The organism is Fusibacter sp. QWL-12, assembly GCF_058683495.1.
Window position 1 is genome coordinate 805239 of sequence record NZ_CM178745.1, and the last position, 115343, is coordinate 920581.

Annotated in this window: 107 protein-coding genes, 3 riboswitches and 1 other annotated feature (2 of these 111 cut by a window edge); of the genes, 28 read left to right on the forward strand and 79 right to left on the reverse strand. The window is 36.8% G+C overall.

The annotated features are described in order from the left end of the window. The 4 genes in view from AC4PID_RS04285 to AC4PID_RS04300 are tightly spaced (at most 14 nt apart) and all read right to left on the reverse strand, a layout consistent with a single transcriptional unit that may run on beyond the window. On the reverse strand, nt 1-302 hold the 5' portion of the coding sequence (locus AC4PID_RS04285; RefSeq protein WP_492134331.1) for an ABC transporter ATP-binding protein. Its footprint begins 700 nt before the window's first position; 302 of the gene's 1002 nt are visible here — the first part of the coding sequence; its start codon is at nt 300-302; its stop codon lies beyond the left edge, outside the window. Continuing rightward, complete coding sequence (locus tag AC4PID_RS04290; protein WP_492134332.1) at nt 295-1323, reverse strand: ABC transporter ATP-binding protein; 1029 nt, start codon at nt 1321-1323, stop codon at nt 295-297. The genes AC4PID_RS04285 and AC4PID_RS04290 overlap by 8 nt, the downstream gene beginning before the upstream one ends. Before the next feature lie 14 nt (nt 1324-1337). Continuing rightward, complete coding sequence (locus tag AC4PID_RS04295; protein WP_492134333.1) at nt 1338-2534, reverse strand: ABC transporter permease; 1197 nt, start codon at nt 2532-2534, stop codon at nt 1338-1340. Between the two features lie 9 nt (nt 2535-2543). Next, nucleotides 2544-3464: an ABC transporter permease gene (locus tag AC4PID_RS04300; RefSeq protein WP_492134334.1), complete on the reverse strand. Its 921-nt coding sequence runs from the start codon at nt 3462-3464 to the stop codon at nt 2544-2546. 734 nt (nt 3465-4198) lie between these two features. On the opposite strand from AC4PID_RS04300, the gene ade reads away from it, so the two are divergent. Further along, nucleotides 4199-5917 (forward strand): adenine deaminase, encoded by a 1719-nt coding sequence (gene ade, locus AC4PID_RS04305; protein ID WP_492135356.1) that lies wholly within the window; start codon nt 4199-4201, stop codon nt 5915-5917. A gap of 41 nt (nt 5918-5958) precedes the next feature. Further along, nucleotides 5959-6096: riboswitch (cyclic di-GMP riboswitch) on the forward strand. 7 nt (nt 6097-6103) lie between these two features. After that, a riboswitch (cyclic di-GMP riboswitch) is annotated at nt 6104-6269 on the forward strand. A gap of 100 nt (nt 6270-6369) precedes the next feature. Here the strand turns inward: ade and AC4PID_RS04310 are convergent. Next, a complete protein-coding gene (locus tag AC4PID_RS04310) occupies nt 6370-7548 on the reverse strand; it encodes a glycosyltransferase (RefSeq protein WP_492134335.1) in 1179 nt (392 codons plus the stop codon). Between the two features lie 172 nt (nt 7549-7720). Here AC4PID_RS04310 and AC4PID_RS04315 point away from each other — a divergent pair, with 172 nt between their 5' ends. Then, nucleotides 7721-8242 (forward strand): YtxH domain-containing protein, encoded by a 522-nt coding sequence (locus AC4PID_RS04315; RefSeq protein ID WP_492134336.1) that lies wholly within the window; start codon nt 7721-7723, stop codon nt 8240-8242. Nucleotides 8243-8276: 34 nt separating this feature from the next. Here AC4PID_RS04315 and mnmM read toward each other — a convergent pair whose 3' ends face one another. The 6 genes from mnmM to AC4PID_RS04345 form a co-directional block, all read right to left on the reverse strand. Further along, complete coding sequence (gene mnmM / locus AC4PID_RS04320) at nt 8277-8837, reverse strand: tRNA 5-(aminomethyl)-2-thiouridylate-methyltransferase MnmM (RefSeq protein ID WP_492134337.1); 561 nt, start codon at nt 8835-8837, stop codon at nt 8277-8279. Nucleotides 8838-9107: 270 nt separating this feature from the next. Then, the gene (locus AC4PID_RS04325; RefSeq protein ID WP_492134338.1) at nt 9108-9257 is read right to left on the reverse strand and encodes a FeoB-associated Cys-rich membrane protein; all 150 of its coding nucleotides are present in this window, start codon (nt 9255-9257) and stop codon (nt 9108-9110) included. Between the two features lie 5 nt (nt 9258-9262). Continuing rightward, nucleotides 9263-11209 (reverse strand): ferrous iron transporter B, encoded by a 1947-nt coding sequence (gene feoB / locus AC4PID_RS04330; RefSeq protein ID WP_492134339.1) that lies wholly within the window; start codon nt 11207-11209, stop codon nt 9263-9265. Between the two features lie 137 nt (nt 11210-11346). Further along, nucleotides 11347-11616, reverse strand: coding sequence for a FeoA family protein (locus AC4PID_RS04335; RefSeq protein WP_492134340.1), 270 nt, complete (start codon nt 11614-11616; stop codon nt 11347-11349). A gap of 151 nt (nt 11617-11767) precedes the next feature. Continuing rightward, nucleotides 11768-13381 carry an HD domain-containing phosphohydrolase gene (locus AC4PID_RS04340; protein ID WP_492134341.1) on the reverse strand — a complete coding sequence of 538 codons (1614 nt, stop codon included), beginning with the start codon at nt 13379-13381 and terminating at the stop codon, nt 11768-11770. Between the two features lie 86 nt (nt 13382-13467). After that, nucleotides 13468-14238, reverse strand: coding sequence for a M48 family metallopeptidase (locus AC4PID_RS04345; protein ID WP_492134342.1), 771 nt, complete (start codon nt 14236-14238; stop codon nt 13468-13470). Between the two features lie 158 nt (nt 14239-14396). Between AC4PID_RS04345 and hisS the strand changes: the two genes are divergently transcribed. The 5 genes from hisS (at nt 14397) to AC4PID_RS04370 (ending at nt 18250) form a co-directional block, all read left to right on the forward strand. Then, complete coding sequence (gene hisS / locus AC4PID_RS04350; RefSeq protein ID WP_492134343.1) at nt 14397-15656, forward strand: histidine--tRNA ligase; 1260 nt, start codon at nt 14397-14399, stop codon at nt 15654-15656. Then, a complete protein-coding gene (locus AC4PID_RS04355; protein ID WP_492134344.1) occupies nt 15616-16122 on the forward strand; it encodes a M48 family metallopeptidase in 507 nt (168 codons plus the stop codon). Before hisS ends, AC4PID_RS04355 begins: the two co-directional genes overlap by 41 nt. A gap of 212 nt (nt 16123-16334) precedes the next feature. Further along, nucleotides 16335-16676 carry a PadR family transcriptional regulator gene (locus AC4PID_RS04360; RefSeq protein WP_492134345.1) on the forward strand — a complete coding sequence of 114 codons (342 nt, stop codon included), beginning with the start codon at nt 16335-16337 and terminating at the stop codon, nt 16674-16676. 1 nt (nt 16677) lies between these two features. Continuing rightward, nucleotides 16678-17628 carry a hypothetical protein gene (locus tag AC4PID_RS04365; protein ID WP_492134346.1) on the forward strand — a complete coding sequence of 317 codons (951 nt, stop codon included), beginning with the start codon at nt 16678-16680 and terminating at the stop codon, nt 17626-17628. Nucleotides 17629-17650: 22 nt separating this feature from the next. Continuing rightward, a complete protein-coding gene (locus AC4PID_RS04370; RefSeq protein WP_492134347.1) occupies nt 17651-18250 on the forward strand; it encodes a TetR/AcrR family transcriptional regulator in 600 nt (199 codons plus the stop codon). Nucleotides 18251-18385: 135 nt separating this feature from the next. Here AC4PID_RS04370 and AC4PID_RS04375 read toward each other — a convergent pair whose 3' ends face one another. The 13 genes from AC4PID_RS04375 to AC4PID_RS04435 form a co-directional block, all read right to left on the reverse strand. Continuing rightward, nucleotides 18386-20188: a trypsin-like peptidase domain-containing protein gene (locus AC4PID_RS04375; RefSeq protein WP_492134348.1), complete on the reverse strand. Its 1803-nt coding sequence runs from the start codon at nt 20186-20188 to the stop codon at nt 18386-18388. Between the two features lie 9 nt (nt 20189-20197). Beyond that, entirely contained in the window at nt 20198-22636 is a 2439-nt protein-coding gene (locus AC4PID_RS04380; RefSeq protein ID WP_492134349.1) for a glycoside hydrolase family 3 C-terminal domain-containing protein, read from the reverse strand. A 236-nt stretch (nt 22637-22872) separates the two neighbouring features. Next, nucleotides 22873-24489, reverse strand: a complete 1617-nt coding sequence (locus AC4PID_RS04385; RefSeq protein ID WP_492134350.1) for an MFS transporter — start codon at nt 24487-24489, stop codon at nt 22873-22875. Between the two features lie 48 nt (nt 24490-24537). Beyond that, complete coding sequence (locus AC4PID_RS04390) at nt 24538-25083, reverse strand: TetR/AcrR family transcriptional regulator (protein ID WP_492134351.1); 546 nt, start codon at nt 25081-25083, stop codon at nt 24538-24540. 61 nt (nt 25084-25144) lie between these two features. Next, nucleotides 25145-25549: a hypothetical protein gene (locus AC4PID_RS04395; RefSeq protein WP_492134352.1), complete on the reverse strand. Its 405-nt coding sequence runs from the start codon at nt 25547-25549 to the stop codon at nt 25145-25147. Between the two features lie 133 nt (nt 25550-25682). Further along, nucleotides 25683-26600, reverse strand: coding sequence for a ribokinase (gene rbsK, locus AC4PID_RS04400; protein ID WP_492134353.1), 918 nt, complete (start codon nt 26598-26600; stop codon nt 25683-25685). Next, nucleotides 26597-27196, reverse strand: a complete 600-nt coding sequence (locus tag AC4PID_RS04405) for a KpsF/GutQ family sugar-phosphate isomerase (protein WP_492134354.1) — start codon at nt 27194-27196, stop codon at nt 26597-26599. The genes rbsK and AC4PID_RS04405 overlap by 4 nt, the downstream gene beginning before the upstream one ends. 14 nt (nt 27197-27210) lie before the next feature. Then, nucleotides 27211-27609, reverse strand: coding sequence for an RbsD/FucU family protein (locus tag AC4PID_RS04410; protein ID WP_492134355.1), 399 nt, complete (start codon nt 27607-27609; stop codon nt 27211-27213). A 17-nt stretch (nt 27610-27626) separates the two neighbouring features. After that, nucleotides 27627-28538, reverse strand: coding sequence for a dihydrodipicolinate synthase family protein (locus AC4PID_RS04415; RefSeq protein ID WP_492134356.1), 912 nt, complete (start codon nt 28536-28538; stop codon nt 27627-27629). A gap of 18 nt (nt 28539-28556) precedes the next feature. Continuing rightward, nucleotides 28557-29846 (reverse strand): TRAP transporter large permease, encoded by a 1290-nt coding sequence (locus AC4PID_RS04420; RefSeq protein ID WP_492134357.1) that lies wholly within the window; start codon nt 29844-29846, stop codon nt 28557-28559. Further along, nucleotides 29843-30352 carry a TRAP transporter small permease gene (locus AC4PID_RS04425; RefSeq protein ID WP_492134358.1) on the reverse strand — a complete coding sequence of 170 codons (510 nt, stop codon included), beginning with the start codon at nt 30350-30352 and terminating at the stop codon, nt 29843-29845. Before AC4PID_RS04425 ends, AC4PID_RS04420 begins: the two co-directional genes overlap by 4 nt. 123 nt (nt 30353-30475) lie before the next feature. Then, complete coding sequence (locus AC4PID_RS04430; protein WP_492134359.1) at nt 30476-31543, reverse strand: sialic acid TRAP transporter substrate-binding protein SiaP; 1068 nt, start codon at nt 31541-31543, stop codon at nt 30476-30478. Between the two features lie 58 nt (nt 31544-31601). Then, nucleotides 31602-32366 carry an IclR family transcriptional regulator gene (locus AC4PID_RS04435; protein ID WP_492134360.1) on the reverse strand — a complete coding sequence of 255 codons (765 nt, stop codon included), beginning with the start codon at nt 32364-32366 and terminating at the stop codon, nt 31602-31604. A gap of 232 nt (nt 32367-32598) precedes the next feature. Here AC4PID_RS04435 and AC4PID_RS04440 point away from each other — a divergent pair, with 232 nt between their 5' ends. The 4 genes from AC4PID_RS04440 (at nt 32599) to AC4PID_RS04455 (ending at nt 37105) form a co-directional block, all read left to right on the forward strand. Next, nucleotides 32599-33270: a response regulator transcription factor gene (locus AC4PID_RS04440; RefSeq protein ID WP_492134361.1), complete on the forward strand. Its 672-nt coding sequence runs from the start codon at nt 32599-32601 to the stop codon at nt 33268-33270. After that, a complete protein-coding gene (locus AC4PID_RS04445; RefSeq protein ID WP_492135357.1) occupies nt 33267-34262 on the forward strand; it encodes a sensor histidine kinase in 996 nt (331 codons plus the stop codon). The genes AC4PID_RS04440 and AC4PID_RS04445 overlap by 4 nt, the downstream gene beginning before the upstream one ends. 118 nt (nt 34263-34380) lie before the next feature. Beyond that, nucleotides 34381-35148 carry an ABC transporter ATP-binding protein gene (locus AC4PID_RS04450; protein ID WP_492134362.1) on the forward strand — a complete coding sequence of 256 codons (768 nt, stop codon included), beginning with the start codon at nt 34381-34383 and terminating at the stop codon, nt 35146-35148. Between the two features lie 70 nt (nt 35149-35218). Then, on the forward strand, nt 35219-37105 hold the full coding sequence (locus AC4PID_RS04455) for an FtsX-like permease family protein (protein ID WP_492134363.1): 1887 nt from the start codon (nt 35219-35221) through the stop codon (nt 37103-37105). A gap of 94 nt (nt 37106-37199) precedes the next feature. Here the strand turns inward: AC4PID_RS04455 and AC4PID_RS04460 are convergent, their stop codons facing one another. The 7 genes from AC4PID_RS04460 to AC4PID_RS04490 form a co-directional block, all read right to left on the reverse strand. Further along, the gene (locus AC4PID_RS04460; protein ID WP_492134364.1) at nt 37200-37778 is read right to left on the reverse strand and encodes a hypothetical protein; all 579 of its coding nucleotides are present in this window, start codon (nt 37776-37778) and stop codon (nt 37200-37202) included. Nucleotides 37779-37811: 33 nt separating this feature from the next. After that, a complete protein-coding gene (locus AC4PID_RS04465; RefSeq protein ID WP_492134365.1) occupies nt 37812-38756 on the reverse strand; it encodes an ROK family protein in 945 nt (314 codons plus the stop codon). Between the two features lie 21 nt (nt 38757-38777). Further along, nucleotides 38778-40412: an HD domain-containing phosphohydrolase gene (locus AC4PID_RS04470; RefSeq protein WP_492134366.1), complete on the reverse strand. Its 1635-nt coding sequence runs from the start codon at nt 40410-40412 to the stop codon at nt 38778-38780. Beyond that, nucleotides 40409-42085 (reverse strand): ATP-binding protein, encoded by a 1677-nt coding sequence (locus AC4PID_RS04475; RefSeq protein WP_492134367.1) that lies wholly within the window; start codon nt 42083-42085, stop codon nt 40409-40411. Before AC4PID_RS04475 ends, AC4PID_RS04470 begins: the two co-directional genes overlap by 4 nt. Before the next feature lie 85 nt (nt 42086-42170). Further along, a complete protein-coding gene (locus AC4PID_RS04480) occupies nt 42171-42734 on the reverse strand; it encodes a DNA-3-methyladenine glycosylase I (RefSeq protein ID WP_492134368.1) in 564 nt (187 codons plus the stop codon). Between the two features lie 135 nt (nt 42735-42869). Further along, nucleotides 42870-43718, reverse strand: a complete 849-nt coding sequence (locus tag AC4PID_RS04485; protein WP_492134369.1) for a 4Fe-4S binding protein — start codon at nt 43716-43718, stop codon at nt 42870-42872. A 27-nt stretch (nt 43719-43745) separates the two neighbouring features. Then, on the reverse strand, nt 43746-44597 hold the full coding sequence (locus AC4PID_RS04490; protein ID WP_492134370.1) for a MurR/RpiR family transcriptional regulator: 852 nt from the start codon (nt 44595-44597) through the stop codon (nt 43746-43748). A gap of 140 nt (nt 44598-44737) precedes the next feature. Between AC4PID_RS04490 and murQ the strand changes: the two genes are divergently transcribed. Both murQ and AC4PID_RS04500 read left to right on the forward strand, forming a co-directional pair. Further along, nucleotides 44738-45637 carry an N-acetylmuramic acid 6-phosphate etherase gene (gene murQ / locus AC4PID_RS04495; protein WP_492134371.1) on the forward strand — a complete coding sequence of 300 codons (900 nt, stop codon included), beginning with the start codon at nt 44738-44740 and terminating at the stop codon, nt 45635-45637. Between the two features lie 23 nt (nt 45638-45660). Then, on the forward strand, nt 45661-47079 hold the full coding sequence (locus AC4PID_RS04500) for a PTS transporter subunit EIIC (RefSeq protein ID WP_492134372.1): 1419 nt from the start codon (nt 45661-45663) through the stop codon (nt 47077-47079). Nucleotides 47080-47246: 167 nt separating this feature from the next. Here the strand turns inward: AC4PID_RS04500 and AC4PID_RS04505 are convergent, their stop codons facing one another. Then, nucleotides 47247-48161: a YncE family protein gene (locus AC4PID_RS04505; protein WP_492134373.1), complete on the reverse strand. Its 915-nt coding sequence runs from the start codon at nt 48159-48161 to the stop codon at nt 47247-47249. Between the two features lie 147 nt (nt 48162-48308). Here AC4PID_RS04505 and AC4PID_RS04510 point away from each other — a divergent pair, with 147 nt between their 5' ends. Both AC4PID_RS04510 and AC4PID_RS04515 read left to right on the forward strand, forming a co-directional pair. Further along, nucleotides 48309-48851: an NfeD family protein gene (locus AC4PID_RS04510; protein ID WP_492134374.1), complete on the forward strand. Its 543-nt coding sequence runs from the start codon at nt 48309-48311 to the stop codon at nt 48849-48851. Nucleotides 48852-48863: 12 nt separating this feature from the next. Continuing rightward, the gene (locus AC4PID_RS04515) at nt 48864-50336 is read left to right on the forward strand and encodes a flotillin family protein (RefSeq protein WP_492134375.1); all 1473 of its coding nucleotides are present in this window, start codon (nt 48864-48866) and stop codon (nt 50334-50336) included. Between the two features lie 78 nt (nt 50337-50414). On the opposite strand, the gene AC4PID_RS04520 is transcribed toward AC4PID_RS04515, so the two are convergent. From AC4PID_RS04520 to AC4PID_RS04530, 3 genes are all read right to left on the reverse strand, one after another. After that, entirely contained in the window at nt 50415-51965 is a 1551-nt protein-coding gene (locus AC4PID_RS04520; RefSeq protein WP_492134376.1) for a diguanylate cyclase domain-containing protein, read from the reverse strand. Nucleotides 51966-52033: 68 nt separating this feature from the next. Then, nucleotides 52034-52402: a GIY-YIG nuclease family protein gene (locus tag AC4PID_RS04525; RefSeq protein ID WP_492134377.1), complete on the reverse strand. Its 369-nt coding sequence runs from the start codon at nt 52400-52402 to the stop codon at nt 52034-52036. Nucleotides 52403-52508: 106 nt separating this feature from the next. Beyond that, nucleotides 52509-52988 carry a DUF6530 family protein gene (locus AC4PID_RS04530; protein WP_492134378.1) on the reverse strand — a complete coding sequence of 160 codons (480 nt, stop codon included), beginning with the start codon at nt 52986-52988 and terminating at the stop codon, nt 52509-52511. A gap of 223 nt (nt 52989-53211) precedes the next feature. Here AC4PID_RS04530 and AC4PID_RS04535 point away from each other — a divergent pair, with 223 nt between their 5' ends. Continuing rightward, nucleotides 53212-54063 (forward strand): GNAT family N-acetyltransferase, encoded by an 852-nt coding sequence (locus AC4PID_RS04535; RefSeq protein ID WP_492134379.1) that lies wholly within the window; start codon nt 53212-53214, stop codon nt 54061-54063. 3 nt (nt 54064-54066) lie between these two features. Here AC4PID_RS04535 and AC4PID_RS04540 read toward each other — a convergent pair whose 3' ends face one another. The 9 genes from AC4PID_RS04540 to AC4PID_RS04580 all read right to left on the reverse strand — a co-directional run bounded on the left by AC4PID_RS04540 (nt 54067) and on the right by AC4PID_RS04580 (nt 62144). After that, a complete protein-coding gene (locus AC4PID_RS04540) occupies nt 54067-55650 on the reverse strand; it encodes a M14 family zinc carboxypeptidase (protein ID WP_492134380.1) in 1584 nt (527 codons plus the stop codon). Nucleotides 55651-55665: 15 nt separating this feature from the next. Beyond that, entirely contained in the window at nt 55666-56292 is a 627-nt protein-coding gene (locus AC4PID_RS04545) for a transglycosylase domain-containing protein (protein ID WP_492134381.1), read from the reverse strand. A 98-nt stretch (nt 56293-56390) separates the two neighbouring features. Further along, nucleotides 56391-56723 carry a hypothetical protein gene (locus AC4PID_RS04550; RefSeq protein WP_492134382.1) on the reverse strand — a complete coding sequence of 111 codons (333 nt, stop codon included), beginning with the start codon at nt 56721-56723 and terminating at the stop codon, nt 56391-56393. Between the two features lie 59 nt (nt 56724-56782). Beyond that, nucleotides 56783-57040: a hypothetical protein gene (locus AC4PID_RS04555; RefSeq protein ID WP_492134383.1), complete on the reverse strand. Its 258-nt coding sequence runs from the start codon at nt 57038-57040 to the stop codon at nt 56783-56785. A 99-nt stretch (nt 57041-57139) separates the two neighbouring features. Then, on the reverse strand, nt 57140-57706 hold the full coding sequence (locus AC4PID_RS04560) for a PAS domain-containing protein (RefSeq protein WP_492134384.1): 567 nt from the start codon (nt 57704-57706) through the stop codon (nt 57140-57142). Between the two features lie 74 nt (nt 57707-57780). After that, nucleotides 57781-58293, reverse strand: coding sequence for a tryptophan transporter (locus tag AC4PID_RS04565; RefSeq protein WP_492134385.1), 513 nt, complete (start codon nt 58291-58293; stop codon nt 57781-57783). Between the two features lie 155 nt (nt 58294-58448). Beyond that, nucleotides 58449-58684: a binding site (T-box leader), on the reverse strand. A gap of 73 nt (nt 58685-58757) precedes the next feature. Then, nucleotides 58758-59933 carry a J domain-containing protein gene (locus AC4PID_RS04570; RefSeq protein WP_492134386.1) on the reverse strand — a complete coding sequence of 392 codons (1176 nt, stop codon included), beginning with the start codon at nt 59931-59933 and terminating at the stop codon, nt 58758-58760. 149 nt (nt 59934-60082) lie between these two features. Continuing rightward, nucleotides 60083-60682, reverse strand: coding sequence for a nitroreductase family protein (locus AC4PID_RS04575; RefSeq protein WP_492134387.1), 600 nt, complete (start codon nt 60680-60682; stop codon nt 60083-60085). Nucleotides 60683-60869: 187 nt separating this feature from the next. Next, complete coding sequence (locus AC4PID_RS04580) at nt 60870-62144, reverse strand: glycerate kinase type-2 family protein (protein WP_492134388.1); 1275 nt, start codon at nt 62142-62144, stop codon at nt 60870-60872. A gap of 147 nt (nt 62145-62291) precedes the next feature. Here AC4PID_RS04580 and AC4PID_RS04585 point away from each other — a divergent pair, with 147 nt between their 5' ends. Beyond that, entirely contained in the window at nt 62292-62681 is a 390-nt protein-coding gene (locus tag AC4PID_RS04585; protein WP_492134389.1) for a metallopeptidase family protein, read from the forward strand. A 495-nt stretch (nt 62682-63176) separates the two neighbouring features. Beyond that, a complete protein-coding gene (locus AC4PID_RS04590) occupies nt 63177-65120 on the forward strand; it encodes an HD domain-containing phosphohydrolase (protein WP_492134390.1) in 1944 nt (647 codons plus the stop codon). Nucleotides 65121-65189: 69 nt separating this feature from the next. Here the strand turns inward: AC4PID_RS04590 and AC4PID_RS04595 are convergent, their stop codons facing one another. The 3 genes from AC4PID_RS04595 to AC4PID_RS04605 form a co-directional block, all read right to left on the reverse strand. Continuing rightward, nucleotides 65190-65669, reverse strand: a complete 480-nt coding sequence (locus tag AC4PID_RS04595; RefSeq protein WP_492134391.1) for a flavodoxin domain-containing protein — start codon at nt 65667-65669, stop codon at nt 65190-65192. 113 nt (nt 65670-65782) lie between these two features. After that, a complete protein-coding gene (locus tag AC4PID_RS04600) occupies nt 65783-67294 on the reverse strand; it encodes an alanine/glycine:cation symporter family protein (protein ID WP_492134392.1) in 1512 nt (503 codons plus the stop codon). A 369-nt stretch (nt 67295-67663) separates the two neighbouring features. Then, the gene (locus tag AC4PID_RS04605; protein WP_492134393.1) at nt 67664-68188 is read right to left on the reverse strand and encodes a GNAT family N-acetyltransferase; all 525 of its coding nucleotides are present in this window, start codon (nt 68186-68188) and stop codon (nt 67664-67666) included. 137 nt (nt 68189-68325) lie between these two features. On the opposite strand from AC4PID_RS04605, the gene AC4PID_RS04610 reads away from it, so the two are divergent. The 5 genes from AC4PID_RS04610 to AC4PID_RS04630 all read left to right on the forward strand — a co-directional run bounded on the left by AC4PID_RS04610 (nt 68326) and on the right by AC4PID_RS04630 (nt 73576). After that, the gene (locus AC4PID_RS04610; RefSeq protein WP_492134394.1) at nt 68326-69663 is read left to right on the forward strand and encodes a ferredoxin reductase family protein; all 1338 of its coding nucleotides are present in this window, start codon (nt 68326-68328) and stop codon (nt 69661-69663) included. Nucleotides 69664-69746: 83 nt separating this feature from the next. Next, entirely contained in the window at nt 69747-70775 is a 1029-nt protein-coding gene (locus tag AC4PID_RS04615) for a cytochrome b5 domain-containing protein (RefSeq protein ID WP_492134395.1), read from the forward strand. Further along, nucleotides 70747-71469: a response regulator transcription factor gene (locus tag AC4PID_RS04620; RefSeq protein WP_492134396.1), complete on the forward strand. Its 723-nt coding sequence runs from the start codon at nt 70747-70749 to the stop codon at nt 71467-71469. The genes AC4PID_RS04615 and AC4PID_RS04620 overlap by 29 nt, the downstream gene beginning before the upstream one ends. Further along, nucleotides 71470-73029: a sensor histidine kinase gene (locus AC4PID_RS04625; RefSeq protein WP_492134397.1), complete on the forward strand. Its 1560-nt coding sequence runs from the start codon at nt 71470-71472 to the stop codon at nt 73027-73029. It abuts the gene before it with no gap. A 67-nt stretch (nt 73030-73096) separates the two neighbouring features. Beyond that, nucleotides 73097-73576 carry a GNAT family N-acetyltransferase gene (locus AC4PID_RS04630; protein ID WP_492134398.1) on the forward strand — a complete coding sequence of 160 codons (480 nt, stop codon included), beginning with the start codon at nt 73097-73099 and terminating at the stop codon, nt 73574-73576. An 88-nt stretch (nt 73577-73664) separates the two neighbouring features. Here the strand turns inward: AC4PID_RS04630 and AC4PID_RS04635 are convergent, their stop codons facing one another. From AC4PID_RS04635 to AC4PID_RS04650, 4 genes are all read right to left on the reverse strand, one after another. Continuing rightward, a complete protein-coding gene (locus tag AC4PID_RS04635; RefSeq protein ID WP_492134399.1) occupies nt 73665-74702 on the reverse strand; it encodes a hypothetical protein in 1038 nt (345 codons plus the stop codon). Nucleotides 74703-74779: 77 nt separating this feature from the next. Continuing rightward, a complete protein-coding gene (locus AC4PID_RS04640; RefSeq protein WP_492134400.1) occupies nt 74780-75028 on the reverse strand; it encodes a hypothetical protein in 249 nt (82 codons plus the stop codon). Between the two features lie 46 nt (nt 75029-75074). Further along, nucleotides 75075-75488: a hypothetical protein gene (locus tag AC4PID_RS04645; protein WP_492134401.1), complete on the reverse strand. Its 414-nt coding sequence runs from the start codon at nt 75486-75488 to the stop codon at nt 75075-75077. A gap of 102 nt (nt 75489-75590) precedes the next feature. Further along, the gene (locus AC4PID_RS04650; protein ID WP_492134402.1) at nt 75591-76529 is read right to left on the reverse strand and encodes a helix-turn-helix domain-containing protein; all 939 of its coding nucleotides are present in this window, start codon (nt 76527-76529) and stop codon (nt 75591-75593) included. Between the two features lie 78 nt (nt 76530-76607). On the opposite strand from AC4PID_RS04650, the gene AC4PID_RS04655 reads away from it, so the two are divergent. Continuing rightward, a complete protein-coding gene (locus AC4PID_RS04655; protein WP_492134403.1) occupies nt 76608-76739 on the forward strand; it encodes a hypothetical protein in 132 nt (43 codons plus the stop codon). A 151-nt stretch (nt 76740-76890) separates the two neighbouring features. Here the strand turns inward: AC4PID_RS04655 and AC4PID_RS04660 are convergent, their stop codons facing one another. The 13 genes from AC4PID_RS04660 to AC4PID_RS04720 form a co-directional block, all read right to left on the reverse strand. Next, entirely contained in the window at nt 76891-77376 is a 486-nt protein-coding gene (locus tag AC4PID_RS04660) for a hypothetical protein (protein ID WP_492134404.1), read from the reverse strand. A 50-nt stretch (nt 77377-77426) separates the two neighbouring features. After that, nucleotides 77427-78200, reverse strand: coding sequence for a CPBP family glutamic-type intramembrane protease (locus tag AC4PID_RS04665; protein ID WP_492134405.1), 774 nt, complete (start codon nt 78198-78200; stop codon nt 77427-77429). Further along, a complete protein-coding gene (locus tag AC4PID_RS04670; RefSeq protein WP_492134406.1) occupies nt 78181-78747 on the reverse strand; it encodes a DUF1697 domain-containing protein in 567 nt (188 codons plus the stop codon). The genes AC4PID_RS04665 and AC4PID_RS04670 overlap by 20 nt, the downstream gene beginning before the upstream one ends. 14 nt (nt 78748-78761) lie before the next feature. After that, a complete protein-coding gene (locus AC4PID_RS04675) occupies nt 78762-79568 on the reverse strand; it encodes a GNAT family N-acetyltransferase (RefSeq protein ID WP_492134407.1) in 807 nt (268 codons plus the stop codon). A 21-nt stretch (nt 79569-79589) separates the two neighbouring features. Then, nucleotides 79590-80042, reverse strand: a complete 453-nt coding sequence (locus AC4PID_RS04680; RefSeq protein WP_492134408.1) for a GNAT family N-acetyltransferase — start codon at nt 80040-80042, stop codon at nt 79590-79592. Between the two features lie 255 nt (nt 80043-80297). Next, entirely contained in the window at nt 80298-80636 is a 339-nt protein-coding gene (locus tag AC4PID_RS04685; RefSeq protein WP_492134409.1) for a DUF6054 family protein, read from the reverse strand. 12 nt (nt 80637-80648) lie between these two features. Beyond that, on the reverse strand, nt 80649-80810 hold the full coding sequence (locus AC4PID_RS04690) for a hypothetical protein (protein ID WP_492134410.1): 162 nt from the start codon (nt 80808-80810) through the stop codon (nt 80649-80651). Then, the gene (locus tag AC4PID_RS04695) at nt 80803-81123 is read right to left on the reverse strand and encodes a hypothetical protein (RefSeq protein WP_492134411.1); all 321 of its coding nucleotides are present in this window, start codon (nt 81121-81123) and stop codon (nt 80803-80805) included. Before AC4PID_RS04695 ends, AC4PID_RS04690 begins: the two co-directional genes overlap by 8 nt. A 111-nt stretch (nt 81124-81234) precedes the next feature. Beyond that, on the reverse strand, nt 81235-81756 hold the full coding sequence (locus AC4PID_RS04700; RefSeq protein WP_492135358.1) for a DUF5673 domain-containing protein: 522 nt from the start codon (nt 81754-81756) through the stop codon (nt 81235-81237). A 28-nt stretch (nt 81757-81784) separates the two neighbouring features. Continuing rightward, nucleotides 81785-82153: a VOC family protein gene (locus AC4PID_RS04705; protein WP_492134412.1), complete on the reverse strand. Its 369-nt coding sequence runs from the start codon at nt 82151-82153 to the stop codon at nt 81785-81787. Nucleotides 82154-82374: 221 nt separating this feature from the next. Next, nucleotides 82375-82830 (reverse strand): GNAT family N-acetyltransferase, encoded by a 456-nt coding sequence (locus tag AC4PID_RS04710; RefSeq protein ID WP_492134413.1) that lies wholly within the window; start codon nt 82828-82830, stop codon nt 82375-82377. 131 nt (nt 82831-82961) lie between these two features. Continuing rightward, nucleotides 82962-83369, reverse strand: coding sequence for a VOC family protein (locus AC4PID_RS04715; RefSeq protein ID WP_492134414.1), 408 nt, complete (start codon nt 83367-83369; stop codon nt 82962-82964). Nucleotides 83370-83392: 23 nt separating this feature from the next. Further along, the gene (locus tag AC4PID_RS04720) at nt 83393-83785 is read right to left on the reverse strand and encodes a VOC family protein (protein ID WP_492134415.1); all 393 of its coding nucleotides are present in this window, start codon (nt 83783-83785) and stop codon (nt 83393-83395) included. 280 nt (nt 83786-84065) lie between these two features. Then, nucleotides 84066-84164, forward strand: a riboswitch (purine riboswitch). Nucleotides 84165-84225: 61 nt separating this feature from the next. Between AC4PID_RS04720 and AC4PID_RS04725 the strand changes: the two genes are divergently transcribed. After that, entirely contained in the window at nt 84226-85641 is a 1416-nt protein-coding gene (locus AC4PID_RS04725) for an NAD(P)/FAD-dependent oxidoreductase (RefSeq protein ID WP_492134416.1), read from the forward strand. A gap of 199 nt (nt 85642-85840) precedes the next feature. On the opposite strand, the gene AC4PID_RS04730 is transcribed toward AC4PID_RS04725, so the two are convergent. The 3 genes from AC4PID_RS04730 to AC4PID_RS04740 form a co-directional block, all read right to left on the reverse strand. Beyond that, entirely contained in the window at nt 85841-87550 is a 1710-nt protein-coding gene (locus tag AC4PID_RS04730; protein ID WP_492134417.1) for a methyl-accepting chemotaxis protein, read from the reverse strand. A 192-nt stretch (nt 87551-87742) separates the two neighbouring features. After that, nucleotides 87743-91213 (reverse strand): PPi-type phosphoenolpyruvate carboxykinase family protein, encoded by a 3471-nt coding sequence (locus tag AC4PID_RS04735; RefSeq protein ID WP_492134418.1) that lies wholly within the window; start codon nt 91211-91213, stop codon nt 87743-87745. Between the two features lie 103 nt (nt 91214-91316). Then, on the reverse strand, nt 91317-94310 hold the full coding sequence (locus AC4PID_RS04740; protein ID WP_492134419.1) for a ligand-binding sensor domain-containing protein: 2994 nt from the start codon (nt 94308-94310) through the stop codon (nt 91317-91319). Between the two features lie 158 nt (nt 94311-94468). Between AC4PID_RS04740 and AC4PID_RS04745 the strand changes: the two genes are divergently transcribed. Continuing rightward, nucleotides 94469-95488 (forward strand): YeiH family protein, encoded by a 1020-nt coding sequence (locus tag AC4PID_RS04745; RefSeq protein WP_492134420.1) that lies wholly within the window; start codon nt 94469-94471, stop codon nt 95486-95488. A gap of 10 nt (nt 95489-95498) precedes the next feature. Here the strand turns inward: AC4PID_RS04745 and AC4PID_RS04750 are convergent, their stop codons facing one another. From AC4PID_RS04750 to AC4PID_RS04800, 11 genes are all read right to left on the reverse strand, one after another. After that, nucleotides 95499-96944, reverse strand: coding sequence for a sensor histidine kinase (locus AC4PID_RS04750; protein ID WP_492134421.1), 1446 nt, complete (start codon nt 96942-96944; stop codon nt 95499-95501). Continuing rightward, nucleotides 96928-97632, reverse strand: coding sequence for a response regulator transcription factor (locus AC4PID_RS04755; RefSeq protein WP_492134422.1), 705 nt, complete (start codon nt 97630-97632; stop codon nt 96928-96930). Before AC4PID_RS04755 ends, AC4PID_RS04750 begins: the two co-directional genes overlap by 17 nt. Before the next feature lie 138 nt (nt 97633-97770). Then, the gene (gene pgmB, locus AC4PID_RS04760) at nt 97771-100668 is read right to left on the reverse strand and encodes a beta-phosphoglucomutase (protein WP_492134423.1); all 2898 of its coding nucleotides are present in this window, start codon (nt 100666-100668) and stop codon (nt 97771-97773) included. 84 nt (nt 100669-100752) lie between these two features. Then, a complete protein-coding gene (locus AC4PID_RS04765; protein ID WP_492134424.1) occupies nt 100753-101838 on the reverse strand; it encodes an ABC transporter ATP-binding protein in 1086 nt (361 codons plus the stop codon). 55 nt (nt 101839-101893) lie between these two features. After that, a complete protein-coding gene (locus AC4PID_RS04770; protein ID WP_492134425.1) occupies nt 101894-102907 on the reverse strand; it encodes a LacI family DNA-binding transcriptional regulator in 1014 nt (337 codons plus the stop codon). Between the two features lie 53 nt (nt 102908-102960). Continuing rightward, entirely contained in the window at nt 102961-103818 is an 858-nt protein-coding gene (locus tag AC4PID_RS04775) for a carbohydrate ABC transporter permease (protein ID WP_492134426.1), read from the reverse strand. Further along, the gene (locus tag AC4PID_RS04780) at nt 103818-104723 is read right to left on the reverse strand and encodes a carbohydrate ABC transporter permease (protein ID WP_492134427.1); all 906 of its coding nucleotides are present in this window, start codon (nt 104721-104723) and stop codon (nt 103818-103820) included. Before AC4PID_RS04780 ends, AC4PID_RS04775 begins: the two co-directional genes overlap by 1 nt. A 95-nt stretch (nt 104724-104818) precedes the next feature. Further along, nucleotides 104819-106063, reverse strand: coding sequence for an ABC transporter substrate-binding protein (locus tag AC4PID_RS04785; protein WP_492134428.1), 1245 nt, complete (start codon nt 106061-106063; stop codon nt 104819-104821). A gap of 111 nt (nt 106064-106174) precedes the next feature. Then, nucleotides 106175-108049, reverse strand: coding sequence for an alpha-amylase family glycosyl hydrolase (locus AC4PID_RS04790; RefSeq protein ID WP_492134429.1), 1875 nt, complete (start codon nt 108047-108049; stop codon nt 106175-106177). 357 nt (nt 108050-108406) lie between these two features. Beyond that, complete coding sequence (locus tag AC4PID_RS04795; protein ID WP_492134430.1) at nt 108407-109960, reverse strand: hypothetical protein; 1554 nt, start codon at nt 109958-109960, stop codon at nt 108407-108409. Further along, nucleotides 109941-112025, reverse strand: a complete 2085-nt coding sequence (locus AC4PID_RS04800) for an efflux RND transporter permease subunit (RefSeq protein WP_492134431.1) — start codon at nt 112023-112025, stop codon at nt 109941-109943. The genes AC4PID_RS04795 and AC4PID_RS04800 overlap by 20 nt, the downstream gene beginning before the upstream one ends. 135 nt (nt 112026-112160) lie before the next feature. On the opposite strand from AC4PID_RS04800, the gene AC4PID_RS04805 reads away from it, so the two are divergent. Further along, nucleotides 112161-112745, forward strand: coding sequence for a TetR/AcrR family transcriptional regulator (locus tag AC4PID_RS04805; protein ID WP_492134432.1), 585 nt, complete (start codon nt 112161-112163; stop codon nt 112743-112745). Nucleotides 112746-112853: 108 nt separating this feature from the next. On the opposite strand, the gene AC4PID_RS04810 is transcribed toward AC4PID_RS04805, so the two are convergent. After that, nucleotides 112854-114851 (reverse strand): methyl-accepting chemotaxis protein, encoded by a 1998-nt coding sequence (locus tag AC4PID_RS04810; RefSeq protein WP_492134433.1) that lies wholly within the window; start codon nt 114849-114851, stop codon nt 112854-112856. A gap of 178 nt (nt 114852-115029) precedes the next feature. On the opposite strand from AC4PID_RS04810, the gene AC4PID_RS04815 reads away from it, so the two are divergent. Beyond that, nucleotides 115030-115343, forward strand: the beginning of a protein-coding gene (locus AC4PID_RS04815; RefSeq protein WP_492134434.1) for an HD-GYP domain-containing protein. The gene runs 802 nt beyond the window's last position; the window shows 314 of its 1116 coding nt (coding positions 1-314); it begins with the start codon at nt 115030-115032; its stop codon lies off the right edge, out of view.

Sequence of the window (115343 nt, forward strand, 5' to 3'; positions counted from 1 at the left end):
ATTTTTTTGCGATACTGGCGCATTTCGCCTTGTGATATTTTGCTGATATCAACGCCATCAAAGATAACTTCTCCTGAAGTAACATCATAAAGTCTAATAATGGTTCTACCAGTTGTAGACTTACCACATCCTGATTCACCAACCAAACCTAATGTTTCACCTCTGAGAATTTTAAAGCTTACACCGTCCACCGCTTGAACACGTGTTGTGTGTTGACCGAATAGACCATGTCTACTTACAAAGTGCTTTTTAAGATCTTTTACTTCAAGTAGCACATCGTTTGGATTAAGTTGTTTAGCCATGAGTGCCCCCCCTATTTGATTCTTTTATGAAGTCCTCATGCGCTGGAGCATCTTCATGAAGTCGCCAACACATAGAACGATGACCAGGTGCGATACCAAAATAAGGCGGAACTTGTTCTTTACAGATTTTCATAGCATAATCACATCTTGCATAGAATGGGCAACCTGTTGGTGGCTTTACCAAATCCGGTGGTGTACCGTCGATTGGAATTAATCTTTCCTTTTCTTTTTTATTAGCTTTAGGAATAGATTTTAGAAGACCCATTGTATAAGGATGCTTAGGTGTATAGAAAACTTGCTCAGCGGTTCCCTCTTCCATGATTAAACCACCGTACATAACAATGATTCTAGAACACAAATCAGCAACAACACCTAAATCGTGTGTGATTAAGATAATTGATGTGTTAATTTTCTCTTTTAGTTCTCTCATTAACTCAAGAATTTGAGCCTGAATCGTAACATCAAGAGCAGTTGTTGGTTCATCAGCAATTAAGAGCTTAGGTTCACAAGAAAGTGCAATAGCAATCATAGCACGTTGTCGCATACCACCACTGAACTCATGAGGATAGTTGTCTATTCTTGATTCAGGTGAAGGTATACCTACAAGTTCAAGCATTTTAATCGCTTTTTGTCTCGCTTGTTGTTTCGTTACATTTTGATGCTCTAAAATCGCTTCAATAATTTGATTACCGATTGTATAAACTGGATTAAGAGAAGTCATCGGATCTTGGAATATCATAGCGATATCATTTCCTCTGATCTTTCTCATTTCTTTTTCTGTTTTAGGTACGACATCAGTTCCTTCAAAAAGGATTTCACCTTCTTTGATAACACCTGGATACTGTAACAATTTCATAAGTGACATAGAAGTTACTGACTTTCCACTTCCGGACTCACCTACGATACCAAGTGCTTCACCAACGCCTAGCTCGAAGCTTACGCCTCTGACCGCTTGTACTTCACCTACGTGCGTAAAGAAAGAGGTCTTAAGATTTTTTACTTCTAATAATTTATCAGCCACTGTCTACACCTCTCCTATTTTCTTAATCTTGGGTCTAATGCATCTCTAAGGCCATCACCTAAGAAGTTGAATGCCAGCATTGTCACTGAGATTGCTAAAGATGGATAGAACAACTGATAAGGATATGATCTTAAACCACCAAGTGCGTCATTTGCAAGTGTACCCCAAGAAGCAAGCGGTGCGTTTACACCGAGACCGATAAAGCTCAAGAATGCTTCAGTGAAGATCGCACTTGGAATTAACATTGTCATAGAAACAATAATTGGACCCATAGCATTTGGGATAAGGTGTCTAATCATGATTCTCATAGAGCTCGCACCCAAAGTTCTTGCTGCCAATACATATTCTTGTTCTTTTAAGCTAAGTACTTGACCACGTACGATACGCGCCATACTTACCCAATATACCGAACCCAACGCTATAATGATGGATTTTAAGCCAGATCCGATAATAACTGAGAGCAAAATTACATATAACAGTAGCGGTATAACGTTAATAATATCAACGATACGCATCATTATGTTATCTACTCTACCACCAAAGTATCCTGAAATACCACCATACAATACGCCGATAAAGAAGTTAACTACTGTAGCAACGAATGCGATTAACAATGAAATTCTAGCACCGTAGATAACCCTAGCTAGCATATCTCTACCTAGACCATCAGTACCAAGAATATACGATTTATTACGAACTGTATCGTAGACTTTAAGTTCCTCGCCATTCATATAAAGCTTAAACTTAACGCCATCTGGATTTTCTTCAGCCTTTTTTGAAGCAAAGCTGTAGTCTAATACGATTTCATTTCCGTTTATGTTATAAACGCGTTTTCTGTTGGTTAAGTCATTTTCTGTTTCTTTAATTTTATCAGATAATAAACCATCAGCAGTTACATTAAAGAGTTTGTACTCACTGTGCATATAAAAGTAAGTTGTATCATCTACTTTATAGATATCAAACTTAGGTGGAATATTTGCAAGCTGTAATTGTTGAGTTGAATAATCATGTGAAATAACGTATGGTCCAATGATTGCTGTCATTACCATGAAGACGATGAATAAAAGTCCAAGCATTGAAAGCTTGTTTTTCTTTAATCTTCTCCAAGCATCTTGCCAGTAGGTCATGCTCGGACGAGAAATCACTTCGGCATCTTTATTTTCCTTGGGAATGTTTTCCCACAGTGCTTTGTTGATTGATTGTTCTGACATGATAGCCCCCTAGTCTTCCATTTTAATTCTTGGATCGATAAAGCTGTATAAAATATCGACGAGAAGAACCATAATTACAAGGAACAACGCATAGAAAATGGTAATCCCCATAAGTACTGTATAATCTCTATTACCGACACTTTCAACGAAGTGCTTACCCATACCTGGGATTGCAAATACTTTCTCGATAACGAAAGAACCTGTAAGAAGTGACGCTATCATTGGTCCTAAATAAGTGACAACTGGTATTAATGCATTTTTAAGTGCATGTTTATAAATTACTTTATTATTAGATAAACCTTTCGCTCTAGCTGTTCTAATGTAGTCCTGTTGTAAGACTTCAAGCATACTAGAACGCGTCAAACGGGCAACAAAAGATAAAGAGAACCCTGATAAAGCAATTACAGGTCCTATCATATGCTTCCAGGAGGTCAAACCGTTGGATGGTAGCCAACCTAGCTTAGCACTGAAAATGTAGATAATTCCTGTAGCCATAACAAACGACGGTATGGTAACTCCAATAGTCGCAATAAACATTACGAGTCCATCTTGCCATTTGTTTTGCTTTAACGCCGATAAAATCCCTAGTGGTATACCCACAATTATAATTACCACTACCGACGCAAGACCGATCTTCAATGTTGCTGGGAAACCTTCTTTGATTAAATCATTAACAGTAACCCCTGCTCTTTGAAACGATGGTCCTAAGTTGAAAGTCAAGACGCCTTTAACATAATCCACAAATTGCTTCCATAACGGATCATCTAAATGATACTTAGCATTCAAAGCTTGAAGAACTGGCTCTGGTAATGCTTTTTCTCTTGTAAATGGTCCACCTGGAATGGCGTGCATCATGATAAATGTAATCGAAATGATAACGAATAACGTCACGATCATCGTCAGGATCCTTTTAACTAAAAATCTCCCCAATACATTCACCCCTTAAATTTAGTCTGTAATTCCATTAGTGCAACAATATATATAATAATAATCCTATTGTTTGAATTTTGCAATAAATTTCAGACACTTAACATCGTATGAATTAATTTATACGATTAATTTTTAGAAATAAATACGTATTTTGTTACATCCGTGTAATATTTTTTATATAACTCATTTTACTTTTGCATAATGATACAAATCTAGCTAAATCGTTGAAATTGTCCACTTTTTTTGAAATATGCATCTATAGAAGCACAAAACTATAACAATTGATTCACATAATTATTACTTCCTTATAATTATTTATCCACTGAATTTATATTCTTATTTGACAACTTTATAAACTGCAAGTGAGTGTCACGCAAATTGCAAAAATATCAATTGTTTTAAATTGCAATTTCACTTTCATTATCTTTCAAATACAAACGGCGTGGATAGATTTTATCCCATTTGTGGCAGTTTTCTTACAACCTCTTGCAAGTAAAAATAGGGTTAATTAGAGTATATATAATAGAAGAAAACATTCACTTGAATAGTGAGGGTAAACATTCATATGCAATGATAATTTCACACATATTTTTCAATATCTTTAGAATAATTTAGTCTATGTGTTTAAAAGTTTCACTGTGATGCTATAATAGTAATAATATTTTGATATTGACACACTTATGAAAGGAATAATTATGAAAATCGAAGAACATAAAAACGATAAAATAAATCGTATGGCAAAGCGTGCAGCTTTGGCTTCAGGAAAAAAAACCTGTTCACTCGTTTTAAAGAATTGTAAAATTATCAACGTCTTCAATGGTAGAATTATCGAATCTAATATTGCTATAGATCATGGCAAAATAATTGGTATCGGGAATTATGAGGGTGAAAATGTCGTTGATTTGGCGGGTAAGTACGTTGCACCAGGTTTAATTGATTCTCATATGCATATGGAATCAACACTGGTTACACCTGAGCAAATGTCAAGAATCATCGTACCTAGAGGCACAACTACTGTTATCGCTGATCCCCATGAGATCGCAAACGTTTCGGGAATTGAAGGGATTAAGTATATGATCGACGCTACTGAAAATACAGCGCTTAATGCTTTTTTTATGTTGCCTTCCTGTGTACCAGCGACGCCATATGAAAACTCAGGCTATATATTAGAAAGAAAAGAACTTTCAGAGCTAATAGACAATCCTATAGTACTCGGTCTCGGAGAGGTTATGGATTATCCAAGTGTAATTAATGGAAATCTACCAATGCTTGAAAAGCTTGAAATGGCAGATCGAATGATCATTGATGGCCATGGTCCCAACTTAACTGGTAAAGATTTAAATGCATATATGATTAATGGTATCAGAACAGATCATGAATGTACAACTCTAGAAGAAATGGAAGAAAGAATCGGATTAGGGATGTATGTAGCGATTCGAGAAGGTACTGCGGCAAGAAATCTCGACGTATTGATTAAAGGCGTTAATACACATAGCAAACAGCAATGTATGTTTTGTACCGATGATAAACATCCTGAGGATATCTTAAAAAATGGGCATATAGATTATAATGTAAAACGTGCAATTTCACTGGGGATTGATCCGATTACAGCGATTCAAATGGCAACTATCAATCCGGCAAGATGTTATAATCTAAGAGATATTGGTGCCATCGCGCCTGGCTACGACGCAGATTTAATTGTCTTTGATAACTTCGAAAATTTTGATATTGAAATGGTTTATAAAAAAGGCTATCTGGTGGCTAAAAATAAAAAAGCACTCTTTGAAACTGCTTCTATTGATAGCAAACGTGTTGAAGATACGGTTAAAATTAAGTCGATTGAACCTGAAAGACTAAAACTTCATCTCGACAGTGATGTGGCAAATGTGATTAGAATCACTTCTGGATCAATCGTTACTGAGCACGTCGTCCGTAGAGTTTATCTTGATTCTGATGGTAATTTCATCTCGAATAAGCATTTGGATATTGCTAAAATTGCCGTTATCGAAAGACATGGAAAGACAGATAATGTTGGTATTGGATTGGTTGAGAATTTTCACTTAAAGGGCGGTGCCATCGCAACGACAATTGCCCACGACTCACACAACATCATCGTACTTGGCGATAATGATCAAGATATGGCTTTAGCAGTCAATGAGCTCGTCAGACTTCAAGGTGGTATTACAATTGCATCAAAAGGAAAAGTACTCGACTCACTGGCTTTGCCAATTGCTGGACTTATGTCAAACGAAAGTATGGAGTTTGTCGCTGATAAGCTCAGTCACTTAAGAGCTTTAGCACGTACTGAACTAGGTATCCCTGAAGCTCTCGAACCCTTTATGACCTTGAGTTTTCTTGCATTACCTGTCATTCCAGAATTAAAAATCACAGATCGAGGTTACTTCGACGTAGGCAAATTCAACTTTATAAATGTTTCTGAAATTCTCGAATAATATTTTATGTTAACCTGTTTCAAAAAGCTTTTAATGGGTATCATTAGTAATAGCAAAGCATGGAAAACCGTGTGACGCAAAGCTAAAGGGTCTAAATATAATGTTTGAAAATGAGTAACTCTCTAAAGAGCATTTAGACGATTATTTATCATCATTATATAAGATCGCCAGCTACCAAAAAACTTTTCGGAATCATAGCAAAGCATGCGAAAACATGTGGCGCAAAACTAGAAGGGCCTAACCTTATATTATCTATTAGAATTAATTCAGATAATTAATTCAATTAATAGCTAATAATTTGTTTATAAATACACATTTATTTATAAATTAAGTATGGCAGCCAGTTACCGAGAAAAGTTTTTTTGCGTGTAAAATAGGTGATAACGTAAATAAGGTGGTAATGTATAAAGATAAACTATACATTACCACCTCTTTAATTTTAAGCATTTAACTTAAGCATTTAATTTAACCTGACTTTTCTGCTCAATGATGTGATGATAACGCTTGAAAGCCTTACCTACTGCGTCATCCCATGATAAGTAAATTTGATCGGTTGCATTCTTTCCAATATTTTTAAGTCGCTCATGGTCACCACACGCAAGTAAAATTTCACTAGACATGCTATCTATGGTTTCTTCGATCAATATGCCTGTAACATTGTGCTGAATTTTCTCAGATGCACAGCTTCCGTCAATTAATAGTGATGGACAACCGCAAGCTGCAGCTTCTCTAACAACAATCCCATTTGTGTCATAGGTTGATGGAAATAAAAACAAATTCGCTATTGAAAAATAGCTTCTCAAATGCTCACGATCATGAATTGCACCAGTAAATATACAGTCTTTCTCAAGTCCTAGAGTCGCAATATATTCTTGAATACTCGGACGATCAACACCATCACCTACAAACAGCATTTTAAAAGTTGCTCCCTGTTCTTTAGCGGCTTTTAAACTATCAATCGTAAACTTAAGGTTTTTATACCACATCATCCGTCCAACAAATAAGAAAACAGTATCGTCTACCTCAATACCATATTGTTGTCTGATGGCTTGCATGCTTTCTTCTGATCCGAGTCCTTTTTCGAAATCAGTACCATTTTCCATTACTTGAAATTCACCTTCATAGCCTAGTTGGATTAAATTTTCACCCGCGCCTTCTGAAACAACCCATACTTCATCGCAAGCATTAATATTACTCATCAAAAATTTAATAGAAACCTTTCTGAGCGGGTTGAAAGCAACTCGCTTTTCTATATCGACATCAAATTTTGTATGATACGTAAATACAATGGGTGCCCCAGTATATCGTCTTAAAACCCTTGCAAGTAGTGCTGAAGTAAAAGGACTATGAATGTGAATAATATCCAAGTTCTCATTTTCAAGTTTTTTAATTAATAATGGATTAAATGGATTCCCCATACGATACCCTAGTCTCTTACTAACGTTTGTACTGGAATATCTGATCACCCTAAATGGATAATCGTCTTTTACCTTAGGATACCAAGGCGTTGCCACAACTGCTTTACCATATATTTTTTGTATCGATCTTGCATAATTCACTGTTGCATTCGCAACGCCATCGAGGATTGGTGGGAATGAATCATTAAAAACACCGACATTTAGCTTTCTCATAATAATCACCTTTAAAAAATGTATAAAGCTACGTTATGTAGCTTTTCTAATGAAATTTTACCACTAATTCAGGTTACAAGTATAGTTAAAATATCATTAAAAGCGTGTTAGAGCTTAATAATTGGGGTATAATGATATCAACATAATAAAGAAGGGAGAACATAAGATGTTAATGAAAAAGTTACGTGAGAAACGTGAAGCAGAGCTAAAAAGACAAAAAATCGAAACCATGAAAAAAGTCGGTGCTGCCCTAATTATCGGTAGTGTGGTTTCTTCAGTCGTCACTCTATTCACTGCACCTAAATCTGGAAAAGAACTAAGAAAAGATGTGTCTGATACGTTTGAAAATGGTGCTGAGTTTGTAAAGGGCAACGCTCAGAAAGTTGCTGATAAAACTGAAAAAGCTGCAAATGCTGCAAAAGAAAAAGGCTTGTTGTTTAAAGACAAGGCCGTTTCAACCGTTGAAAAAGTAAGTGCCGATCTCAAACAGACGCTAAAGGATAAAAAAGCTGAGTTCATTGATAAGAAGGATGAATTCAAAGATAAAGCAGATGATATCATAGAAGAAGCTAAGGATGAGGCAGCAGAAATGGTTGAAACAAGTGCTAATGCTCTTGAAGAAGGAGCCGAAGCAGTAGAAGAAGCTGCTGAACTTGCTCAAGAAAAAATTGAAGACTGGAAAGAAAATCAATAATTTTAAAGCATCGACACATAAGTGTCGATGCTTTTTATTTTTTCCTCTCTATTAATATCAAATACGGCGAACCCTCATTTTGATTCAAGTACACCAGTTTCATAACATGATATTTTTTTGAATCGAGATTCTGAGCCCAAATTTGAATCCAATCGGATTCAGCACGCCCTTCTTCATGTCCGGGATAGACAGTCACACTGATTACCCCTCCTATCTTTACAAGATATAGCGCAGAATTTAAACTCTTCTCTGTTTTTTGTACTGTCGTAGTTAGCGTTTTATCTGCACTTGGTAAATACCCTAGATTATAAACAATCATATCAAACGTATCAGGTAAATATAAGTGATCGATTTCGCTATGGTCTTTACAAATTAGAGTGAAATTAGACAAACCAATTGCACTCAGTCTTGCTCTCGATTTATCTATCGCAACACTTTGCAAATCTAAGCCTTCTAAAGTGCCTGTTTCTCCTATCCTTTTACAAATATACTCAGCGTCATATCCATTACCTACAGTGGCATCTAGTACGCTCATCCCTTCAATAATATAGCCGCTCCAAATAAAATGGATAAAATCTGTTAACTGTCTAATCATAATCGCCTCTTTGACTCAATTAATTTATGTGCTTAAATCTTTATTACTTTTACTTTATATTAAAATAAGTTTCAACTCAAATCAATTTAATAACAAAAACTTTGATCAATCAGCCATAATTTTTATTTACAGGTGCACTTATAGGAAAATAAAATCTTCAGGCATCGAACCTTCAGATTTTACCACAAGCGAGATTGTGGCTTAATAAAAATCTTTGCAGCTAAATAAAATAGCGCTTATTTAATCTTAATTAAATAAGCGCTTTCTACTCTATTTTATTTGTGTTATATTACATGATTTACTATTTGTACAGCTTGTACAGCCGCTACATTTTCCTTTTCGCATGTCTGAAAAGGATTTTTTTGCTGCGAAAAATATAATGGTTGCAAAGATAATACCTATTACGATGGTCGCGAACATATCAATCACTCTCCTATTAACTCTCTTTTACGATCGGCTCTTTTAAACAACGTCAGGATCAGTACTGTATATGCAACTAAGATAATCATAGCAGGTACAAAGCTATCTGCTAGATGACCATAGAATAGAGGTGTGCCAACTTGAGTTATAATTAATGCAACTATATAGCCTACACTCAGTTGGAATGCCAAACCTCTAAACAACCACTTCTTATCACCCATTTCACTTCTCATAGCACCAATCGCTGCAAAACAAGGTGGTGTAAATAAGTTAAAGGCTAAAAATGCGTAAGCTGTAACTGGTGTGAAAAACTGTGATAAAACACCTCCTGGTAAGTGCAACGCATCTTCTGACGCTGCCATTAGCAAGATTGCAAATGTCGCTACGACATTTTCTTTAGCGATAAATCCTGTAATAGATGCTGCCGCTAATTGCCAGCCCACAAATCCCAATGGGATTAATATAGGGGCAATGATACCACCTAAACCAGCTAAAATACTTGCACCTTGATCTTCAACAGGTTGTAAATTGAAACCATATGCTTGCATGAACCAAACAAGTGTATTCATTACAAGTATTATTGTAGAAGCTTTAATAATAAATCCCTTTGCTTTATCAAACATTTGTATAACCGCATGCTTTAAGCTTGGTATTTTGTACTCTGGTAATTCTAATATAAATGATGACTGACTTTCCCAAACAAACATTTTCTTGAGAATTAAACCACCTAGTATTATCAAAACAAATGCTAAAGCGTAAACACTTGGTCCAACCCAACTTGATTCAGGGAAGAATACAATTGAAAACAAAGTAATAATTGGTAGTTTAGCACCACAAGGTACAAACGGTGTTAAAATAGTCGTTATTCTTCTTTCATTATCATCTTCAATCGTTCTTGTAGCCATAACGCCTGGTATTGCGCATCCTGAACCGACTATCATCGGTATAATCGATTTACCTGAAAGACCAATTTTCTTGAAATAGCGATCCATCAGTACTGCTACTCTTGACATATAACCACTGTCTTCTAATAGTGCTAAACAGAAGAACAAAACCATAATTAATGGTAAGAAACCTATTACCGCTCCCACACCACCGATTGCACCATCGACGATTAACGCTTGAAGTAGAGGATTTAGATTGACACTTTCAAAGAAGCTATTTGCTGCATTTGGGATGATTTCACCAAATAAAGTATCATTAAAATAACCCGATACCCAGCCACCAAGACCTTCAATTGAGAAGGCATAAACAGCCCACATCACTAAAAAGAAGATTGGAAGTCCTAAATACTTATGTGCAACAATTCGATCCACTCTATCAGAAACAGAAACCTTACTCATATCATGTTTTTTATCTAAGGTTGTCACTAACATTTCAGAAATGAATTTACGTCTTTCTTGATCACTGATCGCAACATTGTCAAATTCAAATGGTGCTTTCTGACCTTTATTGCTTTTGCCCATTTGAATGGCAGCGTGCATTAAGTCTGACAACCCTTTACCAAAATTGGCTGTGGTTGGGACCACTTTACAATTCAAAGCATTACTAAGTTTATCAAAATCAATACTGTTGCCTCTTTTCTTAAGTACGTCAGACTTATTGACTGCGACGACAACAGGTATGTTTAATTCTAAAAGCTGTGTCGTAAAAAATAAGCTTCTTTCAAAATTAGCACCATCTACAATATTGATAATTACATCTGGTTTTTCACCGAGTACGAAATCCCTAGTAATCGCTTCTTCTCCTGTAAATGGCGATATCGAATAAGCACCTGGTAAATCGACTATTTTAATGTCTTTTTCACCTGCGCAAAACTTACTTTTAAGAGCGGCTTCTTTTTTATCAACGGTAACGCCTGCCCAGTTACCTACATATTCCGTCTTACCGGTAATCGCGTTAAACAAAGTTGTTTTACCTGAGTTTGGATTACCTGCTAAGGCTATTCTCATTTGTGGATCCCCCTAATAACTTTTTTTAAAATAGCGAATCTAGTTATGATTCCCAAGTCTACTTTTTGTGGTTTATTGCCAATGATAATCATTATCATCGGAAGGGCGTTTTTTATACCGCTTCAGCGGTATAAGTGTTAATCTGCTAAAACAATCGCTTTTGCCATCGCTTCATCAATAGCAAATCTGCTATCTTTGATGTTGACGACATAATTGCCAGCCAGTATAGAAATCAAAGTAATTTCTTCGCCTTCGCTACATCCAAGGCTAAATAAAAACTTTTTAGTTTTCTCTTTTCCTTCAACTTTGATAATTTCACCTTTTTGACCAATTTTTGCTTTTGATAATAACATATAATCACCTACTTTATAAACAATTTTCAGACCCTTGTCTTCAAATTTTGCCATAATGTTGCCGAGTTACAATTGGACGCAATGCGACAAACTGACCCTCTTATTGATAAAGATTATCATAATCGTTATCAATTGTCAACGAGATAACAAAAACCTATTATAAAGATTTCTTAAAGATTTTTCAGGTGATTTTTATACTTTTAGTTTAATTTTGAGCGTTATTTCCAAGCTCACTTAATGGCTTTATTTTTCCACTGTTAAGTAAGTCCAATGTCGCTTTAACCACCTCTGGACAAAACTGATTTCCTGAGCATCGCATGAGCTCAATATTAACTTCGTCAAAAGTCATTAGCGTCTTATATGATCTATGAGAGGTCATCGCATCAAGTGCATCTGCTACGCCAACTATTCTTGCAAATAATGGCAAGGATGTCATATCATCGCACTTTGGATAACCCTTCAAATCATATCTTAAATGGTGGTAGAGAATTGCCGATTTGATATCATCAGTCAAATTGACATTTCCTAATATTTTAAGTCCCACCTGTGGATGCGTTTTTATGTGTTCGAACTCCTCATCTGTCAGTAAGCCAGGTTTTGACAAGATTACATCACTAATACCGAGTTTCCCAACATCGTGTAAAATGCCAGCGATTCGAAGCTCATCTATCGTTTCCGATGCTAATCCTAAATATTTTCCTATCTCGACTGCATAATTAGAAACCCTAACGGAATGGCCTTGTGTATAGGTATCTTTAACTTCTATAGCTGCTACTAGAGTTAAAACCAAATCAAAATAGAAAGATTTTAGATTCAAATGAAGTCGCGATTTTTCTACAGCGTTTGATATGTTATTTGCCAAAGTAGTAAAAACAGCTATTGAGTCAAAATCGTACGACTCTTCATGACCAATTGAAAGTAAACCAACAGGCTGTTCATTGGTATGAAGCGGCAACATAAGGACTTCTTTTATTGTGCTGTCTTCGAAAACTTGTTTTACAGAGGCTTGAGCTTCTCCGATATCCATAGAACTAAGAATCACGGGTTGATTGTTCGTAAGTATTCGATTGATCACTGGGTCATCCGTTTGAAGTGGCTGCAAACTGATGCGTTCACGGTATTTTCCGGAAACCCCTTTAAGAGAGAGTTGACCATTTTCAAGTATTCTCAAACTGCAAAACGGAATATTCATCGTTGAAACAATCCCTTTACAGACCTCATCCATTAAACCACTTAAGTCACTTTTGATTAAATTACTGTTCATAGAACGACTAATTTCGTCTACTAGCTTTAACTGTTTGTTTTTGTGATTGATCTTTCTTTGTATTTGAATGCGATCCGTGATATCTCGACCGACACCTTGTATTTCTATCAATGTTTCCCCGTCAAAAAAATGCTTTGTGTTCACTTCAATTACTTTTCGGGTAAACCCATCCTTGTGTAGCATCCACATTTCCTGTCTTAAAAACTCAATTTTCGACATTGCCATAACCACTTGTTTACAGCTGCCTACATTATATTTATGCAATGGACACATAAATTGATTAAGCTCTTTTCCAATCATTTCTTGGGCTTTATAACCAAGAAGATCTTCAACAACTTCATTTATAAAGGTGATTGTACCATCTGGCTCAGTTAGCCAAACGATATCACTCATATTTTTAATTAATGTCGCGTACTTTTTTTCAGAGTGGTCCAACTGCTCATTCATAGCAATCAGCTGTTGATAGGTCGCTTCCAATTCTTCAAAAATATTATGAATTTCATCTGCATTTTCATAGTATCCTTCGATTTTTAATCTAAGCTGTTCGAGATTCATAATGCCTCCATTTAAAGCGCTTTTAATCATTTTATCTCAATCTCATTATGGATTCAATTCCTTGCCTTTAAAATTGTTAACTTTTTTTAATTATTAAACGTCCAATCAATAAAGCCGCCCTCTGCCTTTAACCAATCTCGTTTCATTTTATACTCTGGTATAATTCTTTTCACTGTATCCCAAAATTGCTTTGAATGATTCATATGAATCATATGGCAAAGCTCATGCACGATTACATAGTCGATGACGTCTTCAGATGCAAAAACCAAACGCCAATTAAATGAAATCTCACCTTTAATATTACAACTTCCCCATCGGCTCTTTTGTGCTTTAATTGAAACTTTAGTTGGCTTTACGCCAAGTAAATCACTATAATATAAAATTCTTTCATTAATATAGATTGAAATCAAGGATTTCAATGCACTTTCAAATACAGACCCTTCTATTTGTTTGAGTAGCAGCTGATTGCCCTCTAAGAGATAATTTTCCCCCGAGGTATGGTCTAATTTCGATACCATTACTTGACGTCCCATTATAGGGAGACTAACCCCCTCTTTAATGCTTGGCTTTATCTTAATTCTACTATTCACTCTTTCAGTCGCATTTATAAGCCATTCTTTTTTTGAAAGAACAAATTGCTCAATTGCTTCATTTTTAGCTCTGCTTGGCGCTAATACGCAGACACTACCATCCCGTTTTACTTGGATGCAAATCGTCTTACGTGCACTTTTCTTTATCTCAATATTTACGCCACCTAAAGATTGAATCGAATTGCCTTTTATATCCTTGACCAAATAATTGTTGACCATATGATTCTTGGCATTATTATTTTTATTTGTTTTGCTCACTTCTCCCATAAATCTCCTCAATAGATCATCCCGTTTTTATAGCTTCAATTAACAATATCATAACACGAATTTAAAGGCGATAAAATCATGGTTCATCCCTTAAAAAAACGCCCATCCGGAAATATTCATGGTATAATATATAAAATCAAAGCACAATAGGAGGTATTATGTATACAACACTTCCCCCAACTGGAATGAGGGACTTTTTACCAAGAGAAAAGGCCGTTCGAGAATTTGTAATGAGTGAAATTCGCGATGAATATAAGAAAAGTGGTTTTACTGAAATTGAAACGTCTTACCTTGAAAACATCAATAACTTAACTGGTGGTGATGGTGGTGAAAACACCAAACTCATCTTCAAAATCATGCAACGTGGTGAGAAGCTTGAGAAATTATTAGCCAGCGGCGCGATAAACGCAGATGACCTAGCCGATTATGGCCTAAGATTCGATCTTACTTTACCACTGGTACGTTTCTATGCTAATAACAGAAACGAGTTGCCTTCTATATTTAAAGCAATTCAAATGGGGCCCGTTTTCAGAGCAGAACGCGCACAAAAAGGCAGATACCGTTCTTTCGCTCAATGTGACATCGATATCATCGGTGATGAAAGTAACTTAGCTGAAATTGAAATTATTCAAACGATTTCTTCTACCTTAAAAAGACTTGGCTTTGGCGATTTTACCATTAAAATCAGCGACCGTCGCATATTGAAAGCAATTGTGGTTTCATCTGGATTTTCTGAAGAAGAGTTTGGCGATGTTGCGATCACATTGGACAAGCTTGATAAAATTGGTGTTGAAGGTATTCGCAAGGAGCTTAACGCAAAGAATTACGATGCGGCTGCTATTGAATTACTTCTAGTAAAATCCGCTGCACTTGAATCCCAAGGACTTGAAGGTATCAAAGAGATGTGTCCAGAAGGCTATGATAATCTTAAAGACATTCTTGATGTTATCGGTGGACTAGCTGACACTTTTAAAATCGTTTTTGATCATACCCTCGTGCGTGGTATGGGCTACTATACAAGCACTATCTTTGAAATTGCTTATAGTGATTTGGGTTACTCGATCGCTGGTGGTGGTAGATACGATAAGATGATTGGTAAAATTTCTGGGATAGACGTTCCTGCGGTTGGTTTTTCAATTGGATTTGAACGTATCGTCGATATTTTATTATCTGAAGAACGTCAGCTTTCTAACGCACAAAAAATTGCACTTTTGTTTGATGACCAAAAATCTATCTCTGAAGTTGTGACTGCTGCGACTAAGCTTAGACAAGAATACGATATCGTATCACTTTATCGTATGAAAAAGAAGTTAGGCAAGCAACTGGCACAACTTGATAGAGCCGCATACACCGGGTATGGCATTTTTAGAAGTGCGGATGAAGCAATTGAAGTTAAGCCTTTTGAGAAAAATGAATAAAATAGCCAGCTCTAAATATCTAGGTAATCCCATCGATATCGTTTATGAGTATGAAGCGCTTTCAAAACCGATTGTAGAAATGATCACTGAAACCATAGTAATTAAAGCAGAGCAACAGCCCGACCTAAAAGAGGTGAAAGTTTTAATAGAGCGCTTTTATAAAAAAACGTGCAAAGCTTTAATAGAAAAAAGGATTGCGTATTACGCCGTTAATTTCAAAGAAAAACCAAAAAGTGTGACCATTGAAGTCAGCTTTAACAAATGGGGTTCCTGTAACAGTAAAAGAGAATTGACCTTTAATTATCTCCTTATTACAAAGCCTCTTGATCAAATTGACTATGTGGTTGTACATGAGCTTTGTCATATGAAGCATCTCAATCACGATCGTTCCTTTCAAAGATGTATTGGCGCAATTATTCCAAAATACAAACAGGTAGAATCCTTGTTTCATTCAGAAGAACTATAAGTTCATTAAAAATTTTCAGGCATCGAGCCTATAGATTTTACCACAAGCGAGATTGTGGCTTAATTATTAACCGCTATTCCTACTGGAATAGCGGTTTTTTATCATTTAAACTCGGAATTTTATTGGAAAACGCGTCGAAAAAATTATCAAGAAATATTTTTTGTTGACATTAGTGTGTGACGCACAGTATAATGTGATCAAGAGGTGATACAATGAGCGAATTTGATAAATTACTTGGCAATGCCTTACAAGAAATGAGACGCGGAGTATTAGTACTTGCCGTACTCTCCAGACTCGACGAACCTAGTTATGGCTACTCATTGATACAAGCACTGTCTGAGCACGGGCTTGATATTGATCAAAATACACTTTATCCACTATTGAGAAGGCTAGAGAAGCAAGGACTATTAGAGTCCATATGGCAATTAGAAGATAATAGACCAAGAAGGTACTACAAGATTAGCGAAGAAGGACTGAGATTAAGAAATGCCCTAACCATCGAATGGCAAACCATGGAGCATTCACTGAAAAGATTAATTTCCAAGGAGGAATAATATGTTAATTAAAGACTACATCTATACAGTTGGCAAATATCTACCTGAAAAAAACAGAGCTGATATTGGAAAAGAAATAGAAGCAACCATTTATGAACAACTACTTGTTAAATATGGCGAAAAAGATTATACCGATGCGCAAATTACTCAAGTACTCTATGAGATCGGTTCGCCACGAGTCGTAGCTGAAGCCTATTTAGGTAAACCCCATGCAATTATAAGCTCTGAGTTGATTCCAACATATCTGATGGTAAGTAAAATTTCACTAATAGCCATCACCATATCCTTACTAGTAACTGGAATCGTAGAAGCTATGCAATCAGAATTTTCTATTGTAGCCTTCTTAATCAATATCATCGCTGGAACGATCAATGCAGGGTTATCTTCTTTTGGAATCATTACCTTGATTTTTATCTTGATTTCAAGAAAAGGCGTCTCAATGCCAGAAACTGAAGAATGGCAAGTTAGTTCTTTATCAAAATTCGTACCAACAGAACAGAGAATATCAATTGTAGAAAAAGCATTTGAAATTGGATTTACCATTATGGCACTCATCTGGTTAAATTATTTTACAGTTGGCATCTATATGTGGTCTGGTTCGCAAATGACAACTTTAGATTTATTAAACACAGCTGCGTTTGCTAGAATATTGCCTATTATTAACATACTGTTGTGTCTCACAATTGGCTTAAATCTATATCTGATCATCAAAGGCTCATGGAATAAACAATCAAGAATCATGGATAGTCTTCTATCATTAACTGGTCTAGGAATATTTGCTCTAATTGTATTTGGAAAAGGCTATATGGATATGACTGGCGTTGAAGCCTTACTCAACTCAGAAATCGTAACCGTCTTCAAATCAATCTTAAGCATTTCAGTTGTCGTTACTGCAGTCTTTACAGGGATCACTTTATGGAAGCACGCAAAAGCCGAGTTAATATCTAAATAGCCTATGGTTATTAGGAGGTAATATGTATCACATTAGTCAAGATGCTCGATCTAAGACGTCTGCAAAGTCTATTTCAGATGCTTTAATGCGGCTGATCGAAAAACAATCTATATCTGAAATTAGAATCATAGACCTAGTAAAGGAAGCCGGTGTTGGTCGTGCTACTTTTTATAGATGCTTTGACACAATTGATGATGTCATTCGATATATTTGTGATGAAACCTATATCCAGTGTGGCATTGCACTTAAATCTCAATTGGATTTATCCAAAGATTATCGGTTAGATGAAACGTTCATTAAGCCTTTCCTTTTATTTTGGGAACAGCACACACACGTTGTGAAACTTATCATTAAAACGGATAAAATCGGATTATTTAACACAGCATTTAATCAAATGCTAAAACTACTAATGACCCAATTTCCAGAGGTTAACATTCCTTTTTACAATTACTATGTCGCAATGCGTTCAGCCATATCCACTGCTGTTTTAATCGAGTGGGTCAATTCCAATATGGATTTAACACCAGAGCAATTAACAAAACTTTATCTATCTCAAAGTAATGATGACAGCTCCCTCATAGAACAGTTGGTCCAAAGAACTAAGCAAATAAAAGGCAACTAACAGATCAAAGTGTATATAGTACATTAAACAACCCTCGATATATGGCTTATAGTAGCCATATATCGAGGGTTTCTTTAGTGATAACAAATGTTTTTATTTCTGTAGTTGCTTTAGTGTTTACTAATACGTCGCTTTTTAATTCGGTAAAGTGATTTGAATCATTTCACTACCTTCTGATTCAATGTCGAAGATATAACTCGAAACGATGATGTAGATTGTACTGCCAGGATCAATATCGTATAAGTTAGCTGAGTAAATCCCCTGCCAAGAAAGATTGCCAACATCGCCATAGCTGTCTTCAAAATAATACCATGGTCCATCTGGTGAAAAAGCATAGTAGACGTGATAATACCAGCCCATACCATTGTCTTCCCAGCCAATCTCTATTTCAGAATTTGAAACAGCTCTAACATATGGCTCTGGAATCATTCGATTCTCTATAACCTCATCGTAATACCAAACACCATCGAAGATAACACCGTCAGTATAATAGTATTTCCCCTCACCGTAAAGGTAGTCATAATAAAACTCACCTTCATAACGCTCACCATCTTCCCAATAATAGATGCCCAAGCCTTCCTTTAAGCCATCGTAGAATTCACCGACATACTTGTCCCCATTAGAATAAAACATGGTTCCTTTTCCTTGAGGTACGCCTCCTACGACTTCACCAATATAATAATCACCATCGTCATAGTCAATTCGTTTTTCTACCTTAAGTTTAGAAAAAGCACCCAGACTCATGTTTAAGTTAGTACTTTGGAATCTTTTAACTTCGTTGATTGGTATCGCTAAATTTAAGTTTTGACCACTTATAAACTGTGCTGAAGTAATACCTACAACCTCACCATATAAGTTCACCAATGCACCACCACTACTCCCTGGTGAAATTGGCGCGGAAATCTGAAGATACACTTGCCCCTCTAATGTCCGAGAGCGATTGCTAATCAAACCATCTGAAATGGTATTTTCAAGTCCTATTGGACTGCCGATGGTTAAAATCTCTTCACCATTTTCAAGTGCTGCGGAGTTCCCGAAAACAACGACAGGTAATCCTGAACCATTTACTTTTAAAACGGCAACATCTCTATCCGCATCATAAGCGTATAAAGCTACAACATCATATGCTTTCCCATCGACAAACTTTACGGTAATTTTGCTAGCACCTTCTACAACATGGAAGTTTGTAAAGATTTTTCCACTAGCTTCAACATTCATTCCACTGCCAGTACCAAGTAAATCACCATTCGCGTCAAATGTCTCAATATAGACAACTGCTGGACTAACAAGCTTGGAAATTTCAGATGCCTTTAGTTCTACCTTTGATGTGTTCTCACCTTCAAATTTAGTGAAAGTATTGGTTACCAAAACCATTGCATGTTCTCTCGTTGCATTGCCTTTTGGAGAGACGTTATTGCCACCCGTTCCGTTTAGTATACCCTCATGATTCATATAGGCTACTGCTTCAGTTGCGTATGAAGCTATTGAAGCACTGTCAGCAAAACTTACGGTGTATGGACCACTTATAACACTTGGCATCGCAATTTTCAAGCATTTATAAAACATCACAGCAATCTGTTCTCTCGTGATATTTGCATTCGGTGAAAACTGAGTTGCTGAAGTCCCTGAGATAATACCAACTTGATATGCCTTTAATACCTCAGGATTTGATGTGTCGTTAAAAGGATTTTGAATCGTTACTTTTACAGTCTCTCCACTCAATTTCTCATAAAGCTTAACGATCATTTCAGCAAACTCTTCTCGAGTGATAAAGGTTTGATAATCTGAAAGTAAACCCGATGGAATCAACTCCAATGATTTTCCAGTTTCAATAAAAGTTTGAGACCATGAACTTGGCGCTGCATAAGCTTGAGAGGACGATAAGGTAAAAAATATAACCAGTGCTACTAAGTATTTTAAGATTTGTTTTTGTCGCATGTATTCACCTCATAATTTCTTCTTTAACATAATTTTTAAACCCTTAATATAATTACCCCGTAACATTTCTAACAATCCATATCCAACTCGATTTTTAATATAACCGTTTGACATCATCGTTAGGTTTCTAAGTGTAATCTCTTTTCTAACGCTGATGATCATTTTTTTCATACCCTCATTATTTTGTTTTGTGCTTTGCTGCCACGTGATCAAATAGATTAGCCGCATCAAAATCCAACCTATAACTGTATGCTTTAAATCATTGATTGGTGTATTCATGTCAATCGACTTAGAAATGTCTACTTCAAGCTGTGTCGCACTTAAATAGTCATTATCTGTAACTGAAAAAACACCTTCATAATTCGAAATAAACAGTTGGTCTAATGCTGTCACTTTAACTTCAAAATTCTCTGTACTTGTGAGCTGAACATTAGCATGTTGTTCATTTGAAAGCGCATCATTTAAGGCTTGATTATCACGGATTATTATAGGCAAATTGAGGGGTAAATCTTCTGAAGAAAAACCAATCCAAAATTTGTATTCACCTGGCTCAAGAAACCACACCTTCAGTTCTGGGTCATAAATCTTGAAGGATTCTTTAGGCACCTTTAAAGAAATCATCTGGCTCTCTCCGTGAATTAAATGAACTTTTTCAAATGCAATAAGTACTTTTTTAGCTCTATGCTTCTGATTTAATGGCGCTTCAAGATACACTTGAACAACCGTTTTGCCATCCCTATGACCTAGATTTGCAACACATACATTTAGTGTCTCGTTTTTTTCATGATAGACCGCATCGTAAACATCAAAAGTCGTATAACTCAACCCATGTCCAAAAGGATACTCAATATTACCTTTGAATCGATCATAGAATCGATAGCCGATATAGATCGACTCTTTATAGATCACATTCTTCTCATCACCAAAGCTAACGTTACTTTCTAGAGGAAAAGTTTCGGCAAGTTTACCGCTAGGATTGATATCCCCAAAAAGGATATCAACCATAGCATCTGCTCCAGCTTGACCACCTAAATAGCCTTCTATAATGGCTGAGATACCATTCTTCCAAGGCATAGCGACAGGCGCACCATTGCTTAAACAGATCACCACTTTAGTACTGTATTTTTTTACTTCTTCTATTAGTTTCAAATGATGCGCAGGTAGATTTAGCGTATCTCGATCAAACCCTTCTGACTCATATGCTTCGGTCAAACCGACAAAAAGGCAAATCACATCCGAAGATTGACAGATTTCCTTTATTTTATCACATTCATCAAGATTGGATAAATCAGACTTAAAACCTATATGATAATTGATTTGCTCTTTAGTTTCTACCTTTTGAATCAAACATGTTAGTGCATGTTCAAGTTCTGTTGGGACAATATAAGAGCTGCCACTGCCTTGATACCTTGGATGCTCTGCAAAATCACCAAAAACACCTATTTTCTGTCGCTTTGAAAGTGGTAAAATACCATCATTTTTAAGCAAAACTATTCCCTCAGAAGCGATTTTCTTGGTTAACATATGATGCTGTTTGTATATTTCACTTTCGTTTAAGCTGTCCTTGATAGGTTGATTTCTTTGAAACTTCAATAATAAGTTCAATATTCTTAGAACAGCAATATCTAGAACTTCTATAGATAAAGTATTATGCTCTATTGCACTTAAGATCAATTGATAGCTTTCATCGGTAGCACCAGGCATCTCAATATCTTGACCATTGATCAAACCTAAAATTCTGTCATTTGTTGCGCCCCAATCGGTGATGAGCGTCCCTTTATACCCCCACTCTTTTCGCAACACTTCATTCAAAAGCCATTCATTTTCACTACAATAGTAGCCATTTAATCGATTATAAGCACACATCACCGTATCTGGTTCAGCCTTTTTAACAACCTCTTCAAATGCTTTAAGATAAACCTCTCTCAATGCGCGTTCATCTACAACCGCATTGACGATCATACGCATGGTCTCTTGATTATTCACAGCAAAATGCTTTAATGAAGTACCAACATTTTGAGATTGAACCCCTTTGCACCAAGCGACCGCTAACTCCGAAGTCAAATGTGGATCTTCAGAAAAATATTCAAAGTTTCGACCACAAAGCGGTGAACGCTTCATATTGATTCCAGGGCCAAGTAAAATTTGAACATTTTGATCTAAGCATTCTTTACCGAGTGCTACGCCCATCTCATAGATCAATTCAGGGTTCCACGTCGCACCAAGAAGACTTGCAGTGGGAAAACAAGTTGCAGGTTGACTTGAGTGAATACCCAGATGATCATTACCATCAAACTGTTTTCTTAACCCATGAGGGCCATCGGAGACATTAATCGCATTTATACCTAGCCTTGGAATCCCTTCGATTTCCCAAAAGCTCTTACCTACGCATAGCTTTGCCTTTTCTTCTAGTGTTAATGATTTAAGCAATTTTTCTGCAGTTTCCATAGTGCCTCCCATAATCAAATTAGATCAATTGACACCTTCACCTATGTATATTCCTATTCTACCAAATACCCACCGTTAAAACTATGAGAAAAATCCTAATAAAGATTATGATCATTATAATCTCTATCAGGACTTTTACTTTAATTGCTTTATTTGATTTTATTTCTTTATTTTCTTTATTTTCTTTATTTTCTTTATTTTCTTTATTTGCTTTATTTGCTTTATTTGATTAGATATTACTTTAAAGCAATCTTTCTCTTTTCTATAAAAAGCGTCAACATGAAGCCTACAAGTGATATAGCAGCAGTCATAAAGAACATCTGAGCATAACCTTCATTGATTGTCGATTGAAAAACTGAGGTTATTGTATCTGCTGATTTTTCAATCGCTGGTAACACATAAGCTTTTGCGTTTGCAGGTACAACAACATCTAAGAACTCTGTTAATCGACTTACGATGTTAGTAACATCTGCATTTTGTAAGTTTGTCAACAGTTCAGGCGAAACGCCTTCACCTCCTGCTGGAAAACTCATGCCACTGGGCATAATAGCTGCAGATATATTGTTCATAACATTACCACCAGCATTCACGATAAAGCCAATCATTATATTAGGTGAAATCGCAACACCCAATGATCGAATTAGACTCATTGTAGCGAGCGCACTTGCTCCATCCTCTTTTGTTGCTTTATTAAGAACCAGGTAATTTAAAGGTGCTCCCATAGTGAAACCAACACCAACACCCATAAAAGCAAGACCTAATATAACGGACGACCACGTCATCGCTTTTGATGCAAATAGCGCTAAAACCAGCGTGCCAATTATATTGCATGCAAATCCGATTCTTAAGACGAAAGCGCCTCCCTTTTTATCCAGTAGCTTGCCACTAATAGGGGCTGCAATACCAGAAAATACGGCTAATAAAGTAACAAGATAACCACCTTTTCCCGAAGCAATTTTGAGCGTATTTTCGCCAAATTGCGGTACGAATACCATTCCCATAAGGCCAATCCCGGTAATAAATGCAATTCCCAAAGTAAAGACCATCTGTTTTGACCCAAACAATCTTAGATTTACGATTGGATCTTGTACCTTCATCTCATACTTAATTACAAATGGCAGTAATACTGCTGCAATGATTAAAAACGGCCATACAGAAAGCGATTGTATTGTATCGATGAAATGGAAAAAGTTTAGGTTTGTAAGTGCGTACATTAAACTGCCAACAAATCCAGCAAGTAGAATTGCACCCACAAAATCAATCGGCGATTTAGATGGTGTTCCCGTAGATGGAATAAATCTAGACAGCACTAAAATGATCAGTGCTATTGGCACATTGATTAAAAAAATGACACCCCAATTTTCTAAGCCCACTAGAGATAATAACGCACTTCCCAATGTTGGTCCAATAATCGTTGCAACACCATAGATCATACCCACTAAACCAAGAGCAGTTCCTCTTTTCTCTTCAGGAAAGCTTTGACCAATTACTGTAGTCGCAATAGGTAGGATACCACCTGCACCAATGGCTTGTACCACTCTTGCCGCAAGGAAAAGTGCATAACTGTCTAGGTAATTTGTTAGCCCACTGAACAATGAACCTAACATAAATACGGCAATACTGAAAACATAGACACGTTTGTGCCCAATTCTATCAGCCATCTTACTAGTGATTGGCATTGAAACGGCATACATAAGGGTATAAATAGTGATCATCCAAATCCCTGTAGACGCATCAATTCCAAAACCATGTTGAATCACTTCTCTAGCAGGCGATACAATACCACTATCAATCGCCCCTAAAAAAATACCAAGTAGAAAAAGTATTAACATTAAATTGTTGCCTTTTTTCATAAATATCTCCTTTATGTGAACATTGTTCATTTTGGTTCAAAAAAAATGCTATCGAATGATAGCTTTTAAAGCTTTTTCAAATTTCTCGTATGTGTAAGTCGGCATATAGGTTATTGCAATGAAATTTGCAAGAATAAACTCTGCGATTTCATTACAATCCAAATCGATTTTATCATAATCGACAGCGGAAGCAACCATCTTACTAAATCTCTCTTGAAGCTTAGACATAAAGTCATCTTTATTTGCTCTTGTTTTATCTGTATAGGTTGGCTTAAAGCTTTGCGATAAAAAGATTTCATGAAAATCGTCAGTAAATACCTTAAAATGCGTATAAATATTTGCCATTTTTTCATAAAATGTAATTTTCATGCTATCCGTCTCATCGATTACTTCAAAAAAAGCATTCCAATAAGCAAGCATAAGATGAATTACAATAGCTTCCTTGTTCTCAAAATAGTTATATACCGTTCCAATCGCAATGCCACTTTTCTTAGCGACGTTACGCATGTTTAAACCTTCGTAGCCATCCTCAGCCATAATTTCTTTTGCTGCTATTTGAATTGCTTTAGATGGATCCGTAATAATTTTTGGCATAATCCCTCCAAAATGAACTATGTTCATTTTAGCACCATCCTAAATGGATATCAATAGATTTTTATGAGAATAATAAAAATTTTAGTCTCGCATAAGCTGCTAAAAGATGTGCATCAATAGATTCAACAACTTGTTCTTCATCCGCCCAAATTAATTTAGCTTCCGGATCAAAAGCAGGATCAGACCGCTTGCTTAAATCCACTGCATAAAGATCCAACATGTGGTCACTGTTGCGTTTTAAAGCACAGACGCCAAGTCGGATTAATTCATTGCCTTCTATTAATATACTGGATTCCTTTTTAAAGGATTTAATGATTGTGCTTTCTAATGGCCCTTCTGCATCAGTATATAGTAGTCCGCATAAATCTGGATGTGCGTCCCAACCAGGTACAAACTCACTCTTTAAGAGCAGTTGTAAATGATTGCCTTTTCTTTTGTATGGGATTAAAATAACTGTATTTGCCATATAAGCCTCCTTGAATTTATTCTATAATTATTTATATCCCAATAAATTTATTTTAAACGCAAAATCCTACTTTCGATTAGTTGAATCAAAAGTAGGATTTTAAATTAGTTGGCGTTCTTTTATACAATGAATTTTATTGATTTGAACGAATAAAGTGTTCAACTTCGTTTTTAAATGGTAATGATGGTATAGCACCGTGTTTGGTTACAGTTAAAGCACCCACCGCATTAGCAAACTTCACTGCTTCTTTTAAAGTCTGCTTTTCTATGAGTTTCGATACGAGTGCACCATTAAATGAATCTCCAGCAGCTACTGTATCTATTGCATTAACTGTGAAGCCTGTCACATATTCGAATCCATTTTTATTTCCTATCACAGCGCCTTGCTTACCTAACGTTGCGATCACCGTTCCAACACCTAGAGATAACAGGTGGTTAATCGCTTGCTCTACTGATGCTCTATCGGTTACTTTCATACCGGAAAGAATCTCTAACTCAGTTTCATTTGGTGTTAAATAAGTGACTTTTGAAAGTACTTCATCAGGGATGAAATCAGCTGGTGCTGGATTAAGCACAATTGGAATCCCTGCGTCATAACATTTTCGAATCAGTTCAAAGGTAACTTCTTTTTTTAGTTCCATCTGAGTAATAACTAATTCCGAACTTGAAATTGCATCAAAATCGTTATTAAGGTCCTCAAGTGTATATCCAAAGTTCGCCCCTGGAACTACGATAATTTTGTTTTCTGCACTATTGTTGATTTGAATCAGACCCATAGCTGTCGGACGCTCAGGATCTCTTTTAACATGTGAAATATCGACACTAGCTTCCTTAAATACAGATTCAAACGTATCGCCATAGCTATCACTGCCAAGGCGTCCAAACATTGCAACATGTGTACCAAGTCTTGCAGCAGCAATTGCTTGATTTGCACCTTTACCACCCGGCAAGCACTTAAAATCATCAGAAATTAATGTTTGTCCTTCACTCGGGAACTCATCTACCCTAGTAATTAAATCCATCACAAATGACCCTACAACTGAAAGCTTCATGATTCCTTTACCTCCTCTTTCAGCTTTTTGCCAAGGCTGCCAGCTGGATGATAAAGTAGAAAATCTTTACTTTCAAATGATTTCGCTTCTGACAAAGCGCATGCAAGTGCATCGCCAACGACTAATGTCAACGTTGATGAAGTCGTCGGTGCTAATTTTAAATGATCTGCTTCTGTTAACTTCGGATATAGAATTCTATAATCACATTGCTTCGCAAGCTCAGAATCATGTCCCGATGTGAAAGCAATCGTTGTACATCCAATACGTTTCAGTGTTGGAATGGTATTAATGATTTCACTTGTGTTCCCACTATTTGATATCAACACTGCGATATCCTTAGCTTCTATCATACCTAAATCGCCGTGTACTGCCTCAGTGGCATGGACGAAAAAGCTTGGTGTACCAGTACTTGAAAAGGTTGCAGCAAGTTTTTTTCCAATATGACCAGACTTGCCGACGCCGATGAAAACGATCTTACCTTGGCATGCCATCATAAGCTCACATATTTGCTCATATTGACTTGCATAATGATCCAAAAGTTCTGAAATTGCGTCTCTCTCTACTTGAATCGCTTTCTTTATACTATCTGTATACATAAATCAATTCCTCATTAAAGGACACCTTTAGTTAAAATCGCATTTGCATACAAAGCACTCTCAGAAGTCGCAATGATACAATAAGCTTTTTTTGCCTCCTCATAAAATTTAAAACGTTCAATAGGCTCTAAAGCATCCGCATGGGTTTCGTAAACGCTCCAAATTTCAGGTGTAGAACCATCATCTGTCGCCATTACACCGATACTTGTCTTAGGCGCTTCATCCAATGGGAACAATGACAATACGGCCTCAAGTACGGCTTCACTACCATGTCCAGTCAATCGAACCAATCTGTTTGCACACGAAGCTGCAGGAAAATTTGCATCTGCAATTACCAAACGATCGCCATGGCCCATTTCACATAATATTTTTAAAAGTTCTGGAGGTATCAACTTTGATATGCCTTTTAACATAACGTGCTCCTACTCATTTATAGTTGGTTTCTAGTTTCAGTTTCCCAATCGATTAATTCTTCGACAAGTTGTTTTGACTGTTCTGTAAATGCGTCTGCTGGAAGTCTTCTAGATACTAACAACATATCGACGCCATCTCTTGTCATATGATATTTTGCATTGATTGGATAAGCGTACTTTTCAATACTGCTTTTTTCTGTTAGCATGGCTTGTAGCTGGTCTGCTTTTTCAGGATTAGCTGCAAAGTTATCAAATAGCCATTTGTATAAATCGATATGGAAGTTACCCATTACGCCATTGTAACCATGGTAGCCTTCTCTTAAAGAACCCAATAAGGTTTCGGTATTCGCATTAAATAATTTAAGTGCTGTTCCCTCAACAATTTTTACACGTCTTGTTTCGATTTCTAAATTACAGCTAACGTCTTTTAAAAATACGATTCTACCAGATTCTGCACACCACTTAAGTTCTTCATCAGAAAGAAGTCTTAAAAATGGATATGGGCATTCATAGATACCAAACTCTACACCAGGTAATGCTTCTAAAATTCTCTTAAGGTTAGAAATAAACACTTCACTACCATCGTTAACACCAGCAAGTCGATTGCTTACTAAAACGACAGCGTCAGCACCCGTCTCAGAAACGGCTTTTAGTTCTGCAATTTGATCTTCAATTGCGTCTGAAGTATGACCTGATGCGATAACTGGCACTCTATTTTTAGCTGCTTCAACTACTGTTTTCGCCAAAGTTACTTTTTCTTCAGTTGAAAGCATAAACATTTCACTTGATTGACATACAGCGAACAAACCGTCACTGCCTTTTCCAATTAAATACTCAGTAATTGCTCTATTTGCGTCTAGGTCAAGCTTGCCAGCTTCATCAAAAGCTGCAATCATCGTTGGCCAAACGCCTCTATATTCATGTTTCATTGAATTTCCTCTCATTTTCTACATTAATCCAAATGTCTTAGGTAAGAATAATACGATTTCAGGAATAAAGGTTATTAGTAATAAAATGACGATCATCGCAACTATCGGCCACATAATTTCCTTCATAACGGACTTTAATGAAGTTTCTGATATGCCTGCGGTTATAAATAGCAGCATACCAAACGGTGGTGTCGATAATCCAATCATCATGTTCAAGGTTACGACGAGTCCAAAATGGATTAAATCGATTCCAAAAGCTTTTGCGACTGGAATCATAATCGGTACAAATACCAATTGAATCGTTGACGTATCGATAAACATTCCTAAAATAAGGATAATAATATTAACCAGTATTAAGAATACATATTTGCTACTAGTAAAGCTCATTACAAAGGTACCTAAATCAGTTGCAATTTGTTCTCTTGCAACGATGTAAGAAATTACAGCTGCTGCACCAACCATCAAGCTGACAGAGCCAGTATCTTTAATCGTATCTTTAATAATGTTCAACAAGCCTTTAAAACTCATTGCTTTATATGCTAGGAAGGCAACAAGAATGGCATAAACGCCTGCTACTGCTCCTGCTTCTGTAGGTGTCATAACACCTGTATAAATCCCTAGTAACAAGATGATCGGTGTCAATAAAGCTGGGATTGCTTGAATTGTAAAAGCAATAAACGCTCTAAATGGCACTTTTTCTTCTCTAGGATAATTTCTTATTTTTGATACAACTGAAACATAAATCATCAGTCCAATACAAATCAATAGCGCTGGTACCATGCCACCTAAGAACAATGCACCTACAGATGCACCCGATAACATGGCGTACATAACCAAAGGAATACTCGGTGGGAAAATAGGGCCAACCGTCGCTGATGCTGCTGTAATCGCACATGAGAAAGCATCATCATAACCCGCTTTTTTCATCGCATCGATTTCCATTTTACCCAGACCCGAAGCATCTGCTATTGCAGAGCCTGTCATTCCTGAAAAAATAAGAGATGCGATAACGTTTACATGACCGAGAGCGCCTCTTCTTCCACCAGCAAGACCCGAAGCAAATTTAAATACCATTTCTGTTACTTTACCTGAGTTCATGACGTTGGCAGTGAAGATAAATAGTGGCACTGCAATAATGACGTAGTTTGAATAATAGGTGTTCATAATGTGATTTGCCACTGAACCTAGATCAGTTCCATTTATGATAAAATAAAATGTTCCTGCTGCGATCATACCAAGTGAAATTGGCATTCTTAATAAAAAGATCAAAACAAAAACGATAAGTGTTACGATCATTGCCATACTCATCTTAAATCACCACTTTCTTTTGATTTTCCAATTAAGATTAAGAAATCCTCAGCGATTTCAGTTAACGTGTAGCCGAGCATAGCAAGCACAAAATAGATAAATGGTGCAAAAATATAGCTCAATTTCACTTTAAAAACCGATGTAGATTGGAAACTCATAAAGTTAACGTAGTCAAATGACGGTACGATTAACGCGAAAAATGCGACTGCAATGATTAAGTTCCCTAATAGCCTTGTAAAAGCTGCTAATTTAGGGCTTAGTGCATCATATATAAGTGTAAATTTAACATGGGCTCTATAGCGCATTGCATAGCAAGCACCGAAAATTACCGACCATGAAAAGCCAATAACCGTTACTTCGTAAGCCCAAGTAAGTGGAAATTTAAAAATATATCTTGCTACAATTTGTATGATGAAGGTTAAAAACATCACTAAAAAGGAGATTACAGGGACATAAATCTCAAAAAAATCTCTTAAGATGTATAAACTTCTCTTAATTTTATTCACAAGGTCCCTCCAAATGCTGTATAATTAATGTTTAGGATGGGGCTCTTGACCACAACTTAGCCGATTAAGAATATTGGGGAATATTTCCGGCTAAGATTGTGATCTTGAGTCTCTCTTCAATTATTATTTGCCTAATTCTTGAACTTTATCGAAGAGTTCCATGTCCCAGTTAGCAGTTAAATCTTTATCATCTAAATACTTGCCTAATACTTCTTCGCTAAATGCATCGATATCAGCATAGTATACGCTTAAGCCTTCACCTTTAAAGAACTCGATTAATTCTGCTTCTCTCGAAAGATTAAGTTCATCACACAATGCTCTTGCTTCTTCCATAGCTTCGAGTACAACCGCTCTTTGGTTATCGCTTAACGATTGCCATTTAGCTTCGTTGATTGTTGGCCATACGCTATCAACTAAGTGATTTGTAATTGAGATTGATTTTGTAACTTCATAGAATTTTGCACTTTGTACAGTTGGAAGTGGATTGTCTTGACCATCTACTGTACCTGTTTGAAGTGCCATATAAAGCTCTGAAAATGCGATAGGTGTTGGGTTTGCGCCAAGTGCTTTACCTAAGAACAACCATGCATCAGAGTTTGGCATTCTAAGATTGACGCCATTTAAATCTGAAGGTACTTTAATTTCTTTATCTTTAACTAAGTTAATTTGTCTTGTTCCTAAATAGAAAGCTTTAAGAGGTCTAATGCCTTGCTCACTTACAACTCTGTCAAACACTTCTTGTCCAACTTCGCCATTTAAAGCTGCTGTCATATGGTCATAGCTTTTGAACATGTAACCAGCGCTAAACATTGAAATCCAAGGTGAACCTTCTGCTAACCAAGATGCTGACATATAAACGATATCCGCTTGACCTGATTTAACTGCTGCAAGTTCTTGATCTTGTTTGAATAATGAACCTGAATGGAAAGTATCAACTGTGATTGAACCATTTGATTTTGCTTCAGCTACTTCTTTAAATTTCATCATAGCTTCATAGTGTGCATCACCAGGAACTGCATTAACTGAAAATACAAGTGTTACTGGTTTATCTTCAGGTGCTGCTGTAGTACCCTCTGATGAATTTGCTTCTGTTTGATTTGCTGTCGTCTCATTTGAGTTCGACTCGCTTGAACATGCTGTCATTGCAAGCACCATTACAAGCGCAAGCAATAATGCTAACCACTTTCTCATTTTCTTCCTCCCAAAAAATCTTTTTATGTTGATCGGCTTTGACCGATTACAACCTTAATTAAAGTCTTCTCTTGATTTCATATGCAGCATCTATGAGGATGCTCGCATATCTCTCAACTTTTTCATCATCGAAGTTGTGAGATGCGCCAGATATGCTTAAACCACCAATCAGCTCACCACTTCTACCAAAGATCGGCACGCCTACACATCTTACATTTGGTTCGTGTTCCACATTATCAAGTGCATAACCGCGCTCTTTAGATTTCATAATCTCTTCAACGATTAAATCGTCATCCATCAACGTAAAAGGTGTAAATCTTTCCTTTTCCATATTAATGCGCTCTCTAATTTCACCTTCCTCCATGGTACTCAGCATTGCTTTTCCAAGAGAGGTACAGTACATTGGCGCTCTCTCTCCCATGATGGACCTTATTGGATAATTATGATCGTAAGTTTTCGGATAAGCATTGAACATATATAACACATATTTGCCATGCGGAACACCGAAATACATCATTTCACCGAGCTCATCAGTCAATCGTTTCATAACTTGATAAACCACATCCTGATAAGAAAGCTGACTTGTGACGACATATGAAAACTCAAGCATTTTATTTGTGAGTCTGTATTTAGAATTTAATGGATTTTTTTCTACATACCCAGCTGCTTCAAGTGTCGAAATAAGATTATGTACATTGCTTTTGTAAAGACCTAGCGCATTTCCAATTTCAGTTACACCCAGTTCTGGTGTTTTAGAAGTAAAACACTCTAAAACCTTGAGAGTTTTGTATAAGGATTTCACTTTAATATCTTCTTGATTCATAATAAACTCCCCTTTTTCGCTTTTGTCGTTCTGTATTTCAGAACGGTGTTCTTTATTTCGTTATTTGTTTTCATTATAAGCGATATGTGTCCCGCAGTCAACGGACTTTTCAATTAATTTTTGATAACTAACAAAGACTTGTAGAAGCGCACGAATATAAACACATGATTTAAAACTGTCACCTACTCTTAAAATTTGATAGAATAGTCGTAAGAGAATGGAGGAACCCTTTATGTATAAGATACTCATCGTTGAAGACGACCCAATTATATCCCGCTCTTTACAGACTTTACTTGAAAATTGGGATTATGAAGTTCTTTGCTGTAAAGATTTCAAGGATGTCATGTCAGATTTTATAAAATTTAGTCCTCACCTCGTTTTACTCGACATATCCCTTCCATACTACAATGGCTACCACTGGTGTACTACGATTCGTACGGTTTCAAAAGTACCTATACTTTTCATATCATCTGCCTCTGACAACCTCAATATCGTCATGGCAATGAACATGGGGGCAGACGATTTTGTCGCAAAGCCATTTGATGTCAACGTTCTCGTCGCTAAAATACAAGCGGTGCTAAGACGTGCTTATTCCTTTACGGGCCAAACAAGGGCACTTGAGCATAAAGGCGTTATTTTAAATTTAAACGATACCAGTGTCAGCTATAAAGATCAGCGAGTTGAACTGACTAAAAATGATTTTAGATTATTACAGACCTTAATGGAAAACGCCGGGAAGGTTGTGTCCAGAAATGAACTTATGACACGTCTATGGGAAAGTGATGAGTTTGTGGATGATAATACACTTACAGTAAATATGACTCGACTTCGCAAGAAACTTGAGGAAATCGGGCTACTGGAATGGATATTAACTAAAAAAGGAATGGGGTATTGGATCGAATGATGGCAGTCTTATTTTCATATTTAAAAAGACATATAAAGTTCGCACTGCTTTATTTTTTATATGCTTTCATATTTATTGTTGTTTTTTCCCTATATGGTTTACCCATTGAGGCAGTCAGCTACGGTTTCGTCCTATCTGTTTTTTTTACTGTTATCTTTTTTAGTTATGGGTTTACACGATATTATAAAACACATCAACAGCTTGAAATTTTGAAGGATCAAGTGACACTTTCAATAGACACACTTCCTGATGCAAAAGATCTTCTTGTTAAAGACTATCAGCTCTTGATCGAAACACTCTTCGACAAATATCACGCACTTGAAACGGACTCAGATTTTAAAAGAATGGCTCAAATTGACTATTATACACTTTGGGTACATCAAATTAAAACTCCGATTTCAGCAATGTATCTTTTGCTTGAAAGCAATCAAAATGAAAATACACTCTCTTTAAAATCTGAACTTTTCAAAATTGAACAATACGTGGAAATGGTTTTGCATTATCAAAGACTTGAAAGTGAAACCACTGATTTAAAAATACAATACTATAATTTGGAATCTATCGTTAAATCCGTCATTCGCAAGTATAGAACTTTATTCATCGAAAAAGGCATCAAATTAAATCTCAACATTTCACCTCAACAGGTGCTAACAGACGAAAAATGGTTGTCCTTTGCGTTCGAACAGATCGTTTCAAACGCAATTAAATACACACATCAGGGTGAGATATCGATAACGTGTTTGTCCGATCCCTTAAGACTCGTTATTAGTGATACTGGTATCGGTATACAGGAGGAGGATTTACCTCGAATCTTTGAAAAAGGCTTCACTGGCTTTAATGGCAGAATGAACCGTAAATCTACGGGAATAGGACTTTATCTATGTAAGCAAACGCTTAAAATGCTAGGACATGACATTGACGTCGTCTCACAGCTAGAACAAGGAACAACTGTAACGATTGGTTTAGATCGGCCAAATATCACATTAGAGTAGCTTACAAAACTGTAAGCTAAGGATTGGAAATGTAAGTTAGATTTATGGAACTTCATTTCCTTTTTTTTTATAATGATTATGAAATAGTGATATTTGATCTTAGGAGGTTCAACAAATTATGTCCTTAATGGAAATCAACAATTTAAAAAAAGTTTATACGACGCGATTTGGTGGTAATCAAGTGACTGCGTTATCCAACGTCACCTTTTCAGTGGAGAAGGGAGAATACTTAGCCATAATGGGCGAATCCGGCTCAGGCAAAACAACGCTATTAAATATTTTAGCTTCTTTAGACCGTCCTACTAGCGGCGAAGTCCTTCTCAATAATAAGCCCTTTTCATCTATAAAGGACCGTGAGTTGTCTGCATTTAGAAGGGATCACTTAGGATTTGTATTTCAGGACTTTAACTTACTCGATAATTTTTCAGTGCAAGACAACATTTTTTTACCCCTTGTTTTAATGGGAAAAAATTATCATGAAATGTCCAGACGCCTAACCCCTATCGCAAAGAAGCTTGAAATTGGAGAACTACTCAATAAGTTTCCTTATGAGATTTCAGGCGGACAAAAACAGCGTGCCGCTGTTGCGAGAGCTTTGATTACCAATCCCGACATCATTCTTGCTGATGAACCAACAGGTGCACTGGATTCAAAAGCAACTGATCATTTATTGAGTTTGTTTTCTGAGATCAACGCGGAAGGTCAAACGGTTCTAATGGTAACTCACAGCGTTAAAGCTGCAAGCCATGCTAAGCGCGTTTTGTTTATAAAAGATGGCGAAGTGTTTCATCAGATTTATAGAGGCGGTTTATCGAATGAAGCACTCTATCAAAAAATATCTGAAACCTTAACGCTTTTGGCTACTGGGGGGGATTCGGTTGAATAGTTCGTTCTACTTAAAAATGGCTGCCTCAAATCTAAAGAAAAATGGGCGATTATTTGCTCCCTACATTCTTATGAACATCGGCATCATTACCATGTTTTACATTATGCATGCCATCTCTGTAAATGAAGGTTTAAGCCAAATGCCTGGTGCAGATGCCCTTGCATTCCTTTTAACCTTTGGCACATATGTCATTGGCATTTTCTCAGCGATCTTTATCTTTTATACCAATAGTTTTTTGATTAAAAGGCGAAAAAAAGAGATTGGTTTGTACAACATTCTAGGAATGGGAAAACGACACATTGCAGTTATGCTGATGATTGAAACCATTCTTATTGCCCTTTTATGTATCGGTTTAGGATTAATCTCAGGGATTGCTCTAAGCAAACTCATGTTTCTAATTCTTTTAAAAATCCTTGGCTTTACAGTGTCACTAAGTTTTTCTGTGTCTCTCTCAAGCGTTTCTTTAACCTTTACCTTTTTTGCAATTGTGCTCTTAGTAACACTCGTTTATAATCTTGGGCACATTCATCTTTCAAATCCGATTCAGCTTTTGAAAGGTAGTAATGTTGGTGAAAGAGAACCAAAGGTCAAATGGATTATGGCATTACTTGGTTTTATCACATTGGGTATCGGCTATTTTATCGCCAATACAGTTGAAGCACCATTACAAGCTCTCTTTACCTTCTTCATAGCAGTTGTTTTAGTGATGATCGGTACCTACTTTATCTTTATTGCAGGTAGCATCGCGATCTTGAAGTTACTGAAAAAAAACAAGCAATTCTACTACACAATTACCCACTTTACATCTGTTTCTGGAATGATTTATCGTATGAAACAAAATGCAGTAGGTCTTGCGAATATCTGTATTTTAAGCACTGCAGTTTTGGTTACACTCTCTACAACAGTCTCACTTTACATCGGTATGGAGGATATGATTGATAATCGTTTCACTTCAGATGTAACCATATCGAGCTATTTACAAAATAGTGATATTCAACAAAAAGTTCAAAAACTAGCTAATAATGCTGCTGTTGATAACAATGTAGAGCTAATCGATTTTTACCAGTACCAGACACTAACCTCTACTTTTGTAAAAGATGGAATGGCACTCAAAACACTGGATTATTATAACGTAGATTCAAATACAGTCTACGTTTTATATGTAACTGCAAAAGATTATAACCAAATCTATAACGCTAACTTATCACTCAACGACAATGAAGTTGTACTCGTCTCAAATAATGATAAATTTAACTACCCACAACTTCTAATAGATTCTGTTAAGTTCGAAGTTGTTGATGAATTAGATCAATTTGCTGATTTTAAGAAAACAAACGACCCATTAAACAATGAAATGCTCATTATATTTAGTAATGAGCAAGTAAGAAATCATGTGTACTCAAATTCGAGTAAAAATGACGACGTTGAACCGTTAAGTTATACTAGTTTTAATATTAATGGTGCTTCATCTGACGAAATTAAGTTTAACGACTCACTTCAACGAGAAATTAATAGTATTTCTCAGACCTATATGTTTAGCAAGCAAAACACAAGAACAGACTTCGTCTCCGTATACGGTGGATTTTTCTTCTTAGGCATTTTCCTTGGGTCATTGTTCTTAATGGCGACAGTGATGATTATCTACTATAAACAAGTCTCAGAGGGCTATGATGATAAGCTTCGCTTTGAAATCATGCAAAAGGTTGGTATGAGTGTCGATGAAATAAAAAGAACGATTAACACACAGATCATCATGGTGTTTTTCTTGCCATTGCTATTTGCGATGATACACATCACCTTTGCTTTTAAAGTGATTACGCAACTATTGGCACTCTTTGGTTTCGCTAACATTTCACTCTTTATCCTCTGCACCTTTGGTACACTACTGGTATTTGCTTCAATCTATCTTGTGGTTTATCTTCTAACAGCTAGAACCTATTATAAAATTGTTAAATAAAACCTTATGCCTTTAAGTCTTCAGTAATTACCACTAATAAGATACGGTTAACAAAAATTAAACGCCATGGCTCATGCTCCATGGCGTTTATATATTATTCTGGATAATATTGAATGCTCTCCAAGTCGTCAATTTTGTATTTTAATGTAACTTTCAATGGCATAAATGCCCCTAAATTTAGTCGCTTTGAGTTAGGCACTTGTATCTGAATTAGATGATCACCTTCAGCTACACTTATTTCTGATAGTATTTCACCTGCTTTATTTTCAAAGTAAGCCTCATTCACATTAGTGATTATTTCTGAAAGCGATTTGCCACCTGAGCTATTCACTACGATGGTATAGACGTCATCGGAAGCCATTTCTATCTCAACTCCAAAATCTGCAATATTTTGCTCATCAAAAGGGTTGAGTACAAGCTGAACATCCAAGTATTGTTCATCAGCACTTCTATTAATCGCTTGAATCGAAATTGCATCTGTCTTGTATAAATCTGTTGCATATTGATCGATAATAATTCTACCGTCTTGAACTTCTAATGGTTGTTCACTGGTCGTCTCTGTATCCAATATAATTGGATTAATGAGCTGTGTTCTTAAAAATAATCCTACAATAACAATCGCAATAATCACCAAGATGAGATCAATCAACTTCTTCTTTTGATATTCAGTCATTTTACGCCTCTCCAAACAATTAGTCTGAGACTATTATAACATAACTTTGGAAAGTTCATATGCACCAAAAACGCCGGCATCATCACCCATTTCAGAGATTCTAAAAGATACATCCCCCATCAGCCCTGGCATCGCATGTTGCTTGGACTCATCTATAATTTTGCCAAGCAATACTTCTCCCAAGGCTTCTATGATACCGCCACCTAAAATGATCACCTGAGGATGATAAAGATTGACAAGTGTGCCTATGGCAATCCCAAGGTATCTGGCACAGCGATCAACCGCCTCAATACCTACAGCATCTAATTGATCATATGCTTTTCTTAAATCAGAACTTTTAAGGACAGCCCCTGATTCATTTAGGGCATCCTCAAGTATCGTCTTTCTCCCTTTTCCGATTTGTTTCATAATGTACTTTTGGAGCGCTGTTTTTGAAGCATAAGCCTCGAGACAGCCCTGTGCGCCACAGCCACAATACGCACCATCAGCGTTGACAACCATATGTCCAAACTCACCTGCACTCCCCTGACCAACGTAGAGTTTGCCATCTATGATGCTTGCGCCACCTATACCAGTGCCCACAAAAACACCCAGTACATTTTTAATTTTTTCATCTTTTAAATGCTTGTATTCGCCGAACATCGCAACGTTGACATCATTACCAATATAAGTAGGTACTTGATATTTATCAGAGAGAAGTCCTGATAGATTAAAATCTCTAAATGGAATATTCGGCGAAAAAGTAACCACACCACTTTCATTTATAATCCCTGGAACGCCGACACCTATGCGATCTATTTCCACTTCATTGCTCTCTAATAAATTGTCAATCACTTTAAAAACTTGACTAATTACAATTTCAAGCCCTTCATTCGCTTTGGTCTTTTTCTTTTCTCTACCAATTACATCTCCATTTTCATCGTATAAAACACCCAATATTTTGGTTCCGCCAATGTCTAGTCCTAAAATTGCTTTCATTCTAACCTCCGTTTGCTTCATTTAATCATGTCTATTTTCTTTGCTCTTTTCAAGTTGTTCGTAATGCTCGAGTACTTCGATTATCTTATCAAAATTCTCAATAAATACATCTACTATTCTCGGATCAAACATAAGCCCACGTTGTTCAATAATATAAGTTTTAGAAGCTTCTATTGACCAAGCCTTTTTATATACACGATCATGAGAGAGCGCATCGAATACATCTGTAATCGAGACAATTCTAGCGTATATTGGGATTTCTTCACCTACCAATCCCTCTGGATAACCAGTACCATTCCATTTTTCATGATGATAATGAGAAATTTGCTGAGCAAACTTCAATAACTGATGATTGGATTTATTAAAAAGCTTACTACCAATGGTGGTATGGGTTTTAATATACTCAAACTCCTCAGTCGTTAATTTACCCGGCTTAAGTAACACGGAATCTCGAATGCCTATCTTACCAACATCATGCATCATACTGGCAATCTTAAAATCTCGAAGCTCAGACTTTTCAAATCCAATTTCTTTTGCGATGATTCCAGCAATTTCTGAAACTCTATAAACGTGTGTACCAGTTTCACCATCTCTCGCTTCAACGATGCTACTCATTCTACTTAGCATTTCATATAATGCTTCATCCGTATCTTGTTCCAGTAAAAAATTATCTAGTGATAAGGATAGGTTTTTTAGAAAAAGGTTGATAAAACTCTCATTTTCTGTCGTTATTTCTCCATTTATAATATAAATATAGCTCTCTGTATGACTTTTAATTGTGGGTTTATGTATGCCGAGATAAAATTGCCGTGTATCATCAACCTTGTTTAAGCATTCCTGATTTGCCGTTTTATTATTAGTATCATCAAAGCAACTCTTTAAGCCGAGGATCTTTTTGATCGCTTCCAAGTTTTCGTTTATATAGGGCTTGAAATCCCCGGTAGCTGCGATAACGCGATAATCACCTTCATGTGTAATTAATCTACCATTTTCAAAATGTCTATTGACTAAAACCAATGTGTTTTGGGAGTTAATCAAGGCCACTAGCTGTTCTAATATACCATTTAAAAAATTTGAAAGTCCTAAACTCTCGTAATTGAATAGCAAACTCGTCGAATGAATTACTTTTTCAAGTCCCAGCTTATAGGAATTAATTTTCATAATATCTCTATAGTTTCTAAGACACCCTGTTACTGCACTTGAAAGGCTTGTCGCAGTTAAATCCGTCTTAGCTCTATAATCATTGATATCATAATCCAGCATGATCCGCTCTTCAGGCGCAAGCCCTGGATGCCCAGTTCTTAGAATAATTCTAACCCGGTCATTGTTAAGGGTTTCTCTGACAATCTTCACAAGTCTAAGACCCGCATCGTCAGTCTCCATAACGACGTCCAAAAGCATAACGGCAACATCTTCATGAACCTCTAAATAATCAAGCGCTTCTTTCATCGAATATAGATGAATCAATTGAACCGATTGGTTTTCAAAGCTCAAATTTCTTAGAGACAATTTTGTAATCTGGTGCACAACTTCATCATCATCCACCACTAATATCTTATAGCTATGAACTGCTTTGCTCTTTGCTTTTGGATTTTCACTTATAAAATCTAACGCCAAGCTATCAGGATCTAAAGACATTTTTTTTAGTGTATTCATTGATATCCCTCTTCTCTAAACCTGCAAATTTGCAACTTAAACTCAGTGTACTTTTCAACTTCACTTTGACAATTAATTTTTCCTTTTAACTTATTCACAATAATTTGGTAAACAATGTTAAGTCCAAGTCCGCTACCGCCCCCTGAACGATTTGTAGTATAAAAAGGATCGAAAATTCTGCCGATGTGCTTTTCTATGATCCCTTTACCAAAATCCTTGTAATTTATGACTAATATGTTATCTTCCACTTTTCCCTGTATAATGATTCTCACTGAATCGCCCAAATCGTATCCATGTACAAAAGTGTTGACGATTAGATTAGTGAAAACCTGTGAATAATCACCTGGATCGCCATATAGCAGTTCATGTGGTAACTCATTAATAAATGTTGCATCATATTTTTTACTTAAATAGCCTAAACTAACCCACAAATCATCAATATAATCATCCAAATAGAAGGCTTCAATAATGTTCGCACTTTGATAGACAGCAACTCTTTTAAAGCTTCGAATGATCTCAGCTGCCCTTCTTAAATTAGTATCAATTAGCTCAATGAGCTCTGTATTAATTTTGATATAATCTATAAAACCTTCTTTACTCAATTTCCCATCTTCAATATTTTTCATCAACTGCTCATTCTCAAGTAATATTTGACTACTTCCAGTGATACAAGCACCTAGAGGTGTATTAACTTCATGTGCAACTCCTGCAATAAGAACGCCAAGAGAAGCTTGTTTCTCAGATTCAAGTAACTTTTCATAGGTTTCTTCAAGCTGTTGAATGGTCGCCTCAAGATTTGCAGTTCTGTCTTTCACTTTCATTTCAAGTTCTTGATTCAGCATAAAAAGATCGTTTTGAACGTTTTTAAGACTTTGGTACATGTGCAAAATATGCTCTTCCGTCATTAACCATTCGTAATAGCGTTCATTATGAGTTGGAGTATAAGGCCACCCTCGACCAATCGTTTCTATTGCCACAAACAAACGCTCAAATGGTTTAATAATACCACTGTTGATGCTCTTTAAAAAAGTTAAAATCAGAATAAGCTCCATAAATAATACAAGATACATGGTTACTTTAACTCGGCTGACATGATGTTCCGCATCCGTTTGAAGCAAGGTCACAATTTCATCTGTATGTTTTAGCAAGGGTTCATTTGATCTAATAATATATAAAATTGCTGTATCAATTTCCTCTTGCCATACGGCATCATTATGCTTATTTAAATGATCATCTAAAAGTAAATCCGAGTGTTCAATAATTGTGTATACTTCTATTTTAAATAATTCCCATTCTTTATGTAATTGATCTAGTACTTCTAGATGATGTGAAAGAGGTGGCGTTGAAACATATTGTCCATTTAAATCTGTTTCGCCACCTGTCATAAACATATTAAGCGTGTTTTCATACAAGGTGCTCGAGGTCCTTAATAATTCGATTATTGACATTCGCTCAGTATCAGATATCAAATCGCTATCGATGATCATAACCGATTTAGTCATCCTCTGCGTAAGCATCCTTTGACGTCCAGCTAAGTTCACCAAAACAGCATCATAATTCTGTTGATCAATTGCAGAGTTGATAAAAAATACACTTAATATAATTAATACCCCATTTAATAACACCAATAGGATGAGCCTCTTACGAATGGATTTGTCTTGAAACCATTTCATTCGATCCCTCCTCAAAAGTTCTTAAACCATTATTACCCCATAGAACATTCGTTACGCATATGAAACACGTTTCATAAAAAGGCCATTAGGTATTTCGACAAAAACAGTCAAGTGTATGATCATTGACAACGCCAACGGCTTGAAGGTAAGCGTATATAATCGTTGAGCCTACAAAACTCATCCCTCTTTTTTTGAGATCCTTCGATATCAAGTCAGACAAACTGGTCTTTGCAGGGACTTCAGCAAGGCTTACAAAATGATTCAAGACTGGTTCATAATTCACAAATTGCCATAAATATTTATCAAAAGACCCATATTCCTTTTGAATTTCTATGAAAACTTTCGCATTTTTGACCGTTGATTTTACTTTTAATCGATTTCTGATTATGCCTTCGTTTTGAAGAAGCGCTTCGATTTTAACGTCATCGTATTCAGCGATCTTATTTACATCAAACTCGTCAAAAGCATTCCTGTAGTTCTCCCTTTTCTTAAGTATGGTCTCCCAAGACAAGCCAGCTTGAGCCCCTTCTAATATGAGCATCTCAAATAATTTTGTATCATCGTGAACCGGAATGCCCCATTCTTCATCGTGATATGCAACATATAAAGGATTTTCAACATTTAGCCAAGCGCATCTTACTTTTGTCATTACATTCCTCCTAAATAGTGAACAATAAAGTATCGTTTCATTATACCCATTTTATCCTCGTTTTATCTTACAATTCAATGGTACAAAAAAGAACAGAGTTTAAGATGCACTATCTTATTCACTCTGCTCCGTAGATTAACTCGTTGTAAATATCGTTATTGGACGATCAATCGCAATTAGTGCTTCCTCTAGTTCGTGCTTATGCTTTAAGAAATTTTCATCATTAAATGCTTTTGCACCTACAGGACACCCTTTCACACAAGCGCAACATTTGATACATTTTCCAGTTATTAGCTTATAATCAGAAGTTGAAATTGCATCCATCGGACATAAACTCGCACACACCCCACATGCTGTGCAAGTTGCATTCGTCTCTGGTTTGATCTTAATAAAATTAAAAGGTAATCCGTTTGCATCTATTGGTCGATAATAGGGCATTAATTCAGTTTGATCATCTAGACGATTTAACTCTAAAATTTCAATTTTTCTCTTTTTCACAATTGGGTCTAATTGAATGGTTAAATCAAGCCTTCTAGAATAGTTAACCTTACTGATTACCTCTAGCGTCTCACTACAGGGTTCATCTTTTGCGAGCTGACTTGAAAAGGAATGTTCGCAAACCGCACAAATTACCTCTTTAATAACAAATCCTCTCTCTTTAAATAGACGATAGGCTTCCTTTGGCGCATCATCAAAATGTCGATTGCCATATCCAAAAACCAAATAGACGGATGTTTGATGTCCGCTATAGCTTGATAGATACTCTAATAAAAGGTTGGGAACCCTTCCTGCATATACCGGTAGACCGAGAATCAAACTATCCTCTTTTAAAAAAGATCGACTGTTTAGGTCTCTATCCGACGGCTTTGTGAAAGAGCGATAGACAACGGACTCATTTTCAAGTTCAGTAACCAACTGCTTTGCCTTTGCAAGGACGAGTTTCTTGACGCCACCGGTTGGGCTAAAATAATCTACATATAACATTTTGACTCCAACTTCTATTAATATTTATTACTTTCCTGTCTTAAATGCTTTGACGATGTTGCTACTTTCTGTAATGAATTGAAGTGAATCTTCTGATGAACGCATTACCATCATTATGAAAAGAATGTCGATAATCGTCAGTTGTGCAATTCTTGATGCAATTGCAGACGATCTTGCGGTGTTCTCTTCTGCAATTGCATATAAGTTGATATCAGATAAGTCTGTTAAGGAATTTTTTGAGTATTTTGAAAGCGAGATAATCTTTGCCCCTTTACGTTTTGCTTGTTCTGCAGCAACGAGTATTTCTTTGCTTTCACCTGTATAAGATACAGCAAATACAACATCTCCCGGCTTTAAAGTAGCAACTGCGGCGAGTTGAACATGACTTGATAAATCGAAGATAACATGCTTGTCAATTTTAAGCAGTTTATGTGTAAAGTCCATCGCTACTAAAGCAGATGCACCAATTCCTAAAATGACAATTTTCTTTGCCTCTGACAACCACTCTGATGCTAGCTTTAACGTTTCAGGTTGATTGATCTCCATTGTTGCATCGATCGCATTTTTTGAATTATAACCGATCTTTGTAACGATGTCTTCGGGTGAGTCCTCCAGAGTAATTTGATCGTGAACCATTTTACCCTTAGGACGTTTAGTAGCTGCTTCATTCATAGCCATTTTGAAATCGCTGTAGCCTTTGTAGCCCAACTTTTGACAATACTTGACGATTGCAGATTGGCTAACGCCAATCGCTTTAGCCAACTCAACTGAAGTTAGCGACTTTGCTGTATGAATTTGATCTATTATAAAATCTGATATTTGATTCTCACTAGGTGTTAGTTCCGACCTCATATGGTCGATTCTTGTAAAACATGACATAAGCAATCCTCCTATTGGAATATTTTATCACAAAAAAACGCATTTGATTATCACAACTAAAGAATATTTTATTTTATTTATCGTTGACACAGAGAATATTTTATTATATATTAAAAACAAGAAACACTTTGGAGGTTTCCATGAATTTAAAAACTTTAAAAACTGAGCAACGAAACCCACTGACAGAAGACATTGATGCACTTGATACTCTTTCTGTTGTCAGGTTGATGAACTCAGAAGATAGTAACGTTATAACCGCTGTTGGCTCTCAATTGGAATCGATAGCCAAAGCAGTAGACATTATCGCTCCTGCACTCAAATCCAATCACAGATTGATTTACATTGGAGCAGGAACCAGTGGTCGTTTGGGTGTACTAGATGCCTCTGAATGTCCACCCACCTTTGGCACAGATCCTAGCCAGATATTAGGATTAATCGCTGGTGGTGACCATGCACTTCGCAATGCAATGGAAGCCGTTGAAGACAATCGTGACCTAGGTGTAAATGATCTAAAAAACATCCATTTAAATTCAGGTGATGTTGTGGTCGGCATCGCAGCTAGTGGTAGAACGCCTTATGTACTGGGGGCAGTTGCTTACGCAAAGTCTATCGGTTGTAAAACCATAGGTGTTTTATGTAACGATGATGCGCCTTTGATCGATGCAGTAGATATCCCAATTCCTTTGGTCGTTGGACCTGAAGTCGTTACAGGCTCAACTCGACTTAAAGCTGGAACTGCACAAAAACTCGTTCTCAATATGCTGACAACTGCAGCTATGATTAAAAATGGAAAAGTATTCAAGAACTTAATGGTTGACGTTCAGGCGACAAATATCAAACTCGTTGAACGTAAAAAACTAATTGTTATGGATGCGACTGGTGTTGAAAGATCTGTTGCAGACGAAGCATTAAAAACAACTGGCGGCAATATAAAACTTGCAATTGTCATGTTGTTGGGAGAGGCAACGTTATCTGATGCAGAAAAGGCATTGGAAGCGTCACAAGGTAATGTGAGAGAGGCACTTAAAGCCTTAATCTAAAAAACTGTTCAAGGGGGAACATTATGAGCAACCAAGAATTGTTAAGCAAAATTGTCACCTTGTTAGGCTCAGAATCAAACATTGAGTCTATGGCAAACTGTATGACACGACTTAGAGTTAAAGTTAAGAATCCTTCCCTAATCCAAAAAGATGCGATTCAAAACCTCGAAGGCGTTCTCGGTGTCGTTGAAGATGAGACTTTCCAAATCATCGTTGGTCCTGGAAAAGCAAACAAGCTGATGGAACTTTTCAAGACGTCTTATTCAACTCCTACTTCTAAAGCTGACGAAGATTGGAAATCCAACAAAGAGAAAGTTCAAAGCAAAAACAAAGGTAGTAAATTTAAGCAAGGTCTTAGAACGATTGGTGAAATCTTTATTCCATTACTTCCCGCAATTATAGCAGCCGGTATTTTTAATGGCTTTGCCGGTTTAATTACAAATCTCCAAAACACTGGCAGTTTACCTGCAAGTGAGACCTGGAATATTATTAGGCTTGTTCTTTCATTATTAGGCGGCGGTTTCTTAAGTTACTTTATGATTTTCACTGGTATTAGCGCTGCAAGAGTGTTTGGTGCAACTGAAGCTCTTGGTGGTATGGTTGGCGCCATGACGGTCATGACTCAAATCGATGAAATCTCTAAAATCATTGGCTTATTTAATGAAGATTCACCACTTAACTCAATTCTCAGAAATGGTAAAGGTGGGGTTATCGGTGTTATCGTAGGGGTTTATCTTCTCTCTAAGATTGAAAAAGCCGTCAGAAAACGTGTTCCAGACGTTCTAGATCTAATGTTGACACCTATTGTAACCTTATTAGTCGTTGTCGCTTTATTATTAGTTGTGATCATGCCCGTTACTGGACTGTTATCCGACTGGTTAGTACAAGGATTAGAATTGTTAGTTAACTCTTCAAACCCTGTGGTAAGTATACTTTCAGGCTATGTTCTTTCAGCACTCTTCTTACCAATGGTTTTATTAGGACTTCACCACGGTTTGATCCCAATTTATGCAATTCAGCTTGAAGCAACTGGTGGCGTTTCATTATTCCCTGTACTTGCTATGGCAGGTGCTGGTCAAGTTGGAGCGGCTATCGCGATTTACTTCAAGGCTAAAAAAGTTAAAAATCAAAGACTTGTAAGCGTTATCTCCGGTGCACTACCAGCTGGCTTCCTAGGCATTGGTGAACCATTGATTTACGGGGTTACATTACCACTTGGTAAGCCATTTATCACTGCAGGACTTGGTGCTGGTTTCGGTGGTGCTTACGTCATGCTACAAAAGGTAATGTCTACAGCATGGGGACCATCAGGGTTAACTGCAATTCCATTGATGCAGCCTAACTCGATGCTCAACTATTTCATTGGGCTCGTCGTATCCTATATTTTTGGTTTCATTATCACAGCAATCTTTATAAAAGAATCTGAAGTGGCTAACGTTTAATACGTTAATCATAAATTCTAAAAATTTCTCTCCTGATTTTTTTAGAAGCGCGCAAAAAAGGAAGGTTCCCAAAAACCTTCCTTTTTTTTATTCATTTGCATTCAGTCAACTTATTAAAAAAAGATTAACTATCGTTCGCTTAACAAACACTTACTTCAAAAGCATTTCTAGAGTAGAATTGCCATACCATCCGGATGTATCCCGACATCAAATCGATTGATCTCTTTAAGTGTAACCATATCAATCACAGAGATATCATTTGTCTTATTATTTGCAACATATGCCTTTGTACCATCCTTAGAAAAGACAGTCCCACCAGGCCATTTACCAACTGGAATTCTCTTAATTTCCCAAGGTCTTGTCATACCATTAATCTCTTGTTCAGTCATTATGACACTTAAATCATCTGACTCACGATTGGGAATGAGTGCATATTTCCCGTCGGGAGAAAATACGACTCTTATAGGGCATGTACCAAGCCTTCTTTTCCATAAAACTTCATGTGTTTGTGTCTCTATAATTAATAGGTTGTTATCCTCTTGATTGGCTACATATAACCATTTACCGTTTGGATGGACCGCGACGCCTTCTGGTCCCCTACCTACCCCAATCACAGATAACACTGAAAGGGTATTGCCATCTAAAACGCTGATACTATCACTGCCAATATTCGGTACGTATAGGGTCTTTTCATCTGGTGTAAGCGCAATCATATGCGAATGTACTTCACCAGTTTCGACTACCTTTACGATCTCATTTTTATCTGTATCAATTTCAAACACACAAGCACTATAAGTTGACGCGCAGAATAGACGATTGGACTGAGTCATACCGACGCCATGAGGAAAATCAAATTTTGGATGTTTGATTCGATGTGTGATTTCAAGTGTTTCATTATCGATGACATCTATTGTATTACCTAGCGAACAGCTCACATATGTCTTTTTCTGGTCAGAGGAGACAACTACCTCATGTGGATTATGATCGGATACAATTTTCTTTACCGTCTCTCCAGTCTTGGTTGAAACAAATGATATGGTATCTTCATCTTTATTTAGAACAACTAAAATTTCTGATTTCATAGGTCTCTCCTTTTATTTCGGCTTACGAATTAATTATATCATATCTTTTACCCGACTTTGCTATGGTTAATTAATTATTTTTTAATGGGCTTTTAAGGATACTTTTCTTTATCTGTGTTAACCTTATAACAAAAGGAGGTAATACTGATGGAAAAATTCTACCTTTATGTGGCAGTTCCTGCATCATTATTACTGATCATTCAGTCAATCATGACGTTTCTAGGACTGTCAGGAGATATAGACACTGACTTTGATGGTGATGGAGATGTAGAAATGACTGGTGAAACAGGATTAACCTTATTTTCATTTAGAAATTTAGTCGCTTTTTTCACCTTCTTTGGTTGGAGCGGGCTATGGTTAATCAGCTTAAATGTTAAAGCCTTATGGGTCGTTTTAATCTCAGTCATGGTTGGTTTTGTCTTTATGCTGATCTCAATGAGTTTGTTTTTCCTAGTCAGTAAAATGCAGCGAAATGGTACGATTAATTTAATGAACGCTATTGGACAAAAGGGAAATGTTTATATCACAATCCCGGCAAAACGTCAAAATTACGGTAAAGTTATGGTTGTTGTTCAGGGGGCTTTAACTGAAATAGAAGCGATTACAGATGATGATGAAACGATAAAATCTGGTAGCACTGTTGAAGTTATTGCCGTTGAAGGTAATCGTCTTATCGTAAGAAAAATATAAGGAGGCATATACATGTTAGAAAATTCTCAAGGTTTGATCTTCATCTCACTAGCGGTTCTCTTTTTCTTTACACTCTTCGTAGCACTCTTATCTCGCTATAAAAAGTGTCCTTCTGACAAAATTCTTGTCAAGTACGGTTTAGTGGGGTCAAACGATCAAGGAATTAAAAGCGCTAAATGTATCCATGGTGGTGCAACGTTAGTGTGGCCAGTTATTCAAGCCTATGAATACTTAGACCTCACGCCTATCTCAATAGAGGTCAATCTTCAAAATGCACTATCAAAGCAAAACATCCGTATCGATGTACCTTCGCGCTTCACTGTAGGGATCAGTACAGAACCAGAAGTAATGCAAAATGCCGCAGAACGTTTACTTGGTCTTAAGCTCGCTGAGATTCAAGAGCTCGCGAAAGACATCATCTTCGGTCAATTAAGACTTGTCGTTGCAACTATGGACATTGAGGAAATCAATACTGACCGCGATAAGTTCTTAGAAGAAGTATCTAGAAATGTGGAATCTGAGCTTAAAAAAATCGGTTTAAGACTCATCAACGTTAATATTACCGATATTAGCGATGAATCTGGATATATCGATGCACTTGGTAAAGAAGCCGCTTCAAAAGCAGTCAACGATGCTAAAATCTCCGTTGCACAAAAAACAAGAGACGGTTCTATCGGTGAATCACAAGCAGTAATGGACCAAAGAGTTAAGGTGGCTGAAGCAAATGCACATGCAGTAGATGGTGAAAACCAGTCAAAAATCAAAGTTGCTGAATCAGATGCTGCGAGACGTGAAATGGAAGCCATCGCAAACAAACGTGCGGTTGCCGCAGAAAAGATTCAGCAAGCAAAAGCACTTGAAGAATCATATGTCGCAGAAAGAGCTGCTGAGATTGCGCGTGCTGAACTTGAAAAGGCAACTAGAGAAGCGGACCAATTGGTACAGGCACATATCGATAAACAACGTGCTGAAATCGCAGCTGAAGCAGAAGCAGAAAGAATTCGCCGCCAAGCTAAAGGTGAAGCAGACGCAATTTACTTAAAGCTTGAAGCGCAAGCTCGTGGTATCAATGAAATGCTGATGAAGCAAGCAGAAGGTTTCGCTGCTATCGTCAATGCAACTGGTAGCTCTGAAGCAGCAATGCGTCTTATGATTGTCGATAAACTTCCTGAACTCATCGAAAAACAAGTTGAAGCAATTAAAAATATTAAAATTGATAAGGTTACCGTTTGGGATAATCTCGGTGGTGATGAAGGTAAAACCAGTACGGCAAAGTTCCTATCTGGCATGATGCAATCCATCCCGCCACTCAATGAACTCTTTGATATGGCTGGGCTTGAAATGCCAAGTTATCTTGGTAAGGAAAAAGGATCTAGCACCCCTTTTACGCCTGTAACTGCAGAAAACGTTACAAAATCTGAACCGACGGAAGTTGCTTATGAATCAGAAGCGATGGACGAAGTGACTGTTTCAGACGAAATGTAAGCCCATAAAAAACCTGATGTTGGCGAAGGAATTTTCCTATTACCAACATCAGGTTTAATTTTTATTATACATTCAATATCAAACGCCATTTTTTCGACAGATGTTTGCACAGTCCTTACCCGTTTTTTTAGACAGGTAAAGTGCAGTATCTGCTCTTGCCAAAACTTCTTTATAATCAACATCTCCTGGTTCGAAGAAAGCGATCCCTATACTCATGGTAAACACCAGATCCTCAAGGTCTTCAAAAGGTTGTCTCAACTTAAGTGCACTTTGTAGCTTTGTATCATACCCTTCAAAGTTATCGGGTCCTAGACCTTCTAAAACCAGTAAAAACTCTTCGCCACCCCATCTGTAAAGTCGATCCGACTGTCTGACATGATCTATTATGGTTCTCGTAAAGCAGCCAAGTACTTTATCGCCAGTTTCATGTCCATAGGTGTCGTTAATTAACTTGAAGTCATCTAAGTCCATCATAACGATGGCAATCGTTTGTTTCATTTCACCACTAATATATCGCTTCATGTATTCTGATAAATCTCGAATGCCTGCACGTCTATTTAACGCACCGGTAAGTGGATCAATCATCGCCTCAGCAATCAAGTTTCGCTTAATTCTACTGTTGTACCATCGATCAAGCGCAATTAAAAAACCAATTGAGAGTGATGATAATACTAAAATCAAAATAACAATCAGTTTAATCAAAGCATTTATATGTGCTTCACTTTTCTGAGATGTAATCGTCAGGTATTCACTTATATCGTCCAGATGGACGCCCATAGATATTATCCAGTTAAAATCAGGATACAGCTTTGAATAGGTTAATTTTTCTGAAATCACATCTGAAGATAATTTCTTAAAATAGTAACTATAAAAAATTGAACCTTCCCTTTTTACCCCCTCAAGCTCAGTTAAATACGGATGATTACCTTTGATATCAGTTGTATTTGTAGAAAGTAAAGCGCCTTCAGTATCAATTAAGTTAGGATGAATCAAACGGATTGCATAATTATCCCCACCTGAGTAATTGAGGATCTCATTTACCCAAATATAGGAATCATCTGCATAACTTGAGTGATGTAGTTCATCTTTAATTTGATTGATCACTATAGCATCCAACGCTTTTCGTCTCACACCTATAAATACATGGTATTGATCCAAAGTTACGATTTCGAATCTCTCATATTCGGATTTCATTCTCATCATATTGGCTTCTAAATCCAGTGGATAGATTAAGTCGGATTTATTGGCATATATCATGGAACCAGTGGTCGTATCTATGATCATTGCATCGATAATATGAACACTGGATTCCGCATTGAAATAAATTCGCATCCATTCTTTGAATGCCTCTTCATCTTCTATCTGCCCAATATAAGAAAGCGTCTGATCTATAATTTTATTATAGTCAGAACGCGTTTCTTTCCGTAATTCTTCTATTCTTAATACAAGATTATCAACGGTATCTCTCAGGTAAACTTTCTTAAGATCCAAAAGCCCTTCAGTGCCAGCATCCTTGTAAACAGCATCAATTTTATTAATCGTCAAATAATAAATAACCCCAATAACGCTACACATTATTAGTACCATGGTTATAATTATCAGTCTATAATTTAGATTTTCTCTCTTCATAGATACCTCTTTTAAATAGAGCTATCTAATTATTACCTCAATATAAGAAAATTATTCAGAAACGTTGCTTATCTCTTATACTGTCTGATGCCATTTTCTAAAAACTTGTCTATCCACAGTTCTTTTAAAATCTCAAGCTCATCCTTATAGTCTTTATCAGGCACATCCTCGTCGTACTCTAATTCCTCTAATATCTTAATCTCAAATGCTGCTTCACCGAATACCTTCCAATCCGCGAGCAATTCTCTATAAGGGTGAAAGCCACCACGCAATTTAACTTGGTTGCCATTTATTGCAGCTTTTAAATTGGGTGCAGCCTGAATCAACACCTTTGGTTCTTCAGTCGGTAAAGTTTCTAAGCCTATAAGGAACACCCCCATCGGATGTTGCATCACTTTATAAGCTTCTATCATTTTCTTTTTATCACTTTTATCCATTTTATATCTCCTTTTCGGTCCATTTGAGTAGCACTGATACTGATGGTGAATCATCAAAAAGTGTTGATTGTTTTAGATAGACCTGCTTTGAATTGTTTTGACTTAATCAATAGCCCATATCCTTTAGAATTCTTGAGAGCATTTTAAGTCTCTCCGAAATCAGTTCATCATCTTGACTCAATGCTTGTGCAAATAATTTAATATCCTCTTCAATAAAAGGATTCTCGATATCAACCGTTGGCCTTATGGCATCCCCTTGTAGACCGATGGTATCAATCTGTGGATTTTCAGGATCGTATAGTTTCTCATGACGATACGCTTCCATAAAATATTGTTTTGATCGAGCGATGAGTATAGAAAGATCGAGTACTCTATGAATTGGCATTTCTTCTGATTGTCTCGACCACTTTTCACCGGTATAGCGCCAGATTTTTGCTGAAATATCTACTTTTCCTCTTTCATTCCACTGGGCTAATCCAAGCGATATGCCTTTTGCATCAGATCCATAAGCGAGTTTGCCATCTATCTTATCGTAATCCTCTACGACAATTACTGGTTTGTGTTTGAGTTGTCTTGGTATTTTCATATGACCTCCATTTTAAATTTATATTGTTAAGTATCTCAATATGTCACAGGTTAGAATCTATGTGTCCAGTTCAGATCACTTAATACAAGTTTAAATTTAGTAAATTAGTAATTTAGTAAATTACTAATTTGACAATAAGATATCATAAAACCAACTTTGTGTCAATTGTCTCATTGAATGGTAGTCATTTTGATGGTATTATGAAAAAAAGTTAGGAGGTAATATGAAGCTTTTACACCAGTTAACCGAAAAAGAGGTTTCAGAAATCAAAGATTTAGCACAGCAATGCACAGCTATTGATCATGCAGTCCATCCCATACATTATGGTGCAAATATCAACCTGAACCGTGAAATGCCATGTTACCTTATGATGTATACCGACGAACGACTCATCGGCTATCTTAGTATTTTTGCGATTAACGCATTTGAAGGAGAAATTTGTGTGATCGTACATCCTAGTTACAGACTTAAATCCATCGCTACAGAGCTCATCAATAAAGCAAAAAGCATTTTAAGAGAATATAATTACAAGCAGATTTTATATGTCCATAATGGATTTTATGAAGAAGGATTGAGATGGATCAATAAGATGCTATTGAGACATCATCATACAGAATACACGCTTTCCTTTGACAAAAATACTGAAATCAAAAGAGCAACGCGCTTGTTAGTAAGTAAGGCCACACCTTCAGATGCTTATCGCGTCGCTCAAATTAGCGTCAACGCCTTCGAAGATGATTTCGAACCAGCACTTTCATACGTGAATGCCTGCTTTGAACTGGAAAATAGAACCGTTTATTTAGGTAAGCTCAATTATGAGCCGATTTGTACTTTAGTCGTTGGCGATGACAACGGAGAGCTCTCCATCAATGGCGTCGCTGTCTTAAAGGAACATCAAGGAAAGGGTTTTGGCAAAGAGTTTATCAATGAAGTGTTGCATCAAATTAATGCCAATTATCACGATGTGCAAATAGACGTCGATCATACCAACCTTGGTGCTTATGAGCTCTATAAAAAAATTGGTTTCAAAGAAAAAAGCGTCACAGGCTACTACGTTGAGCCCATTGACGCTTGAAAGTTATAAATCTAAAAATACGGGTTGTCCTGTAATGGTAAATTCATATGCATTTTCGTCTACACCCAATAGTTGAGCTGCGAATGCGAGTGGTACCATCAATTTTCCTTCATATATAAACGGCGATGCTTCAAGTTTGACAGTATCGTCGTTTTTATCTGTCACTTTATAATCGCTTAAGTTTACCTGAAAGTTTTCACTTTGGTTTTTAGCAATCACACTAGAACTTTCTTTGATATAGATAACTTCGTATCCAATTTCGGTCAATAATGTTTTAAAGGGAACGTAGAGTGCACCTGAAGTACCAACAATTGCCCCTGTAAGTGTTAAATCTGCGATTTGAACCTCACATCGTTCACTTAAATACAGACTTGGCTTGCCATCGTATCGATAGACCTCACCACTCATGCTTTCTGCAATGGCCTTTGCATAATCGAAATTAATCGCATCTGTAAAATATTTGCCATCAATATATATTTTATAGGGTAGATAACCACTTTGCTTGGTCGCTTCTATTACTCTAAGCGGAACATATGCAAGGTTATGCCCTTCATATTCAGAGCGATACGTACTGAGTGAGGTAGGAAAGTTTAGATCACTTGTGGTTTCTATGGTAAGAGCGGGCTTCATTTTCTGATTAGCGAAATAGCTGGTTGCATAGCCAACCAATACCTCCCCGTCATTTGAGGATGATGGTTCACTTAGTCTATAATCTGTAATCATGGCAACCAAATTCGCATACTGTGTGTTTTCATTTAAATAAGTAGACCCAAGTGCGGTTATTTTATAATAGATCACTTGTCCCATACTATGAAAGGCAAGGAATGCTCTAAAATCATATCGGTCCATATATTGTGCGACGAGCTGAGACTCCATCTCTGAAAAAGGTGATTCACCCCCGTAACCAGCTAAGGATGGCTCTTGCTCTTCATTTTCAGCCCTTAGCTCCCACTGATCGATCCAAGTTTGGCTTTCAATATTAAAGTATCGATCATCATAGTTTCTATTTAAATCCACGCCACTTAAATTGGATTTGATACGGTGGAAAAGTTCACCTTCAAACCGACTAATAAAAAGTGACCGTAAATCCAAGTCCGATATACTTGAAGTACCAAACTTTGAAACGTCAAATCCATCTGGATTTACTAACGGAATAAAGTGAATCACACTGGTCTTAAGGAGATCTCTTACATCTACATCAGAAAGAGTATCGTCTACATAATAATCATGTACGTAATCCTCAATCATCTTTAGAATTGCAACCGGATTATAGGTCTCTCGACCATGTGTTCCCGCTTCAACTAGAAGATGTGTTTTATCCACGTAGTCAAATTCAGATTTTTCAAAAACGCGATAAGAAAGTCTAACCGCATAGATTGGATTACCCAACTGCGTTTCGCCCAATATCTCAAGCTCTAAAATATAAGGGTATTTATCAACCAATTTCTGAGCCATCTCAAATATTTCTGTTGAAGACGCGGCGTAGCCCGCTTCAAACGAAATGATTTCATCAAACCCATATGAAAACTGTGTCGAAACAGTGAATACAACTAAAACAATTAAGACTAATGCTATGATTTTCTTCAATAGATACCTCGATTCTTACTCAGAACCTTTCTCTAAAAGCGCATTGGGATTGTAGTAATTTGGACTCTTTAATGTATAGACTAGCGCTGCACTTTGTTCATCCGTTAATGCGAGGGGTTCAATGCCATAATAATGATTTGAAGCTTCACGGATGCCATAAGCACCTTCGCCAAAATAAGCGATATTCACATACATTTCCAAAATATCCGCTTTCTCATATTCCTGCTCAAGTTCAAAGGCGACGAACAGTTCGGCGACTTTTCTCTCATATTGCTTTTCAAATGAAAAATACATGTTTTTTGCCAGCTGCTGAGTGATACTACTACCACCTTCAACCTTTGCGCCTGCAAGAAAGTTCTTGATAAAAGCTCTTGCTGTGGAAGACAAATTGATGCCAAAGTGTTCATAAAACTTGCGATCCTCTGATGCCACCACCTGCACTAAAAAAGTAGGCGCAATCTCATCTATAGATGCATATGTCGGATCTGCTTTTAAGGATGCGACTTTTTCAGTAAGTGGTACACCTTTGACAGCGTCCTTATACATTTGATACCCACTTAATACGATTGGTGTCACTAAAATTAACGTAACAATGATCAAAATGCCGATTAATCTAGTTAAAAATCTCACTCTTTTTTTCATATTAACCCTCTTGCAAACGATGCTTATGGTTCTCTATGCATCGGTTAAAATAAGTCAAACCCGTTATTAACGGGTTTGAGGTCTAAAGCTTCATTAAATTAAACATTATCATGTTCGATAACGAGTACTTTATCACCTAACTCAATATCGACATTTTCAAGTGCTTTTACTATCGGCTCATTAGAGTTATAAGGAATCTCTAGTAAAACGATCTTATATCCTTCTGATAGATATTTTAATATATTATTTTGGTACCATTCAAGATAGATACATACTCTAGAATCTTGGTCAAACTGGCGACCATAGGTACAATAGTTTACCAAGTCATCGGTTTCATCAATCATTCGAATGCTATACTCGCTAATTTTCGCTTCAATTTCTGGTTCAACATCTTTGTAAGCTACAGCTAAAATGGTGTATTTATAATTCATGTCAACCTCCACAAAACTTTCTTAAACTCATATTACCACTTTGTTAAGTTTAAATCAAGCTAGCCATTCACTCTTCTATAAATAGCATCTGCAATGACTTTACTCACCCTTGATAAGATATAAGTTTCGACGTCTGTATTGGTACGATTGATTTTCACCGAATCAAATCCAACACAACCAATTAGCTTACCGTGACTATACATCGGTACGGCGATAGTACTAATAATTTCATGCTCAATAAGAAGTGTTTTAATCCTATCTGTTTCGGGAAGCACATTTGCATTTTGAATATAAACGGTCTCACCTTTTTGATGCATTTGAAGATAAGGACTATTGTAATGTATCGGCAAATTTTGAATGCTGTTTTTTTTCGGCAGAATGCCTTCCTCACACCACTCGTGGGTATTGGTGAAAGTTTACTGTTCTAAGTCATAGAGCATAACAAATGCACGATCTGCATAAACTTTCTTTCCAAAGGATTCTAAAACCGACTCAACTCTTTGATCGAATTTTGGCGTACTCACATCTGAAAGCCCTAAATAGGTTTTCATAATCTGTCTTTCCACTTCTGCTCTTAATTCCAACGTTTGATTGAGTGATTCAATTGTCTTTTGAAGTTCTATATGATCCGTTAATTCGATAAAAGATGCCACAAGGAATATTGCTTCGCCTCCTTCTTGTTCCAAACAAACAAATCTGCCTTCCGTTTTAATGAGTCGCTCCTCATCCGTATTAAAGACAACTTCTAAGCTAAATCGCTCACCTTTACTTGCCTTCTCAAAATTATCCTGGCATAACCATTTTGAATAAGGGTTAATCATTTGCCATAAGCTATTATAGATGACATCGTCAAAATTTAGATGCATGCTCTTGAACATTGGATTAGCGTACAGTATATTCCCCTCTAGATCGAGGATAATAACTGGTTCTATTGAAAGCTCACAATATTCAATTAGATTTAGCTTTAAATTTAAGTTCCCCATTTCGGTCTCCTAGAATTTTGTTTACTGCTAGTAATATCTTCTATTATAACCGAAACCGCTTCATTTCTCTACGACTAATTGATAACCGCCTTCGTTGAGCCCATTGCAATTTTTGCTGCTTTGTAAACAAATATTGTAATGACTGCATTTGTTAGAGCAGTTGGTATAACAATACTCGTCACAAGGATGCCAAGCGGTGCAGGTAATCCTACAATTAAAAGTGCTGATGTTAAAAAGATCATGCCACTTACAAAGGTGCCAATTAAGCCGATAAATGCTGATTTTACATATTCATTTTTATAGTTTTTAAGCAGCTGTACCAAGGCCAAAATTAGGATTGCAGTAACGAACTTATCAATAAGGTTTGGCAGTTGTCCTCCTGGGAAAGTTGTCGTCATTGCTGTTAAGATGCCACTTAGTAGTCCTGCTAGAAGTGCATTTTTAAAAGTCGGTAAGATCATAATAGCGATAAACATAAACGTTAACATTAAATCAAATTTCATACCAAATACACCTGGAACAACTGCATGTAATACAAAACCCATTGCCAACAAAACTGATGTTAAGATCATACTTTTTAATTTCATAATAAATTCTCCTTTAATTTTAATCGTATTATGGCGATGCCATCCATCTTCTAAATCATTTGTAGGTTCGATTTTCTCGATTAGCGTTCACAACATGCAGTCACCTCCTTTATTGATGCTATTTTAAAAATAAAAAAACCGCTTACTCCTTATAAATAAGGAGCAAACGGTTAAGTTCGCGGTACCATCCTTCTTGGAATGTAACATTCCATCTCTATCGGATACAAACATATCCTACCTCGATAACGTGAGGAAACGGCAAAGGCTACTTCAAAATGGTTCACCTCGCATCTCATAGGGCCATTCACAGTACCTTGATATACCTTCTCCCACCAACGAAGGCTCTCTTTGATATCACAGTAAAGCTACTCTTCCTAATCCATGATTTTGAAAATTTAATTACTCTTTATTATACAGAGTTTTCTGACAATCGCAACCTTTTAATTGTTAACTTTTCGTAATAATTACTGGTATGAAATAGTTGCATAATAATGATCTAAATCAAAACCATGCGTCGTAACCGATGCAATTGATCGATTAAACACTTGGCTTTCAGCTAAGGAAACTTCCAGTGAATCCTCTGAAAGCGTTTCGAGCCATCTATGGAAATCGTCAACTTTAAGACCATTTGAAAAGTTAAGATGAATCATCGCCGACTTGACAAGTTCTATAAGCAACGTTTCATTATCTCTTGGCTTCAATCCACGTAATGCCTTTGAAATCGTTTTAGGTGCCCGACAGAGCTTAGAACTGAATTCATGAAGATAAAAATAAAGACCATAGTTATGAAGCTTACCTGTATTGACATCTATAAACCACAAATCTTTGTCTAAAGCGGTCGATGTATAGCCTAAGTATTTTAATGCTGTTAGGTCATAAAATATGCCCTCACATATTTTTCGTGAACCCAATGGTTTCAAATAGCCCATAACTGATTCAAGTACGACGATTGGCTCAACGCCTTTTTCCTTCTTAAGGACAATGTAGCCATGTGTAGTGGTATCGAAATGATCGACCACATTGGGAATATCGATTTTGAAATAAGTTTTGTCCGCAGCCATTAAAAGCGTAATTGAATCCATAAATATTTTTCGTTTAAGCTTTGTGGTTTCAATCATAACGTATTCTTCTGAAACATACATAAAGCCCAGTTCAATCATAACTCTCTTTAGGTATTTAAATCTTGCGCATTTACCATTTTCTTTAATCAGCTCAATACTGCGTTTTCTCTTGCTTCGCTTTACCTCCTCAGGCTGCTCGGTTTGTGCATAAGAAGTATTATTATCATATGATTGAGTCGTTTCAGATGGATCCGATGAAGCTTTATTTGAACTCGAACTGGATTTACTTTGTTTTTGATTTGTACTTTGATTCGTAGTAGGTTGTTTTTTATGATTTCTATATATGAGCCTTTCTTTTTCATAAAACTTATTTTGCTCAATTAAAGTAAGCCCTTCTTTATATAGTGCATTGATTTTACTCATTATATAGAGTGCCTCTTTAACCTCTGAGATATCTGGATGCCATAACTTAGCTAAAGCACGATACTCTCGTTTTATACCCTTAACTGTAAAAAGTTCAGAAGGCATATCACAGTTCATTATATAGTTTTTATCACTGAATTTTTCTTTTTTATTCATTTACTCACCATAATTCATTTATTAAAACCTACTTATGGAATGATTATACAACCCCCTCGCTATAAATTCAACCAGTAGTCCATCATGAAAAAAGCCCCTGATTTTCATCAGAGGCAAATATATAATAAAGGTGGATTATACAGACTTTATTAACCTAACACTTTTACTCTCGCTTCAAGTGGTCCAAACTCTTTCGCATTTACAGCTGCAAGCGGTTTTCCAAATGGCATCTGAGCAATAAGTTTCCATTTTTCAGGTAACGACCAAGCTTTCTTAACATCATTTTCAATCACTTCATTATAGTGTTGTAATGATGCTCCTAAGCCTTCAGAATCCAATCTTGTCCATACCACATACTGAAGCATACCACTTGATTGTTGTGACCAAACCGGGAAATTATCTTTATATAAACCAAACTGTTCTTGTAACCCTTCTACAACCGCTTGATCTTCAAAGAATAAAACCGTTCCGTAACCTGATTTAAAAGCATTCATTTTGTCATTAGTAGGCGCAAATGCTTCAGCAGGGACAATTTTTCTCAAATTCTCTCTTGTTAACTCCCATAAAGCATCATGCTCATCACCCAATAACAACACCACTCTTGCACTTTGTGAGTTAAATGCCGATGGTACGTATTTTACTGCATGCTCTACTAAATCTTTCAAAGCTTCATCGCTTATAGATACTTCTTTTCCAATTGCATAGTGCGATCTTCTCGCTTCAACTGCTTCATTAAATGATTTTTTCATAATGTGTTCTCCTTTTTCGAAATTATATCATTAATTAGTGATAATTGTTTTTTAAAAAAAGTGCATCTGCACTTTTTATCACTATTTTCTTTCTTGAAATCAATATATCACTAATTAGTATTAACGTCAATTAGGTAAATTACAAATTCACGAATTGTTCAACTGTCGTTCAAAAGCTATTCATGATTTAAAAACGAGGCGTAATGACACACAACATCAAATCATTGACATTGGTTCCTGTCGGGCCACTGATAATCAGATCTCCTGCTTCTTGTAATGCATGGTACGCATCAAAATTTTCTAGTGCGCCTTTAAGATCATAGGCTCTATTTCTTAGCTTGCTTACGGTGTTTGAATCTACGAGACCGCCAGCAGCATCTGTTGGACCATCTGTACCATCGGATGCTTGCGCTAAAAAATAAACCCCCTCATAACCATCAATCAACTGACTAACCATTAAGGCAGTATGCTGACTTCTGCCACCTTTTCCATTTCCTGAAACCTTTAAGGTCAACTCACCACCATAGATAAGGCAATAACTTTTTCCGGATTGGTTCGACAGTTCTCTGTATGCTTCGATATCCTTTTTAAGCAACCCAATAAATGTATCTACTGACAACTTTAATTGAGAATCTTTTATAATGCCTTCATAACCAAACTGGCTGGCAAGCATGGCTGCATACGCACACATAGTTTTTACACTTCCAACAAGATGTGTCTCAACCTCTACAGTTGGCTTTAATGGCAGTAATTTGGGCTGTAATTTTGCCTCTATTCTATTGCTAACGGTTTCAGGAAGATTGATATGATACTTATTTAGTATACTTCTAACTTGATCTAAATTGCTCTTCTCTGGGTATAAAGGTCCTGAGGCGATTGAAGCTAGGGAATTGCCTATAACATCTGATAATACAAATGCGACAATTTTAGAACAACCACAAAACTTTAGAAATTCTCCGCCTTTTACCTCAGAAAGCAACTTCCGGATCATGTTGATTTCTTCAATATTGGCACCTGAATGAATCAACTCCAAATTGATTTTTTTTAGTTGTTCTAATGTTACGCCTTCGATAGGTAGTTCAAACAATGCTGAACCACCACCAGAGATTAAAAATATGAGTGTATCTGAAGGTCTTAACCTCTGTGCCATAGCAATTGCCTCACGCGTCGCGTCGATTGCAGCCTCATCTAAAACTGGATGTCCAGCTTCAAATATTCTAAAGTTGGGGATATGCCCCTCTGAATGATCATATTTTGTAATGACAATGCCTTCTTCAACCTGACCTTCGAAATTATCAGAGAGGGCTTTTGCCATCCGCCAAGCCGCCTTGCCAATTCCAATGACATATGGCTTTGTACTAATTTTCACTTCCTTCAATGCGACTTCAACAGCACTATCTGGTAAGACTTTCTCTATACTCATTGAAGCAATTTCCAAAAGATGATCTCTTATAACCTTCATCCGCATGACTCCCTCAACTTTTATTTATATTACTAAAATATTTACAATTATTATGTATCTTTAAAACTAAGATTTCGATATGCTGAAGTTAACAACCACTTTTATTTTATCACTTTAAAGCCTTATTGTATCTGAAAGGAGCCTATAATGTCGGAACAAAATTTTCCCTCCATCCAAGCAGTCGAGCAAATTTTAAGCGAAATTATCGACGAAATACCAGAGCCATTTTTTGAAGGCCTCAACGGTGGCATCATTTTAGTTGAACAACCAAAAGCACATCCACAAAGTCAAACACAATTACCGCTTTATGTTATGGGCGAATATGTAACAAACGCTCTTGGAAAGCAAATAAAAATCTATTATGGTTCCTTTATGAAAGTGCATCCAAATGCGAGCGTTGAAAGTCTAAGAGCATTGTTAAAGCACACTTTGATTCATGAGTTTACCCATCATCTTGAGTATCGAGCTGGGCTAAGAGATTTAGAAGTCCAAGATGCCAAAAATTTGCAGCAATATAAAAACAAATTAAAAGGCTAATTCATCAAATTACTTTGTGAATTAGCCTGACTTTCAGCGAACAACCTTATTGATTTAATTAACGAATACTTTTGCATACTGCTTCAACATCTTTTTGATTAATCACCATTGATGGTTGTGAAAAGGTTGCTGCTGATAAAACTAAAAATGAAATGAATCCCATAGCTTTTTTCATATCTTTTGTCCTCCTAAAAAATAATAATTTAAGCCATGCCCTGTTGTGGTTGTCCAGTACAACTTTGGCACGTTTCTTGCTTATACGTTATTATAGCATTATTGAATTATTTGTGAAGTAGTCTTATGCAAAATTTATGTTAAGATTTCATAACCAAATTAGTTGATTTTAGGGATGTAACCCACTTTTTTAGGATAAAGTATTGTAAATAGTACATAACTATTAAACCTTAGAATCTATTAAGAAAATTTTTTTGTTCCTAAGATAAAATTGTGATAAGATAATTGTAAAACGACAACCTTTCATAGGAGACAAAAGAAATGCATACAGAAAAAACCATTTTTGTAAAAATGAAATCTCGGTTTGTCATCTACATAGTTATTATTTTACTCGGTTTTACGGCTATCGTGAGTCTGTCAAATTACACTGGTAATGTGTTAAAGGATAACGCTCAAATAATATCAGTACTTGCCAAGCAAAGGATGTTAACACAAGCACTTGCGAAAGACGCCTATAAGATTTCAGTTCTAGAAGAAACACTTGAACAGTCTATTGATTCTGTTGCAACACAGAACATAATGCATCAAATTGAAGAAGCTAAGCTATTATTACAAAATAACAGTCTGATTTACGAATCCGTTTATACCGATCTCATGAAAGGTATCGTTACCACCGATTCCGGTGAAACTTTTAAAGTATCTAGCAATACGCTCAATATGATTGATCCCGAGATACAGGATTACTTAATGATCTGGAGTAGCTTTAAACCCTCTATTGAAACGATATTAAATAGTGAGGTTAGTGAGCACATTGTAAATGCCCTTACTTACATTGACGAGGAAAACGTAAATTTATTAAATGCTTCCGAACAAATTCTTGATGCTTTTGAAACTAGAATGATTGACCATTATGAAATTTATCAGTTTATTATCCTGATCTTATTATTTATCACGATTGCGATTGCAGCTTTGTTGATGTACGCAATGTATGATGATCAGTTTAAAGCACTCAATATCTTCTATAGTAAGTTTGAAAAACTTGGGATGGGACGTCTTAAACATCAGACAAAATCTGTCGATAACTTCTCAGAGGAAGTTCAACAGATGGTCGATGGTTTTACAGAAACTTTGGATTTGACCGAGAAAATCAATTCCAATCAATCTTTCTCAGAAACACTCAAATATATATTCAACTCGTTCAATCACTATTTGCCTTATACTTATATTGGTATTGCTCTTCTAAGCGATACAACACCTAAAACTGTAATTGCTTCTTATGGTATTGGCCAAGCACAACACACCGGCCTCGCTGAAGAGTTGCTAGGCTATGAAGCCATCTTGGATGATACCAGCCTAGGTCAAATAATGAACCTAAGAGAACCACGAATTATTAATGATATGGACATTTATTTTGAGACGAGACCGATCAACCAGTACAGTAAAATCGTTATGGATTTTGGTATATGTTCTTCTGTAACATTACCTTTAAGTGCTAATGGTATACCACTCGGGTTTATCTTTTTTTCAAGCGATCAAAAAAATGTTTACGAACCTCATCATATAGAGTTTTTAAAAATTATTAGCAACTCAATCGCCCTTTCCTTTCAGAAAAACATCTTTATGGATGAGCTTTTGTATTCAAGTGTCCTCGCATTAGCAAAGTTAAGCGAAGCTAGAGATGAAGATACAGGTGAGCACTTAGTTAGGATGGCCAATTATGTTGAACTAATCGCTAACGAACTTAAAAAGGAAGAAAGATATGAAAGTGTCTTGACCCGTGAATACGTGGATAACTTAGTGAAATTCTCTCCTATGCACGATATTGGCAAAGTTGGAATCCCAGATCATATCCTACTTAAGCCAGCAAAGTTGACTATTGATGAGTTTGAAGTCATGAAAACACATACCGTCTATGGTGCAAATGTTTTAAAAGAAGCTGAAAATAACATCAATAGAAGAGGTAGAAGTTTATTTACAATGGGCATTGAAATCGCCCTTAATCATCACGAAAAATTTGACGGTTCAGGTTATCCAAATGGTATTAGTGGGGACGAAATCCCGCTAAGTGCAAGGATTGTCGCAGTTGCAGACGTCTTTGATGCATTGATGTCTAAAAGACCTTATAAAGAACCATTTACTTTTGATGAAACGATGAAAATCATTTTGGAAGGGAAAGGCAAACATTTTGATCCAATGATCGTAGATGCATTAGAAAGAGTTTTTTCAAAGGAAAAGGATCTAACGCCTCTACACACACTCAGTTAACTATAAACTTTAACGGATTACACAAAATAAAAAACCTGTAAGAGAACTATTCTTACAGGTTTTTTTTAATTATGATTCTATTTTAGAAGCGAACTTCTCAATTTCTTCAATTGCCAATCCCAATTGTGGCTTGCTCTCAGCTAAGATCTTTTTCATCATCCATTTATAAACTGGATTTAGTTTTTGCAAGTGCACATCGCCACCTAACTGACCAACATACTTTGCATGGTCAAATAATTTGGGTGAAACTTGTTTCTGCAACAAATCAACTCCCTCTTGTCCCCTAGCAAGACCACATACATATAAGTACATTTCTTTGTTCATCAATTCGTTTGCATTTTTCTCAATAAACTGTCTAAAGGGTCTAGCAGGTTGCCCCATATATAACGGTGTCCCAATTACAACCTTGTCATAAAGAGTTAGATCAACTTGATTCTGCTTCTTAAGGTTAATCAAATCAATCGATTCAGTTTTCATAAATCCTTTAATTTTATAAGCACACTCTTCTGTATTTCCCGTTTTCGATGCATACGCAATCAATACTCTCATAAAAGTTCCCCTTAACCTTTTTTCTTACATTATATGCATTTTATACTTTGTGGTAAAGAGAAAAAGTCTTAGGAGATTATCCTAAGACTTTAATCGTTATTCAACACATACAATTACTTAAGCTTACCAGCTTTTACTGCATCGTTAAGTGCATTCACTTGGTCTTGATAATTTGCTTTTGTAATTTTATGCCATAAATCAGCTCCTTGAACGTTGATTCTTTCAGGAACAAACACTGGATCTAAACCAGCTTTCTTTTGAAGTTCATAGTCTTTTAAGGTTGCAAGACCTGGTTTCGTTAACAAAATAATGACGATTACGTTAAACCATGCCATTGCACCAACAGCAGCTGATCCGAAGTTCCAAACCACGTCAACCGATGAAATCGCACCTACGAATACCATAACGACGATGATCAATCTTGATGCTAAAATTGAATACTTATAACCATTGCCATTTGAATTTTTTCTAAAAATATAACCGATGCTTGAGTCAGTATAGAATGCATATGCTAGAACCGTTGTTAATGTAAAGAAGAACAACGCCAATGCAACGAATCCACCACCAACACCAGGTATAAACGTATTAACCGCTTCTTGTGTAAAGTTACTTTTTTCAACACCCGGTAATAATTGTGTAATGAACGCACCATCTGGAGCGATAACGTTGTAAGCACCTGTTGCTAAAATCATAACAGCGGTTGCAGTACATACAAATAATGTATCTACATAAACAGAAAACGCTTGTACCAAACCTTGTTTTGCAGGGTGAGATACTTCAGCAGCACCAGCAGCTTGAGCGCCAGTTCCTTGACCTGCTTCATTAGAGAAGATCCCTCTTTTAACGCCCCATGCTACCGCTTGTCCAAATACAGCACCATAAACAGCATTGAGATTAAAAGCAGACGAGAAAATCATTCCGAATACATCTGCAATTTTAGTAATATTAACTGCTAAAATAATTAATGCTAGGATAATGTAAGCAATCGCCATAAAAGGAACGATCATTTCAGCTACTTTCGCTATTCTTCGACCACCACCGAAAACAACATAAGCGATGATGACCGTATAAATCAAACCAATGATCCATGGTGCAATCCCAAATGAAAGATTACCAGCTTGAGCAAATGCATTTGTTTGAATACCAGGCAACATAATACCACATGAAATAATTGTTAAAATTGCAAATGCAATACCTAATGGTCTTGATTTTAAACCCTTTTCAATATAGTAAGCTGGACCGCCTCTATATTCTCCATGGATTTCTTCTTTCCAGACTTGTGCCAAAGCTGATTCGATATAAGCTGATCCAGCACCTAAAAATGCGATTGCCCACATCCAAAATACTGCTCCTGGACCACCGAAAAAAATGGCAGATGCAACACCAGTAATATTACCAGTACCGACACGACCACCTAATGCCATTGCGAAACCTTGGAACGATGATACACCGCTCTTTGAAGCTTTTCCACCTAAAAGCTGTTTCACCATGTCTTTGACTAATCTGAGTTGTGGGAATTTCATTAGAATTGAAAAATAAATTCCCGCTGCTAGACACAAATAAATCATTATTTGTCCCCAAAAAAATCCGTCAAGCGTTGCAGATAAATTTAAAAGACCCTCCATACCTACTATTTCCTCCCAATTTTTTTGTAATCTTTAAAATATTTTAATAGTTACAAATATTTAATGTATTGTAACATTCCGTTAACAACTTTGTCAAACGAAATAGCCGAAAAAAATAAACTATATATCTTGTTTTTTTGTCAAACAATTTATAATGACAATATTGTATGCAAGCATTCTAAAATTCAGTGTTTCAAGGTTTATTTCATTTTCAAAATTATGTTTTTATTTTTGTTGTTCTAACAGAGATAATCGGCTAATTGAAAGCGTTTCTCTTTTATTTTCCTTTCTTTTAAAGCTTTGAGAAAATCAAAGAAACCATATGTTACACAAATGTAACATATGGTTTCTTGAAATTTGCATACCTATTTATCGAATTATTTTTGTCATTCTGATATCAGAATGCCACTTTCCAAAGTTAAAGACGAAGTTAGTGATGGTCGCTACTGGCTGATAACCAACTTTTTTATATAGGTGTATGGCTCTTTCGTTGTATTCAAAAACACCAAGTTCTATGATATTTGCACCTAATTTCTTAGATTCAGCTTCGATAAACGTCATAATTTTACTGCCCAGTCCAACGCCTCTAAAATCAGCGGCACCGATAACAATGCTGATCCATGCCACATCATCTTGTTTAGATACCAGATGTTCAAAACGCATGTCTATACTAAACTCCGCTACTGGAGATTGATCCACAAGAACGACATAAGTATGCTTAAATGGTTTGTCCATTAAATTTGCCATCAGCTCTATCGCATGAACCATAGGATAATCCTCTTCGCTAAACCTCGGTGTAGTAAAGGGTCTAATATCAGGATCATTGGACCACTTTGCAAATAGATTAAACATATCTATTTCGCCAAAGTCAACTTCTCTATAAGTAATCTCCATATTGCCTCCATGACTTTAATATATTAAATCATACCTTAATTAAGTTGTACCAATCAACTTATTTATATTTCCACTTTCATATTATTTTCAGTTTATATTGATATATTTAAGAAAAGATATCTTAAAAGGAGGTTAATATGAGATTTATATATAAGTTAATTTATGTCATCAGCCCACTGCCACTTATCGTATTCATAATTCTTAACAACCCATCAAAATATGCTAATTTAAACTATTTACTGCCTATGCTTTTTGGAATATTCAGTTATACATGGTTGCTTTGGCAATTTATCTTAAGTGCGCGACCTAAAGCACTGGAAAAACATTTTGGGCTTGATAAAATATATCGTTTCCATGGAATTATTGCATTGGTAGCATTGTTCACTTTGTTCATTCACAAAACTTTGATTGAAAGACTATTTAAAGAGACGCTCACATCGCAACTTGGAAGTGTTGCCTTTGCCATTTTTATCGGAATCTCAGGTTTGTCTTTACTGTTCATGTCACCAAAATTGCTTAAGAAGTTCAAACCGATTCAAGTACTTATCAAAATGATGAGTCAGTTTAATTTTGCATCTTATCAATTTACAAAAAGCATCCATAATTTCACAATATTAGCTTTGGTATTTATGCAGATACATGTCCTTATGACCAGTTCTGCACAAGCAAATCCATTCATTTTTAGTCTATATATGGTTTACTTTTTTTTAGCAACAGGGTTTTATCTCTATCACAAGCTGATAAAGGCTTGGTTATTAGAAGATGCAAAGTACAAAGTTACAAATTTGATATACGATTCTGAGGATATGGTGACCATCTCACTAACGTCAACAAAAGATCGTCCTCTAAAATACTCTCCTGGTCAATTTGCCTACTTTAAAATTACTTCGCCCTATTTTTCATCTGAGGAGCACCCATTCTCTATTGTATCATCACCAACAGATAAAAATCAGATTGCTATAACCGTCAAAACAATAGGCGATTACACAAAAGATTTAAAACGTCTCAAACTCGGCGATGAAATGACTGTAGAAGGCCCGTTTGGTAAGTTCAGCTATACGACACACGCTACTGAAAATGCAAGCGTTTTTATTGCTGGAGGCGTAGGCATAACACCCTTTATCAGCATGCTCAAATACATGGCTATAAAAGACCCTACCCGTCCAGTCATGTTGGTATGGTCTGTAAGAAAAAGAGAAGATTTAATAAAGTATGATTACCTTCTTTCTTTAAAAAATATTATGCCCAACTTTATTTTTCTACCTATTGTTTCAGGTGACGAAACTTGGGAAGGCGAACGTGGGAGATTAGATTATACGCGTCTTGAAAATTACACCTCTTCCTATCCGTTCAATGAAACGCATACCGGTTACTATATCTGTGGTCCTGAAAACCTAATGACACTAACAATTGAAACATTATTGAAACTAAGAATTTCAAAAAATCAGATTCATTATGAATCATTTTCGGTATAAATTGAATAGTTTCATTTTATTTTCAGATTAGTGTCATAAACTACTCATATAACTTAAAGATGATTCATTAAGGAGGCTTGTTTATGAAACTTAATCACCCTTTTAAAATTGTACTCAGTTTTGCTGGAATCGGCATTTTGTTTGTTGGTATTTATCAGTTTGCATTTGCGTCAACATTTGGCAACGGTTTTTTCTTTGAATCGGATAGAAGTACTTCTGTTTCAGTTGACGTGTCATCGGAAAAACCAGACAGTCAGTCGCTTGCAAGCACCAACAACACTTTAATAGCAACTGCTACAAACGAACCCGTTTTTACGGCTCAGTCACTTTCTCAGTATAACGGTAAAAATGGTGCACCTGCATATGTCGCTGTGAATGGTATCGTATATGATATGACAAGCATTGGTGCATGGACCAATGGTCAGCATCAAGGTTATTCAGCTGGCCAAGATTTAACAGCTGCATTTCAAAAGTCACCACATAGTGAACAGTTACTTTCACAACTCCCTATTGTTGGTACTTATGTAGCATCCATTGCAAAGGGCGAAAGCGCACCTAGTGTAGTAGTTGATACAAATACCTCTGCATCTACCACCACAGAAACAACGGTAACCGTTCCAACTGAATCAATTGCATTATCCCCATCCAATCAGACCAAATCAAATGATGTATGGACCTATACATTATTAGCAAAGTATAATGGTATTGGTGCCCAACCAGCTTATATCGCTGTGAACGGAACCATATACAATGTAACCAGTATTGGTACATGGACAGGCGGTGTTCATCACGGGATAAAAGCTGGACAAGACGTTACCGCCTTTTTTGAAGCCTCACCGCATTCTACTTCATTATTGAAAACACTTCCCGTTGTAGGAAAAATTGGGGAACCAATCTCAATGGTACAAGGTGTTAATTCATCACCTGGAAGCACTGTAACAACAACTGACGCAACGACTGGTGCTACAGTTAATGAAAGCCACAATAGTGATTTTGATGACGACGATCACGATTTTGATGATGATGATCACGATTTTGATGATGATGATCACAATTCCGATCGACAACACAACGACCATGACGATGATCACGACGAAGGCGATGACGACTAACTCTATTAAAAAGGAGCTTATCATGTTAATACTTTTAGCTGAAGATGATCCTAAAATTGCAAAACTCCTAATTCACCTTTTTAAGAAAGATGGTTATCAAGTCGATCACGCGAAAGATGGTATTGAGGCATTATTATATACAGAAACAAATGCCTATGATATTGTTTTATTAGACTGGATGATGCCAGAAAAATCAGGGCTTGAGGTCTGTGAAACGCTCAGAAACCGCCATTACAATGGCGGTATTTTGATGTTGACCGCAAAGGATACACTAGATGATAAAATTATGGGTTTAGAGTATGGTGCAGATGACTATCTGATAAAACCCTTTGAATACAAGGAATTACTTGCTCGAGTAAAAGCTTTGTCCAGAAGAAGCACAAAAAAACTAACTGAAGATAAAATATATATTGGAAATTTTATGGTCGATCGTGCACATAAAGCGATTTATTATAATGATATCGATATTGGTTTATCCAATAGAGAATATCAACTTTTAAGTTTGCTCATGGAAAATAACAAGCAAATTGTTCCAAGAGAAGTGATTATTGATCGCGTTTGGGGACTTGATCAAGAAATCACACAAAATAATCTCGATGCATTTATCAAGCTACTTCGAAAGAAAATTGAACAAGTTGCAAGAAACAAAATCATTATAAACGTCAGAGGAATCGGCTATAAAGTGGAGGTATAGATGTTCAAAAGACTGCAACTTAAGATGACAATTTACTATTCTTTAATCGTCTTTGCTATTATGGCAGTCACAAACTTGAGTGTCTATTTTGTTTTGGTCAATTATAATAATTATCAAATGACCTCAGAAGTATCGCGCATGCTTGAAAGTATTAACAGCTCCGAATGGTTATACGAAAATAAAGAATCCGATGACAGTCATTCTAATATTTTGGTTGCTCCTACAACTCTTTTATCGGATTCTAATAGCAATTCAGATGATGGTCATGACGACGACCTCAATGATGACCATTTATCAACAGAGAATACAACCAGTAATTCTGAAACGGACGAATCAAAAACCTCTGAGGCTCATAATGAAGAAGCAAATGATGATACACCTTCATCTGCGACAGAATCAGACTCCGAAAATGAGACGACGTCTGAAATCATCAACAACCCAATGACCTCAAACGAGAATGAAGTAATACTGCCTCTTCCTGAAGTTAAGGATTTGATTATTCCTAAAGTTCTCGGCACATTTGACGCATATATGATTTATGATAATAACAATCAACTTATAACCTATCAAACCAAGGATAATGAGAATTTTGATGCATTATTAAGCAAAAGTAAGCTGAAAGAAATCTCGAGTTCACCCACAGTTACTCAAATAAGCGACAAACCCCCAATCCAATATTTAATTGCAAAAATGCCAATTCAAATCGGCGAAGAAACCTTGGGGTACTATGTGGTCGGCAGAGACGTTACGATCGCATCTGAAACACTTGATAATTTGTCTCGGATTCTATTGGCTAGCTTGCTCATAGGTGTTTTTATTGCAATCGCACTCGGTTATCTTCTAGCTGGTAGAAGTTTAAAACCAATTATAGCTGCTTATGCGTCCAAACAAGAATTTCTAGCCAATGCCTCACATGAACTTAAAACGCCTCTTAGTGTTATTTTACTTTCAACAGAAACATTGGATGGCGAAATAAGCAAAGAGCAAGCCTTTCAGCATCAAGTAGTGGAAGATATTCGCGATGAAGCTAAAAAGATGAGTCATCTTGTTTCCCAGCTTTTATTTTTATCACGAACAGACAGTCAAAATGGTATTTATAAATATGAAAACTTCAATTTTTCAGAATTAATCGATAAAGAAATTAAATCCTTTGAAAAAATTGCCATTTCAAAATCTATTGTCATTCATGCATCTTTAGAATCCAACTTAAAGCTATTGGGCGATCGAAAACAAATAAGCTCTGTAGTATCCATACTTATTGATAATGCGATTAAATACTCAAAAGAGAATGGAAATGTATATGTATCGCTAGAAGCGATCGATACAAAGAAAGGGCAAGGTATCCAGTTCACTGTAAAAGACACTGGAATAGGCATTCCTGAATCACAACTCAATCATATATTTGAACGATTTTATAGACTTGAAACTTCACGTTCGAGAGAAACCGGTGGTCATGGTCTTGGATTGGCCATCGCAAAGGAAATTATTGAACAGCATAAGGGCTCAATTACCGTCAAAAGCATTGAACAAATAGGTACAACTTTTACGGTTAATTTCTAATTAATTCCCACTTGATTTCATTTTATAAAAGTCCTATAATGGGAAAATATTATTATGGGAGGGAATTATGGATATTAGAGCAATGTTGCCAAATGATTGGCATGACGTATCAAAAATCTATCTTGAAGGTATTCAAACGAAACTTGCCACCTTTCAGTCTGAAATTCCATCATATGAAAGTTGGGATTCTGGGCATCTTCCCATTGGTCGAATAATAGCAGCAGAGAATCAAGAGATTCTTGGATGGGCTGCACTTTCTCCATACTCTGGACGGTGTGTTTACAGTGGCGTCGCGGAGCTAAGTGTCTATGTAAAAGCAGATGCAAAGGGCAAGGGAGTAGGTACCGCACTTGTAAACCGATTAATTGAAATTGCTTCTGAGAATAACATCTGGACATTACAAGCAGGCATCATTAGAGAAAACACACCTAGTAGAAAGCTTCATTTAAAATGTGGTTTTCGTGAAGTTGGGTATCGCGAACGTCTTGGTCAGATGGATAACGGTAAATGGCATGATGTTTTTCTGTATGAAAGAAGACAAAAATAAAAGTAAGGTGCTAAGGTCAATCATTTTGATAGACATAGCACCTTTATTTATCTTCAACTTCCTTAGACTATTATTATCATCTAGATCATTAATTGAATTTATATACCGCATCCGATGTGGATTTTTTTAGAACAATTCCCTTCCCCTGCTCCACAAGACTGTCAAGATAAACCACTACATTGTTGTAAACCTCATAATGCCCTCTTCGAATCCGCGATGAATAACCATAGCGTTCCGTCAGAGTCACCGCTATTTTTTCAGCACTAATCGTTCCTGGATGAATTAAAGTGTTTACTATCGTAACAAACCGTTCATCTATATTACTTTTACTTTCATAAAAGTCATCATCCAAAGAAGTTTCAAGTGCTTTTAGCTCCCTTGCTCTACTCACCACATGATAAGCTGGATCCTTTTTTTCATGAATCATCTGCTTTTTCTGTTTGGAGTAATACTGTCTCACTTGTCGTCTTAATCGATCGATCTGAGAATCTAATAATGGGAGTCGCATAGAAATAAAGCGAATAATATCTTCACCTAAAATAAAACCATCTGGCAAATCTAAGTTGAGTTGCCAACCATTTCTAACCTTAGTTAAAATATCATCTAGTTCATAATCAATGGCTTCAAAATCATCAACGATCGCCTTGATGACATGTGGCGGAAATCCCATATGCTCTTCAAAATGAATGATGCCAAACTTTTTCACCTCACCAGTGTGTTTGTTAGACACAACGTACTGATATCTAAGCACCTTACCACATTCACATTTTAATGGTTCGTCCAATGTCTTATAGCCGTTACCCGCATCATTAAAATCACTTAAAACCCAATCGTCTATATGTGATTCAATCTCCTCTGCAGTCATGTCCTCTGTAATGGAAATGCCTTTTTCGCGTGCCATAACTCTTGCAAATGCAGTTCTCTTTCCTCTTTTAATATGCTCATTTAAAAAAGTCCTTTGCGATTCAGTTAATGAGGTCATTAATTGATCACGTTCTTCTTTAGACAAATAATATAACATCTTTTCACCCACTTCTATATCAAAGAAAAGCAATCCGTCACTATTATAGTTACCCTTAATTTGCTTTCTATAACTTCTCAAATGATAGAAATCCAACTCAGTCATACCCAATGTTTCACTCTCAATATTAAAAAAAAGACCTGCATGTATGATGTAGGTCTTTTTCTAATTATTTTATTAAATTAGTTTAATGGATTTACATTTACTGGATAATCTTCGTCTTTAAGAAACTCAAAGTTCGCATTCTTATAAAGCCCCTCAAATCCATCTCCGCTTACACATGCACTTGCTTTAACTTTGAAATTCTTTAAATTGATTTTCGATTCAATCATCGCAAACTCATGAAGCATTTTTAACTCATCCATTTTAGGTGTTTTCTTTTTTAGTGCCGCTTTTTTATGAACCAGCTTTTTCAAATCTTTTTCTTTCATATCATTACCCCATTTCTAACAACAAAAGATTATTAATATCAACCAACTAAGCTAATCCAACTGTTTTATCAATAATCTCAATGCCTTTTGATAAGCCCTGAGAAAAGTAACTACAGTGAATTAAGTTCAGAATTTCTCTTCCAGTGTCCCCAGTCCACTTCAAGGACATTAACTTATTATCAAATAAGTCTTCAATATCACAAATGCTAGTGGGATTATCCATTCCTATCTCAACCAGAGTTTTGATGGTTTGAATTTGCTCATATGTAAGATTATGCATCTTATCAAAAAGATCTTTTTCATAAAAATGCTTTTGCGGTAAGGATAAATAATAATAATCCATAAAGGATTGATTCATTACCGAATATGTGTCTTGTCTATTCTCCCGATGTGTAATTGCTTGTAACTCAGATAAAATTGTTACCGCCACACCAAAGAAAGTTTTTTCGTTTTTATTCATAATACCCTCTCATTTTATACATTCTGTGACTGACTCGTTTATCATACAAAATTAAGAGTATAAAAAAATGCTAATAAATTAGCACTTGGCAATTTACTAGCATTAATAATCCAGTTCGTTTCGTAAATGATGGTCAATTCCGTATTGTTCGACAATTGATTTCAATAATACTTTTCGTCTCTCACCTGTCGAATTCAATATTGCCACCGTAAACAAATCGTAGCTTTCTCTTCTATTAAGAAAATGATATGCAACTGCTTTTCTCATGATCATATCCACATACAATGTATTTGTAAAAGCAAGCCTCCGATCTGACAAAGCCAGATCAATGGTTTCAATTACCTTCACATGTTCATCCATAATATGAAATGCATATGCAATTGCTTGATATAGAGCGCCTATTTGATCAACAACTCGATCCCCTAAAACAGGATAATAATTAATCTTTTCAAGCACGTGCTGACAAAACTCAATTGAACGCTCACATTCTTTATTTCTTCGATAAAGAGTCGCTAAATAGATTGCCACAGTAACTTCGAAGGGATACAGGTACGGTGTATTCAGTAGCTTTGAGTTCTTACCAGATAAAGCCAATAGGATATTTTCAACATTGACAACAATAGTTTTCCCGTCTCTTACTTCTTTTATCCTAATGCCTCTAAAGGCTTCTAGAAAATGCATATAGTAAGTATTATTCTCCACTTCTTCACTATCACTATGTGCTATTTCTTCAAAAGCATGGTCGATTAGTTCAATTAATCCCTCGTAGTCTAAGGTATTCAATTTTTCGTTTACCAACTTTACCATACTCTCAGAAAATAATGAAAATGGATGTCTCGTTTCAGCAAATAGTGCTAGAAGATCAAATCGATATAAGTTTGATAAATTTTCAAGCGTAGATAGCTTGGGCTCAGGAATACCTCTTTCAAGACGTCTTAATGTCTCAACCGAAATTCCCGTTATCGACTTTACTTCTTCACGAGTAAAACCACAATTTTCTCTTACGATAAGTGCTTGTTTTCCAAATTCTTTTAAGTCCATGATACTCCCAATGCATTAGCAGTTTTTGTGTTCGTTTCCATTGTACCCTATATCCAATCGAAAGCCAAGGAGGATACAATGAAAACAAAATTAATCAGCTTTATTACTCTATTACTGCTACTTACAGTTGCTATCGGAGCAACCCCTGCAAATGACAATAGCCATTATGTTGCAGGCGACGAGGACATTCCAGTTTATATTGGACGTTAATGACACTATCCCCGCTGTCAGCGGGATACATATAAAGTTGGCAATGGTGCATTTTCATAGAAATGCACCATCTATAAAAGAATTATACCTCTTTTGTTTTTATTGAACTCTTTTTCTTCCTAAATGGCTCTTAAACTGTCTTGAACTGAATTCAATTTTGTAACCTCAAAAACTCTATGGTCTTAATTTGACTTTCAATGGCACTTTCACCTGCAAAATGATTCATTTTCCCTCCTAAAAGTGCTTTTGTGTAGACAACATTACCGCCATTTTCTTCAACACGGGTTCTAATGTAGTCATGCACTTTATCACTGTTTCTCAAATCTTCAAATTGTTGAAAGGTAATAATTGAGACTGATTTATCAGAAAAATCCGCATGATCTAAAAAAGCATTCATTGCTGGCACGCCATTACTCGCCCATATTGGCAGCATTAAAATGACTTCATTAGAGGTTTTGATCTCAGACCAAGGGTCTCCAATTAATCTAGAGCCTTTTTTTCGAAGTGCTTGAATAAAATTTCCTTTTTTTGATTCTTTTAGTTCTATCAGTTCTGCACCAATATGATTGGCAATTAGTCTCGCTCCGGTTCTTGTATTATTGTCTTTAGAATAAAAAACAATGACCTTATCACTCATAATATGACCTCCATTTAAAAAGACTCAACTAAAGAAATCTATGTATTCATCTAACTTAAAATATATGAAGTCATTAAACCTAAAATTGTGATAACAAAATTTGTATAACCATGTACCACAATTGGGGCGAATAAACTATTTGTTTGATCATATATCGTCGCAAATAAAAGCCCTGTAAAAGTAGTCAAAGCTAATTGGACGGGATCATAATAATAGACTTCAAATGGAATAACACTTAAACTTATGTGTGATAGAACAAAAAATGGAACTGACAATAAGGTTACGATTTTAAACGTCTTTCCCATGAACCGAAAGGTTTCTCGCCATGCAAAGCCTAGAACAACAAATATCAAGCCTCTAAAAAGTGCTTCTTCTGCAAATGCATCCAACAGTAATAAATCTCTTAATATGAGTGCAAATTTCATATTGCCTTGAACAGGATATTTTGCTGTTATGTAGTTCGCAAAATTTGGAATCACAATTGAACTTATTAAAAAGAAAAAAAACACCAATATTGGCCAAATAATTACAACAAATTTGATTATCTTTAAACTATCCTTTTTATTTTCAAGATTAAGCCCTAAACCAGATAATGGCATTTTAAACCATAGCTTAAATATGATGAGTACTGTAACAAACTGAATACTTCGGTGACATAGAGCTGACAAGAAATAATAATAAGCGGTTGATGGCTGTACTCCAAATGCAGTTGAAACAGCACCTTCAAAATGGCGTGTCAAATATGCTGCAAATTCGAAAGGAATCAGTTCTGACAATGCTAATGCAATTAATAACGCCACCCATTTATTCTTCAATATTTTCAAGCATATCACCAATCTTTATAATCGTATTGAAATTTCTAACAGTACCTTCCGTACCAAGGCGTTTCAAGTTGATAGCTACTTTGGCAGTTCGGATACTCTCTGAGAGCAAGAGGTAAACCTCACGTCCATAAAAAGCACACAGGTTATCTTTTTCGATGTATTTCGTAAGGTTAGAAAAATCTTGTTCTGTTATCTCATGAGGTAAAAAGGAAACATATGCAGCCTCATAACTCCCTACTGCTCCAAGCGCAATCGCATTTTCAATCTCATCTTTTGAGAATGGACAATTTAAAAGCACTTTTTGGAATTCAGAAGAACTTCTTAATATTACAGGAACATCAAAACCGTAATGCGCACTAATTTTTTTTGATAAGAGTTCGGTCAATGTTGCTTCGTCTAATTCTGAATTAAAAATGACATTACCACTTTGAATATAGGTCTGAACCGCAGTCAGTCCCAAGCTCTCAAAGATCACAATTAAATCTGCCATTTTTATTCTTTTCTTTCCTACATTTATACCTCTTAGTAAAGCGACATAAGTCCTCATACCATACTCCTGTCCTATTTCAAATTGTTCCTTTTCATTTGTAACTCATATTCATCTTCTTTTGGCATAAATCCATATTGCCGATAAAGTTTTATCGCGTGTAAATTTTCAATATCAACCGCCAGAAAAGCCTTATTCGCACCATTTTTAGCTCCATAAAGAAGTGCTTGTTCAAATAAATGTCTACCAACGCCAAGTTTGTGAAATTTGGGTTTCACTGCAAGTTCACGAATCCAAAGCGTTGTGCCTTCGTTATAAATAGATACGCAACAGAGTCCAACAATTTTACCTTGTACTCTATGAACAATAACTTCATTGCCACTTTCTAGCCAATTTTCGAACCATTCTGTATCATCGCCAAAGAAGCCTCGACTATATCCAATACAGGCTCTTGATATTTCAGAAAGAATCTGACAATCCCCTTTAGAAGCAAACTCAGGTACGACTGCATTGCTAAGCGTATTTGCAGTCGCAACTAAAGATCGGTTAAAGAAATCTTGTATTTCACAGAAAACTCTAAAACCGATACCTACGAGTGCTTGATCATATGGTTTTTTTATGAACTTAATGACACCATTTAGCCTAAGATTTTTAAGAGCCGTAATTAAATGTTCAAAGTCATTGGTTGCATAATGGATTTCAGCGACCTTACCCGTTTGATCATACAATAATATTAAGTCTTCTGAGTTAAAAACAATCTCCATTTTTTGAAGATCCTCTAAATCCGTATACCTCATCGAACTAAAAAGAGATGCCTCTTGTTGCTTGTATATGGCTTCATATAATTGTTTCCCCTTTTCTGTAGGGTTCGTACTTAACATATTTTCCTCCAATTTTGAAGACTAGACTGGATGTTTATAAATCCTTGAATGCTCTCCCCAGGGATGATAACCCTCACCAATGTACACAAATCCAACCTTTTCATAATAACCTATATGATCCGTACACAGGTAAACATCACTAAAATTCGCCTTCTTCGCATCTTCCTTTGCTCTATCTATCAACTGATAACCAAATCCGTTTCCTCTATAGGCAGGTTCAATATACAGCGCACAAATCCATGGATACAAATCCATTCTGCTGATAAAATCGTTTGTAATCAGCCCTGCACATCCTATAATCTCATTATTATCCTCGAGTAAATACCAATGAGGTAAAGGACTTTTCGTATGAATCGCATTTTTTATGCAATCCTCATATATAATCATCGTTTTTTCAGAAGCCCATTTGCTCTGAAAATATGCAATTGCCTTCTCTGCATAATGGGGTTCTTCTCTTACAGATATAATTTTCATGAGTCACCTTTACTGATCTTCTTTTATGCATTTCGCATGTAATTCATTATTCTAACTTTGATCCATTTCAATACTATTAAATTCTATATCTATCAAACAAATCCTCTTTTGATTGTCTTAAATCTATATGACATTTTTATGACACATTAAAAATCTTCATACTACAATTCCACAACTTTTACTACAAACTAAATTGTGACTTAAAAGTAGCCATCGTTCTCATGAAAGATGGCACTACTCAAAGAATATTTAGCTCTAATAACCTAAGTCTCTCAAACAATCGCTTACGATATCCACGAGTTCACTTTCAGCCCCCCAACTCAGATTAAAGATAACACCTTGTCCGCCACCTGCACCGATTGCTGAAACATATAGTTCATTTCCATTGTCTACAACCGTTAAACTCAAACTTGCTCGAGAACTATTTCGCATAAAATACTTATCGTAAACTCTTACCAGCACTTGAACCTCTCCTGAACTATATGAATTTTCATCCACTAAGTTCATTGAGACTGCACTATTGATGATTGCTTTGTCTAACTCACCTACAATTTTATTAAAATCAGCTACAATTGTTTTTTCAAATTTAGCCATAATTACCTCCTCCTAGTTCATCTTTGTTCTATTTTTTAACCACTTGGTTCCAGATTCCCAAACCAAATTATTTTCAATACCTGCACCTATCCATAATTCAACAATAACGATATAGAGAATGAAAATCGGTAAAAATATGAGCCATTTCTTATTGAACTTATTTTTTTTAAGCATCTGTTTTCTCCAATATACTATTTTTGACTTCAATCGCCATACTATTATATTTTCTGTTCTCTATTGTAAAAACATATGGCATTTGAATTGCAAACAATAGATTTTTTGCCGCAACAGGCTGATCTTTCGTTAATATTTGTAAATATCCTTTAGCCAATATATTTGCTTCATTCAGCAAGACCCCTATTATGTCTTTATAATTGATTTCAAACACTTGCGGTTTTTCCCTACCTTGCTTGATGATCTGAATGGATGCTTCCCCCTCAACTTCATCTGGTATTATAATATATCCGTTACTAAACTCGTATTTCATAATTCTCCTTCTAATTCAAATCTTTAAAGCCATGCCAAAACATATCCTTCTACCATCCATAATTGTTCTAGGCAATTCTACAAACATCATCCCCTTTTTTCAACTGTTCTTCTAGAATGAACTATAAGCGTATCCTTTAATTAATTGATCTACCCTTTCTTTATCATCACTCGCAATCTGAACGGAAAATTTGGAATTATAGAAAAAGAAAAAAGCAATTCTCTTTCTGTGCTTGATTGTTAATTTTTCAATTTGATCCGTATGATGATCTGACCAAGTATATGTAACAATTGAGTCCCATTTAATAAATCGATTAAAGCTGCATATGCCTTTTGCACTTAGTAATATAGGCTTAAACTGCAAAAGTAAAAAGATAAGTGATAGAGTTGTGATCAAAACAGAATAAACAATCATATTTGAAACTTGTGAAGTTTTAAAATACCTAACCCATGTAGATATAAGTAAATAACTCATTAGGATCACCATAATAATAGCGTCAGACCCAAAAACGGGTTTGATTTTAAATAAAATCTGATTCACTTTAGAATGTCGAAGTCTTTCTATGATATTCATGGCAAAGTCAAGTAAGATGTAGCACATTAAGATGTTAAATACTAGATATTCGTAAAACATGTCCACAATCCTTTCCTCCCTTTGTATTCTAAGCGAACAAACACCAGTTAACGCCATACTGATCAACTAAGCTCACCATCAGCTCACTATAAAAGCATGGTCCTAATGGTATCAAAATTTCAGCATTCTCTTTCAAAATTTCAAATGCCTTCACAATTCTGTGTTTCTCACTATCCCCAAATTGCAAACAAAATTGCATTGTATTTCCTATTATGACATCTGATTCTATTGATTCAGATAAAGCTATAATCTGTCCCCCAAGATCAAGTTCCACATGAAGGTAGCTGCCATCTTCATTCTTGTGTTCACTTATGATACTTGCATCGAAGGCCTTTTGATAGAAGCTTGCGGCCTCCTTTGAATTGTGTATGTACAATTGCATTAAGGATCGTTTCATTCAATCACCATCCAATCATATAGTGCAATTACGCATTGACTTCCCTTCAACTTCCTTAAGAAGATATTGTGTCATATCTATTATCCATCAATAACCTATCGATTACATTAAAATAACATTAATAAATGCTTAATCCATATTTTTTTCCTAAAAAGACATTTAAATGTACTAAATCAAAAACCTGTATGCCACCGTTTTCACGTTCTGACATACAGGTCAAATTATTTGAGCCACTTTCTCATATAATAACGTGTGAATCCTTCCTTATAAGACGACTCACCAAAAACATCATAACCAAGCCTTTTATAAAATTCTGGCGCTTGAAAGTTAAACGTATTTAACTCAATTTGAGTACAGCCTCTACTGCGTGCTATCTGCTCCGCATCATTCATGAGTTGTCTTCCATAGCCATACTTTCTATATTGGGGTTCAATCCAAAGTGTCTCCACATACATCATATATCTATAAATAACGGTCAGTATCCCGCCAACCACTTTTCCTGACTCATCTTTCACAAAAAGATTAACTTTTTCAGGTTCTTTTGATTGAGCTGAAGGCGCTTCCATACGGTTTTGCAGTCGTAGTGCTTCTTCAATATAATTTGCAGCTATTTGATCATCTGATGGTTCAATTCTTAGTAATGGTTCTTTTAAATTTTTTTCTAACTGATTCTCCATAAGCGAACTCCAAATCTAACAATTTTTATTCCATTTATCCTTCCGATATAATAAGATCCTTTTATTATTAGATCCTTTTCATAGTAAGATTCATTTTTTTAAAAGCTTCATTTTTATAGAATGCTTCTTACTTAAATTGTGATTTCGATGATATTACCATCAGGATCTAGAACACTGCTCTCATAATAACCATCTCCCGTTTTTCTCGGTTCACCATAAATGGTATGTCCATCTGCTCGAAGTCTGTTTGTCAAATCATCTACTTTTTCCTTTGATCCCACAGAAATGGCAAGATGAACGTATCCAACCATTAACGATTGAGGATTAGAGTCCGACAGTTCAATTTTCGGACGGTTTATTAGTCCTTCAATGGTCATCAGTTCAAGTCTTGCACCTTCCTCAAAAGTGAGAAAATAAGACTCAAACTTTTTTTGATGATTGGTATATTTGTCATTCGAGGTCACCTTAAAATAAGTAACATAAAATGCCTTCATAGCCTCAAGTTGATTTGTCCAAAGTGCAAAATGCTCTAATTTCATTGTCCGTTACTCCTTCTTATCTATTACACCCGTTTCGCAAATGCGATGACATTACCATCAAAGTCAGCACAATAAGATGCATAGTCTCCCCAATTTCTATTTTTAGCTTCACTAATTCCCCTTGCGCCTAAATCAACCGCTTTTTGATAATAAGCAACAGGATCATCTACATATAAATACAGCTCACATCTAGGATAGGCTGTGTTTTGATTGGGATTATCTACATTTCCTTCTAGGACTCTAACGATACCATCTCCGGGTAGTAGGCCCAAGCGAGTGTAATCGTTTATAAAAATTTCTGTCATTCCGTCCACATCCAAATGTGGGCTACGATTAAAAAGTGCTGTGTAAAAATCTCTTGAACGCGCTTGATTTTCCACATAAATTATAAAAATCAGTTCATTTGTGTTAATCATAAAACCTCCTAAGAGTAATTTCCTTTGCTGCCATAATACACGCTATATTGCCTGTTACAAAATACACTTATAGAATATTCGACCTTTCACTGCAAAACTCCTTCTTGAAACAAAAATGAAACAATCTACAGAACCCGAACTATGTTGGTGATATTTATCATTTTGTTCTTGATTTTTTCGATTACTTAGCGTACAATAATCAAGGAAAAAGCGAACAAAATGTAATCGATGCATTTTATAGTTTGTCTATTTCCTTAAACTGGCGAATTAATACCATTACGTTTGAGGCATCTCATTCATTTATATAATTTGACGATATGGGTCAAAAGTTTCTACCTAACACCGTAAATGTTAGACTATAAATGTTGCACATCTTGTGCAGCATTTTTATTTTTGCTCACAACATATGTGTGATCGCTTTTAAATTAAGGAGGAATCACATGATAACTGAAAATACGAACATTCTAATAATTGGTGCAGGACCAGCTGGCATATTTACTGCTTACGAGTTAATTGAACAAGGCTACACTGGTGAAATTACCCTGCTCGAAAAGGGTGTTTCCATTGAAAAAAGACACTGTCCAAAGGACAAAACAGGGATTTGTGTAAATTGTAAGCCTTATTGTCACATTACAACTGGTTTTTCAGGTGCTGGCGCTTTTTCTGATGGAAAGCTCTCGCTGGTAACTGAAGTTGGTGGAGATTTACCAACACATTCTGGAACATCAAAGGTACAAGGCTTTATCGATTATACCGATCAAATCTATCTAAAATTTGGTGCTGACGAGAAAATTGAAGGTATCGAAAATACAGATGAGATCAAAGAGATTAGAAGAAAGGCCATCTCTGCAAGTTTGAAACTTGTTGATTGTCCAATTCGCCATTTAGGTACTGAAAAAGCTCAGGAAATCTATCTTGATTTGCAAAATTATCTTTTAGCTAAAGGTGTTAAAATTCACTTCAGTACCATAGCAGAAGACTTTATTATAGAGTCCGGTGTCGTAAAAGGTGCTATCATCTCTGATTCTAAGACCAAGACGAACTCAGTAAAATTATTTGCAGATAAGGTAGTCGTTGCAGCAGGCAGAAAAGGCTCAGACTGGCTCTTTCACATGTGTCAAAAGCATGGTATTAATCAAGTGGCTGGCCCTATTGATATCGGTGTTCGTGTTGAGGTTAGAAACGAAGTAATGGAGTCTGTCAATAATGTACTATATGAATCAAAACTCATTGGTTACCCCAATCCATTTGGAGATAAAGTCCGTACATTTTGTCAAAATCCTGGTGGCTTTGTTTCTCAAGAAAATTACGATGAAGGAATCGCAATCGTCAACGGGCATTCCTATAAAGAACTAAAATCGAATAATACAAATTTAGCCATTTTAAGTTCACATCATTTTTCAGAGCCCTTTAATCAGCCGACAGAATATGGCAAAATGACTGCTAAGCTCGTCAACATGTTAGGCAACGGCGCTATATTAGTACAAAGATATGGCGATATTCTCGAAGGCAAAAGAACATGGCAGCACGAGCTTGACCGTTCCAATGTCATCCCAACATTAAAGGATGCGGTTGCTGGAGACTTAACCTCTGCGCTCCCATATAGAACCATGACCAATATTTTAAATTTTATAGAAGCTCTGGATAAGGTCGTGCCTGGCTTTGCGTCTGGTGAGACTTTATTATACGGACCTGAAATTAAATTTTACTCTAACCGAATCACTATAGATGATAACTTTGAAACCAACATCAAAGGCTTATACGCCTTAGGCGATTCAAGTGGTTGGACAAGAGGTTTAATGATGGCAAGCGCTATGGGCGTTATGATGGGTCGCTACTTAACTTCAACAAAATAGTAGCCTATAAAAAAGCTTCAAAGAATTAGAATCTTCTAATAAATAAACCTGCCTTCGAATGATAAACCAATGGATAGAACATACATCGGTTTACCGTTTCTAGGCAGGTTTTTCTAGTTTAATTGATACTATTTTTTATTACTATTTTTTCTGATACTATTTTTTCTGATGCTATTTTTCTAATGCTATTGTGATTTTATTATACTTTAAACTTAGCGATCATATCGTTTAGCTCTTTTACAATGGCATGGTTTTCTTCAGTACTGCCACTAACAAGTGAAGCGTTTTCTGCAACGGTTATGGTCATCGCTTGAATCCTGTCGATTTGTTCTGCTTCCTGCTCTGTCGCTTTAAACACCTCGCTAACGCTGGTAGCAATCGTTGTCATAGAACTACTTAACTCCTCAGAAATCGCACTTAGTTCCAACATAATATCATTGAAAGCATTTGCGTCGACGTTATACTGGTCGCCAATTTCAATGAGTTTTTTATAGTCCTTCAAAACGCGTTCTTCTACAAACGTTAAAATACTATTTGCATCATTGACCAAATTTCCAACTGTATCTTTTATAAAATCGACTGTCACCCTTATACCACCAACCATATCTGTGGACTCGTCTGCAAGTTTACTGATTTCACCTGCGACGACAGCGAACCCTCTTCCTGCCTCACCTGCTCTGGCAGCTTCTATGGAAGCATTAAGTGCAAGCAATTGCGTTTGAGATGATATTCTGAGTATGCCTTCAAGAAACTCGTTGATTTTATCTACTTCTTCTGCTTTTTTAATTGCTACTTCAAGTTTTTCTTTTACTTCCTCATAGATGCCGATTGCATCCTTTTCTGATAACTCAGCATCATTTTTCAGCTTTACGGCACGATCACTTACTGATGAGGCATTAAGCGCACCATCTGATGCCTTTGAAGCGACAACCTCTATGGCATCTCTAGCTTCATCTATCGTTTGATTGACTTGATGCATAGAAGCGCTCGTTTCTTCTATAACAGCGGAAATATCTGTTACAGATAGTGAGGTTGACTCTGACGCTTCTTCAAGCTCTCCAGAACTTACACTAATCTCCTGAGCACTTTGATCCAGCTGTGTAGAAATAGACTTCAGATTCGTCACCATCTGAATCAATTCACTTCTAACCTTTTCAAAGGAAGCCGAAATTCCTCCAAGCTCATCTTTCGAAAGAATAGACATTTTTTCAGAAAAATCAAGTGCAGCATATTTAGAAGTTTCTTCTGTAATTTTCTTCAAATTTTTGTTTAACGGTAGGATTATAAAAGCCATAATAACAATCGAAAATACAACGATAACTGCAAGTGCGATCATAACATCTCTAAAAAGCCCTTGTTCAATTGCTTTTAAGTCATCGACATATACACCAGAACCGACGACCCATCCCCAAGGTTCAAATACTTTTACATAAGAAATCTTAGGTTGTGGCGCTTCACTTCCAGGTTTTGGCCATTGATAATGTACGTTGCCTTCACCATTGGCTTTAGCAACATCTACCATCTCTTGGAACAAGTACTTGCCGTCCGGATCATGTATACCAAGAACATTGGTACCATCTAGCTCTGGTTTAATTGGATGCATTAACATGATGCCGTCTAGATCATTGACCCAAAAATATTCCACCTCTTCATATCTAAAGCTTTTAATGACTTCAAGTGCATTCTGTTTGGCATCAGCTTCACTGATTGCACCACTCTGATAAAGGTCATATTCACGTTGTATCTCAGAAAGTGGCAAGTCCACTAACTGCTCAAGTTTTTGTACGGTTTTTTCTTCGATTAATCCATTGGCTTTCGGTAGCACAAAAATTAGGATGAAGCCCATGAAGACAGCTAAAATCAGAATGGCTAATGTAATTATTTTGGTCTTCAACTTCAAATTCTTCATATAATCCTCCAGGTTATTCTTTAGCACAGTTAAACACTATAACAAATTAATACCCATTACAAACTAAAAAAATCATGCTTCGGTATTATTATATAATATTTTTTATATATAACTAAGAATTTAAAACTATTATGTAAAAATAGCTATGTATATATAACCGAATATACATAGCTATTTGAATTTTACTTGTTTTTACAACGCTGTAATACCAAGGCCTATAGTCCCTTCAAGCTTTTTGACATACGCCGCATTTAAGATTTCTAATCTGAACATTCTTGCTTTTTCCAACGCTAAGTCATAACCGTACTCACTGACGATATCTTCATTGGCTTTGTCTGAGATGAACGCTTCTAAAGCACTGATTTTTTTATCGATGATTGCCAAATCATTTGCCTGCTTTAAAACAAGTCGATTTTGATACCAATCACTTTTTACTACCGATTCGCGAGTAAATAAAGCCCTGATCTCAGGACTATCGATGGTTTTCCCTGCATAGGTCCCTTCTACCATAATATATAATAAGGCTTTCAGTGGTGGAATCGCATCGTTAACACTACCATCTGCAAAATAGGCTTTCGCAGCTTTTTCCTGCCCTCTAGTGATATTCTCAATCCCTTCCACAAATGCATCATAATCTTGTAGCTCAGGTTTTAAAAGTTCTTCGCTGAAAACAGTTTGAGGTTCATCAAAGACCTTCCCTAAAAATTTATAAGAAAAAACATTGGTCATACGATATCCTAGACGACTTGCTTTAATTAGTCTTCCTTCATACTCAAAATCATCCAGCTTCTCTAGTGCGCCATCCAGAATCATTTGCTTCGGACTTCTTTCTTCGGGCGTCATTCTCGACCACAACTCAGGAATCAGTATTGAAATATCATGATCCACTTTGTACTTTGGCCCTATGTGACCAGCAGGTGTTGTGAATGCCTCATAGCCCCCTAAAATATAACTTAACAAGGCGTTGTTTAGATCGTAAATCGGCAAAAGCATATTAAATGGTCCTTTGGTCAACGCTCCTTCAGAGCCTGCACCGGTCGTCGATGGCGACTTGCCAGTTAAACTACTGATAAAGTCCATGAAGAGCTCTGGTAGTTCTTGATAATGCAATGGATTATAGACGCTAAGTGGTGGCACTTTAATGCCATTTTCAAGTCCAGGAGGATTATTTCTTCGACCGGGAAGTATGGCATTTACAGGAGTAAGTACTGGATCATGAAGTGATATGCGCCTTGCCAATCTAGTTCCCATCTCTGCCGCATAGTTCATCACTGGGTTTGTAAAATCGGTTCGATGCTCCAGATATCTCGGGTTTTTGCTTGGTGCACCACCCACTAGTCTAGGTTCACTGGATACGACACAGTATGCATCATTTCCCTTTAGAAACGTCTCAATGTGATTTCTAACTGGCTCAGTATAGTTGACATAAGTGACAACGTCTTCTTTAATTGACCATACATCATCCTTTGTCAAAGGCTGAAAATTAGTTGCGAACAGCTGGTCACTTGAAAGATCACGTTCTGCTCTTAAATCATAACCTTTGTGAATGGCATCGTCTGGCCTTTGGAAAAATCGATATTCACAGTTAGAAACAAATTTATAACTTGGATTGTTATAGTTTGGATTGAGATGCTTTAATCTTTCTGCTGGAATTAAAGTGGATGCTGTGACATCGTCCTCCATTTGAAGCTTTTCACTTGGCATAAAATCCATACGCAGTTTAAAGATGCGCCATGCCTTATCGTCCTCAAACCCAACTCTTAAATAAGAAGGTCGAATGGTTCTACCATCAAATTTCACTTCATTACCAGGTTTACCGTCAATCAAATCTACGGTAAAATGACTTCTCCAATCCCCTTGCCAAGACTGTTTGTAAAACCGTTTTACCATAAATACCAAAGATTTAATATAGTTTGGAATTTGTCTTAAATAGTCATTAAATGCGTCCGAGTAGGCTGGTGAAGGGGATAATAGCTTTATTACCGAACCCAGAGTTCGATCCTTTGACAAAATTGACCTTGAAGGTCGCTCCCTCTCAGGAAACTCACGCCATCTTTTTCTATAATCGTAGTTCAAAATTTCTTCTACTTGGTTTAAGTCCGACTCAAGATTATTGATATAGTAATTGCCGTATATTATCGCATTGGAAATTGGCTTTGAGATTTCTGATTTACCTCCACCTGAAACGGTGCAAGGTTTGTGACAAAACGTACCTTCAGCATCTGTGCTAATCAACTTCCAAGCAGGAGCAGCAGGATGCTTTTCCATATGCAATTTTTCACCATTTGGCAGAATATAGATGGATTCTGGTCGTAGCTTGATGGTATGTGTTCTCCCTTGATACTGCCATTTAATTTCCGTTTTATTGAGGTTAATTTCGATGTTTTCAGGAAGGTAAATGACATTTTTGAACAGCTTATCTATACCATAATGCTCTGGCAGCAGTTCCATTCGCTCACCGATTCGACTGATCGCTTCATCAAAGGTATAATTACCGATGCGTTTATCATCACACGCATTGAAATTTTCACCTACATTTCGTCTCGGAAACGCTATCGTACCGCCTGCATGCTCTTCTTCAACACCACCAAAGAGATTGGATGCAAAGCTAATTTGTGTTTTTATTTCCTTTTTGGAATAGCCAAAATAATTATCTGCAATTAAAGTAACCGCAACACCACTCTCATCTCGACAGGTGATTTTAAATGCTTGACCTTCATTATAAAGCTCACCACTTTCTTTATAGCACATCCCATCGCGTCTTTGTCGCTCAGTTGCTTGATCATAATGTGGCAGTCCCAAATCTTTCTTTCTCATGGTTGAAAGGTGTGGCGCTAATAAGATATAACCCGTATGTCCTGACCAGCCATCTATGTCGAGCCCCGCATCATTGGCATGATAACTTGGGTCACCTGAGTTACCAAAAACAGACTCTACAAAATCCAAGTTAGAAACCAAGCTACCTGGTGCAACAAACAAAACCTCCATGGTCTTTTCCAGTTCAACCCCTGCAACTTCAGGTGAAACAATAGGTCTAACCGATAGTGCAACAAAGGTTCGAGCTCTTTCTTTATCCAATTGGCCACTTGTGAAAGGCAGCTCTTGAAGCAACTCAGGTGGATGAATAGCCGCCTCGTAAAGTTTAAGAAACACATCCTTCGGAACTGCCTTCTTATCGCCAGGGATTTTCATACCGCCTTCAGCGATATGGAAAGAGCCTTTGGTTGTCCTCCTATCATTTTTAGGATTGTTGAGGATACCTTGCTTGATACGATAGCTATGAATGTATTCATTCTTAAACTCATCTTGATCTGGTGGTAAAGAAAGCTCTCTCGCAAGACCATAGTGGTCGAGATTAAAATATTCACTAACCACCTTAGGTTGTGTTTCGACATCTGAAAAATACTGGTTAAAAAAAACATTAATCCGCTTGTGAATGCCTATGGTATTCACGTCAACCATACGGGTTTTTTCTTTATAATCTTGAATGATATCTGAAAAGAGATTGATAAAATAGGCACCTGTTGTTTTGTCGGATTCACCCTGATGATAGATAGGAAGCCCCATTGTCGCTAGCTTAAAATTAATATATTTAATTCTATCCTCCTGTGTACTGGTGGAATGAATACTCCCATGTACCATCCCAAGTGATTTATAACTCATCGGCACCTCCTGTTTATAAATGCAACTCATAGATTATTTATACATCATTATATGCCTTAGACTTTCAAAAAACAACCAAGCGTCTATGCACTTGGTTGCTGATTTAAGTAATTTCATCATGAACAACAATTCGATTCTTACCACTTCGTTTTGCAAGATAAAGTGCTTCATCTACCAATTTTGTTACCTGCTTTGTCATGGTACCCGCCGTTGGGATAAAACTGAAAACACCTATACTGCAAGTGGTTTCAATTACAGCATTCTTTCGAGGTTCGTATATTCTCAACTCTTGAGTTTCCTTTTTAATTTTTTGGGCAATTTGCATCGCACCTTCAGAATCTGTATCGAAAAGCACTAATAAGAACTCGTCACCACCATATCGTACAACAAAATCGGTACTTCGCTTAAGAATCCGTATTAACAGCTCTCCTAGCTGCTCTAGGTATTGATCACCATAATGATGACCAAATCGATCGTTGATTTCTTTAAAATTATCAACATCCACCATAATTAAGCTGATCATAATCTCAGAACGAATCGCCAACTGCATTTCTTCTTCAAGTCGCGTCATAAAGTATCTTCTATTATAAACACCTGTTAAAGGGTCTTTAGTTGAAAGCGCTTCCAATTGTTGATTGGCTACATTTAACATTGAGTTAAGTTGAGCTAACTCATCATTTCGCTTTCGAATCATTCTACCCTGCCACAGCTTAAAAACACCGTAGACGACAAGGATACTTAGAACGATATATCCCATATAGGCATATGTCGTATTGTACCAAGGTGTCGCAATCGTCAAACTCATGGAAACGACATCTGAGGTAACACCTCTTGCTGTTTCAGCAAATACTTCAAGCGTATATTCGCCTGGTGGCAACTTTGAGTAAGTGACATAATCTACCGTGCCAGAATAAATCCATCCCGTATCAAATCCAACCATTCTATAAGTAAAAACGACTTTTTCAGGTGAATCAAAATCAAGAGCGATGAACTTAAATCCTAGTAGCGTTTCATCTTGCTCTAAATCAAGATGCATACCGTTAAAATGCTCTCTTTTATTATCATAAGGTGTTTGTAGTACTTCAACATCGGTTATATACACCCTTGGTGGTTTTAAATCACCTTCAGTAATATTTCCTGGTATAACCGTAATACCGTGCTGACCGCCAAAGTACATTTTACCGTCAACATCAACAAATTGTCCTGAGTTAAATTCATATCCACCGATACCATCATCGGGCGTCAGTGCGAAAATATCACCTGTTTCAGGAGATACGATTGCTAAACCATTTTGCGTAGAAGCCCACAAACGACCATCCGAACCTTCTAATATGCCTAGAACTACATTACTAGGCATACCATCGTGTTCTAGAAACGTCCTGAAAGTACCATCTTCACGATACTGTGTAATCCCTCCTCCAACGAGGCCAAACCACAGATGATTCTCAGAATCTTCGAAAATGACATGTATGGTGTTTGATGCTAATTTTCCCATATTTCCTTTTTCTGCTTTGATTACCTCAAAGTGATCTTCATCTTTTGACATGTAATTTAGCCCATTGTTTGTAGCTACCCAAAGTCTACCTCTGTGATCTAATTTAATATCATAAATCAAGTTATCAGAAATATAATGTTCTGGGTCATCGTATCGATAATGGACATAGTGTCCATTGTTAAGATCAATCTTAAAAAGGCCATCACTGTGTGTTCCCACCCATAAATATCGGTCATCTACTAGTTCTAAGGCATATGAAATAACACCGCTTGGTAAAGCAACCAGTGTACTGAAGCTATCCGTATATGGAAGGTACTGCATGATTTCGTCCCCAACTGTAATTAAGAGCCTACCATTACCATCAAGTTTCATATCCACGACATTGGTATCAGTTAAAGCACCTGGTACATCTGCAGCTGCTTTATATTTATGTACAATCCCATCAGCATCAATTCTATTTAATCCTTCATTATAGACTGCTACCCAGAGATTATCCATAGGATCTCTTATAATTGAATTGATCTTTCCTTGGTCGATTGAGTTTGGGTCCTCTGCATCATGTGCATACTGTACATAATTTCTTTTCAGTGGATTAACCTTACACACCCCGCCACCATTCGTGCCTACCCATAACATACCCGTGTCATCCTGAAATAAAGAATAGACGATGTTATGGGATAAGCCACCTAGCTTACCATTACTGTCAAACTCATATCTTGCACCTTCGGCAGTAATAGCAATCAAGCCACCACCCCATGTCCCTATCCACTCTGTCATATCCGAGGTAATGGTATAGGAATAGATGCGATTGTCTGAAAATTGGTTGACATATTGATTGCCTGTTTTTAGATCAAGTCTAATGATTCCTTCATCCCATATGCCAAGTGTCAACATGTCTGGTGTTTTTTCTGCAATAGTCATAACAGACAATCCAGGTAACTTGTAATCCGTTTCTTTTACCATCATTTCATCAAAATCAAAATACAGTAGCCCTGCATAGCTGCCAAGCCACATCTTTCCTGAACTATCCCAATAAATATCTCGAATCACTTTACTAGGCACATCAAAAACAACATTTTCACCGGTTTCAGGATTAAGGCGATTGAGGCCATCCAAAGTACCTACCCATAGGTTTCCTAGTTCATCTTTATCGATGGCTACCACAACCGGATTGGAAAGACCGTTTTGCTCCACAGTATAATTGGTAAAAGTCTCCGTTTCGATATCAAATCTTGAAAGACCTTGATAAGTACCGATCCAAATTTGGTTTTTCTCTGAATCGTAAAATAGTGTTTGAATCAAGTTATGTACAAGCGTATTTGAGTTGAAAGGGTCATTGGAATAGATTTTAAATCCTCTTCCATCATATCGATTGAGTCCACCTTGAGTTCCAAACCAAATAAAACCATTCACGTCTTGAATGATACTGGATACTGAAAGATTAGAAATACCTTCTTCACGACCAATAACCTCAAAAGCAAGCTGAGTGCCTTCTCGGATTAAGTCATTTTTCACCATTGCAAAGCTTGCTGAATACATGGCGACGATACTCAATATAAGAATCATTAGAGCTATTTTCTTTCTAAATGACATTAACAACATAAAGTCCTCCGACTGCAATTTATCTACATCTATCATTTACATTATGTAAGAAAAATTATAAACTAATAAGGGTTATCGCTTATGATACCCTAAATACACAGTTTCGTAACACTTGTTTGCTCAAGTGTCCTTACGGTTTTGACAGAAGAGGTAGACTTATGAAATTTAGTAAAAAAATGCTAACCGGCATATTATTATGTACACTTATCGCGATTCCTGCTTGGTTTTTGGGAAAACAGTATCCCATCATCGGTGGTCCTGTTTTTGGCATCTTATTTGGGATGCTCCTTGCACCATTCTTACCCAAATTTAAAATTCCCTCAGTTGAATTAGGGATCAAATATACTTCAAAAAAGATTTTACAGTATGCGATTATTCTACTTGGATTTGAGATGAATCTTTTTAGTATTATCAAGGTTGGTGGACAATCACTTTTAGTCATGCTATTTACTTTAACCGCTTCATTTTTAACCGCATATGCCATAGGAAAGCTTTTAAAGATCGATAAAGATACAACTATCCTGATTGGTGTAGGCACATCCATCTGTGGTGGATCCGCTATCGCTGCTACTGCGCCTGTTATTGAAGCCAGTGACGAAGATGTTGCTCACGCCATTTCCACTATTTTTTTATTTAATATCATTGCCGTTTTCATCTTTCCTTGGTTAGGAAGAGCTCTCGGTATGAGTGACTTAGGCTTTGGTATGTGGGCGGGTACAGCCATTAACGATACATCATCTGTCGTAGCTGCAGCAGCTTCTTGGTCACTTGCCGCTGGAAACAACACAGCACTTACATTTGCAACCATCGTAAAACTAACGCGTACGTTGATGATCGTCCCAATAACATTGGTACTCGCCATTCAAACTTCTAGACAAAAAAAACGCCAACAAGCAGCTGGCGCAAATCATAATTTTAGCTTTAAAAGTGTTTTCCCTTGGTTTGTCTTAGGCTTCATAGCAACGGCCATCATTGGCACTTTTACTGGGATTCCAGCAAAACCGCTCGGTCAGCTAGGTAAGTTCTTTATCGTCATGGCCATGAGCGCCATTGGACTTAACACACATCTTAAGAAACTCATAAAAAGTGGTATTCGCCCCTTGGTTCTTGGATTGTGTTGTTGGTTTGTCGTTGCAGTTGTTTCACTCATCGTTCAGACAGCAATGAACTTCGTCTAATGGCTTGACATTATAGACCCAGTGACGCTAGCTCAATCACAAATACAGCGCCTTTACTGTGATTTCTTGCTGTAAGTGTCCCGCCCAATTGTTCAATCGCTTTATACGCAATTGCTGTTCCAAGACCAAAATTGCCATCATTTCCTTTGCTAAAGCGATCGAATATCTGCGGTAAAACAGATTCAGAGATTCCAGGACCATCATCTTGAATAGTGATGGTCACTTTGTTTTTTTGTGTGGTCACATCTATAATTACATGCGACTCAGCATATCTTATGGCATTTGAAAGCAAATTACCTACTGCTTTTTCTAGATGATCTTCTATTGTTACTATTTTTAAGTCTTTTGGACAATTCAAAACGATTTTTTTGTGTGTCTGAGTTGCAACCCCTTCATGTCTTTCAACAAGTAAATTTAAGAAATCAAAAAGCTCAAGCGAATCACTTTGTACCTTTAAACCGCTGGACTCTAACCTAGATAGTGTAATCAACTGATCGACGAGATGCTTTAATCTGAGACTCTCATTTGCAATAATCTGTGCAGGCTTTTGAGGGTCTTCAAATACACCAGTGACAAGCCCCTCCGCATAACCTTGAATGGACATCAGTGGCGTTCTTAAATCATGACTGAAATTCTGAAGAAAATCAACTTTTGTTTGTTCTTTAATCTCTAGCGATTCTCCCATCTGATTCAAATCTTCTATCAGTGTATCCAGCTCATCTGTATGCGTTTCCAATACGAGTGGTGTATAGTCACTTTCTATAATACGTTTGCTGTATTTTGATATTTCTTTCATAGGCTTGGTTACTCTACTCGCCACTGAGCTCGCGATTAAAGCACCTAAAATAGTGACACCTGCCATTATCATTACTAAAAGAATATTGATTCGTCTTACGAGCTTTTCCATGCCCTCAAGCGATGCCACGATGACGAGATATTGGGTTCTTGATGCTAATTTTGATTCATTAAAAGTTTCATAGCTCACCAAGAAGTTCACACCTTGATCTCTCAGATTAAAGGTTTCAGTATCAACTCCAGATGTTATTTTAGTTTGAACCGCTGTGATGGCTTGCTCCAAACTTGCAATAAGCGTTTCGTCTCTCGGTAAAAGCAGTCGCCCATTTGCACCCAAAATCGCAATTTCTGAATTCGATGCACTTTGCGTCACTTTTATAGCGCTATTAAGTGCCACAATTAAAGCACGTGACTTAGCTGTAATTGCATCTGAGTCCTCGGCATTCAATAGCTCATCACTTAATTCTTTTCTAAGTAGTGTTACAACGGTGCTTCGAGTTTCTAAAAGTTGATCGTGTGCTGCTTTTTTCATATAGGCACGCATGGCAATATTAAATGCAAAAAATACCACAATTGCCATACTGACGATTAGAAGAATAAAGGGTATCGTTAAACGCTCACTTAGGCCCGTCTTTTTTTTCTTGTTATTTTTCGCTTGCATCTATTGCCTCCTCGAGCTTAAACCCAAAGCCCCATACGGCTTCAATTCGGACATTTGTCGCTGCTAATTTTTTTCTAAGTCGTTTTACGACATCATCCGTTGCTCTCGTATCAACTTGAGATTCAAATTGCCATACGTTTTTTAACAGTTCTTCTCTAGAAACCGCTCGATCTTGATGCTCAAATAAGTAGAGTAAAAAAGTATACTCTGTTGGTGATACATCAACTACGTCACCTTTATATAAAATTTCTCTCGTCTTTGGTTTGATGACCATATCCTTAAACGAAATCTCAGATTTGAGATCATCGGCTTTATTATCAAACGCCATCCTTCTAAAGAGTGCGTTGATTCTAGCGACTAACTCCACTGGTGAGAAGGGTTTGACAAGGTAGTCATCACTCCCTATGGTTATTCCAGTAATTCGATCCAGCTCGCTATCACGTGCTGAAACAATAATGATCGGGACTATTGATCTTTCTCTGATCTGCGTACAGAGGGTCAGCCCATCTGTTCCAGGCATCATAATATCTAAAACGATTAAGTCTGGTTGTTCTTCTAAAAATGCTTTATAAAGCAAATCACCATTTGCAAATGCCTTGACTTCAAAACCGGCACTCATCAAAAATGACTTAATTAACTCTCTTATATTGAGTTCATCATCCGCTACATAGATTAATTTTGAAGCCATCGCAATTCTCCTTTATCAGTAAGTATAACTCAATGATACCACAAATTTTATTGGGTTAACGGACTTCCCTATGAATTGCCACATCTTTAAAATGCAAAAAGCCCATTCCGCCGAATGGACCTTTTACAAATGAGAGTTTTATAGCAAATGATTAATGAGAAAGTGCTGTAACGAATCGAGTCCACTAAATACCATTTCACAATTTGAAAGGACGTTTTTTGAACCGATTCCAAGCGGTGTCATGCCTGCTAAGGTGATGCTTTCAATTCCCGCATAAGCATCCTCGACGCCGATACAAAGTTTAGGTGACAGCCTTAGCAGTTCTGCTGCTTTAAGGAAAATATCAGGAGCTGGTTTTCCATTCTCAATGGACGATGGGTCTACCACCACATCGAAAAAGCTCTCAATTCCCATAGCCTTTAAGAGCATCGGCGCATTTTTACTCGCTGACGCCAGTGCAATTTTTATTTTCTTTGATTTCAACATCATCAGTAAATCAAATGCCCCTGGTGCTAAATTAAGTGGCGAATAATCACTGATATACGAAAGGTAAATATCATTCTTTTTAGTGGCTAAAGCCTCTTTTTCTTCTTCAGTATAAGCATCAGTTAAACCGCCATAACCTAAAACAATTTCAAGAGAATCCATTCTTGAGATGCCCCTTACTTCATCCTCTAGTGTTTCTGGTACTTCAAAACCAAGCTCTGTGGCTAAATCTACCCAAGCCTGGTAATGCGCTTTACTGGTTTCAGTTAATACACCATCCATATCAAAGACGACTGCTTTATAATTTGGCTGTTCAGGCTCTATCAAATGAACTTGGTCCCAAACTTTAATATATAACTCTTCGCCCTCTAATAAAGTAACTTTAAAGTCCTCTCCAACGGTGACTTTAATCAATCGATCTCGATAATGAAGCTTAAAGGAAAACTCTTCCCAGCTTGCAGGTTTTTGCGGTCGAAATTGTAGGTAATCTTCATCGATGCGCAGCCCTGCAAATCCAGCAGTAACACTCAAGATTGATCCAGCCATGTTTGCCATGTGGAGTCCATCCTTTGTGTTCTTGTGCGTATCTTTTAAATCCAGCATCAGAGATTCGCCAAAATACTCAAAGGCTTTTTCATTTTGTCCCACACGAGAAGCCATAATCCCATAAATACAGCTTGATAACGAGCTATCGTGTGTGGTGACCGATTCATAATAATTGAAACCATTTTCAATATCGGTTTCCGTTGCGTATTGTTCGAGTAGCATATGCGCCAATACCGTATCCGCCTGCTTGATTACCTGATGACGATAAATTGTAAGCGGATGATAATGGAGAAGCAATGGTCTTTTCGAATACGCTTCTTCCTTTGGCCAATGTGGCTTGTTTAAAAACGAGTCATCTTGTGCAAATAAACCTCTTGATTGATCATAAGGAAAATAGATGTTTTCTGACGCAATCAGCATTTCGTTGAGCTCAACCTGTTCAACTGCCAATCGAAGTTTTAAGTCTTCAAAAAGATGAATAATTGTCGTAGAGTGACTCTCTTCCATTAATTGAAAGATCTTGTAGGTCCAATACAGATGGTATTTCACCATAGCATTGGTGTAGTAGTTGTTGTTGACGATTGCGGTGTACTCATCTGGTCCAGTTACATCATGTATGTGAAACTTACCATCTACATAATGACCGATACTCAGCCACAGCCTAGCCGTTTCCAAGATTACCTCAAAGCCTTTTTCCGCCATGAAGGTTAAATCTTGTGTGTAAAGAAAATATTGAATAAACGCATACGCGATATCTGAGTTGATGTGATATTGTGCGGTTCCAGCAGGGAAATACCCTGAGCACTCTATTCCCGATATCGTCCGCCATGCAAAAGCTGCACCTTTAGAGTGTCCCAACTGTTGTGCGCGTTCTCTTGCAAAAGGTAAAAGTCGATGCCTATAGCTGAGCAATGCCTTTGCTTTTGCAGGCTGACTCAACTGAAGCACTGGAAGGATGTAAATCTCTGTATCCCAGAAATAATGCCCTTCGTAACCTTCACCAGAAAGCCCTTTAGCGGCTACATTAGAAAATCGATCCACCCCAACAGACTGTAGCAGTTGATACTGCATCATTCGAACCGCAAGTTGTGCATCCGGATCACCTATGATTTCGATGCCGGACTGGTACCAAAATTCATCAAGATACTCCTTTTGTTCCTCTAAAAAAACGTCATAGTTTTTCCCCGCATAGTAATCAAGCATATCACGGGCTGTTTCCAAAGGCGATGTGGATCTCAAACCATCTGTAAAAACACATTTTTTCTCAAGTCCAATATGTCCGTAGCCTTTTATTTTTGTTAAGAGCTTACCTTCGTTCTTCTCATGCTCCATGGTCCCGTATTGTGTGTGAAGGATCGTATGTCCTATGGCTACCGCCTGCTCAATTTTTGTTGTATGCGTCTGCATTAACGCATAGACACTTTGATCTACGGCTATTAATGAAACCAAATCCATTAGTTTGGTATGTCCTTGTCCCGTTCTAGGATCGTTGGGATTGGCATAATTTTGGATTTCTGTATCACACAGACTAATTAACTCTATTTCACCGTCATAGATGACTTCGACCTGATATAGCAAGAAATTCACATGTTTTAAAGATGCCAATCTTTTAAATGTAATTTCTGCTGTCTTTCCTTGATTCGTAAAATATTTGAAGTGACGTGTCGATTCACCACTTTGGAAATCTAGTTCTCTGTGATAATCAGTGTATTTCCCATCTACGAGCAGTACTAGTTCGCCATCGAGTAGGATTTGACAGGTTTGTGTATCTAATATTCTTGGCTGTTTGTCCTGAACTGTAGGAAAACCATACGCCATTTCAGCGTGAATCATAGGTACGCGATCGTAGAGACCATTGATATAAGTGCCTCTAATACTATCACCAACCGCATAACCTTCCTCAAAATTACCTCGAACACCAATATAGCCATTGCCTACCATATATAAGCTTTCTTCATAAGCTTGATTTAAAAAGTTATAACTATCTGTTATTAATTTCCACATGCTTTTCTCCTATTATTTGAGAAAGCGCTTTATCACTAAAGCGCTTTGATGTGTACGAACCTTATGTTCGGATACGTCTTTTCTTTAGTAGAGAAGTGACGATTCCGTTTCTGTATCAAATAAGTGAATCTTGTCTGAGTTAAATACTGGATAGATGTCATCGCCAATTTTTACGCCTCGCGAGGCTTCAGTTTTGAGAATATAGTTGCGTTGACCAATTTTAAAGTAAACGTTCAAATCGCTACCCAAGAGTTCAGTAACTTCAACTTTTGCCAAGATGCCTTCACTTTCAGTGCCTAAGCGAATGTCTTCAGGACGAATGCCCACAGTAACCGCTGCATTTGTCTTACTTTTCGCTTTTACAGCTTCTTTCAGTTCGTCATTTAATTTAAAAGTTTGTGATTCTACTTCTACCATGTTCCCTTCGATGACTTTTCCTGGGAAGAAGTTCATCTGAGGCGCACCGATAAAGCCAGCGACGAACAAGTTTGCTGGTCTATTATAGATCGTTCTTGGATCTGCTACTTGCTGTACGACACCAGAATTCATAACACAGATTCTAGTTCCCATCGTCATGGCCTCGGTCTGATCATGAGTAACGTAGATAAAAGTCGTTTGTAAATCATTGTGTAACTTAATCAGCTCTGCTCTCATCTGCACACGCAGTTTTGCATCTAGGTTTGAAAGCGGCTCATCCATTAAGAATACTTCTGGTTTTCTAACAATTGCGCGTCCAAGCGCGACACGTTGGCGCTGACCACCTGATAATTGCTTTGGTTTACGCTTAAGTAACGACTCAATATCTAAAATACGAGCGGCTTTATTGATACGCTCATCGATCTCAGCCTTAGGCGTTTTTTTAAGTTTAAGTCCAAATGCCATGTTGTCATAGACGGACATGTGTGGGTAGAGCGCATAATTTTGGAATACCATTGCGATGTTTCTATCTTTAGGTGAAACATCGTTGACAAGCATATCGCCAATTTTCATCTCACCACTGGTTATATCTTCAAGTCCAGCGATCATACGAAGTGTGGTTGTTTTACCACAACCAGAAGGTCCAACCAAGATCATAAACTCTTTATCGGCTATATCAAGGTTGACGTCTTTAACTGCATGAAAGCCATTTGGATATTTTTTATTCAAATTTGAAATGCTTACGTTTGCCATATTCATCCTCCCAAATTAATTACAGCTTTAACCTATAATCGACTCATCGACAGTCCTACTTCTTAATCTCAATCGTGCTCTCTCTTACCACGAGCTGATGTTTAAGAATATGATGACTATTTTTTATCGGACGATCTTTATTCTCAATCATTTCGATCAACTCGTCTATGGCCAACTCTCCGGATTCTTCAAACGGTTGCTTGATGGTCGTTAACGATGGTGCATACATCCTAGCGACGTCTACATCATCAAATCCAATAACTGAAATTTCTTCTGGTACGTTAATCCTTTGCTCAGTTGCATATCTAATCGCGCCAATTGCCATAAGATCACAGGCACAAAATACAGCTGTAACTGCCTTTTTCTTCGAAAGCAGGAGCTCCATTGCTCTATACCCATCATCAAAGGAATACCACCCTTCTGCTACAAGGGATTCATCATAGTAGCCCGCTGCTACCATTGCATCTCTGTAACCAAAAAAGCGTTCAAGTCCTGACTGAGGGTCAGTGAGTGGACCTCTTACCATCCCAATCTGCTTATGCCCTAAGCTGAGCAGATACTCAGTGGCTTCTTTTGCAGCGCTATAATTGTCTATTCTAACCACAGGTATCGTTTTAACATAGCTTTCTGAGCCAATCATGACAATTGGTTTTTCAAAATCAAGCATCGCCTGAAAAAACTGTTCATTGCCATGATCTGTCACGAGAATCAAGCCATCTACACCCTTGTCCTTTAGGATGTAAATGTGTTGAATTTTCATATCTATGTCAAAATCTGTTGCTGTAATTAGAAGTGAGTAATCTAAATTTCTAATTTGCGATTCGATACCGGAGATGATTCTAGAAAAAACAGGATTCGATAAATCAGGTATGATAATGCCGATCAGATGAGATTTTCTAAGTGACAGACTTCTAGCCACTGCATTGGGTTTAAAATTGGTGTCTTCAATAACCGCTAATACGCGAGAACGAATTTCGTCACTAACAGGCTTCGAATTATTGAGCACTCTCGAAACCGTTGCCTTTGAAACACCTGCTCTTTTTGCTATCTCGTTGATCGTTATTTTCACATCTACCTCCATAACTATTACGTCTCATAAATATTCCTACTTATTAGACTATATCACTTGATGGAGCCTGATACCATACCTTTGATGATGTGTTTTTGTCCTATTATAAAGCCAACAATTATCGGGAATGCCGCCATAAGTACTGCAGTCATAATCAAGTCCCACTGTTTAACGAAGGAGCCTGCAAATGCCCGTATCGCTAACGGAATCGTTTGAACATCTTGTCCAACACCTAGGATGAGCGATGGTAATAGGAAATCGTTCCAAATCCATATTGCATTTAAAATACTGATGGTTACAAATATTGGTTTTAGTATCGGTAAAATGATTTTAAAGAAGATCTGTGGTTTTGAGCAACCATCGATTAAAGCAGCTTCTTCAAGTTCAAACGGTATCGATTTGATAAACCCATGGAACATGAAAACAGCAAGTGGTGCACCAAAGCCAATATAAGCAAAAATCATACCGTGCACCGTTCTAAGCATCCTGATCCCAGTCACTTCATAGATGTTTCTAAACAACGACACCAGTGGGAACATAACCACTTGGAAAGGAATAATCAAACCGCTTATAAAAATTAAAAATATAATCGTCGAGCTTCTGGATTTTCTTCTTACCAATACCCATGCTGCCATTGCAGAGGTAACTGCTATTAAAATCAATGAAAATGCAGTGATAATCGCTGAATAGTAGACACTTGAGGCATATTTTACACTTGGATTCGTCCAAATGGTTTTAATATTTGTAAACAGCTGTGACCATTTTGCCGGAAACGCAATAGGATCCGTTATGATCTCTAAAGAGGCTTTAGCTGAGTTAATTAATACGACAAAGAATGGGAATATCGTTAAAAGAAACAAAACGATGGTCACTAAAGTTAAAAGTCCTTTGACAATTTTCTTTCTGCCCATTACATTTCCACCTCCTTCTTCTTGTTGTAATATACCTGACCGATGGAGACCACAGACAGTACAAGGAAGAAGATAATTGCTCTCGCCTGTCCTTCAGCCATTCTATTGTACTTAAATGCAATGTTGTAAATATGCATCGCTAAAAGCTCTGTAGAGTTGACGACTGCCCCTTGATACAGATCTGTTGGCCCACCATTGGTTAAGGCGACGATGATATCATACTGCTTAAATGAATTGATGAGGGTTAAGAATGAAGTGATCGTAAACGCCTGAGCAATCATAGGAATGGTAATATTCCAAAGCTTTTGCCAGAAGTTTGCACCATCAATTTCACTCGCTTCTAATAACTCTTGCGGTACATTTAAAAGTGCTGCCACATAAATCATCATAATATAACCAGCATATTGCCATGTAAAAGCAAGAATTAGTCCAAATAAAGTTAAGTTTGGATCGGATAACAATAGGAGTTCTTCGAGAAAATTAATCCCAAGTAAGCCACCAATTGCTGGAATGACACTTTTAAAAATAAACTGCCATATATAACCGAGTACCAAACCACCGATAAGATTTGGAATAAAGAAACCTGCTCTGTAAAAATTTTTAAAGCGAATTTCACGCGTCACTAGAAATGCAAACGTTAAAGCGACGACATTAATTGAAATCACACTAATAAGTGTGAAAATAAAAGTTCTAATAAAAGAATATCTGAACTCTAAACTCGAGAACATATCCTTATAGTTGTCAAGTCCAACCCAATTTGGGGTAATGCCTGCAACGGCAGTCCAATCGGTCATCGAATAATAGATTCCCATGAAGAAAGGAACAATTACAACCACCACAAATGAAATCAGAGCTGGAGCGAGAAACAACCAAAATACAAGTGTATCTTTCTTCTGTTTTTTCATATTCTCTCCTTCTAGGCACAAGCACCGATCCGTTCATTTGCAACTTATAAAAAAAAGGGTGTTTGAAACACCCTTTTTCTATTCATTACAAAGCTCTATTTAAGCTCAGCAATCTTCGCTGCGATTTGATCAATGAATTCTTGTTTGGAGATATCGCCTTTAGCGAAGCTTTCATAGATTGGTGCAATTGTTCCCATACCAAATCCATCTGGCATGTCATTTTGTAACCAAGTGTACATTTTGCCTTTTGCAAGCCATTCAGTAACGTTTGCAGAAAGTGGTGTATCCGGTTTTAAAGTAACGTTGTTAAACGCAGGAACCATTTTCGCTTGGTTAACCATATAATCGTGGCCTTTTTCATTTGTAGCCATGTAGTTTAAGAATGCTTTAGCTGCATCTAGGTTTTTACTGTCTTTGTTAAGAACATAGAACGAAGGTGCGCCAATAAAGATACTGTCAAGTGTGCCTGCAACAGATGCATGTGGGGCAAATGCCATAGGGAATGTAACGCCATTTGATACCAACCATGGATCAATCCAGTTACCTTGATGGATGAAGACAGATTTTTGAGTTGCAAATTGTCCAACTTGTGCATCATAGTTACCTGTTAATAAGACCGTTTTGTCTGAGTATTGGAATAGTAATTCTACCCAATCTGCATATTGTGTTAAGCGATCCATATCGGCTTCACCATTGTTGAGTTTATCTAAAACAGTCGTATCGCCATATGGTAAACCTGCTGACAAGTAACCATTGAAGTTATGAAGACCAGTAACCCATCTCATATCAGGACCAGCTGCCATAGCGACAACAGAATCGATTCCCAATTCGTCTTTCATAGCATCAATTTTCTCAAATGCAGCTTGGTAGCCTGCTTGAGAAGTTAAACTCTCAGGATCAACGCCAGCTTTCGCGAGTAAGTCAGCATTATATGCCATACCCCAAGCTTCAACTGCTACTGGGAACCCGTAAACTTTGCCATCTACGACAAATTCAAGGTCAGTAAGGTTAATCCATTCATCGCCTTCAAATGGTACTAACTTAGATTCCCAAGTTTTGTACCCCCCTAAACCTTCGATAACGAAGATGTCAGGTTGACGATCTGATTGGAACTCTGCTTTCAAGGTTTCAGCATATGGTGTATCACCACCAGATGTTTTAACAGTGACCTTAACACCAGTTTCTGCAGTATATGCTGCTGCAAATGCGGTTAATTGATCATTGATTTCAACCTTGTTTTGATAAATAACGACTTCTTGTGCTTCTTCCTTCTTAGCACAGCCAGCGAACATTGAAATAACTAGCACAAATACCATAAGTAACGCTAAATTCTTTCTCATCTTAATCCCCCTTTTGGATTTTATTAAGTTCACCATTTGGTACTATACCCAGATTCAATCTTAAATAATCTGTCAATTCTATTATAGGAAACCGGTTTCACAAATGCAATACTATTTTTTGTACTTTAGTAAAAAATATTCATAAGGTCCCAAAAGAATTGTATTTTCTTCAAAATTGAACTCTTTTCCCGTCAGTTGATCCACCCAGATACCATGCCAATTGTTACGCTTTAGGTCTGATGTATAGAGCCATTGACGGTCTTCAGAAAAATTAAACAGCTGAATAAAGGGTTGATCTGGATGGTCAACCTTCCAGCTTCGACCTAAAAGATGTTCATTTCCAATATGAAAAAGTCTTTCTTCTAGGATTTCAGTACTCGCCAAAAGATTCTTTCGAAATGCGATCAGCGATTTTATGCGTTCATAGATAAGCCTATGAATTTTGTTACCACCGGTTAGTAGACGAATCTCATGAGATCCTCTATGCAACCATCTTGAATCATGTGCTTTGTGACTATCCATTTTATATGAGTAGTCGTTCAATTGTCCTAGCTCGTCACCTGCATAAATCATAGGTATGCCTTGCTTCAGGATAAAAAGCGCATGAATAAGCTCAATTCGTTTAAAGCTGAGTTCCTTCATATAACGATCATTCGTTGCCAAAGCTTTTTCTAGTCCAGCTAAGCTGGCTAAGGTACCAGAATTACGCGCATCTCCTGTGATAGGATCATATTCATATAATTCACCTGATGAAAAACTATCCTTTAGGATGCCATAATAAAAGTCAATTAAATAATTCTTGTGTGCATAAAAATCAAACCCAAGCTGGTGAATTCTGTTTTCATCGAGTCCCCACCCAATATCATCATGGCATCTCGCGTAGTTGATCCAGCTTGCACCTCTTTTGGAATCAAAATGAGGCATCAAGGCGATATGCCTTGCGTCACGCGTTGCAATAGCGTTCCAAATCTCGACCATATAGCTTGCATTATAGAGAACGTGACATTCTGGACTAGATGCTTCACCAAAATAGGTCAATATGGTTTCAGGACTTACTATGGCTTCACCGAGAAGCGCGACTGATGGTGCACAAATTGAAATGACTTCTCTAAAAATCTTTAAAATCTGATGTGCCTCTGGCATATTGCGTGAATTGGTTCCGAGCGCTTTCCAAATATAAGGTATCGCATCGAGTCGAATCATATCGACACCTTGATTGGCTAAAAATAATAGGATATCGATTATTTCGTTTAGTACAAGTGGATTTTGATAATTCAAGTCCCATTGGAATGGATAGAAAGTCGTCATTACCCATTTTTCAACTTCTGAAAGATAAGTGAAATTTCCAGGAGCTACAGTTGGAAAAACCTGATTTAACGTCTTTTCAAATCTCATCGGCGTTTCCTCATTATCAAAGAACCAATAATAATTTTGATACTTTTCTTCGCCACCAATGGCTTTTAACGCCCATTCGTGGTCATTTGCCGTATGATTGATGACATAATCAATACATACGCGCATCCCTCGTTTATGTAGTTGACTGACGAGTTGATTGAACTGAGCCATGTCACCAATCTGCGGATCGATTTCCCTGTAGTTTTTAACCGCATAACCACCGTCATTTTCACCTACACGTTTTTCTAAGATTGGCATCAGATGAATCAATGTAATGCCCAAAGCTTCAAGATAATCGAGTTTATCTATAAACCCATCAATACTTTCAGCAAAGAGATCGACATAAAGCATCATCCCGATGGTTTTAGCGGAATTAACCCATTTTGTCTCCTCTATATCGAGCTTCCTTAAAGCAGCTCGCCTCTGCCAAATGGCATCCGTCATTATATCTAACAGCGCATCAAACTCTTTTTCGGAATCCTTGTAAAGATTTAAATACAAAGATGTCAGTTGCGCTGAATCTGCCAAAATCTGTTGCTTGATCTCTTTTTTAGTTCCCTTTCCCGTAGAATCACCTCCCACCATCCTCATTGTAGGAAACCGGTTTCACATTGTCAAGAAAAACATTGGCGTTTTCTTTATACCCAGAATACAGTAAAAACCACATTTCTGAAAAATGCTTATGTATAGGGGTGTTATATGGGAAATTTTTTTTAAACTTTTGATTTCTTTTAAAGTAACATTAAAATCAAAATAATATTCATGCATCTAGGCTTTAGATTTTCCACAAGTAAATTAGTGGCTTAATGAAAATTTTCGGACAACGAGTCCTCACCTTTTACCACAAGCAAGTTTGTGACCTAAAAAAAAGCGTTATTAAAAAATAACGCTTTTGCCTTTAGACAAAGTAAAATTCAATTTTCTATCAGAATGTTTTAATAGCTCTTATTAGAACAACGCTTTTACGCGATTCCAGAATCCTTTTTTTTCTTCTTTAATCGGTTGGATGTCCTTAGCAATTTCGTAATCGATGCTTGGCGTTTTCATAATAAACTGTACGCTGTTTGGTGTATTGCGATCGTCTACAAATGAGTTGATGGCTGCACCGTCTTCATCGTCAGGAATAGGCAGTTGATCCAGCATTTCAGTAAGCTGATTGTGTGCTTCTATCAAACCATTGTTTAATGCAATTTGTCCTTCCAAAAGTTGATCCACTGAGCTAGGCACTTCTGAGAAGCTTGTATTAAATCGTGACAATGCCGCACTGAAATTATCAATTCCCACAAGATAGGATTGAAAACCGTCTGTATAACCTGAGTGTGCAGTACTGAGTTGATCCAGACCAGTAGTTAACGCTTGACTTCCTGACAAGAGTTCACCTAATGCACCTTTGCTGCCGTCGATTAGCATCTGTTGCCCCAAATATGCTTTAGCCAAAGCTTGGATACTTTGATCTTCACTTTGTGACAACTGAGTTGCAAGTGATGCAATAGCTGCACTGTCTTCACTTACAGAAGCAAATTGCTGCCCTAAGCCATCAATGCCACCAGTGATTGCTTCACTAGCTGATTTTAGTTGTTCGATTCCATTTCCTATTTGATCATTTCCAGATGTAAGTTCACTACCACTCGAGACAATTTTACTCATACCTGTATTAAGTGACTGAACTGCAGAAGCACTTTCTTCCATGCCTTCTAAAAGTTGGCGTGTCCCCTTAACCAGTTCGTTGGAGCCATTTACCATTTCTGTCACACCATCTGTGATTGCTTTTGTATCTATGTCTAACCCCAATGACAGTTCTGTGCCCGTCATGGATATACCCACCATTTTAAAATCGTGAATATCTGCTTTTATCGTACAAGATTGTGCTTGCTTTGGTAATACGGTCATCGCGATTTGTTTGTTACTACCAACTGTAACAATAGTCGCACCTTCAACTTCGATGTGACTTGCTACCTGTGTATCTAGAACAACCACTGCTTGAAGTGTATAGCGATCTGCAAATCGCTTTAATGAAATCGGGTTAGGCTTCACGTCAACTCGAAGTTCAAACGCTCCTTTGGCACCCGAAAGTGCTTCTGGACTTACCTCCATACCGTCTAAAAAGTAATGAATATCTATTACCCATGGATTTACCGGGTCCTTTAACGTACCTTGATAATAAAGTCGCTCTGGTATACCCATACCAGATTGCCCAATAGAGATACTGACCCTATCTTCATCAATACTGGTCTGATCAAGCGTCGACAGATTAATCACATCAGTGTATTGACCATAGTCGATCAATTCTTGATTATCTGATTGATTTTCCATATCAAACGCATTAACGACAATGGCTTTGGTTAGTCGTCCATTTGCATTCAAATCAAAGTAAATCGTTTCATCCTTATTGCCCTTCACTTCTTGTGCAAGGGTCACTAGTCCCATTCCAGATATAACGAGACCAAATGCAGTGAAAATAGCAATGGTTTGCTTAACAAATCTATTCTTCATAAGCTTCATGTTTTATGCCTCCTCTTTTAAGCTGTCTTTTGATAAAGAATTTATCAAAAATAACCAGAACCGATGGCAATAATGTAAATACCATAATAATACTTAGAAACGCACCTCTTCCGATGAGCTCACCCATTTCACTAATGGTTTGCACACTTGATGTCATAGCAATCGCATAGCCTGCTACTGTCAATACGATTCCAGAAGTTAGAACAGAACCGCCCGCATCATCAACCGCTAAGATCATCGCCTCTTTTGGTGGATGTGACAAACGTCTTTCAAGATATCTCGATGTCATTAAGATGGCATAATCAATCGTCGCACCCAATTGAAGTGAAGAAACAACCAACATACCGATGAAGCTCATTTTATAGCCTGTAAAGTAAGGAATTGACATGTTGAGGAACACGGCAGTTTCGATAGAGAGCACGAGTAAAATCGGCAACAGCTTTGATTTAAACGTCAAATAGATAATCATAGCAACTGCGACGATTGCCACTAAGCTGACAGTGATATTATCCTTTGATGCCACTGATTTTATATCGTAAAGGCTGACACTCTGTCCTGCAAGTTTGGTAGCATTCGGAAACATTTCATCTGAGAGCCTTTTAATTTCATCTATCGTACCAAAAGTTAAGTCTCCTTCATCAGGCGTGTTGAGTGCAATAATTAAACGGTGATAATTGGCACTGATAAAGTTTGACTGAACCGTATCTGGTAAAATATCTACTGGAATTTTATCATCCACCAAAGTCCCAAGACTCTGTACGGATTCCACTGTAGAGATGGCTTTAATTTGATCCAGCAATAAAGCCTCTTTAACAGGTTCGCCAGAAGGTATTAACAAAATAATCGGATTAAACGGTTCATATACCGCTTCAATCGCTTGCTTAGCGATATAAGATTTGCTCCCTACCTCTTCTGAGATCGATGAGCCCCCATATGAGAAAGTGTTTGCCTGCTGACCAAGGAAAGCAGGTACAATGACAATCAAAACCAAAACAAAGCTGATATATCTAATTTTATAAACCCCTCTTCCAATCCATTTGAAGGATGGAATTAAGCTTCTATGATGTGTTTTATCAATGACTTTACTAAACAGAATTGTCAACGCCGGCAATAAAAATAAGGTCGTTAATAGACTGAATATAATCCCCTTAGCAAAGACCATTCCCATGTCAGCACCAATGGTAAATTTCATGAGCAAAAGTGCAGTGAAGCCTGCAATGGTTGTCACCGAACTTGCTACAATGGAACCAAATGACTTTTGAATCGCATGCTTCATTGAAAGCTCAACAGAATGTCCTTCTTCACGTTCTTCAGCAAATCTATGAAGTAAGAAAATAGAATAATCCATAGATATCGCCAACATCAATGCCGTTGACATACTCTGTGTGATGAAAGATACCTTTCCAAGTAACAGATTAGTACCACCATTTAGTAATATTGCAACCCCCAACGTCATTAAAAATAAAACAGGCTCTATCCACGATGTGGTCGACCAAAGTAAGATAATGAGTAAGATAGGGATAAAGAGAAGTGTCAGTGATGCAACACTATCCTCAGTTGCATTTACAACGTCTTGACTGCTTGAAGCCGATCCGAATACATAAGCATTCTCACCAATAATTCGTTCTATTTCTTCGATGGCAGCACCAGTCTTTTCAGTAAAATCACTTTCAGTGAAATAGACGTAAAAAAGTGCATGCCCATCTCGATAATAAGATGTTATCGCATCATTTGAAATCTGTTCAATGGGTTGATAGATATCGGCATAATCATCAAGCCATATAATCTGATCGACGCCATCAATTCGAGCTATCTTGTCTTTCATCGCTTTCGCTTGAAATAAGGTAACCTCACTTACCATGACTCTGACACTTGTGGGCAATCCAAACTCACCCTTCATAACATCTAACGCATCCACTGAAGCCATATCCTTCCCTAAATAATGGGATAGCTCATAGTTAGTAACGACAAATTGCTGTGCATAACCTGCCACAATTGCCAATATGATAAACAAAATCAACAACTTATGTCTGTGCTTAACGATCCATTCAGATAAACGTATCAATCGTTAGCCTCCTTTCGAGTCAAATGTTTCTTAACTTAAATTTTACATGACACTTGTATCGTAACAGATAATAATATAGACTATTCATATAAGCGTGTCAATGCTCCTAAACCATAAGAGACACTAGGGGGAACTATGTATCATATAAAAAAAGATAAGCGCTCTATTCAATCGAGTGAATTTATCTATGAAGCCTTAAAACAGCTCATGTCAGAAAAAAAATATGCAGAAATTACCGTAACTGAACTCGTGAATCAAGCCAAAATTGGTCGATCAACCTTCTATAGAAACTTTGATTCTATAGAAGACGTGCTCAGCTATAAATCAGATCAGTCCTACACTGAGTGCGGCGAATATCTTTTAAGAGTATTGAGCTCCTTTGCACACAAAGAATCGCCGCAGCGTTCGTTTTTCTTGCCATTCTTTCGCTACTGGTACTCGCATTTTGAAGTGATTGAACTATTAATCCTCATTGGTAGAGAAGACATTTTAAAGCGTTCCTTTATTAAAATGGTGGACGATCTAAGAAGCCAATACCCTGAAGTTACCATTGAACACTATGAATATTTTTTAGAAATGCGCGCTGCCACGAGTATCGCCTTATTAACCCAATGGGTGAAATCAAACCGAAAAGAGACACCAGAGGATTTATATGCAATCTTCCATAAGCAAACCGATATTGATCAGTATCTATTTGATATGGCGAGGTATTTACTCTAAACTAAAAACAAGCATTGGACATCCATTCCTCAGATTTTGATACAAGCAAGATTGTGGTTAATAAATAAGGCTAATCCTGTTGTTTAATGGATTAGCCTTAAGTGTTTTCTAGATTCGATATTGTTTTGCTTGTTCCTCTAGCGCTTTAGCTATACCTTCTAAATCATTCGCTTCTTTCGCTATGGCTTTGATCATATCATCTTGAACATCCAGTCTCGCAGATATTTCTTCTGCAGCTGCAGCACTTTCTTCGATAACTGCTGAAATAGACTCAAGTGCAGCTGATGTCTTGCCCTCAGCATCACTAATTTGAGTATTGAGCATTATGAGTTTTTCCACATCCTCATAAGTGATACCAACATTTGTTGAAATTACACTAAGTGCTTGATTCACTTCTTCTAATTTCTGATTTGCAGACATCAAACGATCTGTGGAAATATCCATGCCAGATTTTGCAGTACTAATATTGCCCACTATTGAGGTTGTAATATTCTTTATATCAGCTGTGGATCGTGATGTTTGTTCAGCTAATTTTCTAATTTCTTCTGCGACGACAGCAAATCCTTTACCGTGCTCTCCCGCTCTTGCCGCTTCAATTGAGGCATTCAAGGCAAGTAAATTTGTCTGTTCAGCAATACTTGTTATCACACTGAGAATCGTACTGATTTCTTGTGACTGTTCAAGCAAAGCATCTACGGTTCCACGAAGCTCTGTGGTGGATTCTACTGATCCTTTGAACTCAATGGTCATCTCAGAAAGTCTTTCTTCTGAAACCAATCTACTATCATCAACCTTCTTTGTATTCTCAAAGATTCTATCTGATATCTCCTGATTTTTTTCCAAGTATTTTGCCAGTTGATGCAGTGAATTAACGCTTCGACTTACATCCTGTGCCTGTTCTTGAATGCCCTCAGAAAACTCACCAAAACCCATGTTAATATCATTAATCGCATTTGACCCAGATTCAGCATTCGTACCTAAGAGCTCAGACTTATTCGCCAACACATCAGAAGTTGCTTTCAGCGATTGAATCATCGCTCTTATTGACGTCGTCATTGAAATGATTGCTCTTCCCAGTTGACCCGTTTCATCCTTTTGCATTAGTGCAAAATCATTGTCAATCTGAGTCGTAGTAAAATCATTATCCGCCATTTTATTGATAATGTGAGTGAACTCTTTAATTGGTTTTGACAGAGTTTTATTAAATGTCACAATAATAAAAATAATAATACCTATGATCAACACTAAAAGAACTGCGTTGATTCCCATCATTTGCAAAATCATAGCATTGATGGTACTTAAATTATAGGTTAGCTTAAATGCACCAATTATTTTTGTATGTGTTGGTTCATAGATTGGCAAATAATAGTGAAGCTCATCAAGCTGACTCACGTCTTGTTCTTGCCCAGAAAAAGCAGTTTTCAAGTTGTCCATGTCTGCTGGATCAAATTGACTTATAGGCGTTCCCACCGGTTGTTCTGGCGAAACTGCGGTTGTGTACAGCAATTTTTCAAGATCAAACAAATCTACTCTTAAAGTTGATACCCTTTTGTAACTTTCAAAAAAGTCATCTGCAAAGCCAACTTGAAGGGTGCCAACAACTTGATCACCTTGTTTAATAGGGACAAACGCTCTGATGGCAATCCCTGAGCTGCCCGTTTCGGTTCCGTGTGAGGCCGTTCCTTGAAGCGCTAGCGCAATAGGTTCAACCTTTGATTTATCATCTCCATATTTTTCTGGATTATGCCCTCTTAAGAACACAGCACCTTGAGAATCTCCGATTTCAAATACCGATAAACCAATGCCTTTATTCAGCTCTTCAAAAATTGGTGAAATAATCTCAAGGAGCCTATCTCTATCTTTTGCTTTTAAAGCATCTATGATTCTAGGATCTTTTGAATAAGCTAATGCGATGCCCTCAGCATCAAGTGCTTTTTTATCGATTAATTCTAATAAAAGATTTGTGGAATCAACCAATTGCTGATGCGCATTGTTCTTTTGTTCGGTTGCATTTATGATTGTAACGGTTACTAGAACGACGAGTATGACGAGTATAATGACAGAAAAAGCCAGTAATAATTTACTTGAAATTGACTTTAATTGCATATTCACCTCCTGATTATTCTATACTTACTCATAATTATCTTTCTATTACCCTTTTTATTACAAATCAACCGAAAGAAGGTTAAAAGGATAACACAACCTGACAATTAGGTAAGATTCACTAGTGCATCACCTTTTAGCCAATGGTATAATGATGATGAAAATATTATAAGAGGTCTATATGAAAACTAACGACAAGAAAGAAATTTATGAAAAATTATCACTTTTGGTCAACACTTTTGTGGACACACATGAGCTTTCAAATGAAGCGTTCCTAAAGCGTGCGTTAGAATCAGCATTTGAGTTAATACCAGACGCAGAAAAGGGATCTATATACATAATTCAAGAGGGTACCTATCGTCCAGTATGTGCGAAAGGATATGATCTTACTATTTTAAATCGTCTCTCTTTCACCGATATGGATTTGTTCATTGGCTTCGAATGCCATGATATTGATCACATTAAAGCTTACCAAAACTACATTTCGAAAAGAGA

What these genes read in the sequence shown, in the direction of transcription:
- AC4PID_RS04295 (WP_492134333.1), bottom strand. Translation starts at nt 2,534, where the DNA reads ATGTCAGAACAATCAATCAACAAAGCACTGTGGGAAAACATTCCCAAG.
- ade (WP_492135356.1), top strand. Translation starts at nt 4,199, where the DNA reads ATGGCAAAGCGTGCAGCTTTGGCTTCAGGAAAAAAAACCTGTTCACTC.
- AC4PID_RS04310 (WP_492134335.1), bottom strand. Translation starts at nt 7,548, where the DNA reads ATGAGAAAGCTAAATGTCGGTGTTTTTAATGATTCATTCCCACCAATC.
- AC4PID_RS04315 (WP_492134336.1), top strand. Translation starts at nt 7,721, where the DNA reads ATGAAAAAGTTACGTGAGAAACGTGAAGCAGAGCTAAAAAGACAAAAA.
- mnmM (WP_492134337.1), bottom strand. Translation starts at nt 8,837, where the DNA reads ATGATTAGACAGTTAACAGATTTTATCCATTTTATTTGGAGCGGCTAT.
- AC4PID_RS04325 (WP_492134338.1), bottom strand. Translation starts at nt 9,257, where the DNA reads ATGTTCGCGACCATCGTAATAGGTATTATCTTTGCAACCATTATATTT.
- feoB (WP_492134339.1), bottom strand. Translation starts at nt 11,209, where the DNA reads ATGAGAATAGCCTTAGCAGGTAATCCAAACTCAGGTAAAACAACTTTG.
- AC4PID_RS04335 (WP_492134340.1), bottom strand. Translation starts at nt 11,616, where the DNA reads ATGGCAAAATTTGAAGACAAGGGTCTGAAAATTGTTTATAAAGTAGGT.
- AC4PID_RS04340 (WP_492134341.1), bottom strand. Translation starts at nt 13,381, where the DNA reads ATGAATCTCGAACAGCTTAGATTAAAAATCGAAGGATACTATGAAAAT.
- AC4PID_RS04345 (WP_492134342.1), bottom strand. Translation starts at nt 14,238, where the DNA reads ATGGGAGAAGTGAGCAAAACAAATAAAAATAATAATGCCAAGAATCAT.
- hisS (WP_492134343.1), top strand. Translation starts at nt 14,397, where the DNA reads ATGTATACAACACTTCCCCCAACTGGAATGAGGGACTTTTTACCAAGA.
- AC4PID_RS04355 (WP_492134344.1), top strand. Translation starts at nt 15,616, where the DNA reads ATGAAGCAATTGAAGTTAAGCCTTTTGAGAAAAATGAATAAAATAGCC.
- AC4PID_RS04360 (WP_492134345.1), top strand. Translation starts at nt 16,335, where the DNA reads ATGAGCGAATTTGATAAATTACTTGGCAATGCCTTACAAGAAATGAGA.
- AC4PID_RS04365 (WP_492134346.1), top strand. Translation starts at nt 16,678, where the DNA reads ATGTTAATTAAAGACTACATCTATACAGTTGGCAAATATCTACCTGAA.
- AC4PID_RS04370 (WP_492134347.1), top strand. Translation starts at nt 17,651, where the DNA reads ATGTATCACATTAGTCAAGATGCTCGATCTAAGACGTCTGCAAAGTCT.
- AC4PID_RS04375 (WP_492134348.1), bottom strand. Translation starts at nt 20,188, where the DNA reads ATGCGACAAAAACAAATCTTAAAATACTTAGTAGCACTGGTTATATTT.
- AC4PID_RS04380 (WP_492134349.1), bottom strand. Translation starts at nt 22,636, where the DNA reads ATGGAAACTGCAGAAAAATTGCTTAAATCATTAACACTAGAAGAAAAG.
- AC4PID_RS04385 (WP_492134350.1), bottom strand. Translation starts at nt 24,489, where the DNA reads ATGAAAAAAGGCAACAATTTAATGTTAATACTTTTTCTACTTGGTATT.
- AC4PID_RS04390 (WP_492134351.1), bottom strand. Translation starts at nt 25,083, where the DNA reads ATGCCAAAAATTATTACGGATCCATCTAAAGCAATTCAAATAGCAGCA.
- AC4PID_RS04395 (WP_492134352.1), bottom strand. Translation starts at nt 25,549, where the DNA reads ATGGCAAATACAGTTATTTTAATCCCATACAAAAGAAAAGGCAATCAT.
- rbsK (WP_492134353.1), bottom strand. Translation starts at nt 26,600, where the DNA reads ATGAAGCTTTCAGTTGTAGGGTCATTTGTGATGGATTTAATTACTAGG.
- AC4PID_RS04405 (WP_492134354.1), bottom strand. Translation starts at nt 27,196, where the DNA reads ATGTATACAGATAGTATAAAGAAAGCGATTCAAGTAGAGAGAGACGCA.
- AC4PID_RS04410 (WP_492134355.1), bottom strand. Translation starts at nt 27,609, where the DNA reads ATGTTAAAAGGCATATCAAAGTTGATACCTCCAGAACTTTTAAAAATA.
- AC4PID_RS04415 (WP_492134356.1), bottom strand. Translation starts at nt 28,538, where the DNA reads ATGAAACATGAATATAGAGGCGTTTGGCCAACGATGATTGCAGCTTTT.
- AC4PID_RS04420 (WP_492134357.1), bottom strand. Translation starts at nt 29,846, where the DNA reads ATGAGTATGGCAATGATCGTAACACTTATCGTTTTTGTTTTGATCTTT.
- AC4PID_RS04430 (WP_492134359.1), bottom strand. Translation starts at nt 31,543, where the DNA reads ATGAGAAAGTGGTTAGCATTATTGCTTGCGCTTGTAATGGTGCTTGCA.
- AC4PID_RS04435 (WP_492134360.1), bottom strand. Translation starts at nt 32,366, where the DNA reads ATGAATCAAGAAGATATTAAAGTGAAATCCTTATACAAAACTCTCAAG.
- AC4PID_RS04440 (WP_492134361.1), top strand. Translation starts at nt 32,599, where the DNA reads ATGTATAAGATACTCATCGTTGAAGACGACCCAATTATATCCCGCTCT.
- AC4PID_RS04445 (WP_492135357.1), top strand. Translation starts at nt 33,267, where the DNA reads ATGATGGCAGTCTTATTTTCATATTTAAAAAGACATATAAAGTTCGCA.
- AC4PID_RS04450 (WP_492134362.1), top strand. Translation starts at nt 34,381, where the DNA reads ATGTCCTTAATGGAAATCAACAATTTAAAAAAAGTTTATACGACGCGA.
- AC4PID_RS04455 (WP_492134363.1), top strand. Translation starts at nt 35,219, where the DNA reads ATGAACATCGGCATCATTACCATGTTTTACATTATGCATGCCATCTCT.
- AC4PID_RS04460 (WP_492134364.1), bottom strand. Translation starts at nt 37,778, where the DNA reads ATGACTGAATATCAAAAGAAGAAGTTGATTGATCTCATCTTGGTGATT.
- AC4PID_RS04465 (WP_492134365.1), bottom strand. Translation starts at nt 38,756, where the DNA reads ATGAAAGCAATTTTAGGACTAGACATTGGCGGAACCAAAATATTGGGT.
- AC4PID_RS04470 (WP_492134366.1), bottom strand. Translation starts at nt 40,412, where the DNA reads ATGAATACACTAAAAAAAATGTCTTTAGATCCTGATAGCTTGGCGTTA.
- AC4PID_RS04475 (WP_492134367.1), bottom strand. Translation starts at nt 42,085, where the DNA reads ATGAAATGGTTTCAAGACAAATCCATTCGTAAGAGGCTCATCCTATTG.
- AC4PID_RS04480 (WP_492134368.1), bottom strand. Translation starts at nt 42,734, where the DNA reads ATGACAAAAGTAAGATGCGCTTGGCTAAATGTTGAAAATCCTTTATAT.
- AC4PID_RS04485 (WP_492134369.1), bottom strand. Translation starts at nt 43,718, where the DNA reads ATGTTATATGTAGATTATTTTAGCCCAACCGGTGGCGTCAAGAAACTC.
- AC4PID_RS04490 (WP_492134370.1), bottom strand. Translation starts at nt 44,597, where the DNA reads ATGTCATGTTTTACAAGAATCGACCATATGAGGTCGGAACTAACACCT.
- murQ (WP_492134371.1), top strand. Translation starts at nt 44,738, where the DNA reads ATGAATTTAAAAACTTTAAAAACTGAGCAACGAAACCCACTGACAGAA.
- AC4PID_RS04500 (WP_492134372.1), top strand. Translation starts at nt 45,661, where the DNA reads ATGAGCAACCAAGAATTGTTAAGCAAAATTGTCACCTTGTTAGGCTCA.
- AC4PID_RS04505 (WP_492134373.1), bottom strand. Translation starts at nt 48,161, where the DNA reads ATGAAATCAGAAATTTTAGTTGTTCTAAATAAAGATGAAGATACCATA.
- AC4PID_RS04510 (WP_492134374.1), top strand. Translation starts at nt 48,309, where the DNA reads ATGGAAAAATTCTACCTTTATGTGGCAGTTCCTGCATCATTATTACTG.
- AC4PID_RS04515 (WP_492134375.1), top strand. Translation starts at nt 48,864, where the DNA reads ATGTTAGAAAATTCTCAAGGTTTGATCTTCATCTCACTAGCGGTTCTC.
- AC4PID_RS04520 (WP_492134376.1), bottom strand. Translation starts at nt 51,965, where the DNA reads ATGAAGAGAGAAAATCTAAATTATAGACTGATAATTATAACCATGGTA.
- AC4PID_RS04525 (WP_492134377.1), bottom strand. Translation starts at nt 52,402, where the DNA reads ATGGATAAAAGTGATAAAAAGAAAATGATAGAAGCTTATAAAGTGATG.
- AC4PID_RS04530 (WP_492134378.1), bottom strand. Translation starts at nt 52,988, where the DNA reads ATGAAAATACCAAGACAACTCAAACACAAACCAGTAATTGTCGTAGAG.
- AC4PID_RS04535 (WP_492134379.1), top strand. Translation starts at nt 53,212, where the DNA reads ATGAAGCTTTTACACCAGTTAACCGAAAAAGAGGTTTCAGAAATCAAA.
- AC4PID_RS04545 (WP_492134381.1), bottom strand. Translation starts at nt 56,292, where the DNA reads ATGAAAAAAAGAGTGAGATTTTTAACTAGATTAATCGGCATTTTGATC.
- AC4PID_RS04550 (WP_492134382.1), bottom strand. Translation starts at nt 56,723, where the DNA reads ATGAATTATAAATACACCATTTTAGCTGTAGCTTACAAAGATGTTGAA.
- AC4PID_RS04555 (WP_492134383.1), bottom strand. Translation starts at nt 57,040, where the DNA reads ATGCATCAAAAAGGTGAGACCGTTTATATTCAAAATGCAAATGTGCTT.
- AC4PID_RS04560 (WP_492134384.1), bottom strand. Translation starts at nt 57,706, where the DNA reads ATGGGGAACTTAAATTTAAAGCTAAATCTAATTGAATATTGTGAGCTT.
- AC4PID_RS04565 (WP_492134385.1), bottom strand. Translation starts at nt 58,293, where the DNA reads ATGAAATTAAAAAGTATGATCTTAACATCAGTTTTGTTGGCAATGGGT.
- AC4PID_RS04570 (WP_492134386.1), bottom strand. Translation starts at nt 59,933, where the DNA reads ATGAATAAAAAAGAAAAATTCAGTGATAAAAACTATATAATGAACTGT.
- AC4PID_RS04575 (WP_492134387.1), bottom strand. Translation starts at nt 60,682, where the DNA reads ATGAAAAAATCATTTAATGAAGCAGTTGAAGCGAGAAGATCGCACTAT.
- AC4PID_RS04580 (WP_492134388.1), bottom strand. Translation starts at nt 62,144, where the DNA reads ATGAAGGTTATAAGAGATCATCTTTTGGAAATTGCTTCAATGAGTATA.
- AC4PID_RS04585 (WP_492134389.1), top strand. Translation starts at nt 62,292, where the DNA reads ATGTCGGAACAAAATTTTCCCTCCATCCAAGCAGTCGAGCAAATTTTA.
- AC4PID_RS04590 (WP_492134390.1), top strand. Translation starts at nt 63,177, where the DNA reads ATGCATACAGAAAAAACCATTTTTGTAAAAATGAAATCTCGGTTTGTC.
- AC4PID_RS04595 (WP_492134391.1), bottom strand. Translation starts at nt 65,669, where the DNA reads ATGAGAGTATTGATTGCGTATGCATCGAAAACGGGAAATACAGAAGAG.
- AC4PID_RS04600 (WP_492134392.1), bottom strand. Translation starts at nt 67,294, where the DNA reads ATGGAGGGTCTTTTAAATTTATCTGCAACGCTTGACGGATTTTTTTGG.
- AC4PID_RS04605 (WP_492134393.1), bottom strand. Translation starts at nt 68,188, where the DNA reads ATGGAGATTACTTATAGAGAAGTTGACTTTGGCGAAATAGATATGTTT.
- AC4PID_RS04610 (WP_492134394.1), top strand. Translation starts at nt 68,326, where the DNA reads ATGAGATTTATATATAAGTTAATTTATGTCATCAGCCCACTGCCACTT.
- AC4PID_RS04615 (WP_492134395.1), top strand. Translation starts at nt 69,747, where the DNA reads ATGAAACTTAATCACCCTTTTAAAATTGTACTCAGTTTTGCTGGAATC.
- AC4PID_RS04620 (WP_492134396.1), top strand. Translation starts at nt 70,747, where the DNA reads ATGATCACGACGAAGGCGATGACGACTAACTCTATTAAAAAGGAGCTT.
- AC4PID_RS04625 (WP_492134397.1), top strand. Translation starts at nt 71,470, where the DNA reads ATGTTCAAAAGACTGCAACTTAAGATGACAATTTACTATTCTTTAATC.
- AC4PID_RS04630 (WP_492134398.1), top strand. Translation starts at nt 73,097, where the DNA reads ATGGATATTAGAGCAATGTTGCCAAATGATTGGCATGACGTATCAAAA.
- AC4PID_RS04635 (WP_492134399.1), bottom strand. Translation starts at nt 74,702, where the DNA reads ATGACTGAGTTGGATTTCTATCATTTGAGAAGTTATAGAAAGCAAATT.
- AC4PID_RS04640 (WP_492134400.1), bottom strand. Translation starts at nt 75,028, where the DNA reads ATGAAAGAAAAAGATTTGAAAAAGCTGGTTCATAAAAAAGCGGCACTA.
- AC4PID_RS04645 (WP_492134401.1), bottom strand. Translation starts at nt 75,488, where the DNA reads ATGAATAAAAACGAAAAAACTTTCTTTGGTGTGGCGGTAACAATTTTA.
- AC4PID_RS04650 (WP_492134402.1), bottom strand. Translation starts at nt 76,529, where the DNA reads ATGGACTTAAAAGAATTTGGAAAACAAGCACTTATCGTAAGAGAAAAT.
- AC4PID_RS04655 (WP_492134403.1), top strand. Translation starts at nt 76,608, where the DNA reads ATGAAAACAAAATTAATCAGCTTTATTACTCTATTACTGCTACTTACA.
- AC4PID_RS04660 (WP_492134404.1), bottom strand. Translation starts at nt 77,376, where the DNA reads ATGAGTGATAAGGTCATTGTTTTTTATTCTAAAGACAATAATACAAGA.
- AC4PID_RS04670 (WP_492134406.1), bottom strand. Translation starts at nt 78,747, where the DNA reads ATGAGGACTTATGTCGCTTTACTAAGAGGTATAAATGTAGGAAAGAAA.
- AC4PID_RS04675 (WP_492134407.1), bottom strand. Translation starts at nt 79,568, where the DNA reads ATGTTAAGTACGAACCCTACAGAAAAGGGGAAACAATTATATGAAGCC.
- AC4PID_RS04680 (WP_492134408.1), bottom strand. Translation starts at nt 80,042, where the DNA reads ATGAAAATTATATCTGTAAGAGAAGAACCCCATTATGCAGAGAAGGCA.
- AC4PID_RS04685 (WP_492134409.1), bottom strand. Translation starts at nt 80,636, where the DNA reads ATGGCTAAATTTGAAAAAACAATTGTAGCTGATTTTAATAAAATTGTA.
- AC4PID_RS04690 (WP_492134410.1), bottom strand. Translation starts at nt 80,810, where the DNA reads ATGCTTAAAAAAAATAAGTTCAATAAGAAATGGCTCATATTTTTACCG.
- AC4PID_RS04695 (WP_492134411.1), bottom strand. Translation starts at nt 81,123, where the DNA reads ATGAAATACGAGTTTAGTAACGGATATATTATAATACCAGATGAAGTT.
- AC4PID_RS04700 (WP_492135358.1), bottom strand. Translation starts at nt 81,756, where the DNA reads ATGTTTTACGAATATCTAGTATTTAACATCTTAATGTGCTACATCTTA.
- AC4PID_RS04705 (WP_492134412.1), bottom strand. Translation starts at nt 82,153, where the DNA reads ATGAAACGATCCTTAATGCAATTGTACATACACAATTCAAAGGAGGCC.
- AC4PID_RS04710 (WP_492134413.1), bottom strand. Translation starts at nt 82,830, where the DNA reads ATGGAGAATCAGTTAGAAAAAAATTTAAAAGAACCATTACTAAGAATT.
- AC4PID_RS04715 (WP_492134414.1), bottom strand. Translation starts at nt 83,369, where the DNA reads ATGAAATTAGAGCATTTTGCACTTTGGACAAATCAACTTGAGGCTATG.
- AC4PID_RS04720 (WP_492134415.1), bottom strand. Translation starts at nt 83,785, where the DNA reads ATGATTAACACAAATGAACTGATTTTTATAATTTATGTGGAAAATCAA.
- AC4PID_RS04725 (WP_492134416.1), top strand. Translation starts at nt 84,226, where the DNA reads ATGATAACTGAAAATACGAACATTCTAATAATTGGTGCAGGACCAGCT.
- AC4PID_RS04730 (WP_492134417.1), bottom strand. Translation starts at nt 87,550, where the DNA reads ATGAAGAATTTGAAGTTGAAGACCAAAATAATTACATTAGCCATTCTG.
- AC4PID_RS04735 (WP_492134418.1), bottom strand. Translation starts at nt 91,213, where the DNA reads ATGAGTTATAAATCACTTGGGATGGTACATGGGAGTATTCATTCCACC.
- AC4PID_RS04740 (WP_492134419.1), bottom strand. Translation starts at nt 94,310, where the DNA reads ATGTTGTTAATGTCATTTAGAAAGAAAATAGCTCTAATGATTCTTATA.
- AC4PID_RS04745 (WP_492134420.1), top strand. Translation starts at nt 94,469, where the DNA reads ATGAAATTTAGTAAAAAAATGCTAACCGGCATATTATTATGTACACTT.
- AC4PID_RS04750 (WP_492134421.1), bottom strand. Translation starts at nt 96,944, where the DNA reads ATGCAAGCGAAAAATAACAAGAAAAAAAAGACGGGCCTAAGTGAGCGT.
- AC4PID_RS04755 (WP_492134422.1), bottom strand. Translation starts at nt 97,632, where the DNA reads ATGGCTTCAAAATTAATCTATGTAGCGGATGATGAACTCAATATAAGA.
- pgmB (WP_492134423.1), bottom strand. Translation starts at nt 100,668, where the DNA reads ATGTGGAAATTAATAACAGATAGTTATAACTTTTTAAATCAAGCTTAT.
- AC4PID_RS04765 (WP_492134424.1), bottom strand. Translation starts at nt 101,838, where the DNA reads ATGGCAAACGTAAGCATTTCAAATTTGAATAAAAAATATCCAAATGGC.
- AC4PID_RS04775 (WP_492134426.1), bottom strand. Translation starts at nt 103,818, where the DNA reads ATGGGCAGAAAGAAAATTGTCAAAGGACTTTTAACTTTAGTGACCATC.
- AC4PID_RS04780 (WP_492134427.1), bottom strand. Translation starts at nt 104,723, where the DNA reads ATGAAAAAACAGAAGAAAGATACACTTGTATTTTGGTTGTTTCTCGCT.
- AC4PID_RS04785 (WP_492134428.1), bottom strand. Translation starts at nt 106,063, where the DNA reads ATGAGAAAGAATTTAGCGTTACTTATGGTATTTGTGCTAGTTATTTCA.
- AC4PID_RS04790 (WP_492134429.1), bottom strand. Translation starts at nt 108,049, where the DNA reads ATGAGGATGGTGGGAGGTGATTCTACGGGAAAGGGAACTAAAAAAGAG.
- AC4PID_RS04795 (WP_492134430.1), bottom strand. Translation starts at nt 109,960, where the DNA reads ATGAAGCTTATGAAGAATAGATTTGTTAAGCAAACCATTGCTATTTTC.
- AC4PID_RS04805 (WP_492134432.1), top strand. Translation starts at nt 112,161, where the DNA reads ATGTATCATATAAAAAAAGATAAGCGCTCTATTCAATCGAGTGAATTT.
- AC4PID_RS04810 (WP_492134433.1), bottom strand. Translation starts at nt 114,851, where the DNA reads ATGCAATTAAAGTCAATTTCAAGTAAATTATTACTGGCTTTTTCTGTC.